The sequence below is a fragment of the Arthrobacter sp. 05T423 genome (genome assembly GCF_056396245.1).
The window spans coordinates 1-81,795 of the sequence record NZ_JBFTLC010000022.1 but is presented as its reverse complement, the minus strand read 5'-3'; the positions used below and the strand labels follow the sequence as shown (position 1 = coordinate 81,795).

The following is an 81,795-nucleotide window of genomic DNA, read 5'->3' as shown; positions in this document are numbered from 1 at the left end:
CTCCCTGGACGTCATCACCCAGGGCCGGAACCTGGGCATGGTCACCAAGTCCAACCTGATCCTGGGCATGGGCGAAACCCGCGAGGAAATCTCCGAGGCCCTTCGCGACCTCCACGAGGCCGGCTGCGACCTGATCACTATCACCCAGTACCTGCGCCCCTCCGAACGCCACCTCCCGGTGGACCGCTGGGTCAAGCCGCAGGAATTCGTGGACCTGCAGCACGAAGCCGAGGAGATCGGTTTCCTCGGCGTCATGTCCGGACCCCTGGTCCGCTCCTCCTACCGCGCCGGCCGGCTCTGGGCCACCGCGATGCGCAAGAAGGGCTGGGACATCCCCGCCGAACTCGCCCACATCGAATCCTCCGGATCCACCCGCCAGGAAGCCAGCTCCCTGCTCGCGGCGCACCAGTAACACGAGGCATTTCCCGTGGCCAAGGGCCGGACACCGGAACTTTTCGGCGTCCGGCCCTTTGTCGTGGATCACGTAGAATTAAGGCACTATGGCGAAATCCCCTGACTCCAGCAACAACACTCCTGCGGCCGCTGATGCCTCCAAGCGCGGTCTCTTCGGGCGCAAGCCCAAAGCCGTGAAGGAAAAGAAGCCCAGCCGGCTCAAGCAGATCCGCGAGGTCTTCAACATGACCCGCCGCCACGACCCCATGGTTCCGTGGCTCATGCTGCTGGCGTTCCTGGGCGTCGTGGCCGTCAGCTTCCTCGTCGGTTTCGTGCTGGAGAACTGGGTCACGGGCCTGATCATCGGCATCCCGCTTGGTTTCCTGGCGGCCACCCTGATCCTGTCACGGCGGGCCGAACGCGCAGCCTTTGCGCAGATCGAGAACCAGCCGGGAGCCTCGGGTGCCGCCCTCAGCACACTGAAGCGCGGCTGGATCACCGAGGAGCAGCCCGTGGCTGTTAACCCCCGGACGCAGGACGCCGTTTTCCGTGCTGTCGGGCGTCCCGGCGTCGTGCTCGTCGCTGAGGGGCCCACGCACCGGGTCCGCCCGCTGATCGAAGGCGAGCGGAAGAAGCTGGCCCGCATCCTTCCCAACGTCACCATCCACGTCATTGAGACCGGACGCGGTGAGGGCCAGGTCCCCATCAGCCAGGTGGCGAAGAAGATGAACAAGCTCAGCAATGAGCTGACCAAGACAGAGGTCAGTGCGGTGTCCAAGCGCATTTCATCGCTGGGCACCCGCCTTCCGATCCCCAAGGGCGTGGACCCGTACAAGGCCCGCCCGCAGCGCGGACGCTAATCCGCCTGACCCGCCCCGGGGCCGCCGCATCTGCGCCGAAACCGGGGCGTTGTCGTTTCTGCGGCGTATCCCGTTGCGGTGTCTCCCATTGAACGGCATTCCAGTTGCGAACGGCATCAAAGAACCAGCCAGACCCCGCACCTACCGAAGCCGGAGCCTCCTGTGAACTTCCTGCCCACGTCCGCCGTCGTCCGCGCCTTCCGCCTGCTGGCAATCGCCGAGGCTTGCAGCTGGGCGGCGCTCCTGACCGGCATGTACTTCAAGTGGGTCGCCGGAACCACCGAGCTCGGCGTGGAGATTGCGGGACCGGTGCACGGCGCGCTGTTCATCGGCTACGGTGTGGCTGCCCTTGTCCTGTGGCGGCTGCAGCGCTGGCCGTTCAGGGTGGCCCTGTTCGCCGGCCTCTCGGCGGTTTTCCCCTTCGTCACCGTCCTGTTCGAGCGCTGGGCGCTCGGCCGGGGATACCTTTCAGCCGGCCGGCTACCGGCGGACGAGGACCGTGTTCATGGCCTTGTCATGGAGTCCGCGCTGGTCGGGGTCGAAGATGACCGCCGGAATCACGAGGCAGAGCAGGACCGTGCGGACGAAGGCGGCCAGCGGGCCGGCCGCTGAGCCGTCCGGCCTCACCACCTGGATGCCCATGGCCCGGTGGCCGATGCTGTAGCCCAGGGTCCCGATCAGCAGGATCTGCTCGGCGGCAAAGACGGCAAGCGTGGCCATGGAGTTCCCACCGAGGAACACGTTGCTGATCAGCAGTGCGATGGTCCAGTCGATGGTGATGGCCAGGATCCGCCGCCCGGCACGGGCCATGGACCCGGGGCCCGACTCGGGGAAGCCAAGGCGTTCCCCCGGGTACTTTGAAATGCCGGAAGTGTCCGGCCCGCTGAGCCACGAACCGATGTCTTTGCGATCTACCACCATCCAAGTTTACCGAGCCGCCGGGGCGACGGAGACGTTCACACTCTGGATGGGCGTGGACCACGATGCGGACACCGTATAGCGTTTACATATCAGTAGGTTCTGTAACCTGCCGGAAACAAAGCGGACACGGGCGGGAAATCCCGAATCCCTAGGGTGGTAACAGTTGCTAGCGAGCCCGAAGCGGGGCACTTTTGTGCTTCCGCCCCATTGGATTGCGCTGGACCACTTGGCTTTGCGGCCAGTTATTACATATGCGTAAGGAGCATAGATGTTCAAGACTGCGGACGAAGTCCTCAAGTTCATCAAAGATGAAGACATTCGGTTTATCGATATCCGCTTCACCGACCTCCCGGGCGTTCAGCAGCACTTCAACGTGCCCGCCAAGAGCGTGGACGCCGACTTCTTCGTCAACGGCCAGCTTTTCGATGGTTCTTCCATCCGCGGCTTCCAGGGCATCGCCGAGTCTGACATGCAGCTCATTCCGGACGTCACCACCGCGTTCCTGGACACGTTCCGCATGGAGAAGACCCTTGCGCTGAACTTCTCCATCGTGAACCCCCGCACGGGCGACCCCTACCACCGTGACCCCCGTGGTGTGGCCGAGAAGGCTGAAGCCTACCTCGCCTCCACCGGCATTGCCGACACCGCGTTCTTCGCTCCCGAAGCAGAGTTCTTCGTGTTCGACAACGTCCAGTACAAGTCCTCCCCCGAGGGCAGCTTCTACAAGATCGACTCTGAAGAAGCTCACTGGAACACCGGCCGCGAGGAAGAAGGCGGCAACCTGGGCTACAAGACCCCCATCAAGGGCGGTTACTTCCCGGTTTCCCCGACTGACAAGCAGGCCGACCTGCGCGACGCCATGTGTGTTGCCCTGGACGAGGCCGGCCTCGAGGTCGAGCGCAGCCACCACGAGGTTGGCTCCGCCGGCCAGGCTGAGATCAACTACAAGTTCACCACGCTGACCCACGCGGCTGATGACCTGCAGAAGTTCAAGTACGTCATCAAGAACACGGCCGACGCCTGGGGCAAGTCCGTCACCTTCATGCCGAAGCCGGTCTTCGGTGACAACGGCTCGGGCATGCACTGCCACCAGTCGCTGTGGAGCAACGGCGACCCGCTGTTCTACGACGAGAAGGGCTACGCCGGCCTGTCCGACACCGCCCGCTGGTACATCGGCGGCCTGCTGAAGCACGCCGACGCCGTCCTCGCCTTCACCAACCCGACGGTCAACTCGTACCGCCGCCTGGTCAAGGGCTTCGAAGCCCCGGTCAACATGGTTTACTCGCAGGGCAACCGCTCCGCCGGTATCCGTATCCCGATCACGGGTTCCAACCCGAAGGCCAAGCGCATCGAGTTCCGCGCTCCGGACCCCTCCTCCAACCCGTACCTGGCTTTCGCTGCCCAGCTGATGGCGGGAATCGACGGCATCCGCAACCGCATCGAGCCGCCGGCTCCGATCGACAAGGACCTCTACGAGCTCCCCGCTGAGGAAGCCAAGGACATCCCCAAGGCTCCGGGCTCCCTCGAGGAAGCTCTGGCAGCACTGGCTGAGGACAACGAGTTCCTGCAGGCCGGCGGCGTGTTCACCCAGGACCTGATCGACACCTGGATCGAGTACAAGTACGAGAACGAGATCCGCCCGCTGTCCCTGCGCCCGAACCCCTACGAGTTCGAGCTCTACTACGGCGTCTAGTCCGACCCGCGGGAGACACTCCTGACACCGCCAAGGGCGGCCACCGGTTCCAACCGGTGGCCGCCCTTGGCCGTTTGCGTCCCCTGCCCCGGCTGCCCTGTCCGGGCTCCCCGGCCCGGCTCACGTGCCCCGGCAGGGTTCCTCAGCGTAGCGGCCCCAGAGGGAGTCTGCACCTGTCCCGCCAAAGGCTTCCCGGTCATCACGCAGCGCGCGGCACAGGACGAGGGAATCGGCGAAGCTCCGCCGGATGTATGCCTCCCAGTCGGCCCGTTCGGAGGTGAAGGCCTGCGTTCCCATCTGGTACTTCAGGTGCGCGAAGTGGTCCAGGATCCGGTGGGCCGTGGCTTCGGCCCGGCCAGCCAACTGCCGTGCCTCCTGTTTCGCCCCGGGATCGCGAATGGCGGACGGGTCAGGCAATTCCTGGCGGCGCCAGAAGTACGGCTGCAGATCCACATTGTCCACGAAGATCCTGTCGATCTCCTGCTGCTGTGCATAGAGTGAGGACGCTGTGCTGCTTTCCAGGGTGCTTCTGATGCCGGCGTACTGGTAGGCCGCCGCAATGATCGTGGCGGCGACACCGGCTCCGATGAGCAGGAGCTCGGCCTTCCGGTGCTTCCTGGCGCGGCCGCTCTTCGCCTGCGCCCGGGTGTGCTCCGCCTGCTGACGTGCCGGAAGCTGGCTCCAGGCGTGCTGAGACCGGGAGCCAGCCTGTTCCGGCGAGTGCCTCCGAGACGAAGACCTTCTCAAGCCTTCCCCCCAACAAGGTTTGAAGTGCACTGCCAAGACACAGCGTAGGCACGCTCCCGGCCCGGCGCAACGGTGTTGTGGTGGTTTTGCCCCGGATTTCCTTTCAGAAGGCGGCGTACATGATCCGCTGCGGACCCCCCTCCCCGCCCAGGTAGACGCCTTTGTCCGCAAAGCCCGCCTTCAGGTAGGCGCTTTGCCCGGCGGGGTTGCGCTCGTCGACTGAAAGCACGACGCCGGCCTGGCTGCCGCCCAGCCTGGCCGTCAGTTTGGCGGCTGCCGCCACAGCCGCGGAGGCTGCCGCCCGGCCCAGGCCCCGGCCCTGCCGCCGCCTGTCGATCAGGAAGCCGCGAAGCAGCCAGGCGGAGTCGTCGTCGGGCCAGCCCGCCAGCCGGGCCGCCCCCGCCTGAAGGGTCAGGACGCCGGCGGCGGCACCGTCCACCTCGACGACAAACGGCCGGCGGGATCCGTCCTCCAGCCCTGCCAGCATCATGCGCAGGGGGTCGCCCACAAACGCCTGCTGGCCCGGGCCGAGTTCCAGTTGCGCTACCGCACCCAGCTGGATGGCACGGGCATCGGCGTCCAGGTCCCGCAGGGGAATGAGCCATACGTTCAAACACATGATCCGTCAGGAAGCAGGTGCCGCCCCGTCGGCGGGCGGGCCCGCCGGATCCATCCACATGACCTCCCACAGGTGGCCGTCCGGATCCTGGAAGCTGTGGCTGTACATGAAACCGTAATCCTGCACCGGCTGCGATTCCGATCCGCCGGCAGCCAGGGCCTTGCTCACCATCTGGTCCACACCCTCCCGGCTGTCCACCGAGAACGCCATGATGGCCTCCGTGGCCGACGTGGCATCAACAATCTCCTTGGCGGTGAACGTCTTGAAGAACTTCTCCACGAGGAGCATCACGAAGGCGTCGTCGTTGATCACCATGCAGGTAGCGTTCTCGTCGGTGTAGTCCTGGTTGAACGTAAAGCCCAGCGCAGTGAAGAACTGCACGGATCTGTCGAGGTCCCTGACGGGCAGGTTCATGAAGATTTGGGTAGCCATGCGCCCAAACCTAGCATCGGTTCACTGACCGTAGAAGACTTTCTCAAAGACGCCACGGGCCCTCCTGCTCACCCGCAGATAGTCCTCCTCGAACGCCGTGGCCATCCCTTCGTCGTAGCCGCACCATCGGGCTACGGCTTCCAGGTCGCGCCGCGATGACGGCAGCAGGTCCGAGGCCCGGCCCGTCCAAATCACGTTCGCGGAACGGATCCTGCTCGCCAGCCGCCAGGCGTCGGCCAGGAGGCGGGCGTCGTCGTCGTCCAGCAGCCGCAGCGAGGCCGCCGCGCTCAGGGCCTTCAGGGTGGATGTGGTGCGCAGTTCCGGGTGCTTGCCGGCGTGCTGGAGCTGCAGCAGCTGCACCAGCCATTCCACGTCGCTGAGCCCGCCGCGGCCCAGTTTCAGGTGTCGGGCAGGATCAGCGCCGCGGGGCAGCCGCTCTGATTCCACCCGCGCCTTGATGCGCCTGATTTCCCGGACGTCCGCATCAGAGACGGCAGCCGGGTAGCGGATGGGATCGATCAGCTCCACGAAGTCGGCCGCTAGCCCGTCGTCACCGGCGATCGGCCGGGCACGAAGCAGCGCCTGCGCCTCCCAGATGAGCGACCAGCGGCGGTAGTACTCGCCGTAGGACTCCAGCGACCGCACCATGGCGCCGTTCTTGCCCTCCGGGCGAAGATCGGCGTCAACGGCGAGCACGCGCTCGGCCATGATCGCCGGTTTGAGGGGCTGCGTCAGGAGAGTCGAAAGATGGCCCACGATCTTCGCGGCCTGCTGCTGGGCCTCAGCGTCCGAGGCTCCGGGCAGCGCACGGTGGACGTACAGGACGTCGGCGTCGGACCCGTAGCCGATCTCCAGCCCGCCCTGCCTGCCCATGGCCACCACCAGCACAGCAGTTTTCAGCGGGCCGGCAGCGGAAACGATGTTTTCCGCCACCCGCAGGGCCCCCAGAATGGCAGCCCGGTCCGTCTCGGCCAGCGCCTCCCCCACCTGGTCCTGGCCGAGCAGGCCGGCGCTGTCCGCGATGGCGATGCGCAGGATCTCGCGGCGCCGGATGAGCCGGATGAGGCGCATGGCGCTTTCCGGGTCCGCGTGCCGGGACATCTTGGAGGCGATCTCCTGCCACTGCGCCTCAAAGCTGAGCGGCGCCAGTTCCTTGTCCGTCCCCAGCCAGGACACCGATTCCGGCGACACCTCCAGGAGGTCGGCAATGAGGCGGGAGTTGGACAGCATGTGGCACAGCCGCTCGGCCGCCGCCGCCGAATCCCGGAGCATGCCAAGGTACCAGTGCGTGGTGCCAAGGCCCTCGCTGATCCGGCGGAAGGCGAGCAGCCCGGCGTCGGGGTCCACGCCCTCGGCCAGCCAGCCCAGGAGGATGGGCAGCAGCTGCCGCTGCAGGGCGGCCCGCCGGCTGACTCCGGCCGTCAGCGCCTCGATGTGCCGGAGTGCGCCCTGCGGGTCCCGGTAACCGAGCGCCGCGAGCCGGCCCTGCGCGGCTTCCGGAGTCAGGCGCGCGTCCTCGCTGCTGAGCTTGGCGGCCGTATTCAGAAGCGGACGGTAGAAGATCCGGTCGTGGAGTTCGCGGACGGAGCGTTTTGTCCGCTGCCACGCGGCCAGGAGGGCGTCCGGATGCGGCCGGTCCGTGGAGAAGGGCCCCAGCACAGCCTTGGCCAGGGTGCGGAGGGCATCTGCCTTGACCGGCATGAGGTGGGTGCGGCGGAGCTGGAAGAGCTGGATGCGGTGCTCGAGCAGCCGCAGGTACCGGTAGGCCTGATCGAAGGCGGCCGCGTCTGCCCGACCGATGTAGCCGCCGGATGACAGGGCGGCGATCGCGGAAGTCGTGTCGCGGCGCCGCAGGGATTCGTCCGACTTGCCGTGCACGAGCTGCAGAAGCTGGACGGTGAACTCGACGTCGCGCAGCCCGCCGCGGCCCAGCTTGATCTGCCGCTGTTCCTCGGCCGGGGGGATGTGTTCGGTCACCCTGCGGCGCATGGCCTGCACGGACTCAACGAATCCGTCGCGGTTCGCCGAGGTCCACACGAGCGGTGACACGGCCTCCTCGTAGCGGGCGCCCAGCTCGGCGTCACCCGCAATGGTCCGCGCCTTCAGCAGCGCCTGGAACTCCCAGCTTTCCGCCCAGCGGGCGTAGTAGCTCTGGTGCGAAGCGAGGGTCCGGACCAGCGGCCCGGATTTTCCCTCCGGACGGAGGTTGGCGTCCACTTCCCACAGGCCGGGCTCACGGGCCGGGGAGGAAATGGCACGCGAGATGCCGGACGCCAGCGCCGTGCCGATGGTGGTGGCCCGGGCGTCGTCCAGCTCCCCCGCCTCCACCACATAGATGACGTCGACGTCGGAAATGTAGTTCAGTTCCCGGGCTCCGCACTTGCCCATCCCGATCACTGACAGTGCGACCTCGGCGACCTCCCCGGCGTCGAACTTCCCCGCCGCTTCGGCGCGGGAAACCGCAAGGGCGGCCTCGATGGCCGCTCCGGCCAGATCAGCGAGTTCCGCGCCGACGGCGGGCATGAAGTCCAGCGGGTCGGCGGCGCAAAGGTCTTTGACGGCGAGGTCCACCACGCCCCTCCGGTAGGCGGTGCGGAGTGCCTCGTACGCCCCGGCACCGGAGATGCCCGCCACCGGCCGGGCTGCGTTCGGGTCGGCGCGGACCGACCGCAGCAGCTGGGCGCGAAGCTCGGCGGGATCCGCCGGAAGCGGCTCCGGGCTGGCGGTCACGCTGAACGCGTCGAGGTGCTCCGGGTGCCGGATGAGGAATTCGCCCAGCGCCTCGCTGGCGCCCAGGACCCGGTACAGCGGTTCGCTCACCTCGGTGTCCGCCGCTGCCAGCTTCCGAAGGTCAGGGTGCTTTTCGATCAGCCGGACAAGGGACTGCAGGGCGGCATCCGGGTTCGCCGCCAACTGGAGGCCGGCAAACAGGACGTCCTGGTCGATGCCCTCCAGTTCGGGGGCGGCAAGGAACCGTTCGCCCTTATCGAGGTCGCTGAAGCCGGTGGTAATGAGCCGGCGGGCCAAGCTCACCGCAGCCGCCTAGAGGATGGCGAGGTTGCGCTGCAGTTCATAGGGGGTCACCTGCAGGCGGTAGTCCTGCCACTCCGCCCGCTTGTTGCGCAGGAAGTGCTCGAACACCTGCTCGCCCAGGATCTGCGGCATCAGTTCCGAGTCCTCCATGGCACGGATGGCGTCGTGCAGGCTGGCGGGAAGGGGATCGTGCCCCATGGCCCGGCGTTCCGCGGAGCTCAGCGACCAGATGTCGTCCTCTGCCGCGGCGGGCAGTTCGTAGCCCTCCTCGATGCCCTTCAGCCCGGCGCCCAGCAGCACGGCGTAGGCCAGGTAGGGGTTGGCGGCCGAGTCGATGCCGCGGTACTCGATCCGGGCGGACTGTCCCTTGCCCGGCTTGTACAGCGGAACACGGACCAGGGCGGAGCGGTTGTTGTGGCCCCAGCTCAGGTAGCTGGGGGCCTCTCCCCCGCCCCATAGGCGCTTGTAGGAGTTCACGAACTGGTTGGTGACCGCGGTGAGTTCGGGGGCGTGTTTGAGAATGCCGGCGATGAACTGGCGTGCCGTCTTGGAGAGCTGGAACTCGGCGCCGGCCTCGAAGAACGCGTTGGTGTCGCCTTCGAAGAGCGAGAAGTGCGTATGCATGCCGGAACCCGGGTGGGCCGTGAAGGGCTTGGGCATGAAGGTGGCGTATGTGCCCTGCTGCAGCGCCACCTCCTTAATGACGGTCCGGAAGGTCATAATGTTGTCCGCCGTCTGCAGGGCGTCCGCGTACCGGAGGTCGATTTCGTTCTGGCCAGGGCCGGCCTCGTGGTGGCTGAACTCCACGGAGATACCCACGGACTCGAGCATGGTCACGGCGGTGCGCCGGAAGTCCTGGGCCACGCCGCCGGGGACATGGTCAAAGTAGCCGCCCTCGTCCACGGGGATGGGTGAACCGTCGGGGCCGGGCTCCTGGGACTTGAGCAGGTAGAACTCGATCTCGGGGTGCGTGTAGCAGGTGAACCCCATGTCCGCCGCCTTGGCCAGGGTGCGCTTGAGGACGTTGCGCGGATCCGCGGCCGAGGGCTCACCGTCCGGGGTGAGGATGTCGCAGAACATGCGGGACGTCTGCTCGGTCTCGCCGCGCCACGGAAGGATCTGGAAGGTGGACGGATCCGGCTGGGCCAGCATGTCAGACTCGAAGACACGGGCGAGGCCCTCGATGGCCGAGCCGTCAAAGCCCAGGCCCTCATCGAAGGCGCCTTCAACCTCGGCGGGTGCCAGCGCCACCGACTTGAGCGAGCCCACGACGTCGGTGAACCACAGGCGCACAAAGCGTACGTCGCGCTCTTCGATCGTGCGCAGGACAAACTCTTGCTGGCGGTCCATGAAGGCCTCTTCTCCGGGTCAACGTCCATGCCCCGGCCCGTGCAGAAACGGAAACGGCGGCAGCTCACGAATCACTTTACTCAGCATTTACCCGTGGTGCTGGCGTGGCCGCCACGCGTAACACAGCGTTAACACTCAACAAGTCAGCGGGAGACCGCAGGCAGGCGGACCAGCTATGACGCGAATCACCCGGGATCCCCTCCCGGCCGGTGGCTAGCACTGCGGGTCCCGGACTACGCTCTAGCCATGGCCACAAGCAGCAGCCCCGATTCAAGCATGTCCGCTGAAGTACCTGCACCTTACGGGAACGGCCCAGCGGCAGCCGCAGCGCCGCCCTCGGAATCGGCACGGAAGCCGCTCCCGCGGATCCGCACGCATCACCTGCAGCAGGCCAAGTCCAGCGGCGAACGCTTCGCCATGCTCACGGCGTACGACCAGTACACGGCAGAGATCTTCGACCAGGCAGGCACGGAGGTCCTGCTGGTGGGCGACTCCGCATCCAACAACGTCTTCGGCAACGAAACAAGCCTTCCCGTCACCGTCGACGAACTGCTGCCGCTGTGCCGTGCCGTCGCCCGCTCCGCGAAAAGGGCACTGGTGGTGGCGGATCTCCCCTTCGGCAGCTACGAGGTCTCCCCGCAGCAGGCCGTGGCCACCGGCGTCCGTTTCCTTAAGGAGGGCCTGGCGCACGCGGTGAAGCTCGAGGGCGGCAAGTTCTACGCCGACACGGTCAGGGCGATGGTCCAGGCCGGCATTCCGGTCATGGCCCACATCGGTTTCACGCCGCAGAGCGAGCATTCGCTGGGCGGCTACCGCGTGCAGGGCCGGGGCGAGGACGCCGCACGGCTTGTCGAGGACGCCGCGGCGCTGGCCGACGCCGGCGCATTCTGCGTGCTCATGGAAATGGTTCCCGCGGAAACGGCCAAGGCCGTGGACGCCGCCATTGCAGTGCCCACCATCGGTATCGGCGCGGGCAATGCCACCACGGGACAGGTTCTGGTCTGGCAGGACATGGCCGGGCTCCGCGGCGGCAGGATGGCCAAGTTCGTCAAGCAGTACGCGGACCTCCGGACCATCCTGAGCGACGCGGCCAGGGCCTATGGCGATGACGTTCGCTCGGGACAGTTCCCCGGCCCCGAACACTCCTTCTAGGGCCGGGCTTACCTTCCGGAAGCGGGCTTTCCTTCCAGAAGCGCTGGGTGACCCCAGGACCGAAGAGGTCAGTCGTCGTCGCCCTTGTCCCACGCCTCGTTGCGGGCCTTGACCTTCTCGAGGGCGTGTTCTGCCTCTTCCCTGGTCTTGTAGGGACCGATCAGCTGGGTCCAGTCCGACATCGCGTCTTCCTCCACCATGTGGGTCTTGACGTTGTACCAGTACTCGGGCATCGGTGTTCCTCGCTTTCCGGTTAACAGCACGCCCCGCCGTGATCCACGTAACGTAACCCGCAACGGTAGCTGCGGGCCGGATAAATTTACGTGGCGTTCTGTGCTGCCTTATATGATCAATCTATGCCTTCCTTAGCCTCGACCGCACCCACCGGCACGCTTACCCAGGGAACCGTAAGCCCGGAGCGGCCCGTTCCCGCGTCGATCCCACGGCCGGAGTACGTTGGCAAGCCCGGCCCGGCCAAATTCACGGGGTCAGAGGTCAAGTCACCGGAGACCATCGAGAAGATCCGGGTGGCGAGCAGGATCGCTGCCCAAGCCATCGTGAACGTGGGCGAGCACATCCGGCCGGGCATCACCACCGACGAACTGGACCGCATCGGCCACGAGTTCCTGCTCGACCACAACGCCTACCCGTCCACGCTGGGGTACCGCGGCTTCCCCAAGTCCCTGTGCTCGTCGCTGAACGAGGTCATCTGCCACGGCATTCCGGACAGCACCGTGGTGCAGGACGGCGACATCCTCAACATCGACATCACCGCCTTCATCGGCGGAGTCCACGGCGACACCAACCACACATTCCTTGTGGGGGACGTGGACGAGGAGTCACGGCTTCTCGTTGAACGGACCAGGGAATCCCTCAACCGCGCCATCAAGGCCGTCGCCCCGGGCCGCCAGATCAACGTAATTGGCCGCGCCATCGAGTCCTACGCCAGGCGCTTCGGCTACGGCGTGGTCCGTGACTTCACCGGACACGGTGTGGGCGAGGCCTTCCACACCGGACTGATCATTCCGCACTACGATGCTGCGCCGGCGTACAACACCGTGATTGAGCCCGGCATGGTGTTCACCATTGAGCCCATGCTGACCCTCGGCACCATCGAGTGGGACATGTGGGCCGACGACTGGACCGTCGTCACCAAGGACCGCAAGCGCACCGCCCAGTTCGAACATACGCTGCTCGTCACCGAATCCGGGGCCGAGGTCCTCACCCTTCCCTGACGCCAGGCAACCACCGCGTCATTTCCGGCAAGTCATCCTTGCCCAGCCCGAGCCCCTACCCTGCCACGAACGGAATCCCATTGGCCAAGAAGGACGAAAAGACCCACAAGAACGCCCCGCTGATCGGCATTGACATCGGCGGAACCGGTATCAAGGGCGGCATCGTCGACCTGAAGAAGGGCAAACTGATCGGCGACCGATTTCGCCTGGCGACGCCACAGCCGGCCACGCCCGAATCGGTCGTCGAGGTGGTCGCCAAGGTTGTCGAGGAGTTGTCGGCGCGCCCGGACGCTCCGGTTGCCGACAGTCCCATCGGTGTCACGTTCCCGGGCATCATCCAGCACGGTGTGGTGCACTCAGCCGCCAACGTGGACAAGAGCTGGCTCAACACGGACATCGATGCGCTGCTAACCGCGCGCCTGGGCCGCCCGGTGGAGGTCATCAACGACGCCGACGCGGCCGGCCTGGCCGAAGCCCGTTACGGTGCCGGCGCCGGCATCGACGGCACCGTCCTGGTCATCACACTCGGCACCGGCATCGGGTCCGCGTTCATCTTCAACGGCCGCCTCGTTCCCAACGCCGAACTCGGCCATCTGGAGATCGACGGCTTCGACGCCGAAAGCAAGGCGTCTGCAGTTGCCCGCGAACGTGACGGCCTCAGCTGGGAGGAATACAGCGTCCTGCTGCAGCGCTACTTCTCGCACGTTGAGTTCCTGTTCTCCCCCGAGCTCTTCATAGTGGGCGGCGGCATCTCCAAGCGCGCCGACGAATACCTGCCACACCTTCGGTTGCGCACGCCGATCGTTCCGGCGGAGCTGAAGAACGAGGCTGGCATCGTGGGCGCTGCCCTGGAAATCGCCGTCAAGCACGCGCTGGCAAAGTAAGCCGCGAGCGGGCCGCTGCAAGCGCGGCCCGCAGAAACGCGCTACTTGCGTAAACGCGCTGTTTACATCAGCGCCCTGTTTACCAACGCCCTGTTTACATCAACGCCCAGGGCGGCAGACACGGAGTCTGCCGCCCTGGGCGTTTTGTTGACGACAGGCGCTTCTGCACTGGAGCCGGTGGCGGTTGCGGCTTCCCCTCCGCTGCCGCCACCGGAGTATTAGAGTGTGCTCTTCGCGGTGTTTTTTTCTCCGGTGTTTTTTTCCGACGGGTTCTTTTCCGCCGGGCCCGTGCCTTCGGGACTCCTGCCTACAGAGCCCTTACTGTCAGCATTGCGCGTTGCCCCTTTGTCCTGGACGTCGGACTCATGGCGGAGCAGTGCAATGGCGGATTCGAAGTCCTCGAGGGACTCAAAGGCCTGGTAGACGCTGGCGAAGCGGAGGTAGGCTACCTTGTCGAGCTTCTGCAGCGGCCCCAGGATGATCAGCCCAACTTCGTGGGCATCGATTTCCGCCGCGCCGGACGCCCGGATGTTCTCTTCCACTTCCTGCGCCAGCATGGCGAGGTCGTCCTCGCTGACCGGCCGGCCCTGGCAGGCCTTTCGGACGCCGTTGATGACCTTGCTGCGACTGAAGGGTTCGCCCACGCCCGACCGTTTTATCACGGACAGGCTGGTGGTTTCCACGGTGGTGAAGCGGCGCCCGCACTCGGGGCACTGACGGCGCCGGCGGATGGCGGAGCCGTCGTCGGCCATCCGGCTGTCTACTACGCGGGAATCGGGGTTACGGCAGAACGGACAGTACACGTTGCTTCTCCTTCTTCCCCGAAGATCCCCTTCCCAGGGTCTCTTCCGGCACCAGTCTAAGGCCACATATGGCCGAATAACAAGCCTGTAATTACTACATGTAGTGGGAGACGACTACATGTAGTGGTCAGCGGGCTTTCTGGAAACGGACGGTGACCGCGTCGCCATGCGCGGGAAGGTCCTCCGCGCCGGACAGGCTCACGATGTGCCCGCTGACCTGCCCCAGCGCCGCCTCCGAGTAATTGATGACCTGGATCGCGCGCAGGAACGTGGTGACGTTCAGTCCTGACGAAAAGGCCGCCGTGCCGCTGGTGGGAAGTACGTGGTTGGAGCCTGCGCAGTAATCGCCAAGGCTCACCGGGCTGTAATCGCCGACGAAAATGGCGCCCGCATTCCGAATCCGGGCTGCCACGGCAAGGGCGTCTGCGGTCATGATCTCCAGGTGTTCGGCCGCGTAGGCGTCGCACGCCGCGATCCCCTGGTCGAGGTCATCAACGAGCACGATGCCGGACTGCGGGCCGGACAGCGCCTCACGGACGCGCTGGCTGTGCTTGGTGGACGCCACCTGCAGTTCCAGCTCCTCCCGGACCTCGGCGGCGAGCTGGACCGAGTCCGTGATCAGGACGGAAGCGGCCTTCGGATCGTGTTCGGCCTGGCTGATCAGATCGGCGGCAACGAAGGCCGGGCGGGCGGTGGAATCCGCGAGGATGGCAATTTCGGTGGTGCCTGCCTCGGAGTCGATGCCCACCACGCCCTTGACGAGGCGCTTGGCCGTGGCAACGAAGATGTTACCGGGACCTGTCACGACGTCGACCGGTTCCAGGGCGGGGTCGTCTGCTTCGCCGGGCACACCGTACGCGAACGCGGCGATGGCCTGGGCTCCGCCAATGGCATACACCTCGTCTATCCCCAGCAGCGCGGCAGCGGCCAGGATGGTGGGGTGCGGGAGGCCGCCGAAGTCCTTCTGCGGCGGCGAGGCGAGTGCGATGGATTGCACCCCTGCGGCCAGCGCCGGAACCACGTTCATGATCACCGAGGACGGGTAGACAGCCAGGCCGCCCGGAACGTAGAGGCCCACACGCGCCACGGGCACCCATTTCTGGCTCACCGCTGCGCCGTCACCCAGGGAGATGTCGACGTCGGCCGGGCGCTGCCCGTCCGCGAACCGCCGTGCGCGGCTGATTGACTCTTCAAGCGCGGAACGTACAGCCGGGTCCAGGCCTTCCAGCGCTGACCGGAGCGCCTCGGCCGGAACCCGTGGATGCGCCTGCTCCACGCCGTCGAACGTGCGGGCGAAGTCGGCAAGGGCGGCGAAGCCGCGCTGGCGGACGGCCGTGATGATGTCGGTGACCTTCTGCTCGGCGTCTGCCACCGTCTGCTGCCGAGCCCGGGGCACCGCCTCGCGGAGTTCTGCCAAGCTGAGCCGGCGGCCGCGCAGGTCAACGGTGCGGAAGTCGACGGCGGGGGTGGTCGGGCGTGCGGAGCTGTCCGGAGAAGTGGTCACCCGTTTATTTTACGCGCCGCGGCCCCGGTCCCCGCCCGTGTTACCGCCGTTCGCCACCACCCGCTCCATACTGCAGCGTGCGGCCGTCCCCCTCGCTGCCGTCCGCGTCCTGGTCCACGGAGGCACGGAGGAGGCCGATGATGCGCAGGACGAAGAAGCCGGCCGCGACGGCCGCGGGCCACAGGACAAGGACTGTCAGGGATCGCAGCGAAAAGGCTACGCTTGCGTTGGCCGACGTGTCCTGCGGACCGCCCAGCCAGCGGCCCGCCAGCACTCCGGTTTGCCAGCCCAGGACAGCCGCCGCCGCGCTTGCCGCGACGGACACCAGCAGCATCCGCCGGGTCCCGCCGTCCCGGCGGCCTGACAACAGCACCGCCACAAGGCAGCCGGCAAACACAAATAATCCCGCCAGCACCAGGTCCCGCGGCAGCCAGCCCTGGCTGTTCGTTCCGGACGCCAGCTCGGTATTTCCCGAGATGAGATTTTGCCCGCCCGGGGCCAGAAGCCACCACAGGAGCCCGGCCGGAATGCCGGAACCGATGATTCCCGCCGCCCACGCCCAGGCCCTGCCGGGACTCCGCCGGGGCCTCTGGGTCTCGTCGGAGGAGCGGACCGGAAGGGCGGGTGCAGGCTGGGTCATGTAGAAACGCTAACAAATGTTGGCCGGCAAATGTTGCCCGGATTCTGCCGACGAACGCCTGCCTGGAAGGGAATGCCCCATCCGGCAGGAAGCCCCATAGTCTTGTACTAGGGACTCAGTCGGCACGGATGCAGCAGGGAGATCGATTCCAGTGACCTCAGATGATGTCGCCTTCGAGGGCACATTCAAAGAGATGTTCCGGCGGCACGCCGCGGGCGTGGCCATCATCACGGTGAACTATGACGGGGTCCCCTACGGCTTCACAGCCACCTCTGTTGCCTCGCTTTCCGCCAAACCGCCGCGCTTTACCTTCAACATGGCGCGCAGTTCCAGCTCGTGGCCGGCGGTGGCCAACACCACGTACATTGGCGTGCACATGCTCGGGCTGGAGAACCAGGAACTGGCCGACCGCTTTGCCCGTACCAAGGAACGCTTCGCCGGCGACCACTGGGCCCACGGGCCCTATGACGTGCCAGTGCTCAAGGACGTTGCCGGCTGGCTCATCGGCAAGATCCAGATGCGTCTGTCCTTCGAGAACAACGCCGTCGTGGTGGTGGAAGTGGTGGAAGGCCAGGTGGGCGAAGACGGCTCGCCGCTGCTGTACCACTCAGGAACCTACGGGCAGCCGGTTCCGCTCGACTACGAAATCTGAAGGGCTTCGAGACCTGAACGACTGCGAAACCTAGGCGTCCAGGCAGGCCGGGCCCAGCAGCACCTTCAGGTCCCCGAAGAGCGACGGGTTCGGGTTCACCCGCAGGTGCACCGGAAGCGCCATCACCTCGATGCGGCTGTCGCCCTGCAGGTTCACCCGGACCTCGGAGTTGCCGCGGTGGTTGCGCAGCACGTCCCCCAGTTCCGTGACCACGGCCTCTGTGGCCTTGTGCGTGGGCATGGTGATCACCAGCGGTCCGTTGGTGCCTTGGCTCAGGTCCGGCACGGAAAGCTCCATGCAGTTCAGGGTGACGGCGCCGTCGTCGCGCCGCTGCAGCCTGCCCTTGACCACCACGATCAGGTCTTCGGCGAGGACCGAGGCGATGGGCCCGTAGACCTGGCCGAAGAACATGACCTCCATGGAACCGCCGAGGTCCTCGATCTCCGCTCGGGCGTACGCGTTGCCGCTGGCCTTGGCGATCCGGCGGCTCAGCGAGGTGATCATGCCCGCAATGGTGACAATGGCGCCGTCGTGCGGACCGTCCTCCGCGATGATCGAGGTGATGGACTGGTCGGCGTGCTGGCTCAGCACCCCTTCCAGGCCCTGCAGCGGGTGGTCTGAGACGTACAGGCCCAGCATGTCACGCTCAAACGCGAGCTTGTCCTTCTTCTCCCATTCCGGCAGGTCGGGAATTTCGATGCTGAGTGACGCTTCGGACTCGGCCTCGTCGAACCCGGCGAAAAGGTCGAACTGGCCGATCGCCTCATTGCGCTTGAGGGTGATGACGGAGTCGATGGCTTCTTCGTGGATCATGGCCAGCGCCCGGCGGTGGTGGCCCAGCGAGTCGAAGGCGCCTGCCTTGATCAGGGATTCGATGGTGCGCTTGTTGCACACCACGGCCGGCACCTTCATGAGGTAGTCCTTGAAAGAACTGTAGGCGCCCTCTTTTTCGCGGGCGGCCACCATGGCTTCGACGGCGTTGACGCCGACGTTGCGGATGGCACCCATGCCGAAGCGGATGTCGTTGCCCACCGGGGTGAAGTTGAGCGCCGACTCGTTGACGTCCGGCGGCAGAACGGTGATGCCCATGCGCCGGCATTCGTTGAGGTAAATCGCCGATTTGTCCTTGTCGTCGCCGACCGAAGTCAGCAGCGCTGCCATGTACTCGGGCGCGTAGTGCGCCTTCAGGTATGCGGTCCAGTAGGAAATCACGCCGTATGCGGCCGAGTGCGCCTTGTTGAAGGCGTAGTCGGAGAATGGCAGCAGGATGTCCCACAGGGTCTTGACGGCCTCCATGGAGTAGCCGTTGTCCTGCATGCCCTGCGAGAAGCCGGCAAACTGCTTGTCCAGCTCGGACTTCTTCTTCTTGCCCATGGCACGGCGCAGGATGTCTGCCTGGCCGAGCGAATAGCCGGCGAGTTTCTGCGCCACGGCCATGACCTGTTCCTGGTAGACGATCAGGCCGAACGTCCCGCCCAGGATCTCCTTCAGCGGTTCCTCGAGCTCCGGGTGGATCGGGATGACTTCCTGGATCTTGTTCTTGCGCAGGGCGTAGTCGGTGTGGGCGTTGGCGCCCATGGGACCGGGGCGGTACAGCGCCAGCACGGCGGAGATGTCTTCGAAGTTGTCAGGCTTCATCAGCTTGAGCAGCGACCGCATGGGGCCGCCGTCGAGCTGGAAAACGCCCAGCGTGTCACCACGGGCCAGCAGCTCATAGGACGCTGCGTCATCCAACTCCAGCGTTTCGAGGTCCAGGTCGACGCCGCGGTTCATCTTGATGTTTTCCAGGGCGTCGGAAATGATCGTGAGGTTCCGCAGGCCCAGGAAGTCCATCTTGATCAGGCCGAGGCCCTCGGACGTCGGGTAGTCGAACTGCGTGATGACCTGGCCGTCCTGGAAACGGCGCATGATCGGAATGACGTCGATGATGGGGTCCGAGGACATGATCACGCCGGCCGCGTGCACGCCCCATTGCCGCTTCAGGCCCTCAATGCCCAGCGCTGTCTCGAAAACTTTGGCGGCCTCGGGGTCAGTGCCGATTAGCTGGCGGAAGTCACCGGCTTCGCTGTAGCGCTTGGCGTCCTTGTTCTGGATGTCGGCCAGCGGAATATCCTTGGCCATCACGGCAGGCGGCAGCGCCTTGGTCAGCTGCTCGCCCATGCTGAACGGGTACCCGAGCACGCGGGAGGAGTCCTTGAGCGCCTGCTTGGTCTTGATGGTGCCGTAGGTGACGATCATCGCCACACGTTCATCACCGTATTTGCGGGTCACGTAGTCGATGACTTCGGAGCGGCGCCGGTCATCGAAGTCGACGTCGAAGTCGGGCATGGAGACGCGGTCGGGGTTGAGGAAGCGCTCGAAGATCAGGCCGTGGTGCAGCGGATCAAGGTCGGTGATGCGCATGGCGTAGGCCACCATGGAACCGGCACCTGAACCACGCCCGGGGCCTACCCGGATGCCGTTGTTCTTCGCCCAGTTGATGAAGTCGGCCACCACGAGGAAGTATCCCGGGAAGCCCATGGAGGTGATGACTTCCAGCTCGTAGTCGGCCTGCTTGCGGACGTTGTCCGGGATGCCCTGGGGATAGCGGTACAGGAGCCCCTTGTCGACTTCCTTGACCAGCCAGGACGTTTCGTCCTCGCCCTCCGGGCAGGGAAACCGGGGCATGTAGTTGGCACCGGTATTGAAGGACACCTCGCAGCGCTCGGCGATCAGGAGCGTGTTGTCGCAGGCCTCGGGGTGGTCGCGGAACAGTTCCCGCATTTCCTGCGGCGACTTCAGGTAGTAGCCGCTGCCGGAGAAGGCGAAACGGGAGCCGCCATTGTCGTAGGTCGGCTCCAGGAGCGTGGAGCCGGACTGGATGGCCAGCAGGGCCTCGTGCGCCTTGGCGTCGTGTTCGTGCGTGTAGTGAAGGTCGTTGGTGGCCACCAGCGGGAGGTTCAGGTCCTTGGCCAGGCGCAGCAGATCGCCAGTGACCCGCCGCTCAATGTCCAGGCCGTGGTCCATGAGCTCGCAGAAGTAGTTCTCCGCGCCGAAGATGTCACGGAACTCCGCAGCGGCTTCCAGCGCTTCGCGGTACTGGCCCAGCCGCAGCCGGGTCTGGACCTCACCGGACGGGCAGCCGGTGGTGGCGATGAGCCCCTCGGAGTAGGTGTTCAGCAGTTCACGGTCCAGGCGGGGCCATTTGCCGAAGACCGAGTCCAGCGAAGCGATGGACGACGCGCGGAACAGGTTCCGCATGCCCACGTTGTTGTAGCTGAGCAGGGTCATGTGCGTGTAGGAACCGCCGCCGGAGACGTCGTCCTTGCGCTGGTTTTCCTCGCCCCAGCGGACCCGGCTCTTGTCACCGCGGGCGGTGCCGGGAGTCACATAGGCTTCGACGCCGATGATGGGCTTGATGCCCTTGTCGGTGGCTTTGCGCCAGAAATCGAACGCGCCAAACAGGTAGCCGTGGTCAGTCGTGGCCAGAGCCGGCATACCGAGCCGCTCGGTTTCGTCGAACAACTCGCCGAGCCGGGCGGCACCGTCCAGCATCGAGTACTCGGTGTGGGTATGGAGATGTACGAACGAGTCATTGCTGGAAGTCACCGGACCATTCTAGTGCCGACCCTCCGACAATCATTGCCGGCATGCCGCAGGCTCAGGCCTTGCCCGACCCCAGGACCTCCAGGGCGTAGGCGAGGTCTTCCGGGTACTGGCTGGTCACGGTGACGCGTTCGCCGGTGCGCGGGTGGTCAAAGCCCAGTTCACGGGCGTGCAGCCACTGCCGGGTCAGACCGAGCGTGGCGGCCAGCCGCGGGTCTGCTCCGTACGTGAGGTCGCCGGCACACGGATGACGGAGTGCCGCGAAATGGACCCGGATCTGGTGTGTCCTGCCGGTTTCCAGGTGCACCTCCACCAGGGTTGCCTTGCCGAAGGCCTCGAGGACCTCGTAGTGCGTCACCGATGGCCGGCCGTCCTCGATGACGGCGAAGCGCCAGTCGTGGCCGGGATGGCGGCCGATCGGTGCGTCGATGGTGCCCTGTAAAGGATCCGGCAGGCCTTGGACCACAGCGTGGTAGACCTTGTCCACCGTGCGTTCCTTGAATGCCCGTTTGAGTGCCGTGTAGGCGGGTTCTGTCTTCGCTACCACCATGACCCCGGAAGTCCCGACGTCGAGGCGGTGGACGATTCCCGCACGTTCAGCGGAACCGGACGTGGAAATGCGGTAACCGGCCCCGGCCAGCCCGCCCACGACGGTGGGCCCCACCCAGCCAGGAGACGGGTGCGCTGCGACCCCCACCGGCTTGTCGACCACCACAAAGTCGTCGTCATCCAGCAGGATCTTCAGGCCTTCCACAACTTCCTCCACGACTTCAAGGGGGTCCCGGCGTTCGGGGACCGTCACGTGCAACACGGTGCCGGACGCGAGTTTGGCGGACTTGCCCACGGGCCTGCCCCCGCTGACGACATTGCCTTCGGCTATCAGCGTTGCGGCGGACGAACGGGACATGCCCATCAGTTTGGCCAGGCCTGCATCGACGCGGGTGCCGTCCAGCTCCTCGGGCACCACCACCCGTTCAGACATTGCCGGCACCGTCCCGCTTGTCCACGCTGTGGTGTGAACCGTCGAGGGCGATCCCCCGCAGGGTCAGCAGGCAGATGATGACCACTGAGGACACCACGGCCGAGTCGGCAATATTAAAAATCGCAAAGTTGGGCAGCTGAATGAAGTCCACCACATGGCCCATTCCGAATGACGGGTCCCGGAACAGCCGGTCCGTCAGGTTTCCCAGGGCGCCGCCGAACAGGAGCCCCAGCGCCAGCGCCCACCAGGCGGATCCGAGCTTGCGCAGCTGGAACAGGATGGCAGCGGCGACCACCACCATAATGATGGTGAACACCCAGGTGACGTTCTCGCCGATGGAGAAAGCCGCGCCGGAGTTCCGGATGTAGTACCAGTGCAGCAGCGGGGGCAGCACCGGAATCCGCTCGCCCTCCTCCATGGTGCTGGTGACCCACAGTTTGGTGAGCTGGTCGAAGACGTAGGCGAAAACGGCCAGTCCGGCGAACAGGGACAGCAGGACGCCGCGCCGGGGCCGCGGAGATGATGAAGCTGGGTGCGCTGCGTCAGCGGCAAGGTCGTCAGTCATGGTGCTTTCATTCGGGAACCGTCGTTAATGGCAAAAGCCGGTGGCCGAGGAATCCTCAGCCACCGGCCTTCAGAATACGTGCTAAACGGCGGCGCTGCTGCTTTCGCCGACCTCGGGGGCGGCAACGGAGCCGCGGGCGTCGAGGTCGCGCAGCTGGCCCTCGATGTAGGCCTTCAGGCGTGAGCGGTAGTCGCGTTCGAATCCGCGCAGCTGCTCCACCTTGCGCTCCAGGACGGAGCGCTGCTGCTCCAGGGCACCGAGGATCTTGCGGGACTTCTCCTGCGCGTCGTTGACCAGGCTGCTGGCTTCGATCTGAGCTTCGGCGATGATCTTGTCGCGCTGCTGCTGGCCCTCGGACACGTGGCGGTCGTGCATCTGCTGTGCCATGGCCAGCAGGCCGGCAGCCGACTCGGAAACGTTGGTGCTGGTGACGGCGGGTGCCGGCGCTGCAACCGGTGCTGCCTGCTCGGCTTCCTTCTTCTTGGCAGCTTCCGCGGCCTTGGCCTCGGCTTCGGCTTTCGCCCGTGCCTCGTCCTTGTCGGCCTTGGACGGTGCGGGAACCTTTTCAACCACAGGGGCAGCGGCGGAGGTGGCAGCCGGCGATCCGGAGCCGCCTTCGGCGAGCTTCTTGCGAAGCTCTTCGTTCTCCTGGTTCAGGCGCCGCAGTTCAACGACAATCTCGTCCAGGAAGTCGTCAACTTCGTCCTGGTCATAGCCTTCGCGGAACTTGGTCGGCTGAAAGCGCTTGTTGACAACGTCTTCTGGCGTTAAAGCCATCTGGTCACCTCGTTGGTCTAGTTCGTCAGGAGGCCTTCCGGCCGTCAAAACTACGGTACCTAAATTTGGTCTGGTTCCTCTAATTCAACACCGTGGCGTCAAACAAAAGGTCTTCCGCGCCCGGGATCCGTGGGGATCGGCCGGTCGCTGCAAGCTGATATGAAGTTATGCAAATGACTTGGTGATCGCCATGGCCACGCTCAGGCCGATGAACAGCACGATAAAACCGAGGTCCAGTGAGACGCCGCCCAGCCGCAGCGGGGGGATGATGCGCCGCAGAACCTTCAGCGGCGGATCGGTGACCGAGTAGACTGCGTGAGCCGCCACCAATGCTACCCCGCGGGGACGCCAATCCCGTGCGAACATCTGAACCCAGTCGTAGACGAGGCGGACAATCAAAGCGACGAAAATGAACAGCAGGACGATGTAGACGAGCCCGAAAAGTATTCCCATGAGCTAACCCATTGTCTCCATGTCCATTGCGGGCACCTCGTGCCCTGGGGATTCCTGCCAGCTTGTGCTGTTCCACTATTTCAGCACGGATGCCAGGCAGGTGCGTCCCTGCCTGGCATCCGGAGAGCCGTTTTTCAGCTTTGGTTGAAGAAGCTGGCGGTTGCCTCGCTGGCTTTCTTGTCATCCCCGATGACTTCAACGTAGGACGGCGACAGCAGGAAGACCTTGTTCGTCACGCGCTCGATGCTTCCGCGGAGGCCGAAGACGAGGCCCGCGGAGAAGTCAACGAGCCGCTTTGCGTCCGCCTCCCCCATGTCCGTCACGTTCATGATGACGGGGATACCGTCACGGAAGCTTTCGCCGATGAGCTTGGCGTCGTTGTAGGAGCGGGGGTGGATCGTGGTGATCTGCCGCAGCCCGGTGGTCTCTTCGCGGCTCGATGCCGCACGCTTGATGGGTGTCACTGGTGCGCGGTATTCCTCTTCGGCAGCGGGTGGCACTTCACGGACGACCTCACGGAGCGGCGCAGGCGCGCGGCGCTCTTCACGGTCATGCTCCATTGAGTGGTCCTCGTCCTTTTGCTGGGTGGAAAGCTCAGACTCGTAATGTTCGTCGCCGTCGGCGAGCCCAAGATAGATCATTGTCTTGCGCAGAGCGCCAGCCATGGTCGACTCCTAATCGTGTCCGGAAGCGGGCCGCCCAAAGGTCTCGACAGCATTGGAATCCCCGCCATTCACTTCCAATACGTCAGACGCTACCGCACCGCCGGGCGCGAACCGAGAATATCTGAGCCAATTCGGAGGTGTGTCGCACCGAATCGGACGGCAGCTTCCAGATCCTGGCTCATGCCGGCGGAAATCCCCGTGGCGCCGGGAAAATCACGCCGCAAATCCGTGGAGATGCGCAGCAGTTTTTCAAAGGCGCGGTCAGGATCCGCGCCGAGGGGTGCTACCGCCATGACACCCGCCAGCCGAAGTCCGGCGGCGGCTTCGAGCTGTTCCGCCAGCAGCGGAACCTCTTCCGGGGCGGCCCCGCCGCGGTGGGCCCCGGCGTCCTCGTCCAAGCCCACCTGGATGAAGCATTCGAGGTCGCCGCGGCCGGTCAGCTCCTGCTGGGCGGCGATGGCCCGCTCGAGGGCCGTCACCAGCTGGGCGCGGTCCACGGAGTGCACCGCGGAGGCATAGCCGACCACCGTCCTGGACTTCTTGCTCTGGAGCTGTCCCACGAAGTGCCAGGTGAGGTCCAGGGCTTCGAGCTCCGCGGCTTTCGAAGATGCCTCCTGGTCCCGGTTCTCGCCAAAATCCCTGACGCCGAGCGCGGCGAGCCTGCGGACGTCGTCGGCCGGGTGGAATTTGCTGACCACAATCAGGCGCGGCGGGTTGTTCCCGCGCTCCGCCGCCGCCGTGGCACGGTCGATCCGCTGCCGGACGGCGTCCAGGCGCTCCTGCAGCTCCACGGTCCGGGCATCCCCGGGCATCGGGCCCTCAGTCATGGGTCCACACCAGTCCGGCAAAACGGCCGGACCGGGAATCGCGGCGGTAGGAAAACAGGGACTCATTTTCAAGCGTGCAGGGCCCGCGGTATTCGATGGGAACGCCGAGGGCGTCGAGCTGGCTGGCGGCACCGCCGGGCAGGTTGAGCGCCGGCGTTCCCCATGAGGTGGTCGACAACGCGGACGGCAGGACGGCGGCCACCTCGTCGCGGAGTTCGGCGGGCACCTCGTAACAGTTCCCGCAAACAGACGGCCCAAGCCAGGCCCGGACGTCCGCGGCGCCGGAAGCGCGCATCTGTTCCACCGCCGCAGGAATGACTCCCGAAAACAGGCCGAGGCGCCCGGCATGAACGGCCGCGAGCACGGGGCCGGAAACTCCGGCTCCCACCAGGACCAGGGGAATGCAGTCAGCCACCATCACCGCAAGCGGACCGCCGAGGGACACCAGCGCGTCCGCCGTTGGAGCTGGCGGGGCGTCGGCAGTTGCGCCTGGCTCAGCAACTGCGCCTGGTTCAGCAACGAGGGACACGTCGTTGCCGTGGACCTGGTTCATGTACTGGAACCTGCGCGGCGCGATTCCGGCGGCGTGCTCCAGCCGGGCCCGCCGGTCCAGGACCGCCGCAGCGTCGTCACCCACGTGCAGGGCGAGGTTGCCGGCCCTCGTGTCGGTGAACGCCACGGACACGCCAGGCTGCACTTCAGCTCGCCACAAAAACAATCGGAACTCCGGCAATCGAGGTAGGGAAAACGGAACGGCAGCCGGGCGGAGTGTCCGCCCGGCAAGCTCCTACTTCAGGAAATCGGGCACATCCAGGTCGTCGGACCGGCTGCCGGTGAGGTCGGGCTCCACCACGGACGGGAGGTCGACGTCGAACCCTGAGTCGGCGGGAACAGCTGACGGGCGCTGCTGTCCCCAGCTGCTCAGGCCTGCTGCGCCCACTCCGGCGTGCACGGGCTGGACGTGGACCTGCTGGCTCCCCGAGGGCGACTGGCTGTGCGGGGCGGTCGCCGGCACGGCGGGGCGCTGTGGGACGGCCTGCGGCTGCGACTGGTCCATGGACGGCGAGGTGGCCTTGACGTCGTCGAAGCCGGCCGCGATGACGGTGACGCGGGCTTCGTCGCCCAGGGCGTCGTCGATGACCGCGCCGAAGATGATGTTGGCTTCGGGGTGCGCAACTTCCTGCACCAGGCGCGCGGCCTCGTTAATCTCAAAGAGGCCCAGGTCAGAGCCGCCCTGGATGGACAGCAGAACACCGTGGGCGCCGTCGATGGAGGCCTCCAGCAGCGGGGAGGCGATGGCGAGTTCGGCGGCCTTGACCGCGCGGTCCTCGCCCCGTGCGGAGCCGATGCCCATCAGGGCCGAGCCGGCACCCTGCATGACCGACTTCACGTCGGCGAAGTCAAGGTTGATCAGGCCGGGCGTGGTGATGAGGTCCGTGATGCCCTGGACACCGGACAGCAGGACCTGGTCAGCGGAGCGGAAGGCATCCAGGACTGAGACGTTGCGGTCGCTGATGGACAGCAGGCGGTCGTTGGGGATCACGATCAGGGTGTCGACTTCGTCGCGCAGGGCGTCGATGCCCGCCTCGGCGGAGCCCGCGCGGCGCCGGCCCTCGAAGGTGAACGGACGCGTGACAACGCCGATGGTCAGGGCGCCAAGGGAGCGCGCAATACGGGCAACCACCGGTGCGCCGCCGGTTCCGGTGCCGCCGCCTTCACCCGCGGTCACGAAGACCATGTCGGCGCCGCGAAGGACTTCCTCGATCTCGTCGGCGTGGTCCTCGGCCGCCTGCTTGCCCACCTCAGGGTTGGCACCGGCACCCAGCCCGCGCGTCAGCTCACGCCCGACGTCGAGCTTTACGTCGGCATCGCTCATCAGCAGGGCCTGGGCATCGGTGTTAATAGCTATGAATTCGACACCGCGGAGACCCACCTCGATCATGCGGTTGACTGCGTTCACGCCACCGCCGCCGATGCCGACGACCTTGATGACGGCCAAGTAATTCTGCGGAGCTGCCACGTTACGTGTCCCTTGTTAGTGTCCTATTGCGAAAACTGGTGGAGTCGACCTTGAAGCCCTGAACCTTAACCTTCGAGTTGAAGGTTATAGTTATGTCAAGTAACTCACCTCTGTGACGCTATTTCCTATGCTGGCTACATTCAATAACCGCCGCCGCGTGTCGTCCTAATCCCCAAGAAATACAGCCGTGGTCACCGCGTCACGGGATGCCGCGGAACGCTGACGTCGTAGGTGTTGACCGGGTTCGCAGGATCTGCCGGCACCTTGAGCAGTGCTTCAAGCACCCTCGCCTTGAGCTCCTTCTCCCCCGCGTTGCCCCAGACAACCGTCTGGCCATCCAGCAGCTTCAGTTCCACTGCGTCGACGGACTTGGCGGAGGCATTGGAGAGCTTGGCCAGCACATTGGCGGGAAGGGCGCCGAGAACCTCGGCGGTCGCCTGGAAGAGGTCCTTGCCGATCGTTCCGGCGCCGCCGTCAATCAGGGGCAGCTTCACGGAGGCGGGGTCTGCCGTGGTGCCCAGCCGCACGCCGTCGACGTCCACGAGCAGGTAATCGTTGCCGCGCTTCACGAGGGCCACCGGCACGCGTTCCTGGACCTGCACCACGAGGACGGACGGCGGGTGGGCCTGGGTGCTGACGGATCTGATCTGGACCAGCGGCTTCAGCAGCGCGTCGACCTGTTCGTCGCTGATCTGCGGCAGCGGCGTGCCCAGCAGCGGCTTCAGTGCCGCCTGCACCTGTGCCGGTTTGAGGAGCTTCGTCCCACTGACGCTCACGCTGTGGACTGCCAGCACAGGCGAATAGACGGCGGCCAGGATCAGTCCCGCCACGAGTGCCGCCGTGACGCACACCGCCACGATGATGTTCCGCCTGATACGCCGGCCCCGGGGCTCGGGAAATGCCAGCACGTTGTCCCGGGCCGGCTTGTCCCGGGCCGGCCTGTCCCGCACCGGCCTGTCCCGCACCGGCCTGTCCTGCGCCGGCTTTCCCTGCGCTGGTTTGTCCTGCGCGGGGCCCTTCTGCGTACTGCCCTGCCGCTTATCCCTGGGCGCACTGCCCTGCGCCTTCTCCTGCGCCGCACCCTCCGGCACGCCCTTGGAGGCGCTGATCACGGCCGGCTTGGCGCGGTCGGAATCCGTAACAGTGTCCCGGGGAGCGCCGGAGTCCCCGGCCGCAGCAGTGTCGCGGCCGGCAGGCTTGGCCGGGCGGTACGTGGGGCGCCGGGTGCTAGCCACCGAGCGACTCCACGATGAGCGGCCCGTACGCGGTGACGTCCCCGGCGCCGGCGGTGAGGATGATGTCCCCCGGCTGCGCGGCGGCGGCCAGGGCGGCAACGGCCTCATCACCGGCTCCGACGGGTCTGCCGCCGGCGCCCAGGTGCTCCGTGATGAGTGCGCTGGTGACGCCCGGGATGGGATCCTCGCGTGCCGGGTAGATGTCGAGCACCAGTGCGGTGTCCGCGGCATTGAGCGCGTCCGCGAATTCCGCGGCGAATTCCCGGGTCCGGGAAAAGAGGTGCGGCTGGAAAAGGACGTGCACCTTGTGCTCCCCGGCAACGGAGCGGGCCGCAGCCAGTGCGGCGCGCACCTCCGTGGGGTGGTGGGCGTAGTCGTCGTAGACCCGCACGCCCCTGCCCTCGCCCTTGTATTCGAACCGCCGGGACGCGCCGGAGAAGCTGGCCAGGGCAGAGGCGGCGGCCTGGGCGTCCACGCCGAGTTCGAGCGCCACCGCCATGGCAGCGGCGGCGTTCAGCGCATTGTGCCGTCCCGGGACCTGCAGTGCCAGCGGGATCCGGCGGCCCGCCGTCGTAATGGCCACCCTGCCCGGGCCGCCGTCGTCGAGCCGGAGGTCCGCGGATTCGGAGGTGCCGTACAGGACAACGCGGGCATTGCCCTGTTCGCGGGTGCGAAGCGCCAGCGCGTGCGCGCCGGCGTCGTCCGCGCAGGCCACCAGCACACCGTTCGCCGGCAGCAGGGCCGTGAAGCGGTCAAAGGATTCATACACGGCTTCTGCGGTGCCGTAGTGGTCGAGGTGGTCCGGTTCCACGTTGGTGACGACGGCGATCTGCGGGCGGTAGTTCAGGAACGAACCGTCGGATTCATCCGCCTCCGCGACGAACACCTTGGAGCTGCCGTTCGCCGCGTTGACGCCGAGCGCCGGGACATTGGCCCCGATCGCGAACGACGGGTCCAGGCCGGCGCCCTGCAGCAGCACGGTGATCATGGAGGTGGTGGTGGACTTGCCATGGGTGCCGGCCACTGTCACCACGAGGTCATCGGCCATGGTGGCGGCCAGGGCTTCGGAGCGGTGCAGCACCGGCAGGCCGGCGGCCCGGGCAGCCTCGCGTTCGGGGTTGTCAGCGCGGATGGCCGATCCAGCCACGACGGTCTGGGCGTCGCCGAGATTGCCGGCGTCGTAGCCCACGCAGATGCGTGCGCCGGCTGCGGCGAGCTCCTTCATAACGGGCAGGTCCTTCGCGTCCGAACCGCTGACGGGAATTCCGCGCGCCACCATGATCCTGGCGACGGCGGACATGCCCACGCCCCCGATCCCGATGAAGTGCACGCGGCCCAGTGACTCCTGGCTGGGTGCTGCGTTGGTGGTCATTTGGATACCGCTTCCAGTACGAGGTCGGCCATGAGCTGGTCGGCATTCCGGATGCCAAGGTTCTCCGCGTTCGCCGCCATGGTTTCGAGGCGGGAACGGTCCGTCAGCAGCGGGATGAGGCTGGTCCGGACCCATTCGGGGGTGAAATCGCGGTCCGCCACCAGCAGGGCGCCGCCCGCGTCCACCAGCCCGCGCGCGTTCAGGGCCTGCTCGCCGTTGCCGATCGGCAGCGGCACGAACACCGCAGGAACACCGACGGCGGCGACCTCGCTCACGGTGGCCGCTCCGGAACGGGCCAGCAGCAGGTCAGCCGCGGCGTAGACGGTCTCCATACCGTCCACGTACTCGAGCTGACGGTAGCCGTCGGCGCTCAGGGCATTGCCGTTTGCGTCCGCCACGGACTTGCCGCGTCCGGTGATGTGGATGGTCTGGACCCCTGCCCGGGACAGCGCCTCGAGCGACGCCGCCACGGTGCGGTTAATGCTTTGCGCCCCGGACGAGCCTCCTGTGACGATGAGCACCGGCTTCTCCGGCTGCAGGTCCAGGGTGCGCAGGGCTCCGTTCCGCGCTGTTGCCCTGACCATGGCCGAGACTTCGCGGCGCATGGGCATGCCTACGTGGCGCGCGTTGCGCAGGGGCGTGCCGGCGAATGCCACGGCCACGTGCCGGCTCAGCCGCGCGCCGACGCGGTTGGCAAGGCCCGGGCGGGTGTTGGCTTCGTGGATGACGATGGGGATTTTCCGCCGCCAGGCGGCCAGGTACATGGGCGTGCAGACGTAGCCGCCCACGCCCACCAGGACGTCGGCGGCGGCGTCGTCGAGGATGCGCCCGGCCTGCCGCACGGCGCCGGCGAGCCGTCCCGGCAGGCGGAGCAGGTCAGCGGAGGGCTTCCGCGGGAACGGGACACGGTCGATGGTGGCCAGTTCAAACCCGGCGGCAGGGACCAGCCTGGTCTCCATGCCGGCGGCCGTTCCGACGGCCAGCAGCCGGGCGTCGGGACGGGCGTCGCGGATGGCGGCGGCGATGGCCAGCAGCGGGTTGATATGGCCTGCTGTTCCGCCGCCGGCGAGGACCACGGACAATGACTCGGTTTTCATCAGGTGCTGGTTTACGCTTTCGTACGGGATTTCTTGCGCCCGGGCAGCCGCAACGGGCCGAGCAGTTTACGGGGCCGGATGTTGGGCGCCATCTGTTCGCGGGCCAGTGACAACACTACGCCGATCGCGCAGAGCGACATCAGCAGCGCCGAGCCGCCGTAGGAGATGAAAGGCAGTGGAACGCCGATCACCGGCATCAGGCCCGTGACCACGGCCATGTTGACCGTCGCCTGGCCCAGCAGCCACACCATGATGGTTCCGGCAAGGACCCGGTGGAACAGGTCCTCCTGTGCCACCACCACGCGGTAGATGGCGGCCCCCAGGATGGCAAAGAGGATCAGTACGACGACGGTCCCCACCAGCCCGAGTTCCTCACCGATGATGGCGAAAATGAAGTCGTTGTGGGCTTCGGGGATCCAGCTGTATTTCTGCCGGCTCTGGCCAAGCCCGACGCCGAACCAGCCGCCCGATGCCAGCCCGTAGAGGCCGTTGGTGGACTGGTAGTTGGCGTCGATGCCGTCGCCGCAGCTCTGCCCGGTCCACCACGAGGTGATGCGGCACACCCGGTTGGAACTGGTGACGGCCATGACCGCTATGACAGCACCGAGGCCCACCGCCGCGAACCCGAACAGATAAAGTCGCACGCCGGCGAAGAACAGAGCCGCGGCGGTGATGAGCATGATAAGCATGCCGGTGCCCAGGTCGTTTCCGATCAGGACAAGGCCGATGATCCCGCCCGCTATGGGCACCACGGGGACCACTGCATGGCCCCACTGGTGCAACAGCGGCGCCTTCTTGGCCAGCACGGTGGCCATCCACAGGGCCAGGGCAAGCTTGGCTGCCTCGGAAGGCTGCAGGGTGAAAAACCCGCCGATGTCGATCCAGTTCTTGTTGCCGTTGACGCTGGTGCCAATGACCAGCACGAGCCCCAGCAGGGCGTAGGCAATGATGATGCCCAGCCACGCGAGGCGTTTCAGCCACACGACGTTGATCCGGGACAGCATGAACATGCAGAAGATGCCGATTCCGGCGAACAGTCCCTGCTTGAGGGCCGCGGTGTAGGGCGACTCCCCCGCTGCGATGGCCTCGACGCTGGACGCCGAGAGCACCATCATGATGCCAATGGCGGTCAGGGCCAGCGTGGTGCCGAGGATCAGGTAGTAAGTGGAGCCGTTGCGCGACTTGCCGTTTCCCTCCAGGGCGGACCAGAAGCGCCGGTACGCCCGCAGCAGCCTGCCCTTCGTGGGGACCCTGGAGACGGGAGTCCCCGGTGCAGCACCCTGTCCGGCGTTCCGGGAGGCAGACCCACGGGAGGTCGCTCCCGACCGCTGCCGGACGGCCGCGGGGCGGGTGGGTGTGCTGACCATTCTTACTCCTTGCCGGTCCGGGCCTCCCCTTCCACGAGCTCGCGGACCGCTGCAATGAAGGCGTCGCCACGGTGAGCATAGGAAGAGAACTGATCCATGGATGCAGCAGCCGGGGCCATCAGCACAGTGTCACCCGAGGCGGCGAGCTGAGCCGCCGATGCGACGGCCTGTGCCATGATTGCCTCCCCGGTTTCGGCTGAATCCGGTGCGTCATGTCCGGTTCCGGCTGGCTGCACATTTTCAGTGTGGCCTGCCGCCTGCCGGATGACGGGGACATCCGGTGCGTGTCGCCGCAGGGACTCTTCCAGCGATGCCGTGTCCTTGCCGATCAGCACCACGGCCTTCAGCCGGCGGGCATGGTCACGGACCACGTCGTCGTAGCTGACACCCTTGGACAGGCCGCCGGCAATCCAGACCACCGGTTCGAAGGCGGCAAGGGATGCCGAGGCGGCGTGCGGGTTGGTGGCTTTGGAGTCGTTGATCCAGAGGACGCCGTGCTGCTTGGCGACCGGCTGGATACGGTGGCTTCCCGGGATGTAAGCCCGCAGGCCCTCCCGCACGTGCTCGGGGCTGACGCCGTAGGCCCGCACCAGGCCCGCGGCTGCCAGGGCGTTGGCCACCATGTGGCGCGGGGCCACCGGGCCGAGATCGGACATGGACGCCAGTTCGACGGCGCTGTCCTTCCGTTCGGCGATGAAGGCCCGGTCAACGAGCAGGCCCTCCACCACGCCGAGCATGCTGATGGCCGGCGTGAGGGTGGTGAAAGCCACGGCCCTGCAGCCCTCGACCACGTCCGCGTTCTCCACCATGCGTTCGGTTTCGATCTGCTCGTGGTTGTAGATGCAGGCCTTCTGCGTGTTTTCGTAGATCTTGGCCTTGTCGGCCAGATAAGACTCGTAGGAGCCATGCCAGTCCACGTGGTCCTCGGCGACGTTGAGGCAGACGCTGGCCACCGCCGAGACGGACTCGGACCAGTGCAGCTGGAAGCTGGAGAGCTCCACCGCAAAGACGTCGTACTCCACGGGGTCACGCAGGGCATCGAGGATGGGCGTTCCCACGTTGCCCACCGCAATCGCCTTCAGGCCAGCGGCCCGCAGCATGGACTCGGTCAGGCCGACCGTCGTGGTCTTGCCATTCGTGCCGGTGATGGTGAGCCAGTCGGCCGTTTTCCGGCCCTCGCGGATGCGCAGGCGCCAGGCGAGTTCGACGTCGCCCCACACCGGGATGTGGGCGCGGGCGGCCGCGGCGAGCAGGGCCTGGTCCGGCCGCCAGCCGGGCGAGGTGACCACGAGGTCCGGTTTCAGGCCGTCGATCTTGGGCAGCGTGCGGACGGCGTCCTCTCCCAGGAGAACGTCGGCCGCACCGACGATCCGCAGCGTGTCGGCCTTGGCCGTGGCTGTCTCGCTTGTGGCTCCGTCCACCACCACAACGCGGGCGCCGAGTTCGATCAGCGTGTCCGCTGCCGCGAATCCCGAGACGCCGATGCCGGTGACCACGACGCGCAGCCCGGCCCAGTCGGAGTCCCAGCTGACCAGGCCGCTGAGCCTGGCCGGGCCCGTAGTGTGAGTGTGGGATTCGGAGCCGTTCACAGCAGGACCACCCATTCTGCGTAGAAGATGCCCAGACCCGCGGCGACGAACAGGCCGGCGAGGATCCAGAACCGGACCACCACGGTGACTTCCGCCCAGCCCTTGAGTTCAAAGTGGTGCTGCAGCGGCGCCATCTTGAAGAAGCGTTTGCCCTTGGTCACCTTGAAGTAGCCCACCTGGATGATGACGGAGAGCGTGATGAGGACGAACAGGCCGCCGATGAAGGCGAGCAGCAGTTCGGTGCGGGAGAGGATGGCGAGCCCTGCGATGGCGCCGCCGATCGCCAGCGAGCCGGTGTCGCCCATGAAGATCTTGGCCGGTGAGGTGTTCCACCAGAGGAAGCCCACCAGCGCGGCGCTCATGATGGCCGCAAGAAGGGCAAGGTCAAGGGGGTCCCGGACGGAATAGCAGCCGCTACCCGCTTGGCGGGGCGAGCCACAGGCCTGGTTACTCTGCCAGATGCCCATGAGTGTGTAGGCGCCAAAGACCATGATCGCGGCACCGGCGGCCAGGCCGTCCAGGCCGTCGGTGAGGTTGACGCCATTGGTGGCGGCCGTGACGATCAGGTTTGACCACACCACAAAGAGGATCGCGCCGAGCACGGTGCCGCCGAACGCGAGGTCGAGCCACGGGATGTCGCGGACCAGCGAGATCTTGGTGGATGCCGGCGTGAGCCCGTCGGCGTCCGGGAAGTAGAGCGCCATCACGGCGAAGATGATGCCGACCGCCGCCTGGAGGATCAGCTTGGCCTTGGCGTTCAGTCCCAGGCTGCGCTGCCGTGAAATCTTGATGAAGTCGTCGAGGAAGCCCACCAGGCCCATCCCCACCATCAGGAACAACAGGAGCAGCGCAGATGCGGTTGGCCCGGGCGACCGGGGGTTCATGAGCCACATGATCAGGTGCGTCAGGCCGTAGCTCAGCAGCACGGCGCCCACCACCACGGTGCCACCCATGGTGGGGGTGCCGCGTTTGGTGTGGTGCGAGGTTGGTCCGTCATCGCGGATGAACTGGCCATAGCTCTTGTGGACCAGCAGACGGATGAACAGCGGGGTGCCCACCAAAGCCAGCAGCAGGGCCAGGCCAGCGCCGATCAGAAGTGCAATCACAGCAGCTCGCTCCCTTCATTGGCGGTTGTGGGGGTGGCATGTGGGGGTAATGCTATCCGATCGCCCAAATGGCGCAGCCCCACGCTGTTCGATGACTTGAAGAGCACCAGATCGCCGGGTTCGAGCTGCTCCTGGAGCAGTTCGTAGGCTTCGTCAACGGTCTCGGCGAAGATGCATTCCTCGCCCCAGGACCCTTCCTGCACGGCGGACACGTACAGCGAACGCGCTTCCCGGCCCACCACCAGGAGGCGGGAGATGTTCAGCCGCACCACCTGGGTGCCAACGGCGGTGTGCTCGCGGATGGAATCCTCGCCCAGTTCCAGCATGGCTCCGAGCACGGCCCACGTGCGGCGGCCGCGGCCGAGATCGGCCAGCGTGCGCAGGGCCGCCCGCATGGATTCCGGGTTGGCGTTGTACGCGTCGTTGATGACCGTCACGCCGTCGGGCCGTTCGGTCCGCTCCATGCGCCAGCGGCTGGCCGCGGACTGGGAGCTCAGCGACGCGCCGATCCTGGCAGCCGGAACGCCGGCCGCGTGGGCGGCCGCTGCGGCGGCGAGGAGGTTAGCGACGTGGTGTTCGCCGATGAGTTTGCTGCTGACCTGGACCGTGGGCTCCGCCGGCACTTCGAGGTCGAACTCCGGGTTGCCAGCGGTGTTGGTGTCCAGGTTCGCGGCCCGTACGGCAGGCGCGTCCGGGTCGGCGTCCCGGGAAGTGAAGCCCAGAACAGTTGCCTGGGTCCGCGAAGCCATGGCGGCAACGCGGGGATCATCAAGATTCAGCACCGCAGTACCCTCGGCGGGCAGGGCCTCGGCGAGTTCGCCCTTGGCCGCAGCGATGTTTTCCACGCCGCCGAATTCCCCGGCGTGGGCTGTACCCACACCGAGTACCACGCCAATTTCGGGCCGGACCATGTGGGCCAGGTAGCGGATGTGCCCGATGCCGGTGGCACCCATCTCAATGACCAGGAAGCGGGTGTCAAAGCCCGCCTGGAATACGGTGAGCGGTACGCCGACCTCGCCGTTGTAGGAACCCTGGGGCGCAACCGTAGGTGCCTCAGCTGAAAGGATGCCCGCGAGGAGATCCTTGGTGGTGGTCTTGCCGGCCGAACCGGTGATGCCGATGACGGTCAGCTGCTCGCCGGCAGCCTCCCGGTGGCTCCTGATCCGGCGGACAGCCTCAGCCGCCAGGGCGCCCATGGCCAGCACCGCATCCTCAACGACGACGGACGGAAAGTTCCGGCCGGCGTCGTCCTTGATTTCCCGTTCGGTGAGGGCCAGCACCGCTCCGCGGTCAAAAGCGGCCCCCACGAAACTGTGGCCGTCTGCGCTTTCGCCCGGTTTAGCGACGTAGAGGGAGCCGGCAACAGCCTCCCGCGAGTCGGTCACCACCGATCCCGGGGTGACGTCGGGGTCGGCTAGCAGCCGGCCGTTGGTGATATCGGCGATTTCCGCCGCAGTTAGTTCAATCATGTCGGTCTAGGACTCTATCCCGTCGTCTTGGAGAACGGTGAATCCTCGTGCCGTCAAGGCGTTCCGTAGTTCCACCCTGTCGTCGAGGGCAAGGTTCACTCCCTTGACCTCCTGCCACACTTCGTGCCCGCGCCCGGCAATCAGGATGGTGTCCTCCGGAGCCGCGAGGTTGACGGCCTCCCGGATGGCAGCATCGCGGGGGAAAACTTCCATGATCCTGCAGTCGAGCTGTTCGGCTTCCTTGGCATCCGTAGCCCCCACCAGCACATCGGCGCGGATCGCCGCGGCGTCCTCATCGTGGGGATCGTCGTCGCTGACGATCACGACGTCGGCAAGCCGGGCAGCGATCGCTCCCATGGAAGGGCGTTTGCCCTGGTCACGCTGGCCAGTGGCACCGAAAACCACGATCACTTTGGACGCCGGTTCCGGGGAACGGACGGCCTCCAGAGCGCGTGCCAGCGCGTCGGGGTTGTGTGCAAAATCGACGACGGCGGCGGGGCTGGCGGAGACCAGCTGCATTCGGCCGGGGACCGCCACGGTGAAGGGGTCCCGGGCATCGAGGGCGGCCTGCACGTCGGCGGGGTCAGCACCGCCGGCGAGCACCATGGTCAGGGCCAGCGCCGCGTTGGAGACATTGAACGCACCGGGCAGCCCCGTGTGCACGCGAAGTTCCGTGCCGTCCGGGCCGCGGAGGGTGAATTCCGTTCCGAGGCCTCGCGGCTTAGGATCCGTGACCGTCCAGTCAGCCACCGCCGGACCGGCGTTTTGCCCGCTGCCGGGCTGGAGCGTGGCCAGCGTGGTCACCGGAAGCTCAGTCTGGGCGGCAAGCCGCTGGCCCCACTCGTCGTCGACCGTCACGACGGCGGCCCGGGCGCGTTCGGCGGTGAAGAGCTCCGCTTTCGTCCGGAAGTACTCCTCCATGGTGCCGTGCAGGTCCAGGTGGTCCTGGGTGAGGTTGGTGAAACCGACGACGTCGAAGACCACGCCGTCCACGCGGCGGAAGGACACCGCGTGCGAGGAGACCTCCATGGAAGCGGCGTCCAGCCCACGTTCACGCATGAGGGCCAGCAGCGCGTGGACGTCGGTGGATTCCGGTGTGGTCAGGAGGCTGGGAATCGGGTCCCCGCCGGCCAGGATCTCGATGGTGCCAATGAGTCCGGTCTTCTTGCCCATGGCCTGCAGCAGGGCGTTGATGAAGTAGGTGGTGGTGGTTTTTCCGTTGGTGCCGGTCACGCCGAACATCGAGGGACCGGCGAGACCTGCCTCCTGGCTCCGGTAGATCAGCCGGGACAGGCGGCCCACCACGCTGCGCGGCTCCGCCACGACAAGAACGGGCACGGCGATGTCAGACCCGAGGGCAAGAAGCCTCCCGCCGGCGTCGTCCGTCAACACCGCCACCGCTCCGGACTCGATGGCCGTTGCCGCGAAGTCCGCGCCGTGCCGTGCCGCTCCCGGCAGGGCAACATAGAGGTCCCCGGACTCCACGGACCGGGAGTTGAGTGAAATGCCGGTGACCTGAACTGACTCGGAAGCCCCCGGCACCGTGATGCCCACTGACTGGCCGATGACACCCAGCTCGACGGCGGCGACGGCGGTGGGCCGGAAGCCGCTCTTGAATGCCTGCCCCTCCGGGGCGTCGGCAGTGCCAGGGTCATGGTGCTGTGACAACTGAATCTCCGTTGGTGCTAGTGGACCAACGGACACGACAGAACTGTTTGTTCAGGTGTACCGCGGTCTTTCTTGGCGGGCGTTACTTGGCGTACTGCGTTTCTTCGCGTACCCCGTTATTTGGCGTACTGCGGCAGCCTGACGGGCGTGCCCTTGGACGGCGGAACGTTGTACATCCGCAGTGTCTGGCTCATCACCGAGCGGAACACGGGTCCGTTGGTGATGCCGTAGATGGACCCCTTGGGACGCTGCAGGACCACCTCCACAATAAACCGCGGATCGTCCATCGGCGCCATTCCCAGGATCGAGGCGGTGTAGCCGCAGAAGCCGGCCGTGCCGTCATCGCACGGAGATTCGGACGTTCCCGTCTTCGCCCCCACGCGGTAGCCGTCGAGGGCGGCTTCCTTGATTTCGCCCTCGGTGACGGCGCTTTCGAGCATGTCCCTGACCTGCTTGGCGGTGTCCTTGGAGATGATCTGCCGCGACGGTTTGGCCGGTACTTTCTCCTCGGTGCCGTCGGGACTGATGTAGCCGTCGATCAGGCGGGGCTGCAGCATGACTCCGCCGTTGGCGATTGTCTGATAGGCGCGCACGGTCTGCAGCGTCGACTGGGAAACGCCCTGGCCAAAGAGGACTGTGTACTGCTGCCGGTCATCCCACTGCGCGGCCGGGGTCAATATGCCCTTCGCCTCGGCCGGCAGGCCGATGTCCGGCGCCTCGCCGATGCCGAACTTCTGCAGCCAGTCATGCCGCTGGTCCTTGCTCAGGCGGCTGCCCGCCATCACCGTCCCCGTGTTCATGGAGTAGCCGATGATGCCGGCGAGGGTCCGTTGCTCTGTTCCATGCGAAAAGGCGTCATCAAACTGCTGGCCGTCGATCACCAGGGACGGCGGAATGGTGAACCTGTCCAGCGGGCTGGATTTGCCTTCCTGGATCAGCGCGGCGGCGGTCAGGGGCTTTTCCACGGACCCGGGCTCGTAGGCTGCGGTGACGGAGCGGACGCCGCGGTCCTTGGCCGCCACCTTGCCGGGATCGTTGGGGTCGGGGGTGTTGGTGTCGGCCATGGCGATGATGTTGCCGGTCTTCACGTCCGAGACAATGATGACGCCCCACTCGGCGCTAAGCTTGTCCGCCTGCGTCTGGATGGCCTGCTGGGCGAAGTACTGGAGGTCGGAGTTCAGCGTGAGCTTGACGTCCTTGCCGTCCTGCGCCGGCGTCAGTTCGTCGATGCCCACGGGGATGCGGAGCCCGTCGGCGCCGATTTCGAACACACGCTTGCCCGGGGTGCCGCGCAGTATCTCGTCCTGGGTCTGCTCGAGTCCGGCCTGGCCGGTGGTTCCGTTCTCCAGGAAGCCCACGATGCCCCCGGCGACGGAGCCATTGGGATACACGCGCTTGCTGGTGCCCTCGGAGAAAATGCCGGGGATCTGCAGATCCGAGACGCGGTTTTCGACGTCAGGCCGGAGGTCCTTGGCCACGATGTAGTAGGTCCTGGTGCCCGTGACGGATTTGCGGACATCGGCGGCGTCCATGCCAAGGACGGCAGCAAGCTCGGCGATTCCCTGGTCACGGGTCACGGTGACGAGCTCGTCCTTGCCGTCCACCTTTTCAAGCCGCTTGAAGGATTCAGTCTTGGTGTTGACGGTCTGGTCAACAGTGATGTTGTAACGGATGACGCTGTTGGCCAGCACCGTGCCGTTGGCGTCCAGGATGCTGCCGCGTTCGGCTGGCAGCACGGTGGGTCGCAGGCGGTTGTCAAGGGCGGCTTCGGCCATGCCGCCGACGTCGAGGCCCTGCACCAGGAACAGTTTTCCGCCCACAACCACGAGCAATGCAAGCATGATGCTCAGCCCGAGGCGGAGCCTCTTCGTGGCGTTAGCAACTTTTTTCTTGCTTGCCTTGCTTTTGCCTTGCGCCACGCTTATCCCCTACTGCTTGCCGTGCGGACTACTGGCCGCCTCTGTCTGCCTTACTGTCCCGGCGTCCTCTGTGCCGGCGCCGGGACGGTGCCCCCGTCGAGCGCCGCCGGCTTGGCGGCCGCTGCGGCCGGCTTCGCCGCCGCCTCCTGGGCCGCCGCATCCTTCTGGGCAGCGGCCGCTTCGTCCGCAGCGGGGGCCCTGCCTGCCAGCGGCTCCCCCGAACTGGCGGGCGGGACCACGTTGAGCTGGCCCGGGACGGCAGGAGCCGCGATAACCGCTCCTGCCGAGTCTCCCTTGACCGCCGGCTTGGCTTCACCGCTCACAGTCAGCGTGGAAAGATCAATCTGCCCACTGCCGGTGGAAGCAACCATTCCCAATTCTGCGGCCTTGGCAGCCAGATTCTGGGGAGCCTCGAAGTTTTGCACCTGCTGTGTCAGATCCTGGTTCTGCTTGGTGAGCGCGGTCTGTTCGGCCCGGAGCTTGACCAGCTGGTACTGAGCCGTGGACACAGAGATGTTCAGCACGAGCACAGCGATCAGCGCCACCGCCAGCATGCCGAAGCAGAGAACCACAAAGGGCGCGCGGCGCTTCCTCGGTGCGGACCGGACCAGCGACAACGGGGTGCGCGCCTTGCGGCCCGAGCCCGGAAGCCCGGCCTCCAGCCCCTCGACATCTATATCCTGGATGCTCGGGCCGGACGGAAGGGCGAGGTTCCTGGCAGCTGCGGTGCTCATGTTGCTCTCCTGGCTCTAATGCGTTCCACTGCGCGCAGCCGGGCTGATGCTGCACGCGAATTCTCTGCGATCTCGACGGCGGTGGGCACCTCGGTGCCTTTGGTCAGGGTTTTGAGTTCGGCCTTGTGTTCTTCAAGCTCCACCGGAAACCCGAGCGGAGCTGATGATTTCGAGCGGGCTTGGAAGACGCCCTTGACGATCTTGTCTTCCAGGGAGTGGTAGGACATTACGACGATCCGGCCGCCGACCGCGATGGCCTCCACCGCCGCCGGTACAGCACGTTCCAGGACTTCCAGTTCCTCGTTGACTTCGATGCGAAGCGCCTGGAAAGTCCGCTTGGCCGGGTGACCGCCGGACTTGGCAGCGGCGGCCGGAACCACCGACCGGATCTGCTCTACAAGTTCACCGGTGGTGGTGAACGGCTTCGCTGCCCGGGCGGCGACGATCCTGTTAGCGATGCGTCCCGCGAACTTTTCCTCACCCCACTTGCGGATGATCCTGACCAGTTCCTCTTCGCTGTAATTGTTAACGACGTCAGCCGCCGTCTGGCCGCGACTGGTGTCCATCCGCATGTCCAGGGGTGCATCAAAGGAATAGGCGAAGCCGCGTTCGCGCTCGTCGAGCTGCAGGGACGAGACCCCGAGGTCCATCAGGATGCCGTGGACCTCGGAAATTCCGAGGTCCTCAAGCACCTCGGCGATTTCGTCGTAAACGGCATGGACCAGGTCTGTGCGTGCTGCGAAGGGCTTGAGCCGCTCGCCGGCAAGCGCCAGGGCTTCCTCGTCCCGGTCGATGCCCACGAGGTGCAGGTCGGGAAAGCGCTGGAGCATGGCTTCGGAGTGCCCGCCCATGCCAAGCGTGGCGTCGATGGCCACCGGGGTCTCACCGCGCACGCGTGCCGCCTCGAAACCGGGCGCCAAAAGATTGATGCACCGGTCCTTCAGGACTGGCACATGGCGTTCGGATGTAGGCTTCGGCTGATCGGGTTCTGTCACGCCGTCGTCCTTCCTGGAGCGCCTTGGGTGGTTTCTTGGGCCAGATCCCCATCCGCGCCTATCCCCTGGCTGCCTGGCTCCGGGGAAGTGAGCCAGGTAGTCGACGAGGATGGGCGGCTGGAGATCTCGACCAAGAAACGGATTCGGATTGCCGGCCTAGAGGATGCCGGCGATGGGGTTGTCGGTTTCAGAAAAGGAGGTTTCCTTCTCCGCCAGGTACGCATTCCAGGCTTGGGCATCCCAGATCTCAGCGCGGGTGCCGGCCCCAATGACTGCCAGCTCCCTGCCAAGCCCTGCGTACTCCCGGAGCGCGGGAGGTATGGTCACGCGCCCCTGCTTGTCAGGCACCTCGTCCGAGGCTCCAGAGAGAAAAACCCGGATGTAGTCACGAGCCTGCTTGTTGGAGATCGGCGCCTCCCGGATCTGCTCGTGTACCCTCGCGAATTCCTGCTCGCTGAAGACGTAGATGCAGCGCTCCTGGCCTCGCGTGAGAACAAGTCCGCCGGCAAGCTCCTCACGGAACTTGGCGGGAAGAATGATCCTGCCCTTTTCGTCAAGACGCGGCGAGTGTGTCCCTAGGAACACGTCCCACCGCCCGTCTGCCGTCAGAAGCCGAACAACCCCCGCGCTGCCACTACCCTCTTACTCGCTCCACTTTACTCCACTTCTCCCCACAGTCAACGCGGGGCGGGTGTTTCTCTGCCGGTTGGACAAACATTTTTCCGCGGAATGGCGCGCTTTCTACGTGGGGGTGGAAAGTGGAGGGAAATGCCGGGGCCTGTTGTCACCCCCGGCGCTCGCGCGGCGGGCTTACAGGCGCCAATTGCCGGTTAAAAGCAGAATGACCCGCCGCAGCGGGTCATTCTGGACTACTGGCGCCCAAACCCGGGGATAGCCCTGGTGGTGCGATGTGGAGGGTGGTGCGATGTGCAGGTGGTGGGAAGTGGAGGTGGTGGGAAGTGGAGTGGCGCTCAGGACTCCCCGCGGCGCCTTTCGTCCCATCGTTCCTCGAGGCTGTTCATGAAGGAACTCTTGTTCTTCGACTTGCGTCCATGTCCGCCGGCCTTTGCTTTGCCGGCCGCGACGCTGCGCATTGTGGCAAAGTAAACTCCTGCGCCCATGACGATGAACCCGAGGACCCCTACAAATATGTTCTGGAGGGAAACCCCCACAAGGAGGAGCAGCACCCCGGCCAGCGTGGCCAGTACGCCAATCACGATGTGCCGGGTGGACCAGCTGCGGCCGGGATCCGAGCCCATGGAATTGGCGAACTTGGGATCGTCCTCATGCAGTTGCCTCTCGAGTTGCTCGAGCAGCTTCTGTTCGTGCTCCGAGAGCGGCATCACGACCTCCTTAAGTAGGCCAACGTCCGGACAGGTCAGAACCGGTTGTTCCTGCCTCGTCAACGACCGGCATGCCCTCCAGGTTCCCGGCCCGTCCACCTTGGCAGATCCAGGAATTCAAGCATACTGACGCGGCGGGTCAGGCGATCCACACATGTCCAGACGTTCGAAATCTTTGTATCTATAAGGATAGTTTGTTAGGCGCTGTTCTGAAAGACGCTGTTAACTGCCGGCAACACTGCCCGGACCCTGAACTGCCACCGTTCCAGGGCCATGAACGCCGTTTCCGTGGCCCCCGGATGTCGCCGGAATCACGTCAGGAGTTGCCGTGTCCCGGATCCAGCAGCCGGGCGGGGAGCACGGACTTGCTGCCAAACTTCTCCGCCACCCTGTCCAGGGCCTGTTCAGCGGCCCGCCAGTTGTCATCGCGCCTGTCCAGGCTCAACTGAAGGGATGTCTGGGCGGCCGCTTCCAGCTGCTCCGCACGGACACCCACGAGCCGGACTGTCAGTGGGCGGCTGCCCAGGGACTCCAGCAACTGGACGGCCACGGCATAGATGAGCTGCGCACTGTCCAGGGGCGTGTGGACCGTGCGGCTCCTGGTCACGGTCGAGAAATCCGCGTAACGCAGCTTGAGCGCCACAGTCCTGGCCACCAGCCCGGAAGCGCGGAGCCGCTCGGCGGTGCGGTGGGACAACCTCAGCAGCTCCCGGTGGAGCAGGGCCTCGTCCGCCGTATCCGAGGCGAATGTTTCCTCTGCACCGATGCTTTTCTCAACCCGCACCGGGGAAACCGCCCGGCTATCGATACCCCAGGAGAGCCGGTGGACGTGCTCGCCGGTGGCGCCCAGCACCTTCTTGAGCGAGGACACCGGAGTCGCGGCAACGTCCGCCACTGTCCGGATTCCCATGCGGGCCAGCACTTCTGCCGTCTTGCCCCCCACACCCCACAGGGCGTTGACCGGAAGGCTGTGAAGATACGGCACGGTCTCCTCCGGCCGGATGAGCAGCAGGCCGTCGGGCTTGCATCGCGTGGAGGCGATCTTGGCCACAAACTTGCTGGCGGCGATTCCCACGGAGGCCGTGATACCCAGTTCACTGGCGACCCTTCGCCGAATCAGTTCGCCAATTTCAATCGGCGCACCGAGCCTGCGGATCGCCCCACCCACGTCAAGGAATGCCTCGTCGACGCTGAGCGGCTCAACGAGTTCCGTGATCGACCCAAAGATGGACATCAGCTGACCGGACACCTCGTAGTACAGCTTGTGCCTGGGTTCGATGATGACGGCCTGCGGGCAGAGCCGGTGGGCCACAGCCATGGGCATCGCCGATTTCACGCCGAACTTGCGCGCTTCGTAGGAGGCGGACAACACTACCGAGCGCTCCGCCGGGAAGCCCACGATGACCGGCCGGCCGCGCAGTTCGGGGCGGCCCCGCAGTTCCACCGAGACGAAAAACGCGTCCATATCCACATGCATGATGCTGGCCCGCCGAAGGTCCCGAAGCTGCGCTTCCGCCTGCTCTCTGTCCTGGTCCGGCCCCACACCTGCAATCCTATGCCCTGCACCTGACTAAACTGGAGGCTGAATCCGGCATCAACACCCAGGAGGACCGCACCTGTGAAGGTCATTGGAATGCTCATGCCTGCCCGCCTTGGGCTGCTCGCCGCTGGAGTGGCCGTAGTGGCGGCGGCGTCGGCGTGCACGGCACAGGCGCCCGGTTCCGCAACGCCGGCGGCATCGGACTCCGCCGCCGCGGCGGCAACGAACCCCGCAATCACCACGGCAAGCGCCACGGCGACGGCCAGCCCGTCCGCTTCACCCGGCACGTCGGCCACCGTGGGGGCGCTCGTCGCCGGCTTCCCGTCGAGGCTTCTTCCCGTGATGCCCGGAGCCAAGGTCGTGGCCAGCAGCTTCGATAAGTCGACCTCCCCGGCCACCGCCGCCCTGGTGGGGTCCATCTCCGCCACGCCGGCCGCCGTCGTCGCCTACTACACCAAAGCATTGGAGGGACAGGGCTTCACGGCTGTTCCCGGCAATACGGTGGGCAGCGTCGCGTCCAAGGACTTTGTGCGGGCGGGCAACGAGACAGTTAATATCGCGGTCCCTCAAACCGGCGGGGTATCTACCTTCACCATCGGCGCCAACGTGACTTCAGAGTCCGTCAAGTGATGGTGGCCGAGCAGCTTCGTGTGGAGCAGGCGGACTTTGTAGCCGCCGTAGCTGGAAAGCTGACAGACTTTCTGACAACCCGGCAGTCCATCATGACGGCGATATCGCCGGACATTGATCCCATCATGGGGTCCATCTCCAACCTGGTCACCGGCGGAAAGCGGCTGCGGGCCCTCATGTGCTACTGGGGCTGGCGCGGTGCCGGCGGCCCGGCGACAGCCGAGGACGTCATCACAGCAGGTGCGGCCCTCGAGCTGTTCCAGGCCGCGGCCCTGATCCACGACGACATCATCGACCGGTCGGACACCCGCCGGGGCGGACCAAGCGTGCACCGCAGGTTCAGCCAGCTCCACGAGTCCCAGGGCTGGGCCCTCGACAGCGAACGCTTCGGCCATGCCGCGGCCATCCTGGCGGGCGACCTTTGCCTGTCCTTCAGTGAGGAAGCCTTCACCGACATCGGCCAAACGGCAGCGTCAGGGAGCAGGGCAAGGCTGATCTTCAACCTGATGCGTTCGGAAGTGATGGCCGGCCAGTACCTGGACATCCTCGAGGAGGTGGCCGGGCCGGTCCGGGACCGCGCCGGGGCCGTCAGCCGCGCCCAGTCCATCATCCGCTTCAAGTCAGCCAAATACTCGACGGAACATCCGCTCGCCCTGGGCGGGGCGCTCGGCGGAGCCTCTGACGAGCTGCTCCGGGGCTACTCCGCCTTCGCACTCCCCCTGGGCGAAGCCTTCCAGCTCCGTGACGACGTACTCGGTGTCTTCGGGGACCCGGTAACCACCGGCAAGCCCGCAGGAGACGACCTCCGGGAGGGCAAGCGGACCGTACTCGTGGCCTTCGCCTTGGATCTGGCCACGCCCGAGGAGTCCGCTTTCATCGATTCGAAGCTGGGCAGCCCCGAGTTGGGCGAGGACGACGTGGCCGAGATCCGCCGGATCATTGCGGACTGCGGGGCCCTGCAGGCCACGGAGGTGCTGATTGAGGAATTCGGCGCTGCGGCGTTTGCGGCCCTCGAGCTTCTGCCGCTGGAAGACCTCCCGAAGACTGCGCTGCGGCGGCTGGCCGAAGCGACGGTGAGCCGGGCCGCCTGATCGGCTGGCCCGGCCCGTCTACAAGGCTGGATTTGTTACCCGGCTGGGTCTTAATGACCAGCTCTGGGTCTTAATAACCAGGGCTGGGTCTTATTACCAGGCGAGGGACTGCGCCCGGCGCCGGATTTCGGTTTTCCGCCCTTCACGGAGGGCGTCGATGGGCCGCCCGCGCAATGACTCGTCCGGGGTGAAAAGCCAGCCGATGAGCTCTTCATCCGAGAAGCCCGCGTCTGCCAGCACCACAATCGTGCCCTTGAGGCTCTCCACTACGTGGCCGTCCTGCAGGAAGGCCGCCGGCACCGAGCGGATCCGGCGTTCCCCGATCCGCAGGGCGGCCAGCGCGCGCTCGTCGAGGAGCCCGTGGACTTTGGTAATGGACACATCCAGCAACTGGGCAACGTCGGGCAGGGGCAACCAGTCGCCTACAAGGGTTTCTACAGTACTCACCGGTCAAGATTGCCACGGCGGGAGCCCGCAAGCCTAGTCGAACCAACGCAGGCGCACGCCTGTGCCTTTTTCGCGCGCGACACTCCCAGTCTGGCCGACCTTCCGGCCGAAAGCTGATTCTTGTGCTAACCCGAAAATCATGAGAGATTCGCATAGATAACATTCGCAACATAATTAACACCAGTAACATTAGCATCACGAGCAACTGGCATGACCGACAGCATTCGCCGCTGAGAAGAGGATCTTTCCCATGACGACGACCCGCTCCACTAAGCAGCCACCCCGGCCGGGCCTGCCCCTGATCGCGGCCACGACGGCCACGCTCCCTGCCGTCATGCTTTCCTCCCTCGCAGTTGCCCAGCCCGCAGCGGCCGAGCCCCGCCCCCAGATGGTCCCCGCCACGCTCGCCGCCGCCATTGAGGCCCAGGCAGCAGCAGTCAAGGCCGGCATCATCCCCGCAGCCGCCGTGCCGGCAGCCCTACCGGCAGGTCTTCAACCGGCCCGCGTCACTCCGACGGCACACACAGTGGTCCGTGGGGACACTGTCAGCGGCATCGCCGGCCGGTACGGCCTGAGCACCACTGCCGTGCTGAAGCTCAACAACCTCAAGTCGAACTCCGTGATCTACCCGGGGCAACGGATTAAGCTGAAGACTGCGGCGGCTGCGGCGGCTCCGGCAGCCACGCCCGCCAGAACCTACACGGTCAAGTCCGGCGAGACGCTCGGCGGCATCGCCGCCCGGCACGGCGTCAGGCTCTCCCAGGTGCTCAGCTGGAACGGGCTCAAGGTGACGTCGATCATCTACCCGGGCCAGAAGATCCGGCTCGGTGCAGGCTCAAGTGTGGCAGCAGCCCCCGCCAAAGCCGCAGCACCGGCTGCCACCCGCTCTGCCTACTACGTGATCAAATCCGGCGACACGCTGTCCGGCATCGCGGCCAAGCACGGCGTCAGGCTCGCGGACATCCTGTCGGCGAACCGATTGAAGGTCACCAGCGTCATCTACCCCGGCCAGAAGCTTGCCATTCCCGGAAAGGCCGGCGCCGTCCAGCCGGCATCCAGCGTCACGCCGCTCGTGCCCAGCTCATTCCTCGGCTACACCTACCCGGCCGCGGTAGTCAGCTCTGCCAACAAGAACAAGGCCCTGCTGAACGCCTCGCCCGTTCCGTCGCTGGCGCAGATGCAGTCCATCGTGGCCGACACGGCACGGCGGATGGGTGTGGACCCGGCGCTGGCGCAGGCCTTCGCGTACCAGGAATCAGGATTCAACCAGCGGGCGGTGTCGCCGGCCAACGCCATCGGCACCATGCAGGTGATTCCCTCCTCCGGCGAATGGGCCTCCGACCTGGTGGGCCGGAAACTGAACCTCCTTGACCCGTACGACAACGCCACCGCCGGCATCGCCATCATCCGCCAGCTCATCCGGACCAGCAAGAGCGTTGACTACGCGATCGCCGGCTACTACCAGGGCCAGTACTCGGTCAACAAGCACGGCATGTTCGCGGACACCAAGCAGTACGTCGCCGCAATCAAGGCACACCGGAAAACCTTCAGCTGACCGCGTCAGATGACCGCCGGGCCGGGATACCAGGCCAGCCGGGAGCATAACGATACGGGTCCGGATTGCATGTTGATTCGGACCCGTTTCCGTGCAGCACTTAGTATCGAAGGGTGCAGGAAAACGCTTTAGGCAGTCTCGTTGGAACGCTGGTGGACAACCGCTACCAGGTAAAGTCCAGGTTGGCGCGGGGCGGGATGTCCACCGTTTATGTGGCGACGGACCAGCGGCTCGACCGTGATGTTGCCCTGAAAGTCCTTCATCCCCATCTGGTCAACGACGCCAACTTTCTCGACCGCCTGGCCCGCGAAGCCCGGGCAGCCGCAAAGCTGTCGCACCCCCATGTGGTGGGCGTCCTCGACCAGGGGCACGACGGCGACACCGCCTACCTCGTGATGGAGTACATCAGGGGGCACACTCTCCGCGACGTCATCAACAGCAAGGGCGCGTTGTCCCCCCGGCTCGCCCTGGCGCTGATAGATCCGGTGGTGGAAGGCCTTGGGGCTGCCCATTCCGCCGGCATGATCCACCGCGACGTCAAGCCGGAGAACGTCCTGATTGCCGACGACGGCCGGATCAAGGTCGGCGACTTCGGCCTCGCACGTGCGGTGACGACGACAACCAGCACGGGTGCCCTGATCGGGACGGTGGCCTACCTCTCGCCGGAACTGGTCCTCGGCAAACCGGCCGACGCGCGAAGCGATATCTACTCCACCGGCATCATGCTGTTCGAGATGCTGACGGGACGCCAGCCGTTCGACGGAGAGGTCCCCATCCAGGTGGCGTACCAGCACGTGAATGCCAGTGTGGGTCCTCCCTCCGCCCTGGTCCCGGGCCTCGCGGACGAAGTGGATGAACTCGTGCAGTGGTGTACCGCCAGCGACCCCGAGCAACGGCCGGTGGACGGAAATGCCCTGCTGGCGGAACTCCGGCATATCCGGACCAACCTCACGGACGCCGAACTTGACCTGCAGCCGCCGGCAGCCGTGCAGGCGGCAGCGGGAGCTGCCGCCCCCGGTCCCGCCGCGCGCGGCGCCGGTGCACCCCCGGCTCCAGCCCGGATGCCGTCCCGGATGCCGGAAAGCCCGCCTGCCCAGGGAATAGAGGGCGCCCAGGGAAACCACACCGAAGTGCTGGCCCCCGTGCACGGCGATGAAGCGTCCCCGGGGCGCCCGACGGAAGTCATCTCGCGCACCAGCAACCCGACCACCGTCTTCTCCACTCCACCGCCGGTGCTCCCGCCCTATCGCGACGACGACGGCGGCGAGCCAGCCCCGCTCCCCCTGGGCAAGCGGGAACAGCGCAAGCTGGACCGCCACGAACAAAAGGAACGGTCGCGCGCCGCGGCCACTCCAGTCCGCACGCTCCGGGAGGGGAACTCCCGGCGCAGGGGCGCCCTATGGATCGTGGTCCTGGTAATCCTCGCACTCCTTGCAACTGGGGCAGGGTGGTTCTTCGGCATGGGACCAGGGTCCCCCGGGACCGTACCGGCCGTTACCAACAGGACGGTGGCAGAGGCCCAGCAGCTGCTCCGGGACGCAGGTTTTCAATCCAGCACGAAGGACGTCTTCGATGACGACGTCAAGGCCGGACTCGTGGTGGGATCCGAGCCGGACGCCGGAACGGAAATCCGTAAATTCCAGCCGGTCTCGCTGTTCGTGTCCAAGGGTCCGCAGTTGTTCGCCCTGCCGCAGTTCACGGGCAAGACGCTGGATGCGTCCAAGGAAGCACTCAACGGCGCCGAAATGGCGCTCGGCAAGGTCACGGAGAAATTCGACGAGGAGGTGCCCGCCGGAACGGTGCTGGGGCAGGCTCCGGCGGCTGGAACGCCCGCGCGGCATGGCACACCGGTGAGCCTTACCGTCTCGAAGGGGCCACAGCCCATTCCGGTGCCGGACGTGCGCGGACTGGACCAGGACGCGGCTTTCCGTGCCGTGGAAGCTGCCGGCCTCAAGGCCGTGACGGCAGACGAAACGGTGCACGACAGGAACGTGCCCAAGGGCGCCGTGGTCAGCCAGGACCCTGGTTCGGGAACCCTGACGAGAGGCCAGACAGTGACCCTGACGATTTCCGAGGGGCCCAAGCTCGTGAAGGTGCCCAACTACATCGGCAAGCAGGTCCGGGAGGCCCGCGAAGCCTTGGAGAAGCGCGGTTTCGAGGTGCACGTCAATGAAATCCTGGGCGGCTTCTTCGGCACCGTCCGGGACCAGGACCCCGTGGACACAGAGGTGCCAGAAGGTTCCGTCATTACCCTCACCGTGGTGTAGCCGGAACGAACGCAAGGACCGGCGCCTTGGATTCCCCGGCGCCGGTCCTTCTTTATGCTGTTGGGGCAGGCCCCGGCGCCGCTCAGCGGCGGGTGAGCGCGCCTGCCACGAGGAAGGCCATTTCCAGTGACTGCATGTGGTTCAGCCGGGGGTCGCAGACCGACTCGTAGCGGTCAAGGAACGCTTCCTGGTCGATGGGGTCGGCGCCGCCGAGGCATTCGGCAACGTCATCACCGGTCATCTCGACGTGCAGGCCGCCCGGGACCGTCCCCAGTGCATGGTGGACTTCGAAGAACCCGCGCACCTCGTCAATGACGTCGTCGAAATTCCGGGTCTTGTAGCCGTTGGGCGAGGTGACGGTGTTGCCGTGCATGGGGTCGGTGACCCACAGGACCTGGGCACCGGAGGCCGTGACCTTCTCCACGAGCGACGGGAGCTTCTCGCGGATGTTGCCGGCGCCCATGCGGGTGATGAAGGTGAGCCTGCCGGGTTCGCGCTCGGGGTCGAGCTTGTCGATGAGGCGCAGGGCGTCGTCACCGGAGGTGGACGGGCCCAGCTTGACGCCGATCGGGTTCCGCACGCGGGACAGGAAGTCAACGTGGGCGTGGTCCAGTTCGCGGGTACGCTCGCCGATCCACAGGAAGTGGCCGGAGGTGTCGTAGGGAAGGCCGGTGCGGGAGTCGATGCGGGTCAGCGCACGCTCGTAGTCGAGCAGCAGCGCCTCGTGGCTGGCAAAGAACTCAACCCGCTTAAGTGCTTCAAAGTCGGCCCCGCAGGATGCCATGAACTTGATGGCGCGGTCGATGTCGCGTGCGAGGGACTCGTAGCGGGCGTGTGCGGGGTTCTCGGTGAAGCCCTTGTTCCAGGTGTGCACCAGGCGGAGGTCCGCGAAGCCGCCCTGGGTGAACGCCCGGATGAGGTTCAGCGTGGAAGCGGAGGTGTGGTACGCGCGGAGCATGCGGCTGGCGTCGTGGCCGCGCGACTCCGGGGTGAACTCGTACCCGTTGACGATGTCGCCGCGGTAGGCCGGCAGCGTCACGCCGTCACGGGTTTCGTCGTTGGAGGAGCGCGGCTTGGCAAACTGGCCGGCCATGCGCCCCATCTTGATGACGGGCATCGCAGCACCGTAGGTGAGGACCACTGCCATCTGCAGGATCGTCTTTACACGCGCGCTGATCTTGTCCGCCGTCGCACCCTCAAACGTCTCGGCGCAGTCACCGCCCTGCAGCAGGAAGGCCTTGCCCTGGGCTGCCGCGGCGAGGCGCTCGCGCAGAATGTCGACTTCGCCGGCGAAAACGAGCGGCGGGAGCACCGAAAGCTCCTTGACGGACGCGTTGAAGACCCCGGAATCCTGCCAGCTCGGCTGCTGGGACACCGGAAGGTCCCGCCAGTTGTCGAGTCCCGGATAGTTGGCCGCACCGCTCTGTGAGGTGCTGGTCAGGGAAGGGGCAGGTTTTGCGGATAGCTCAGTCACACTACTAAGAGTAAATGGCCGGACCGGCTTCGGGACACCCGGGCTGTCATTCGCCCGGGTCCCGCGTCACAGATAAACAGCGTCGGGGACACGTGCGTTGACCGGGTATCTACGCCGACCGGGAAGTACCGGCTTCCCCCGGCTCCGGCCCGGCTTTGCCCGCCAGCCTGAGCTTGACCACGGAGGCGTATTCGTCCACGTACTCCTGCCCGGAAAGCCGCATGAGCTCGTACATGATCTCGTCCGTGACGGACCGCTGGATCAGCCGGTCATCCGCCAGGGCCTCATATCTGCTGAAGTCCAGCGGCTTCCCAAAGACCATGCCGATGCGCCGGATATTCGGCAGCCGCTTGCCGATGGGCTGGACCTTGTCCGTTCCGATCATCGCCACCGGGATCACCGGAACGCCCGCCTGGAGCGCCAGCCGCGCCACACCCACCTTCCCCCGGTAGAGCCGCGAGTCGGGGCTGCGCGTGCCTTCGGGGTAGATTCCCAGCAGTCCGCCGTGGGTCAGCACGTCCATGCCAGCCTCGAGCGAGGCCGCCGAGGCCGCGCCGCCGGATCGGTCCATGGGAAGCTGGTTGGTCAGCCGGAAGAACATGGCGGTCAGCCGGCCCTTGAGCCCGGTGCCCGTAAAGTACTCAGATTTGGCCAGGAAAATGACGGGCCGCGGCACCATCAGCGGCATGAAGATCGAGTCTGAAAACGAGAGGTGGTTGGAGGCAATAATGGCCGCACCCTCGGCCGGGATGTTGTCCAGCCCCTTGACCCAGGGACGGAAGAGGGTACGGACCACCGGACCCAGGAAGATCCGCTTCACGACCCAATAGAACACGTGTCTTACCTCTCCGGAAGGCTACCGCCCGGGCGTTTCAGGAGGCCCGGCGGCACTGCAATGCAACCCTACTCTAGTGAGAATTGTCGCGAACAGTGACACGATGGTTTCATGACAGAAAGCAGCGACCGCACAAGGCCCGCCGCTTTCAGCTACGCGGGACACGGAACCAATGCGCGGATCGGAATCGCGATCTGCCACGGTTTCACAGGCAGTCCCCTCAGCATCCTGCCGTGGGCCGAATTCCTGGCCGGGCGCGGCTTCGCGGTCACGGTTCCGCTTCTCCCCGGGCACGGGACGAGCTGGCAGGATCTGGCCAGGACAGGATGGAAGGAGTGGCACGGCGCCTTCGAAGCGGCATATCTGGACCTGGCAGCCAGGACGGACGAATGCTACGTGGCCGGCCTTTCGATGGGCGGCGCCATCGCCCTGCGCACCGCATCCCGCCACGGCGTGGCGGGGGTCGCCGTCGTCAATCCCGGCCTGAGCTTCTACGACCGGCGGGTCCGGATCATCGGCCTGCTGAAGTACCTCCAAAGAACCACTGTGCCCATTGCGGAGGAAAGTCCGACGGCGGCCCCCACCGACGACGGCGACTACTCGGTAACGCCGCTGGCGGCGGTACACCAGTTGAAGAGGCTGTTCGCTGCCGCCCTGCGCGGGCTGCCGCGGATCACCGCTCCGGTGCTGGTCTTCAAGTCGGTCAATGACGCAGTAGTGCCTCCCACCTCGCTCAGCCTGATCCGGAAACGCCTCGGCTCGGCAACACTCGACGTGGTGCCGCTCAGGAACAGCGGCCACGTGGCTACGCTGGACGCGGACGCCCTGGAAATTTTCGAGTCCTCGGCGCGGTTCTTCCAGCTGCATTCCCGAAGCCACATACCGTCGGAGAAGTCATGACCACCGTTCCCGATCACAGCCCGTTCAGCAGCGCTTTCTCCGGCGCGGGCCCGTCCATCGGCATCGCCCTGTCCCACGGCTTCACCGGCAGTCCGCACAGCGTGCGTTCCTGGGCACAGGCCTTCGCCGGCGCCGGCTTTGCCGTCAGGATGCCGCTGCTGCCGGGCCACGGCACCACGTGGCAGGAGCTCTCCCGCAGCCGCTGGGCGGAGTGGCATGACGTGATGGACGCCGCCTACCTTGAACTTGAGTCCGAGTGCGACCTCGTCTTCGCCGCCGGCCTGTCCATGGGCGGCGCCCTGGCACTCCGCCTCGCCGCGACCAGGCATGTCGCCGGAGCCATCGTGGTCAACCCCGGGCTCGTCATCGATGACCCGCGGGCCCCGCTGGCGGGCATCCTCAAGCTGGTCCTCAAGAGCACGCCGGCCATAGCCAACGACATCAGGAAGCAGGGCGTTGACGAGGGCGCATACTCCCGCACCCCGGTGGCAGCCGCCCACGAACTGAATAAAATGTTCAAGGACACGGTCCGGCTGCTGCCACGCATCACGGCGCCGGTGCGGGTGTTCCGCTCCACGGTGGACCACGTTGTGTCCGATTCCAGCATCACGGCCCTGCGGCGCGGGCTTACCCACGCCCCGCTGCAGCTCACGCGGCTCGAGAACAGTTACCACGTGGCCACGCTGGACCACGATGCCAACCAGATCTTCAGCGGCTCGGTGGACTTCATCCGCTCCGTGGTGGCAGACCTCCACCACGGGTCCGCCGACTCCGCGATAGCCAGCCAGAAGGGCGCCACCGATGAATAGGCCCGATTCGAATTCGTCAGATCCGAGCGCAAACCAGGACGATGCCGTCTGGCTCGACCTCGTGGCCAGGCTCCAGGGCGACGACACGGTTCCGGAGCCGGACGCAGCCACCGGCACAGGCAGCGAATCCGCCGCCGCCGAGCCGCCGCGCCATCAGGGCGGTCCGAGGCACAGCACCGCTTCAAGCGATGACGCAGCCGGCGAAGACTCAGCCGACGACGCCGGCTCTGCACGGGCAAAACGATGGGGCGCAGAACAGCCAGGCGCGGGCGCCAGCCCGGAAAGCGCGGCAAGGCACTTCACTGACTTCGATCCGCTGGGCCTGGCGCCCCGGGCGCCACGCGAACTGTCGGCCGCCGAGCGGCAGCAGGCGGCAGACCGGGAGAAAGAGGCCGCGGAGCAGGCGAAAGCCGCCCTGTCCGGGCAAGGAGACGTTCCGGCCGGCGCCGGGGATCCTCGCAACTACGACGTCGAGGACGACGCCGGCGAGTTCGTCCCGGAGGATCCACCCAAGCTCTCGGCGACGGATCCGCTGACCATGCTCGCTTGGCTGGGCGCCGTGGGCGCCCCCGTTGCCCTGGTCCTGTCGTCGATGTTCTGGCGTTCCGCGCCGCTGCTCGCAATCCTCGGCATGGTGGCCGTGTTCGTCGGCGCTGTGGTGTATCTGATCATGAAGCTGCCGCAGGAGAAAGACGAGAACGACGACGGCGCCCGGGTCTGACTACCGCCCGGGTCTGACTACACTGTCAGCGGTGGGTCCGGCTGCTGACCCGGGACAGATCGGCAGCGCCGATCAGGCCGGCGTTGGGCCCGAGGGCGGCCAGCTCGATTTCTGCGGCCGGACGGAATCCGCGCCCGGTGAGGTTGCGGGCAAAGGCCTTGCGCGCCGGAGCCACCAGCAGTTCGCCGGCTGCGCAGAGTCCGCCGCCAATCACGAACTTCCCAGGGTCGAGGGCGGCGGCAAGGTTCGCCAGCCCCAGCCCCAGCCAGTCCCCCACATCCTCCAGGAGCTCCCGGGAAGCGGCGTCGCCGGCGATCGCCAGCTCTGTCACCGTGGCTCCGGTGATGCGGTCTGCCCTTCCGTCCACGGCCTTGAGGAGTTCCTGTGCCACCGGCGAGTTCGCCATGGCCAGTTCCCTGGCCTCGCGGCCTAGGGCGTTGCCCGAGGCGTACTGTTCCCAACATCCGCGGTTACCGCATTCGCACCGGTGGCCGCCGGGCATGATGATCTGGTGGCCGAACTCGCCCGCCACCCCGAACCTGCCGCGCTCAACGTGCCCGTCCATCACCATGGCTCCCCCGATGCCGGTTCCCAGGGTGATGCAAACCAGCCGATCCTGTCCCTGGCCGGTGCCAAAGCGCCATTCGGCCCAGGCCGCCGCGTCGGCGTCGTTGACCAGCATCACGGGCCTGCGCAGCAGGTGCTGCAGGTTTTCCCGCAACGGTTCGTTCCGCCAGGCCAGGTGCGGACTGAACAGCACCGTGCCGCCGTCGAGGTCCATCCAGCCGGCGGCGCCGATGCCCACCGACCTGATCCGGGCGCCGACGCTCAACTCTTCAACCAGCTCCACGATGACGCGCTCCACCGCGCGGGGGTCGCTTCCCGGCGTGGACCGGCGCGCCTCGCGCAGGATGTGACCCTCGGAGTCCACCACGCCGGCGGCCACCTTGGTGCCGCCAATATCGATGCCGATGGCAAGCCCCCGCCGGCCCAGCCGGAGTTGCTGCCGGAACAAGCGGTGGCCGGCCAGCCTGCCGTGCTGCGCCTCAGCACCCCGCGACGCTGAAGCCCGCGGCGCTGAAGCCCGCGACGCCCAGCGCGGCGCCCCAGCCCGCCGTGACGGCCACCCACCCTCCTGGCCGCTCCGGCCGGAGTCGAGTGGCGGGGCTGACGGCTCAGTGGGCGGAGAGGGCTGCATAGTCCCCCATTCTAGGTGTCACTGCAGGGCGTCTTCGCAGGTACAACACACAAATGACATGCCCAGCGCACTAGCACCGCGCACCCCTTCGACGTAAAGTTACCGACGGGTAACACCGATCTGCCGGGCACCGGTACGTGAGGCACTAAGGTTAGGATTACCCGCTGCGGCCAACGGATATCAAAGGAGCTAACGTGCGCGAATTCAGCGTTCCGCCCCTGGCGAACGTACCCCTGGACAGCAACATCACGGACCTTGTGCTGCGCCAGGCGGCGAAGGCGTCAGACCCTGCCCTGTTTTCGCGCCTCGATTCCGCCGGCCAGTGGCAGGACATCCGGGCCAGGGCGTTCGTAGCCGAAGTTTCCGCTCTTGCCAAGGGGCTCATCGCCAGCGGGGTCGGCGTGGGTGACCGCGTCGGGATCATGTCCCGGACCCGCTACGAGTGGGCACTCATCGACTTCGCCATCTGGTTCGCAGGTGGCGTTTCCGTTCCCATTTACGAGACGTCTTCACCTTCGCAGGTCGCCTGGAACCTCGGCGACTCCGGCGCGGTCGCTGCGTTCGGGGAATCGGACCACCACGAAAACATCATCAGGCAGGCGGCTGCCACCGAGGGGCTGACGGAACTCGCCCACGTGTGGCAACTGGACAGGGACGGCCTGGACGCCGTGCGGGCGGCCGGGGCCGCCGTCAGCGACGACGAGCTCGAAGTCCGGCGGCGCTCCGCCGGACTCCGCGACCTCGCCACCATCATCTACACTTCGGGCACCACGGGCCGGCCCAAGGGGTGCGAACTGACCCATGGGAACTTCGTGGGGCTGTCCGAGAATGCCCTGGCCACGTCACTGAGCCGCATCGTCAATGAGCAGGCCCGGACCATCATGTTCCTGCCGCTGGCGCACGTCTTCGCGCGCTTCATCTCGGTGCTGGCCGTGGCCGCCGGCGTCACCGTGGCCCACACCCCTGACATCAAGCACCTGCTGCCCGATCTGCAGAGCTACAAGCCGACATTCATCCTTGCCGTTCCGCGGGTGTTTGAAAAGGTGTACAACTCGGCCCTCACCAAGGCCGAGGACGGCGGCAAGGGCGCGATCTTCCTCAGGGCCGCCGACACGGCCATCGCATACTCGCGGGCAAGGCAGGCCGGCGGCATCGGCCTCGGCCTGAAGATCAGGCACGCGATCTTCGACAAGCTCGTCTACGGCAAGCTCCGCGCCGCCATGGGCGGCGAGGTGGCGCACGCGGTGTCCGGCGGTGGCCCGCTGGGAGAGCGGCTGGGCCACTTCTTCCAGGGCATCGGCCTGCAGATCCTGGAAGGCTACGGCCTCACCGAAACCACGGCACCCGTCAGCGTGAACACGCCGGAGCGGATCAAGATCGGCACGGTCGGTGTGCCCATTGCGGGCAACAGCGTGAGGATAGCCGACGACGGCGAGATCCTCGTCAAGGGCACGTGCGTCATGCGGGGGTACTACAAGCGCCCCGACCTCACGGAGGAGTCGTTCGTTGATGACTGGTTCCGCACCGGAGACATCGGCCAGCTGGACGATGATGGCTACCTGCTGATTACCGGCCGCAAGAAGGAAATCATTGTCACCGCGGGCGGCAAGAATGTGGTTCCCGCACTGCTCGAGGACCAGATCCGGGCCGATGCGCTGGTGTCCCAGGTTCTCGTCGTCGGCGACAACCGCCCCTTCATCGGCGCCCTCGTGACGCTCGATGAGGAAGCCCTTCCGGGGTGGCTGCAGCGCCACGGCCTGCCGGCGGACACCAGCCTTAGCGACGCCGCCGAGCACCCCGAGGTGAAGGCCGCCGTGCAGGAGCTCATCAACCAGGCCAACCAGTCAGTGTCGCAGGCGGAGGCCATCAAGTCCTTCAGGATCGTGCCGAGCGACTTCACCGAAGCCTCCGGCCACCTGACCCCGTCCATGAAGGTCAAGCGCGCCCAGGTCATGAAGGACTTCGACGCGGTGATCGACGAAATGTACAAGTCGCCGAAGCCCACCCGCGCCTAAGTGAGGAGTTTTCGTCCACTTGTCGCGACTTCCGGGGCCTCCAGGGGCCAACAAGTGGACAAAAACTCCCGACGACGGGAGGTTAGTCCTGCTGCAGTTCGTCCACCACCAGTGCGGCCAGCTCCACGGCGGCAGCACGCGTTGCCGGCTTCAGCTGGCCCAGGCGGATCCGGGAGCCTTCGGCGAGGTGCCGGTCATGCGGAATCCGCACCACGTTCTTCACCCGGGACAGGAAGTGCTGCTCGATTTCGTCGATATTGACCCGGGTGCGGTTCCCGGCGGCCATGTTGATGACCACCGTTGCTTTGGCGACCAGATCTTGGCGGCCGTGGGCTTCCAGCCAGGACAGGGTCTCGGAGGCCAGCCGGGCCTCATCCACGCTGCCGCCCGAGACGAGCACCACGGCGTCGGCCTTTTCCAGGGTGCCCTTCATGACCGAGTGGACCATGCCGGTGCCTGAGTCGGTGAGCACGATCGAGTAGTACCGGCCCATGATGTCGGTGACGGCCCGGTAGTCGGCGTCGTCGAAGGCGTGGGCAACGGTGGGGTCAGTGTCCGAGGCCAGCACGTCGAGGCGCGAACCGTCCCTCGCCGTGTAGTTGGACAGCTGGGCGAACGAGTTAACCGTGAACCTGTCCTTCACCAGCTGCCGGGCCGTGAAATCTGCCCGGCCCGGCGAACGGTCCGAGAGGGTGCCCCGGTCCGGATTCGCATCCATCGCGATGACCCGGTCCTCGCGCAGCTCCGCCAGCACCATGCCCAGCAGGGTGGTAACGGTGGTCTTGCCCACCCCGCCCTTGCGCGAGAGCACCGGCACGTACCGGGTCCGCTCCCCCAACCGCGTGGCGATGCGGTGCTCCATGGCACGCTGGATGCGGACCTGGTCCGAATCACCCAGATTCACGTAACCCAGGGTTGCCTGGTACAGCCAGCGGCGCCAGCCGGAAACCGGAGCGGCAGCGCTCCTGGTCAGGAGACGGTCTGCGGTCAGGGACGCAGCCGGCTCCGGCCCCTCGGGCCGGTCCCGGCGCCCGGGGAGGTCCTTCGCTAATTCAGCCGGCGGCTCTTCACCCGACGCCGGTTCGGCAGCGGCGGTTGTGTCTGCTGCACCTGCCGGTGCTGTGCCCTCGGCGGCTGTGGCGGTGGCGGCTGCGCCAGACTCGTCGATATCCCCGGCGGTAGCCCCCGGGCCGGCGGTCACGACGGGCATGGCCGCAGACGCCGTTCCCTGCTGCACCACGCCGCTGACTGCGGAGAGCGAGCCGGCGGAGGTGCGGTCCTGGGCGTCGGAAACAGTCACCACACTGATATCCCCCGTCGCCGCGGCCCCGGTGACCTCTGTCGGGGACCCTCCGCTGGCGCTGGCCCCCGGCTCCCCTGCAACGTCGGCCACGCTGTCCTTGGAGATAGAGGGGCTCCGGTCAGGGCGCGGCCCGGGATTGGGCGTGTTGGTCTGCGTCATGGCTTCCGCTCTGTTTTGTCCTGGCTGCCGGCAGGGTTCCGGCGGCCGGTGTGGTTCGGAAATGGCTGTGGGGGCGGCTTCGCGCCGTCCCCACAACCCTTTTCTGTCTTCCACCCTACCTGCAGGGCGGCCGCCAGCCGCCCCGCAGGCTATTCAGCGGCCATTTACACGACCGTCGTTTATGCGACCGTCTGCTATTCGACGACGATCAGCAGGTCACCACCCTGGACCTGTTCCACGGCAGAAATGGCCAGCCGCGTCACCTTGCCGCCCACCGGCGTCGTGATGGATGCCTCCATCTTCATTGCCTCGATGGTGGCAACCGTGTCACCGGCGTTGACGGTGTCGCCCGCCTTGACGGTGACCGTCACGGCCCCTGCGAAGGGAGCGGCGACATGACCCGGCACGGATGTGTCCGCCTTCTCGGCCGCCTTCACATTGCTGATCACGGACTTGTCGCGCACCGAGACCGGGCGGGACTGCCCGTTGAGCGTGCACATGACCGAGCGCATGCCCTTCTCGTCCGGCTCCGACACGGCTTCCAGGGACGCGATGAGGCGCACACCCTTTTCGAGCTGGATCACGTGCTCCTCGCCGCGCTGCAGGCCGTAGAGGTAGTCGCGGGTGTCCAGGACTGACACGTTGCCGTACGTCTCGACGCTCTTGAGGTAGTCCTTCGTCGGACCGGCGAAGAGCAGCCGGTTCAGCGTCTGCTGGCGGGTCTTCGAGTCGCCGCGGAGAGCCTGGCTGTCCTCGGCGCTCAGCTCGGCGTCGCGCACCTTGATGCTGCGGCCCTGAAGGGCCTTGGTGCGGAACGGCTCCGGCCAGCCTCCGGGAGGATCGCCCAGCTCACCGGACAGGAACCCGATGACGGAGTCGGGGATGTCGTAGTTCTGCGGGTTCTCGTTGAAGTCGGCCGGGTCGGCGTTCAGCCCGACGAGGTGCAGGGCGAGGTCGCCCACCACCTTCGACGACGGGGTCACCTTGACCAGGTGGCCCAGGATCCGGTCCGCGGCCGTGTACATGTCCTCGATCGCCTCGAAGCGCTCGCCCAGGCCCAGCGCCATGGCCTGCTGGCGGAGGTTGGACAGCTGCCCGCCCGGGATTTCGTGCTGGTACACGCGGCCGGTGGGACCCGGAAGACCCGATTCGAAGGGAGCGTAAACCCGGCGCACGGCCTCCCAGTACGGCTCGAGGGAGCTGACCGCGGCCAGGCTGAGCCCGGTGTCACGTTCCGTGTGGGCCAGCGCTGCAACCAGGGCCGACGCCGACGGCTGGCTCGTGGTGCCGGCCAGCGATGCCGAAGCGACGTCGACGGCGTCGACGCCTACATCCACTGCCGCAAGCAGGGTGGCGAGCTGGCCACCGGCGGTGTCATGGGTGTGCAGGTGGACCGGAAGGTCGAACCGTTCCCGCAGCGCCGCGACGAGTTTCGCCGCGGCTGCCGGACGCAGCAGGCCTGCCATGTCCTTGATGGCCAGGATGTGGGCACCGGCGTCGACAATCTTGTCCGCCAGGTCCAGGTAGTAGTCCAGCGTGTAGAGCTTCTCTTCCGGGTCCAGCATGTCGCCCGTGTAGCACAGGGCAACCTCGGCGACGGCGGTGCCGGTGGCCCGCACGGCGCGGATGGCCGGCGCCATCTGGCTGACGTCGTTTAGTGCGTCGAAAATGCGGAAGATGTCGATGCCGGTGGCCGCTGCCTCGTTGACGAAGGCTTCGGTCACTTCCTCGGGGTACGGGGTATAGCCCACGGTGTTCCGGCCGCGGAGCAGCATCTGCAGGCAGATGTTGGGCAGCGTCCTGCGCAGCGCCGCCAGCCGGTCCCAGGGATCCTCGCCGAGGAACCGCAGTGCGACATCGTAGGTGGCGCCGCCCCAGGCTTCAACGGACAGCAGTTCCGGCAGGAGGGCGGAGACTGCGGGTGCGGCGGCCACGAGGTCCCTCGTGCGGACGCGGGTGGCCAGCAGGGACTGGTGGGCGTCGCGGAAGGTGGTGTCGGTGACGGCGACGGCCTTCTGTTCGCGCAGCGCCTTGGCGAAGCCCTCCGGGCCGAGTTCCAGGAGCCGCTGGCGGGAGCCGGGCCGGGCCTCAGCGCCGGTGACTGAGGGGAGCTTGTCCGCGGGGTCGGTGTGGACCGGAAGCTCGCCGTTGGGCTTGTTCACGGTTACCTCGGCGAGCCACGTCAGCAGCTTGGTGCCGCGGTCGGCGGAAACACGCGCCTTCAGCAGTTCGGGCCGTTCGTCGATAAAGGACGTGGCCACGTTGCCGGCGATGAAGTCCGGATCGTCAAGCACGGCCTGGAGGAACGAGATGTTGGTGGAGACACCGCGGATACGGAACTCCGCCAGGGACCGGCGCGCCCGGGCAACCGCGGCGGGGTAGTCCCGGCCGCGGCAGGTGAGCTTCACCAGCATGGAGTCGAAGTGCGGGCTGATCTCGGCACCCGAGTAGACGGTGCCGCCGTCGAGCCTTACGCCGGCGCCGCCGGCGGAGCGGTAACCGGTGATCTTTCCGACGTCGGGCCGGAAGCCGTTGGCCGGATCCTCGGTGGTGATGCGGCTCTGCAGCGCGGCGCCCTTGAGGAAGACTGTCTCCTGGGACAGGCCCAGGTCGGCCAGGGTCTCGCCGGCGGCGATGCGCATCTGCGCCTGGACGAGGTCCACGTCGGTGACCTCTTCGGTGACCGTGTGCTCAACCTGGATGCGGGGGTTCATTTCGATAAAGACGTGCTGTCCGGCGCGTTCACCCACGGTGTCCACGAGGAACTCGACCGTTCCGGCGTTGACGTAGTTCAGGGCCTTGGCGAACTTCACGGCGTCCCGGTAGAGGGCCTGGCGGATGCCTTCGTCCAGGTTGGGGGCCGGGGCGATCTCGATGACCTTCTGGTGGCGGCGCTGGATGGAACAGTCACGCTCGAAGAGGTGCATGACGTTGCCCTCGGCGTCGGCCAGGATCTGGACCTCGATGTGGCGCGGGCGGAGCACGGCCTGCTCGAGGAACATGGTGGGGTCACCGAACGCGGCGTCGGCCTCGCGCATGGCCGCCTGCAGCGCCTCCGGCAAGGCTTCGCGGGTGTCGACGCGGCGCATGCCGCGCCCGCCGCCGCCTGCCACAGCCTTGGCAAAGATGGGGAAGCCGATCTGATCCGCAGCTGCGATCAGTTCGTCAAGATCCTTCGACGGCGCGCTCGACTTCAGGACGGGGACGCCAGCCTTGCGGGCGGCCTCCAGTGCGGCCACCTTATTGCCGGCGAGCTCCAGCACCTCCGCGGGCGGACCCACGAAGGTGATGCCGGCGGCCTTCGCGGCACGCGCAAGGTCAGGGTTCTCCGACAGGAAGCCGTAGCCGGGGTAGATGGCGTCCGCTCCGGCCTCCTTCGCCACGCGCACCACTTCGTCGACGTCCAGGTAGGCGCGGACGGGGTGGCCCTCTTCGCCAATCAGATACGCCTCGTCGGCCTTCTGGCGGTGGATCGAGTTACGGTCCTCATTGGGGAACACGGCGACTGTCTTGGCGCCCAGTTCGTAGGCAGCACGGAAAGCACGGATTGCGATTTCTCCGCGGTTGGCCACCAGAATCTTGGAAAACATACTTCTCCTGCATCATTGCGGGTGTATCGGTAAGTGGTCACAGTGTGTAAGACGGGCCGGACGAAACACAAATCATTGTGTCTACCATCACAGAATTATCCGTCATCTGCGGACCATATTCACTGCCGGCCCGTATTTTCTGCTGTTTATGCTGCCGCCGCACGGCCGCCTGCGCTGCTGCCCAGTGACAACGGAGGGAGGGCCGGGCGTGGAGGCATGCCCGGATCCGGATAAGAAGGGATTCGGGCCGAGGTCCACATATGATGAATGGGGCGGCGGAAGCCTGCCCCTGTTCCGGCAGCACCATCCGGCGGCACCGGAACGGAACGTACCCCAACACGGCAACCGGCGTTAGGTATTGGTTTATCAAGTGCAAGTAGTCAGCATCAGCAGCCTCAAGGGCGGTGTCGGCAAGACATCCGTTACAACCGGACTGGCGTCTGCGGCACTGGCCGCAGGCATCCCAACCCTCGTAGTGGACCTCGATCCCCATGCGGACGCCAGCACAGCCCTCGGGGTGCAGCCCAGCGACAGGCTGGACATCGGCAGGATGCTGAAGAATCCGCGCAAGGCCAAACTTTCCGAGAACGTCGTATCCAGCGGCTGGATCAGCCGGGTAGCAGTGAACGGTTCCGGCCCGGCGGTGCTCGACGTCGCCGTCGGGTCCGCATACACCGGCATCTACGACCGGCCCGACCTCGGCAAGCGCGATCTTCGCAGGCTGTCCGCTGTGCTGTCCGGCGCAGACACCTACGAACTCATCCTTGTGGACTGCCCGCCGTCCCTGAACGGCCTCACGCGCATGGCTTGGTCCGCAAGCAACAAGGTGGCCCTGGTCGCCGAGCCCGGCCTCTTCTCGGTGGCCGGCACCGAGCGCACCATGCGGGCCATCCAGCTGTTCCGCCAGGAATTTGCGCCCAACCTGTCCCCAGCGGGCATCGTGGCCAACCGCGTGCGCTCCGGATCCTCCGAGCACGCTTTCCGGCTTGCTGAGATGCAGGCGATGTTCGGCGACCTCCTGCTCACTCCGCACATCCCGGAACAGGCCAACTGGCAGCAGATCCAGGGCGCAGCGCATTCCGTCCACCACTGGCCGGGCGACTCCGCCAAGGCCGCGGCCGGGCTCTACGACACGCTGCTCGGGAACCTCATGGCCACCAACAAGACCAGCCGCAGCCGGAGCGCCCGCTAACTAACAGGAAGCTGGGAATCCCACACTGTCTCCCGGCCGCAAACGCAGACGGCCGCAGCCTCAAACGCAGAGAAGGTCGCCTCCCCAACGGGAAGCGGCCTTCTCCTTGCTTTTTGTGGCTGGCGCTAGCCGGTCTTGCGGGCCGCGCGGCGCTTGCTGAGTTCGTCGTCCGGGAACGTCTGCACGCCGGCGTGCTCGCTGGGCAGCGAGGCGAGGCTTCCCTCGACTTCGCGCCACACGCGCCCCACGGCGATGCCGAAGACGCCCTGGCCGCCCTGCACGAGGTCGATGACCTCGTCCGCGGAGGTACATTCGTAGACGCTGGCGCCGTCGCTCATGAGGGTGATCTGTGCAAGGTCCTCGACGCCGCGTTCGCGGAGGTGCTCCACGGCGCTGCGGATCTGCTGCAGCGAGACGCCGGTGTCCAGCAGCCGCTTGACGACCTTAAGGACCAGGATGTCGCGGAAACCGTACAGCCGCTGGGAACCGGAGCCTGCTGCGCCGCGGACTGCAGGCTCGACGAGGCCGGTGCGGGCCCAGTAGTCGAGCTGCCGGTAGGTGATGCCGGCGGCCTTGCAGGCCGTCGGCCCGCGGTAGCCGGCGTCCTCGTCCAGGACCGGGAGATCCTCGGTGAAGAGAAGGCCCTGAGCGCCGCTTGCAGGCACGGCAACGCCGGCCGTCGAGGGCTGCTTCAGCTCGCCTGCTTCGCCTTTCGGACTCACGTGGATCCTCCTTGTCATGAGCTCCCCTGAGGAAGTTGCCGCAACAGCTGCTACGCGCATGAAGTCCGGATGAAATTCACGCTTGTAATTCGGCCGGAGTAGCACTTTCCAGTGTGACTTGCGCCGCTGTCGTATGCAATGGGAACTTGGTACCTTCGACGTTAGGCCTGCCACGGCCCAAGGTCAAAGACGTTCGCATGATTATTGGGGCGTGTCGAAAGGTTCAGCCTTAACTTTAACCTTAACGTGACCTTTAGCCGTCGAAATCCTCGGGTTCCACGTCGTCCAGGAACTCCCGGAACCTCCGCAGCTCGCGCTCCTCGTCAACGGTGGGCCCGGGCTCCGTGTCCTCACCCTCGTCATGCTCGGTGATGCGCACGCCGGCCTCGTCCATGACAGAGTCAGCGCACCAGATCCGACACTTGGCGCGCAGTGCGATGGCGAGGGCGTCGGACGCCCGGGAGCTTACTGTGGCCCCGTTGTCGAACTGGAGCTGGCCGTAAAAGATGTTGTCCTCCACCGCCACGATGTTCACGCTGACCACGGAATGGCCGAGCGTCTCCACGACGTCCACGAGGAGGTCGTGGGTCATGGGACGCGGCGGCACCACGCCCTGCTGGGCCAGCGCGATGGCGCTGGCCTCGGGCGTGCCGATCCAGATGGGCACGTGCCGTTCTCCGTGCATCTCCCGCAGCAGAACCAGTGGCTGGTTTGAGGGCAGTTCGATGCGGACGCCCACAATCTCGACTTCAATCATCAGATTTCCATCCGCGAAATACGGTCCTGGACAAGGGCCCGGTGCAGGGTGAGGCAAAGGTCGCTGATCTCCCGGGCGGCCTCGGCCGCGCGGGCCTGTGACGCAGCGTCCCTGCGCGAGGTGAGGGTGGCCACGGCGCGTTCCACGAGTCCGAACTCGCGCTCCGCGGCCGCTTGGAAGGGGCGGAGGTGCCGGGGCTCCAGGCCGTGGCTCTCCAGCTGGACGCAGGCGCGGGCCACCTGGAGAGCGTGCTCGTCGAATTTGCCGTCGGTGTGCCCGATGAGGCCGAAGCTCAGCAGGGACTGCAGGAGCGGCACGCTGGCGCCCGACTCCGCGCGCAGCTGCTCTTCACTGAGCCTGCGCGCCTTGTTCTGCAGTTCCGCGGCGAGTTCGTCCGAGACGATCCGCGGGGACACCGTCACCCCGGGCGGAAGGTTCTCCGGCCGCTCGCCCCTGTCGATCGCGTCAAGGTAATCCTTGATGACCTTCAGTGGCAGGTACTGGTCGCGCTGGAGCGACAGGACAAAGCGAAGCCGTTCGACGTCGCTGTCCGAGTACTGCCGGTAACCGGCAGGCGTGCGCCGCGGATTGATGAGCCCCTTTTCCTCAAGGAACCTGATTTTTGACGCCGTCATGCTCGGAAAGTCATCGCTCAATTGAGCGAGCACTTCCCCGATGTTCAGGACCAGCGGTCCCCGGCGCTCCGGTTGTGCCATTGCCACAGGCAGCCGCTCCGAATCAGACGCGTCCTGCTGCGCGGGCAGGGCTCAGGTAGAAGGTGAGACGGAACTTGCCAATCTGGACTTCGTTTCCGGACCTCAGTTCCACGCTGTCCACGCGGTCATGGTTGACATAGGTGCCGTTCAGGCTTCCGGTGTCCACCACCTCGAAGCTCCGCGGTGTGCGCCGGAACTCGACGTGCCGGCGGGACACCGTCACGTCGTCGAGGAAAATGTCAGCATCCGGGTGCCGCCCGGCCGTGGTGACATCGGAGTCAAGAAGAAAACGGGCACCCGAGTTCGGCCCGCTGTGGGCCACGAGCAGGGCAGAGCCGGAGGGCAGTGCCTCGACGGCAGAGCGCTCCTCAGGGGAAAGCTTGGGCACGATCGTGGGCTCATCACGAATTGGAGTGAGGTTGATCGAGGTGGTTTCCGAGGACCTGCCCGCACCTGTGCCGTAATCGCCGTTGGTGTGGTTCCGTTCGCCGCCAACCATGGATTCCTCCTCTTTCGTTGCAGATGTCCCCCTGCAATCAACGCGTACCGTCCGGGACTGCCTGGCAGCCCCGGTATGCCGCCCACCGACCGGCCATCGGGCTCCAATGCTGGACTCCGCAGGCCGGGCAGCGGGACCGGTTAGCTTTAGCCTACCTGTTGTTCGTACTCCGATGCACTGAGCAGGGAATCCACCGCATCAGCTTCGGCGAGCTTGACTTCAATGAGCCAGCCGTCACCGTACGGATCGGAGTTGATAAGGGCTGAATCGGTGTCGAGTGCCTCGTTGCGGGCCACGATTTCGCCCGAGACGGGCGCGTAAATATCGCTGACGCTCTTGGTGGATTCGACCTCACCCACGACGTCGTTTGCCTTAACACTGGTACCAACTTCGGGCATCTGGGCGTAGACGACATCCCCGAGGGCGTCCTGGGCGAAGTCAGTGATCCCCACGCGGACCACACCATCGGCGTTCGGTGCGGACACCCATTCGTGTTCGGCGGTGTAGGACAGATCAGAGGGAATGTTGCTCATCAGGGGCCTTTCATCGGGTCTATCACCAATGTCAACGGAGGCTTGGGGAACAGCCACCGGTTGAAAGTATATGCACAACTCCCTGGGCCCCGGATGTGCCATGATGCCCCCGCGGGAGCCGCCCAATCCGGCGTGGGGTGTGGCAAAGTGGTGCCATGCCGGAACTACCTGAGGTGGCCGCACTGAGCACGTTCCTCGACGCGCGGCTGCGCGGCGCGGTGCTGGAGAAGCTGCAGATCCTGTCTGTGGCCGTGCTCAAGACGGCCGACCCGCCCTACACGGCGCTGGTGGGCCGAACCATCGCGGGCGTGGAGCGCTTCGGGAAGTTCGTCAGCATCGACGTCGGCGGCCTGCACTTCGTCTTCCATCTCGCCAGGGCCGGCTGGGTCCGCTTCACCGAAAAACCCTCGCCGGATCCGCTGCGGCCCGGCAAGGGGCCCATCGCTGCCCGCCTGCATTTGGCCGGAGCTGACGGCAATAAGATGGGCGTCGACCTGACCGAGGCCGGCACCAAGAAGGGGCTGGCGATCTACGTGGTGTCGAAACCGGGCGACGTTCCGGGTATCGCCGACCTCGGACCCGATCCCCTGGCCGCCGCGTTCAGCCTGGAGATGTTCGCCGAGATCCTCGCCGGCCACGCACACCAGATCAAGGGCGTACTGCGCAGCCAGAGTGTCATCGCCGGGATTGGCAACGCCTACAGCGACGAAATCCTGCATGCAGCGAAAATCTCCCCATTTGCCATGGCCAATTCCCTGGAGCCGGCGAAGGTCGGGATCCTGTTCGATGCCATCCATTCCGTGCTGGGAGCAGCGGTGGCGCAAGCGCAGGGGAAGGCGCCCGCCGACCTCAAGGACGCGAAGCGAAGCGGCATGAGCGTGCATGGCCGCGCCGGCCAGGCCTGCCCGGTATGCGGGGACACGGTCCGGGAAGTGTCTTTCGCCGATACTGCACTGCAGTACTGCCCCACCTGCCAGACCAACGGCAAGATCCTGGCCGACCGCAGGACGTCGCGCTTCCTCAAGTAGCACCTGCTGTGCTGCCCTGTCCGGTGACCCGACGCACCGCCGTCGTCCGGGCAACAAAAAACCCCGCCTACCCTGTTTGGGTTGGCGGGGTTTCGTTGTGGTCGGGCTGACAGGATTTGAACCTGCGACCCCTTGACCCCCAGTCAAGTGCGCTACCAAGCTGCGCTACAGCCCGTCAGTTCCGCCGTTCTCCGCCTCGGTGAATGTTCTGAAGAATTTCACCTAAGCAGTCCGGCCGAACCACCTAGAAGAGCTTACACGATTCCGGGCGGTGCAAGTGACACTTTCCGGCAATCGCCGCCCGGTGTGTCCCAATTAACGCTTCTTGCCGCGCTTTTCACGCACACGCATGTTGACTTCGATGGGCGTGCCTTCGAAGCCAAAGGTTTCCCGCAGGCGGCGGGTGATGAAACGTCGGTAGCCGGGATCCAGGAATCCCGTGGTGAAGAGGACGAACTTCGGCGGCCGGCTGGAGGCCTGGGTGCCGAAGAGGATGCGGGGCTGCTTGCCGCCGCGGACCGGGTGCGGATGCGCGGCCACCAGCTCGCCCAGGAAGGCGTTGAGCCGTCCGGTTGGGATGCGCCGGTCCCAGTTTTCCAGCGCCAGCTCGAGGGCGGGAACCAGGCGGTCCTTGTGCCAGCCGGTCTTGGCGGAGATGTTCACCCGGGGAGCCCACTCCACGTGGGCCAGGTCCTGCTCGATTTCGCGTTCGAGGTACCGGCGGCGCTCGTCGTCCAGCAGGTCCCATTTGTTGAATGCGAGCACCAGGGCACGCCCCGATTCGATGGCCAGCTGGAGGATGCGGACGTCCTGTTCGCTGAGCACCTCGTCAACGGCAAGAAGAACGACGGCGACCTCCGCCTTTTCCAGCGCGCTTTGGGTCCGGAGGGAGGCATAGAAATCCGCGCCCTGCGCCATGTGCTGGCGCCGGCGGATGCCGGCGGTGTCCACGAACCGCCAGGTTTGGCCGCCGAGCTCGATGAATTCGTCAACCGGGTCGCGGGTAGTGCCGGCGGTGTTGTCCACCACCACGCGTTCGGAGCCGGCCAGCTTGTTCAGGAGGGAGGACTTGCCCACGTTGGGCCGTCCGATCAGTGCGATCCGGCGCGGGCCGCCGGAGCGTTCCACGCCCTCGATGGTGGAGAACTCCGGCAGGGTGTCCATGACGTGGTCCAGCAGGTCCGCGACGCCGCGGCCGTGCAGCGCGGAGACGGGGTACGGCTCGCCGAAGCCCAGGCCCCACAGGACGGCGGAGTCAGCTTCCTGCACGAAGTCGTCCACCTTGTTGGCGACGAGGATGACTGGCTTCTTGCTTCGCCGGAGCATCTTCATGACGCCTTCGTCCGTGGCGGTTGCGCCCACGGCCGAGTCGACGACGAACAGCACGGCGTCGGCCAGCTCGACCGCCATTTCGGCCTGTTCGGCCACTCGGGCGTGGATGCCGCGGGCATCGTGTTCCCAGCCGCCGGTGTCGACGACGGTGAAGTTCCTGCCGTTCCAGTTCGCCGAGTACATCACGCGGTCGCGGGTCACGCCGGGGGTGTCCTCCACGACCGCCTCGCGGCGGCCCAGGATGCGGTTGACGAGGGTGGACTTGCCGACGTTCGGGCGGCCGATGATGGCGAGCACGGGGTCCAGCTTGAGCGGGCCTTCCAGCTCGTCCTCGTCGTGCAGGCCGCTGAGGAGCGCGGCGTCGTCCTCGTCGAGTTCGTAATCGTCCAGTCCGGCGCGGAGGGAGGCGGCACGAAGCTCCGCCTCGTCGTCGTCCATGGCCGCCAGATGTTCTGCCACCTGGTCTGTGCCGGTGGGCGTGTATTCGTCTTCGCCGGCGCCGGAGTGGCCGGAAGTTTGAGTCGTATCGCTCATTGCACTTTCCTTAATGGTGGTCTGCCGGCGGTCCGGCTACTGCGGTGGAACGTTGATGCGGATGATCCGCGGAGGGCAAGGGCAGCCCGCTGAGCCGGACGGTGTCTCGGACATGGGCGGCCAGCATGTCCCGGATTTCGGTGGCCGCCCTGTCCATTGAAGCACGGCCGGTTTCCCCGGGATTGCGGCCAACCGTGAGGGGCTTGCCGAAGCTGACGTGCAGCTTGCGGCCCGGGCGGGGCACACTGTCCAGGTGCTCGCCGCCCTTCCGCGTGCCCAGGATGGCCACGGGGACCACGACGGCGTCGGAATTCAGGGCGAGCCATGCCACCCCGTTGCTGATGCCGGCTGCGGTGCCGCTCCCCCGGGTTCCCTCGGGGAGGATGCCGATGCAGCGGCCGGCGTCGAGCACGTCCTTGCTGAGCTGCAGGACCGACCGGTCCCCCGCCCGGTCAACCGGAAGCTGGCCCGAAGCCCTCAGCACGCGGCCCAGGAAGCCCTTGAACATTTCCTTCTTAACGAGGATGTGCATGGGCCGGGGCGACGCGCCGAACATGACCGGTCCGTCGAGGAAGCTGATGTGGTTTCCTGCGAAGATCACCGGCCCCGCGGCGGGAACGTTGGAGCGCCCGGTGACGGCGGTGCGGTAGACAATGTTGTTCAGGAACCGGCCGACGGGCCGGCTCCACCCCATCGTCCAGCTGCCCGGGAGCCGGGTGCCCGGAACCGCAGTCCCCGGCGTCCTGGCGGAATCACTCATGGTTGATGACCTTGGTGACGATGCGCAGCGCGGCGGCCACGGTTTCCTCGAAGTCCAGCTCGGACGAATCCAGCGTCACCACGCCGTCCGCCGCCTGCGTGAAGTTCACCACGGTGGAGTCCTTCGCGTCCCGCTGGGTCACCTGGGCTGCCAGCTGCTCGGCACTTTGCGTGCCGCCCAGCTGAATGCCGCGGCGGCGGAGCCGGGCCTCCTCGCTTGCGGTCAGGAGCATGCGCACCTGCGCACCGGGCACGACGACGGTGGTGATGTCCCGCCCCTCCACCACCATGCGGCGGTTGTGCTTTTCGATCAGGGCACGCTGGCGGCGGATCAGTTCCGTCCTGGCACCGAGCGTCGTAGCCACGGCGCTGACCGCCGAGGAAATGGCCGGTTCCCTGATGGCGTCTGTAACGTCCGTGCCATCGACCAGTACAAACCCGGTGTGCGGGGTGGTGCTGATGTCCAGCGGAAGTTCTTCGGCGGCCAGTTCGACGGCGGAGGCGTCGGTCAGGTCCGTTCCGCGGTCGAGGCAGTACCAGGTCAGGGCCCGGTACATGGCGCCGGTGTCCAGGTAGGCAAGGTTGAGGCGGCGGGCCACTTCCTTGCTGACGCTTGACTTTCCCGAGCCGGACGGCCCGTCGATGGCCACCACCAGCGGGCGGCCCAGCCGGAGGGCAGGCAAAGTGTCGATCAGTTCCTGTGTCATTACTGAAGTACCCGCCATCCACGGTCGCTTAGTGCTTCTACAAGGAGGTCATGCGCGCTGGGCAGGACAGAGATCTCCACCATGCCCACGTTCTGCCCGGACGAGTGGTCCAGGCGGAGGTCCTCAAGGTTGACGCCGATCTCGCCGATCTCGGTCAGCAGCCTGGCGATCTGGCCGGGCCGGTCATCGACAAGCACGGTGAGCCAGGAATACGCCTGCGGCGGTCCGCCGTGCTTGCCCGGAATCCGGGCCTGCCCGGCGTTGCCCTCGCTCATCAGCTGGGCCAGGTCAAGCCGGGCCCCTGCGGCCGCGGGATCCTCCAGGGTGCCGATCAGCCGGTTGAGGTCTTCCCGGACACCGTAGAGGATCTCCACCACCTTGCCGGCATTCGCCCCCAGGATCTGGACCCAAAGGGTGGGGTCGCTGGCCGCAATGCGGGTGGTGTCGCGGAGCCCGTTTCCCGCCAGGGAGAGTGCGCCCAGCGGCGTGTCCTGCAGCCGGCTCGCCAGCAGCGAGGACATCACCTGCGGCAAATGGGAGACCAGGGCCACGGCTTGATCGTGCTCCTCAGCCGTGAACTGCGAAACGAGGGCACCCAGGTCCGTGGCCAGTGCACTCGCGGCCTGCACCGCACCGGCCGAGGATTCCTCAGCCGGGCACACGACCCACGGCATGGAGGTGAAGAGCTCGCCGCGGGCAGCGACGGGGCCGGACTTCTCGCGCCCGGCCATCGGATGGGTGCCCACGTAGCGGCAGAGGTCCGCTTCCCGGCTGCGCAGCTCATGGAGGATCGCCGCCTTGACGCTGGCGATGTCGACGACGGTGGCGTCCGGGTAGTCTGCCAGCGCACGTTCCACAACATCCGCGGTCACGTCCGGCGGAGATGCGACTACTACGAGTTCAGGACGCTCATCCCCCATGGCCGTCAGCGCGAGCCCCGCGCCGATATCGACGGCGACTGCCTGGTTGGTCGGCGATGGATCGGACAGGTAGACGGCAACGCCGCGGCCGCGCAGGCCGAGTCCGATGCTGGTCCCGAGCAGGCCCGTGCCAATGACGACGACCGGGCCGTTCAGGTGCCCGCGGCCGTGCGTACGGAAAGCCGACATCCCTTACAGCCCCACGGATGCCAGCAGGTGGCCGACTTCCTGCTTGCCGAGGTTGCGGATGCTTCCCTGGCGCTGGTCGCCCAGGCCGATGGGGCCGACCTTGACGCGCACCAGGCGCAGCACCGGGAAACCGACAGCGTCGAACAGACGCCGGACGATGCGGTTCTTGCCCGAGTGCAGCACCACTTCGATCAGCACGTGGCCCGGGGTCGAGTCCACCAGCCTGAAGGAGTCAACTGATGCGAAGCCGTCCTCGAGTTCAATGCCTTCCTTGAGCTGCGCGCCAACGCCCTGCGGGAACGGCCCGCGGACCTGGACCAGGTAGGTCTTGGGGACCTCGTAGGAGGGGTGGGTCAGGCGGTTGGCCAGTTCGCCGTCGTTGGTCAGCAGCAGCAGGCCCTCGGTGGCCACGTCCAGGCGCCCGACGTGGAACAGCCGTTCACCCTGGTTGTTGCGGATGTAGTCGCTGACGCACGGCCGGCCCTCGGGGTCCTCCATGGTGGACACCACGCCCTTGGGCTTGTTGAACACCATGTAGACCAGCGTGTCATCAAGCTGGATGCGCAGGCCGTCCACGTGGATGACCGAGGTCTTGGGGTCGACGCGGACGCCGAGCTCCGTAACAACCTTGCCGTCGACCTCGACGCGGCCCTCCGCAATCATCTCTTCGCAGACGCGGCGGGAGGCCACGCCGGCGGAGGCCATGACCTTCTGCAGGCGGACGCCGTCGGCGTCGTGGACCTCGGACTGCGGCACCTCGGCACGGGGTCCGCGGCCGCGGGCCGGCCTGCGGACCGGCCCCAGGTTCCGGCCGAAGCGTTCGCTGCCGAAGGCGCGCGCGCCCGCAGCCTTGGGTGCGCCCGGCTTGGGCTTCAGCGCGCCGGGGGTGCCGGGCGCCTTGTTCGCGCCAGGCTTCCGGGCACCGGCGGCCTTGCGTGCACCGGCCTTGGGTGCGCCGGTCCTGGGCGCAGGGGCCTTGGCGCCCGGCTTCCAGTCGCCGGCCGGCCTGCGGCCCGCGGGCGCTTCATCGGGATCGACGAAGCGCTCCTCGCGGGGCTTGGCCTTGTAGGTGCGGTCGCCGGAAGGGCGGTCGCCGCCCTTGGGGAAGTCGCGCTTCCCGGCGCCTGCCGCGCGGCCCTGTGCCGCTCCGCGTGCGGCGTTGCGCTCCGGACCTTTGCGTCCGAAGCTGTTACGTGGTGAACCCTGGCGTCCCGCCTGTGTCATGACCCGTCCTCTGTGATTTTGACCGGCAAAGGTTGTCCAAGAACAACACTAGCCAGCCCTGCAGATTAAATCTGCCCTGGTAAAAACTGCTTCGCAGGCGCGCGGCCTACATTCTTCCGGCGTCGTAGAACTCTTCAATTCCTTCAAGCCCCGGAAGGTGGGGTGAGATCTGAGGCAGCTCGGCCACCGATCCGATTCCCATGCGTTCAAGGAAATACGACGTCGTGCGGTACAGGACAGCGCCGGATTCCGGATCCGTTCCCGCATCCTCAATCAGCCCACGCTGGGTCAGCGTCCGCACAACAGAGTCAACGTTGACCCCGCGAATCGCAGACACCCTTGCCCTGGATACCGGCTGCCGGTAGGCGATGACGGCGAGTGTCTCAAGCGCCGCCTGGGTCAGCCGGGCCGTCTGCCCCTCCAGGACAAAGGCACCGACGACGTCGGCGAATTCAGCCCGGGAGTAGATGCGCCAGCCGCCGGCGACGTTCCGCAATTCAAAGCCCCGGGGGCTGGAAGCAAGTTCATGCTCAGGGCGATGATTACTGCCAGTTTCCATATCCGGGGCTTTAACAGTATAGCCGTCATACTCGCGCTGCAGATCCAGCAGCAGCGCCTCGACGGCGGACACCGTCATGTTGAGGCCGGCGGCGAGGTCGGTGGCAGAGGCTGGCTCGTCCAGCACCATCAGTACCGCCTCGAGCGCTGCGCGCTCCCGGCGCGCAACTGGATCCGTCATTGTTGCTCCTCGTATTCCTCGCTCAGGTGCTCCGCGGTCCACTCCGTGCCGGCGGCGGTCCAGCGCACAGTCAGGTCGCCCAGCGGCGCAACCTGGTCAAGGGCCACCACCTGGTCCCTGAACAATTCCAGCAGCGCAAGGAAACGGGCCACCACAACAAGGGTGGACTCGGCGTCGGCTACCAGCGCACGGAATGTCAGGGGCCCGCCGGCCTGCAGCCGCAGGCCGATCAGCTCGGCCTGTTCGCGGACGCTCACCGTGCTGCCGTGCAGGTGGGCCACCCCTACTTCCGTCGGCGCCGGAGCCTTGGGCTTTAGGGCAGCCTCTGCCAGGGCCGCGAACTGTTCGGGGCTGTGCTTCCAGACGAGCTCCGGCAGCATCGCCGCGAAGTGCTCCTCAAGGGCGACCTGCCGCGGATACCGGCGGGACTCCAGTTCCAGGGTGGTGTCCATCAGCGCCGCAACCTGCTTGAACGCCTTGTACTGCAGCAGCCGGGCGAAAAGCAGGTCGCGTGCTTCGAGGAGGGCGATGTCGTCGTCGTCCTCCACCTCCCCCGCGGGCAGCAGGCGCGCCGCCTTCAGGTCCAGCAGCGTGGCCGCGATGACGAGGAACTCACTGGCCTCGTCGAGGGCCCACTCCTCCCCCAGCTCCTGCAGGTTCCGGATGTACCGGATGAACTCGTCGGTCACCGTGGCAAGCGCCACCTCGGTGATGTCGAGCTGGTGTTTGGAGATCAGTCCCAGCAGGAGGTCGAAGGGGCCAGTGAAGTTGGCAAGGCGCACTTCGAAGCCGGATCGCCTGGTTTCGGCGGGGGGCGTTGCCGGCTCTGCGGTCATCCGGGCTAAGGCGCGCCGCCGCGCGAAATCAGTTCCTTGGCGAGGCGGCGGTAGGCGTCGGCACCCACGTGGTTTCCGGCGTAGCTGGTGATGGGTTCGGCGGCCACGGTGGCGTCGGCGAACTTAATGGAACGCTTGATCACGGTTTCGAAGACCTTGTCCCCGAAGGCTTCCACGAGGCGGCTGATGACCTCGCGGCTGTGCAGCGTGCGGGCGTCGTACATCGTGGCCAGCACGCCGTCCACCTGCAGCCGCGGGTTGAGGCGGTCCTGGACCTTGTCGATGGTTTCGACCAGGAGCGCCACCGCGCGCAGTGCGAAGAATTCGCAGATGAGCGGAATGATTACGCCGTGCGCTGCGGTCAGGGCGTTGACGGTGAGCAGACCGAGGGAAGGCTGGCAGTCGATGAGCACGACGTCGTACTCGTCCTCGACCTTCTTCAGCGCCCGGTCGAGCACCTGCTCGCGGGCCACCTCGTTGACCAGCTGGACTTCGGCCGCGGAGAGGTCGATGTTGGCCGGCAGCAGGTCCACGTTCTGCACGCCGGTCTGGTGGATGGCCTCGCGGATGTCGATCTTGCGGTCCATGAGGACGTTGTAGACGGTCAGGTCGAGTTCGTGGGGGTTGACTCCGAGCCCGGCGGACAGCGCGCCCTGCGGGTCGAAATCCACCAGGAGCACGCGGCGGCCGTATTCGGCGAGCGCTGCGGCAAGGTTGATGGTGGAGGTGGTCTTGCCCACCCCGCCCTTCTGGTTAACCATGGCTATGACGCGGGCCGGTCCATGGGAGGACAGCGGCGCGGGCTCCGGAAATTCGCGGTGGGGGCGGCCTGTGGGACCCATGACGGCGTCTTCCAGGTCGAGTTCCGTGCCTTCCAGAGTTGCTGAACCCTGTTCGCTGCTCACGTATCTATCCACACTTTCGATGACGGTGATTTTTCTGCCGCTGTCTGCCAGCGCCCCTGCTTCTTCCACCCCAAGGCTACAGCGCCCGACACGGCATTCCGTGGACCTTGACTTTTCATGGTGTTTGAGCCTTTACCTTGTACCTGAGGTCGAAGGTTGGGTTGCGGCAGCAATGAAACCGCCCGCACAGGCTGGGCCTGTGCGGGCGGTCTCATTGCTGTACTGGTGCCCGGGCGTCAGGCCTTGACAGGTACGGCGGGCTCCAGCGTTGCCAGCCTGCCGTGCTGGTGCGCCTCCATCGTCTGCTCGTCGAAAGGCGCCTGGCCGGAGAGCACCCGGTTGACCTGCTCGCCGTCGACCTCCTTGACCCAGGTGCCGACCAGCAGGGTGGCGACGGCGTTACCGGTGAAGTTGGTCAGTGCACGGGCCTCGGACATGAAGCGGTCGATGCCCACGATCATGCCCACGCCGCCCAGCAGAGCCGGCTGATGGGCCTGCAGGCCTGCGGCCAGGGTGGCCAGGCCGGCTCCGGTGACGCCGGCCGCGCCCTTGGAGGCGATGATCATGAAGACCAGCAGGGAGATCTGGGCGCCTAGGTCCAGCGGCGTTCCCATGGCGTTGGCCACGAAGAGCGATGCCATGGTCAGGTAGATGGCCGTGCCGTCCAGGTTGAAGGAGTAGCCGGTGGGGACCGTCACGCCGACAACCGGCTTGGAGACACCCAGGTGCTCCATCTTGGCGATGAGCCGCGGCAGGGCCGCTTCGGAGGACGACGTCGAGAAGATCAGCAGGTATTCGCGGGCCAGGTACTTCATCAGCTTGAAGATGTTCACGCCGGTGACAACCTGCAGGATGCCGCCGAGGATGACGACGATGAACAGCGCACAGGTGATGTAGAACGCGATCATCAGGGTGAACATGCTGATGATGGCCTGGAAGCCCGTGGCGCCGACCACTGCAGCGATGGCACCGAAGGCGCCCACCGGGGCGAGCCACATGATCATGATCAGGATGCGGAAGACCAGGGCCTGGCCGTGAGCGATGGCCTTCAGGATCGGCGCACCCTGCGGGCCCATCTTCTGCAGAGCGAAGCCGACGAGGATGGCGGCGAGCAGGGTGGGAAGCACGGGGATGTCGCTGGGAATAATGCCCAGGAGGAAGTCAACTGTGCTGTCGGCTGCCGCCTTCTTGTTGGGGTCGTACGGCGCGAGCTGCAGCCCTTCACCCGGGTGGATGAGATTGCCAACCACGAGGCCGATCGCCAGCGCGAAGGTGGACATGACGATGAAGTAGCCCAGGGCCAGTCCGCCGACCTTTCCGACGGTGGCCGCCTTGGCGATGGAGCCGATGCCCAGCACGATGGTGCAGAAGATGACCGGGCCGATCATCATCTTGATCAGCTTGATGAAGCCGTCACCGAGGGGCTTGAGTGATTTCCCGACCTCGGGGAACAGCAGTCCCACCAGAGCGCCGAGAATGACCGCCGCGATAACGGCGATGTACAGGTAGTGGGACTTGTCGAGTCCCTTGCGCTCGGCTGTGGCCGGCACTGCCGACTCTCCTCGTTGAGAAGCCATCTTTCTCTCCTTATGGATAATCTGGAAGACGCTTCGGCACAATCTGGGCTCCGCGCGTCGGTCCTTTGTGATTTCCATCATTCGCTACGGAGTGACTTGGCTCACCGTTGCGTTCATATTGGTCATGGGAGGTGTTGATGATCCACCGCTGGAGCATCGCGAGGCGGCTGTTTATGGCGAACCTGCTGTTCATGCTGGCCCTCACGGCCATCGTCGGGACGGCCGTTTTCGTGGACGCACGGGACCATGCCTACGACGAGGCCGGCCGCCGGATGGGGGCGTTGGCGACGTCCATCGCCGATAACCCGCTGGTCCTGCAGGCCGCAGGCACCGGGAACCCCTCGGCGCAGCTGCAGCCCTACGCGCTGAAGGTCATGGCCGACTCCGGCGCCGACTTCATCACGATCATGGCGCCGGACCGGACACGGTGGACGCACCCGCTGGAGGAGGAGCTGGGCCGCCCCTATATCGGATCGATCGAGGAGGCCCTCCAAGGCCGGGTGTTCACCGAGATCACCGCCGGGACGCTGGGGCCGTCGGTGCGGACGATTGCCCCGGTGAAGGATGCCCGCGGGGCGGTCCGCGCGCTCGTGGCAGCCGGCGTCACCGTCAACACGGTGGATGTGGCGGTGTCCGGCAGGTTGCCTGCGCTGCTGGCCGTATCCGGCTCCCTGCTTGCGGGCGGATCGCTGGCGTCGTGGTTTCTTGGCCGCTACCTGCGGCGGGTGACCAGGGGGTGGGGTCCCGAGCAGCTGGCCCAGCTGTTCGCCTATTACGAATCGGTGCTCCATTCCGTCCGGGAAGGGGTTGTCCTGATTGATCCGGCCGGACGGGTGGTCATCTACAACGACCAGGCGGCGGAACTGCTGGGGCTGGAGCCGCGGGAAGCGGAGGACGACCACGCGGCCACGCCGCTGCTCGCGGACCTGCCCCTTGCCCCCAGCCTGAAGGAGCTCTTCGAATCGGGACGCTCTGCCCACGACGAGATCCATCTGACCCGTGCCGGCGTGCTGGTGGTCAACCAGCGCCCGGCCGTGGGGCCTGAGTCCTCCCCCGGGCGACAGCGGGGCCAGGTTTTTGGCACCGTGGCCACCATCCGCGACCGCACGGAGATCGAGTCCCTGGGCACCGAGCTTGAGAGCATGCGGACGCTCTCAGATGCCCTCCGCGCCCAGACCCACGAGCATGCAAACCGGCTGCACACCATGGTTTCCCTGTTGGAGCTGGGCAGGACGGAGGAGGCCCTCGACTTTGCCACGAAGGACCTTGAGCTGAGCCAACAACTGGCGGACGACGTGGTCGGTTCAGTCCACGAGCCCGTGCTGAGCGCCCTGGTCATGGGCAAGGCGGCCCAATCCCATGAGCGCGGCGTGGAACTCGTGGTCGAGGCGTCCGGGCCGGCCCTTACCGGGGACCTGGCGGTACAGGACCTTGTCACGGTCGTCGGCAACCTGCTGGACAATGCCATCGACGCCGCCGCCGACGCCCCGTCGCCCAGGCGGGTGGAGCTGCGGGTGGACACAACGGGCGGCTGCCTGGGCATTACCGTGCAGGATTCGGGCAAGGGCATTGACCCAGCAGCTGTGGACGACGTGTTCCGCTACGGTTTCAGCACCAAGGCGGCCGGGCCCTTTGGGCGGGGCCTTGGCCTTGCACTGGTGAAACAGGCCGTCCAGCGCCTTGCCGGTACCATGACCATCAGCAACTCCAGCACCGGCGGGGCGCGCTTCCACATCGAGCTTCCGGCCGCCATCGCACCGGACACACCTTCCGCAGGCACACTTCCTGCAGACGCGTTTCCCTCCAGCACCTTTCCGTCTAGCACCTTTCCCTCAAGCACGGCCACATCGAGTCTCCCGGAGGAGCACACGTGACAGACATCCGAGTCCTCGTCGTCGAGGACGAGCCCGTCGCAGCCGCGGCACACGCCGCCTATGTGGGCAGGGTGGACGGCTTCACGCTGGCGGGAGCGGCTCCCGACGGGCAGTCGGCGCTCCGGATGCTCACCGAATTCTCCGTCGCAGGCAGCCCGGTGGAGTTGGTTCTGTTGGACATGAACCTGCCGGATCTGCACGGCCTCGACATCGCCCGGCGGATGCGCTCCGCCGGGCACTTCGCCGACATCATTGCGATCACAGCTGTTCGGGAGCTGGCGATTGTCCGCAGCGCCGTCTCCATTGGCGTCGTGCAGTACCTCATCAAGCCGTTCACGTATGCGACGTTCGCGGACAAGCTGGACAGTTACCGGCAGTTCCGTGAACAGCTCGCGGGACCGGCGGCGGGCTCGGCGAAGGGAGCAGCGTCACAGAGCGACGTGGACCAGGCCTTCGCGAGCCTTCGGGCGCCGTCGGAGCTGCCGCTTCCGAAGGGCCTGGCCCCGTCAACGCTCGACGCCGTCCGCGACTTTATTAAGGAACAGCCCGGCGCCGTCTCGGCCACCGAAGTCATGACTGCCCTGGGCATGTCGAGGGTAACTGCGCGCCGCTACCTTGAATACCTTGCCGACGCCGGGACGGTGTCCCGGACGGCCCGGTACGGTGCTCCGGGCCGCCCCGAGAACGAATACCGCTGGTCCCGCACCTGACCGTGCACCGGCACCTGTGAGCACTGACCACCGAATCTCACGCAGGCTCTGTTTCAGGCGCGCCCTGCTTAGGAGAGGCTTGCGCAGGTCAGGCCTACAGGCATGCCGATGCTCACCACTGACATAGTGGGTGGGCACCGGAACGGCGACCCGACATTACGCGGCCGTGGGCGAGGACCAGTAGGGCCAGGGATCCAAAGGCAGCGGTGGATCTGGGTCATCGGGTCGGGCCGGCGGCTCCAGCCAATCCTGCGCCTCCGGGCAATCCTCCGGCTCCGGCCAATCCTGGCCGGGCGGCAGTTGCTGCCAGCCTCGGTCTGGCGGTGGTTCTGGCCTATCCCGGCCGGGTGGCAGTTGCCGCCAGCGTTGGTCTGGCGGTGGTTCTGGCCAGTTGGGTGGTTCCCAGTCCTGGTACTCGGCCGGGTAGGACCGTCCGTTGGGTGAGACCCACCCGGGCGGGCTCTCGCGGGTGGCGCGGACCGGTTGCCACGCCGTGGCGTGTTTGAGCCGGTGGTGTTTGGCGCAGGTTTGGCCGAGGTTGGCGATGCCGGTGCCGCCGCCGTCCGCCCACGCGAGGATGTGGTCGGCGTCGTTGTCCAGGGAGTGGTTGTTGCAGTTGGGGAACGTGCACCGGGCGTCGCGGAGCCGCAGCCATTGGCGTATCGGTTTCGTCAGCCGGTACCTGGTGCGTCCGATCTCCAGCGGCGCACCGTCCCGCGGGTCGGTAAGCACACGGAGGAAGGACGTTCCGCCGTCGGCGACGAGCCGGCGGGCCATGGACGGCGGGATCGGCCCATAACCGTCCAGCGTGGCCGGTTCCTC

The 81,795-nt window shown here is 66.4% G+C and carries 73 protein-coding genes, 1 tRNA gene and 1 pseudogene; 20 read left to right on the top strand and 55 right to left on the bottom strand.

Going from position 1 to position 81,795, the window contains the following annotated elements; genetic code table 11:
• The 3 genes and pseudogenes from AC1DFE_RS15995 to AC1DFE_RS15985 all read left to right on the top strand — a co-directional run.
• Positions 1-412, top strand: a 412-nt coding sequence (locus AC1DFE_RS15995; RefSeq protein WP_476906856.1) for a lipoyl synthase, incomplete at its 5' end; no start/stop codon positions are given.
• Between the two features lie 88 nt (positions 413-500).
• Positions 501-1,253 (top strand): DUF4191 domain-containing protein, encoded by a 753-nt coding sequence (locus AC1DFE_RS15990; protein ID WP_476906855.1) that lies wholly within the window; start codon positions 501-503, stop codon positions 1,251-1,253.
• Positions 1,254-1,424: 171 nt separating this feature from the next.
• A pseudogene (locus AC1DFE_RS15985) lies at positions 1,425-1,727 on the top strand (DUF3817 domain-containing protein); the annotation flags it as partial.
• A gap of 6 nt (positions 1,728-1,733) precedes the next feature.
• Here the strand turns inward: AC1DFE_RS15985 and AC1DFE_RS15980 are convergent.
• On the bottom strand, positions 1,734-2,171 hold the full coding sequence (locus tag AC1DFE_RS15980) for an RDD family protein (RefSeq protein WP_476906859.1): 438 nt from the start codon (positions 2,169-2,171) through the stop codon (positions 1,734-1,736).
• Positions 2,172-2,442: 271 nt separating this feature from the next.
• Here AC1DFE_RS15980 and glnA (AC1DFE_RS15975) point away from each other — a divergent pair, with 271 nt between their 5' ends.
• Positions 2,443-3,867, top strand: coding sequence for a type I glutamate--ammonia ligase (gene glnA / locus AC1DFE_RS15975; RefSeq protein ID WP_476906854.1), 1,425 nt, complete (start codon positions 2,443-2,445; stop codon positions 3,865-3,867).
• Positions 3,868-3,987: 120 nt separating this feature from the next.
• Here the strand turns inward: glnA (AC1DFE_RS15975) and AC1DFE_RS15970 are convergent, their stop codons facing one another.
• The 5 genes from AC1DFE_RS15970 to glnA (AC1DFE_RS15950) form a co-directional block, all read right to left on the bottom strand.
• Complete coding sequence (locus AC1DFE_RS15970; protein WP_476906853.1) at positions 3,988-4,614, bottom strand: hypothetical protein; 627 nt, start codon at positions 4,612-4,614, stop codon at positions 3,988-3,990.
• Between the two features lie 103 nt (positions 4,615-4,717).
• Positions 4,718-5,233 carry a GNAT family N-acetyltransferase gene (locus AC1DFE_RS15965; RefSeq protein WP_476906852.1) on the bottom strand — a complete coding sequence of 172 codons (516 nt, stop codon included), beginning with the start codon at positions 5,231-5,233 and terminating at the stop codon, positions 4,718-4,720.
• 6 nt (positions 5,234-5,239) lie between these two features.
• A complete protein-coding gene (locus AC1DFE_RS15960; protein ID WP_476906851.1) occupies positions 5,240-5,665 on the bottom strand; it encodes a VOC family protein in 426 nt (141 codons plus the stop codon).
• Positions 5,666-5,686: 21 nt separating this feature from the next.
• Positions 5,687-8,698, bottom strand: coding sequence for a bifunctional [glutamine synthetase] adenylyltransferase/[glutamine synthetase]-adenylyl-L-tyrosine phosphorylase (locus AC1DFE_RS15955; RefSeq protein ID WP_476906850.1), 3,012 nt, complete (start codon positions 8,696-8,698; stop codon positions 5,687-5,689).
• Positions 8,699-8,707: 9 nt separating this feature from the next.
• Positions 8,708-10,048 (bottom strand): type I glutamate--ammonia ligase, encoded by a 1,341-nt coding sequence (gene glnA / locus AC1DFE_RS15950; RefSeq protein ID WP_190603385.1) that lies wholly within the window; start codon positions 10,046-10,048, stop codon positions 8,708-8,710.
• 246 nt (positions 10,049-10,294) lie between these two features.
• Here glnA (AC1DFE_RS15950) and panB point away from each other — a divergent pair, with 246 nt between their 5' ends.
• The gene (gene panB, locus AC1DFE_RS15945) at positions 10,295-11,200 is read left to right on the top strand and encodes a 3-methyl-2-oxobutanoate hydroxymethyltransferase (protein WP_476906849.1); all 906 of its coding nucleotides are present in this window, start codon (positions 10,295-10,297) and stop codon (positions 11,198-11,200) included.
• 68 nt (positions 11,201-11,268) lie between these two features.
• Here the strand turns inward: panB and AC1DFE_RS15940 are convergent, their stop codons facing one another.
• The gene (locus tag AC1DFE_RS15940; RefSeq protein ID WP_476906848.1) at positions 11,269-11,433 is read right to left on the bottom strand and encodes an SPOR domain-containing protein; all 165 of its coding nucleotides are present in this window, start codon (positions 11,431-11,433) and stop codon (positions 11,269-11,271) included.
• Between the two features lie 123 nt (positions 11,434-11,556).
• On the opposite strand from AC1DFE_RS15940, the gene map reads away from it, so the two are divergent.
• Positions 11,557-12,435 (top strand): type I methionyl aminopeptidase, encoded by an 879-nt coding sequence (gene map, locus AC1DFE_RS15935; RefSeq protein ID WP_476906847.1) that lies wholly within the window; start codon positions 11,557-11,559, stop codon positions 12,433-12,435.
• Between the two features lie 80 nt (positions 12,436-12,515).
• Positions 12,516-13,319 (top strand): polyphosphate--glucose phosphotransferase, encoded by an 804-nt coding sequence (gene ppgK, locus AC1DFE_RS15930; RefSeq protein ID WP_476906846.1) that lies wholly within the window; start codon positions 12,516-12,518, stop codon positions 13,317-13,319.
• A gap of 218 nt (positions 13,320-13,537) precedes the next feature.
• Here ppgK and nrdR read toward each other — a convergent pair whose 3' ends face one another.
• The 3 genes from nrdR to AC1DFE_RS15915 form a co-directional block, all read right to left on the bottom strand.
• Positions 13,538-14,122: a transcriptional regulator NrdR gene (gene nrdR, locus AC1DFE_RS15925; protein WP_476906845.1), complete on the bottom strand. Its 585-nt coding sequence runs from the start codon at positions 14,120-14,122 to the stop codon at positions 13,538-13,540.
• Between the two features lie 127 nt (positions 14,123-14,249).
• Positions 14,250-15,626: a histidinol dehydrogenase gene (hisD, locus tag AC1DFE_RS15920; protein ID WP_476906844.1), complete on the bottom strand. Its 1,377-nt coding sequence runs from the start codon at positions 15,624-15,626 to the stop codon at positions 14,250-14,252.
• A 40-nt stretch (positions 15,627-15,666) separates the two neighbouring features.
• Positions 15,667-16,266: a hypothetical protein gene (locus AC1DFE_RS15915; RefSeq protein WP_476906843.1), complete on the bottom strand. Its 600-nt coding sequence runs from the start codon at positions 16,264-16,266 to the stop codon at positions 15,667-15,669.
• 193 nt (positions 16,267-16,459) lie between these two features.
• On the opposite strand from AC1DFE_RS15915, the gene AC1DFE_RS15910 reads away from it, so the two are divergent.
• Positions 16,460-16,918 carry a flavin reductase family protein gene (locus tag AC1DFE_RS15910; protein ID WP_476906858.1) on the top strand — a complete coding sequence of 153 codons (459 nt, stop codon included), beginning with the start codon at positions 16,460-16,462 and terminating at the stop codon, positions 16,916-16,918.
• Positions 16,919-16,948: 30 nt separating this feature from the next.
• Here AC1DFE_RS15910 and dnaE read toward each other — a convergent pair whose 3' ends face one another.
• From dnaE to dinB, 23 genes are all read right to left on the bottom strand, one after another.
• Positions 16,949-20,506: a DNA polymerase III subunit alpha gene (gene dnaE / locus AC1DFE_RS15905; protein WP_476906842.1), complete on the bottom strand. Its 3,558-nt coding sequence runs from the start codon at positions 20,504-20,506 to the stop codon at positions 16,949-16,951.
• A gap of 52 nt (positions 20,507-20,558) precedes the next feature.
• Positions 20,559-21,485 (bottom strand): RluA family pseudouridine synthase, encoded by a 927-nt coding sequence (locus tag AC1DFE_RS15900; protein ID WP_476906841.1) that lies wholly within the window; start codon positions 21,483-21,485, stop codon positions 20,559-20,561.
• Complete coding sequence (gene lspA / locus AC1DFE_RS15895; RefSeq protein ID WP_476906840.1) at positions 21,478-22,050, bottom strand: signal peptidase II; 573 nt, start codon at positions 22,048-22,050, stop codon at positions 21,478-21,480. The genes AC1DFE_RS15900 and lspA overlap by 8 nt, the downstream gene beginning before the upstream one ends.
• An 81-nt stretch (positions 22,051-22,131) precedes the next feature.
• Positions 22,132-22,827: a DivIVA domain-containing protein gene (locus tag AC1DFE_RS15890; protein WP_476906839.1), complete on the bottom strand. Its 696-nt coding sequence runs from the start codon at positions 22,825-22,827 to the stop codon at positions 22,132-22,134.
• Positions 22,828-22,992: 165 nt separating this feature from the next.
• Complete coding sequence (locus AC1DFE_RS15885; protein ID WP_476906838.1) at positions 22,993-23,280, bottom strand: YggT family protein; 288 nt, start codon at positions 23,278-23,280, stop codon at positions 22,993-22,995.
• Positions 23,281-23,414: 134 nt separating this feature from the next.
• Positions 23,415-23,945, bottom strand: coding sequence for a cell division protein SepF (locus AC1DFE_RS15880; RefSeq protein WP_476906837.1), 531 nt, complete (start codon positions 23,943-23,945; stop codon positions 23,415-23,417).
• An 89-nt stretch (positions 23,946-24,034) separates the two neighbouring features.
• Positions 24,035-24,772: a YggS family pyridoxal phosphate-dependent enzyme gene (locus tag AC1DFE_RS15875; protein WP_476906836.1), complete on the bottom strand. Its 738-nt coding sequence runs from the start codon at positions 24,770-24,772 to the stop codon at positions 24,035-24,037.
• Complete coding sequence (locus AC1DFE_RS15870) at positions 24,765-25,490, bottom strand: purine nucleoside phosphorylase YfiH/LACC1 family protein (RefSeq protein ID WP_476906835.1); 726 nt, start codon at positions 25,488-25,490, stop codon at positions 24,765-24,767. Before AC1DFE_RS15870 ends, AC1DFE_RS15875 begins: the two co-directional genes overlap by 8 nt.
• 69 nt (positions 25,491-25,559) lie before the next feature.
• On the bottom strand, positions 25,560-26,792 hold the full coding sequence (gene ftsZ, locus AC1DFE_RS15865) for a cell division protein FtsZ (RefSeq protein ID WP_476906834.1): 1,233 nt from the start codon (positions 26,790-26,792) through the stop codon (positions 25,560-25,562).
• A 191-nt stretch (positions 26,793-26,983) separates the two neighbouring features.
• The gene (locus tag AC1DFE_RS15860; protein ID WP_476906833.1) at positions 26,984-28,027 is read right to left on the bottom strand and encodes a cell division protein FtsQ/DivIB; all 1,044 of its coding nucleotides are present in this window, start codon (positions 28,025-28,027) and stop codon (positions 26,984-26,986) included.
• Complete coding sequence (gene murC / locus AC1DFE_RS15855; RefSeq protein ID WP_476906832.1) at positions 28,020-29,399, bottom strand: UDP-N-acetylmuramate--L-alanine ligase; 1,380 nt, start codon at positions 29,397-29,399, stop codon at positions 28,020-28,022. The genes AC1DFE_RS15860 and murC overlap by 8 nt, the downstream gene beginning before the upstream one ends.
• Positions 29,396-30,496 (bottom strand): undecaprenyldiphospho-muramoylpentapeptide beta-N-acetylglucosaminyltransferase, encoded by a 1,101-nt coding sequence (gene murG / locus AC1DFE_RS15850; RefSeq protein ID WP_476906831.1) that lies wholly within the window; start codon positions 30,494-30,496, stop codon positions 29,396-29,398. The genes murC and murG overlap by 4 nt, the downstream gene beginning before the upstream one ends.
• A gap of 11 nt (positions 30,497-30,507) precedes the next feature.
• Positions 30,508-31,863 (bottom strand): putative lipid II flippase FtsW, encoded by a 1,356-nt coding sequence (gene ftsW / locus AC1DFE_RS15845; RefSeq protein ID WP_476906830.1) that lies wholly within the window; start codon positions 31,861-31,863, stop codon positions 30,508-30,510.
• A gap of 2 nt (positions 31,864-31,865) precedes the next feature.
• The gene (gene murD, locus AC1DFE_RS15840) at positions 31,866-33,467 is read right to left on the bottom strand and encodes a UDP-N-acetylmuramoyl-L-alanine--D-glutamate ligase (RefSeq protein WP_476906829.1); all 1,602 of its coding nucleotides are present in this window, start codon (positions 33,465-33,467) and stop codon (positions 31,866-31,868) included.
• Positions 33,449-34,558: a phospho-N-acetylmuramoyl-pentapeptide-transferase gene (gene mraY, locus AC1DFE_RS15835; protein ID WP_476906828.1), complete on the bottom strand. Its 1,110-nt coding sequence runs from the start codon at positions 34,556-34,558 to the stop codon at positions 33,449-33,451. Before mraY ends, murD begins: the two co-directional genes overlap by 19 nt.
• Positions 34,555-36,027, bottom strand: a complete 1,473-nt coding sequence (locus AC1DFE_RS15830; RefSeq protein ID WP_476906827.1) for a UDP-N-acetylmuramoyl-tripeptide--D-alanyl-D-alanine ligase — start codon at positions 36,025-36,027, stop codon at positions 34,555-34,557. Before AC1DFE_RS15830 ends, mraY begins: the two co-directional genes overlap by 4 nt.
• A gap of 6 nt (positions 36,028-36,033) precedes the next feature.
• Positions 36,034-37,695: a UDP-N-acetylmuramoyl-L-alanyl-D-glutamate--2,6-diaminopimelate ligase gene (locus tag AC1DFE_RS15825; RefSeq protein ID WP_476906826.1), complete on the bottom strand. Its 1,662-nt coding sequence runs from the start codon at positions 37,693-37,695 to the stop codon at positions 36,034-36,036.
• A 116-nt stretch (positions 37,696-37,811) separates the two neighbouring features.
• Complete coding sequence (locus tag AC1DFE_RS15820) at positions 37,812-39,614, bottom strand: peptidoglycan D,D-transpeptidase FtsI family protein (RefSeq protein WP_476906825.1); 1,803 nt, start codon at positions 39,612-39,614, stop codon at positions 37,812-37,814.
• Between the two features lie 50 nt (positions 39,615-39,664).
• Complete coding sequence (gene ftsL / locus AC1DFE_RS15815) at positions 39,665-40,348, bottom strand: cell division protein FtsL (RefSeq protein ID WP_476906824.1); 684 nt, start codon at positions 40,346-40,348, stop codon at positions 39,665-39,667.
• A complete protein-coding gene (rsmH, locus tag AC1DFE_RS15810) occupies positions 40,345-41,343 on the bottom strand; it encodes a 16S rRNA (cytosine(1402)-N(4))-methyltransferase RsmH (protein WP_476906823.1) in 999 nt (332 codons plus the stop codon). The genes ftsL and rsmH overlap by 4 nt, the downstream gene beginning before the upstream one ends.
• Positions 41,344-41,499: 156 nt before the next feature.
• The gene (gene mraZ, locus AC1DFE_RS15805) at positions 41,500-41,928 is read right to left on the bottom strand and encodes a division/cell wall cluster transcriptional repressor MraZ (RefSeq protein WP_076798037.1); all 429 of its coding nucleotides are present in this window, start codon (positions 41,926-41,928) and stop codon (positions 41,500-41,502) included.
• A 386-nt stretch (positions 41,929-42,314) separates the two neighbouring features.
• Positions 42,315-42,686 carry a DUF3040 domain-containing protein gene (locus tag AC1DFE_RS15800; protein ID WP_476906822.1) on the bottom strand — a complete coding sequence of 124 codons (372 nt, stop codon included), beginning with the start codon at positions 42,684-42,686 and terminating at the stop codon, positions 42,315-42,317.
• Between the two features lie 316 nt (positions 42,687-43,002).
• Positions 43,003-44,229 (bottom strand): DNA polymerase IV, encoded by a 1,227-nt coding sequence (gene dinB, locus AC1DFE_RS15795; protein WP_476906821.1) that lies wholly within the window; start codon positions 44,227-44,229, stop codon positions 43,003-43,005.
• 75 nt (positions 44,230-44,304) lie between these two features.
• Between dinB and AC1DFE_RS15790 the strand changes: the two genes are divergently transcribed.
• Positions 44,305-44,856: a hypothetical protein gene (locus AC1DFE_RS15790; RefSeq protein WP_476906820.1), complete on the top strand. Its 552-nt coding sequence runs from the start codon at positions 44,305-44,307 to the stop codon at positions 44,854-44,856.
• On the top strand, positions 44,853-45,947 hold the full coding sequence (locus AC1DFE_RS15785; RefSeq protein ID WP_476906819.1) for a polyprenyl synthetase family protein: 1,095 nt from the start codon (positions 44,853-44,855) through the stop codon (positions 45,945-45,947). The genes AC1DFE_RS15790 and AC1DFE_RS15785 overlap by 4 nt, the downstream gene beginning before the upstream one ends.
• A 93-nt stretch (positions 45,948-46,040) precedes the next feature.
• On the opposite strand, the gene AC1DFE_RS15780 is transcribed toward AC1DFE_RS15785, so the two are convergent.
• Positions 46,041-46,394, bottom strand: coding sequence for an Rv2175c family DNA-binding protein (locus AC1DFE_RS15780; protein WP_476906818.1), 354 nt, complete (start codon positions 46,392-46,394; stop codon positions 46,041-46,043).
• Between the two features lie 250 nt (positions 46,395-46,644).
• On the opposite strand from AC1DFE_RS15780, the gene AC1DFE_RS15775 reads away from it, so the two are divergent.
• Both AC1DFE_RS15775 and AC1DFE_RS15770 read left to right on the top strand, forming a co-directional pair.
• Positions 46,645-47,949 carry a LysM peptidoglycan-binding domain-containing protein gene (locus AC1DFE_RS15775; protein ID WP_476906817.1) on the top strand — a complete coding sequence of 435 codons (1,305 nt, stop codon included), beginning with the start codon at positions 46,645-46,647 and terminating at the stop codon, positions 47,947-47,949.
• Positions 47,950-48,062: 113 nt separating this feature from the next.
• On the top strand, positions 48,063-50,216 hold the full coding sequence (locus tag AC1DFE_RS15770) for a Stk1 family PASTA domain-containing Ser/Thr kinase (protein WP_476906816.1): 2,154 nt from the start codon (positions 48,063-48,065) through the stop codon (positions 50,214-50,216).
• A gap of 82 nt (positions 50,217-50,298) precedes the next feature.
• On the opposite strand, the gene AC1DFE_RS15765 is transcribed toward AC1DFE_RS15770, so the two are convergent.
• On the bottom strand, positions 50,299-51,690 hold the full coding sequence (locus AC1DFE_RS15765) for a class II 3-deoxy-7-phosphoheptulonate synthase (protein WP_476906815.1): 1,392 nt from the start codon (positions 51,688-51,690) through the stop codon (positions 50,299-50,301).
• Positions 51,691-51,799: 109 nt separating this feature from the next.
• Positions 51,800-52,525: a lysophospholipid acyltransferase family protein gene (locus tag AC1DFE_RS15760; RefSeq protein ID WP_476906814.1), complete on the bottom strand. Its 726-nt coding sequence runs from the start codon at positions 52,523-52,525 to the stop codon at positions 51,800-51,802.
• Positions 52,526-52,636: 111 nt separating this feature from the next.
• On the opposite strand from AC1DFE_RS15760, the gene AC1DFE_RS15755 reads away from it, so the two are divergent.
• The 3 genes from AC1DFE_RS15755 to AC1DFE_RS15745 are packed head-to-tail and all read left to right on the top strand — an operon-like array spanning position 52,637 to position 54,955.
• On the top strand, positions 52,637-53,425 hold the full coding sequence (locus tag AC1DFE_RS15755) for an alpha/beta hydrolase (protein ID WP_476906813.1): 789 nt from the start codon (positions 52,637-52,639) through the stop codon (positions 53,423-53,425).
• Positions 53,422-54,234, top strand: a complete 813-nt coding sequence (locus tag AC1DFE_RS15750; RefSeq protein ID WP_476906812.1) for an alpha/beta hydrolase — start codon at positions 53,422-53,424, stop codon at positions 54,232-54,234. Before AC1DFE_RS15755 ends, AC1DFE_RS15750 begins: the two co-directional genes overlap by 4 nt.
• The gene (locus tag AC1DFE_RS15745; protein WP_476906811.1) at positions 54,227-54,955 is read left to right on the top strand and encodes a hypothetical protein; all 729 of its coding nucleotides are present in this window, start codon (positions 54,227-54,229) and stop codon (positions 54,953-54,955) included. Before AC1DFE_RS15750 ends, AC1DFE_RS15745 begins: the two co-directional genes overlap by 8 nt.
• A 25-nt stretch (positions 54,956-54,980) precedes the next feature.
• Here AC1DFE_RS15745 and AC1DFE_RS15740 read toward each other — a convergent pair whose 3' ends face one another.
• Positions 54,981-56,153, bottom strand: a complete 1,173-nt coding sequence (locus AC1DFE_RS15740; RefSeq protein WP_476906810.1) for an ROK family glucokinase — start codon at positions 56,151-56,153, stop codon at positions 54,981-54,983.
• 194 nt (positions 56,154-56,347) lie between these two features.
• Here AC1DFE_RS15740 and AC1DFE_RS15735 point away from each other — a divergent pair, with 194 nt between their 5' ends.
• Positions 56,348-58,168, top strand: coding sequence for an AMP-dependent synthetase/ligase (locus tag AC1DFE_RS15735; RefSeq protein WP_476906809.1), 1,821 nt, complete (start codon positions 56,348-56,350; stop codon positions 58,166-58,168).
• A gap of 82 nt (positions 58,169-58,250) precedes the next feature.
• Here the strand turns inward: AC1DFE_RS15735 and AC1DFE_RS15730 are convergent, their stop codons facing one another.
• The gene (locus AC1DFE_RS15730; RefSeq protein WP_476906808.1) at positions 58,251-59,630 is read right to left on the bottom strand and encodes a MinD/ParA family ATP-binding protein; all 1,380 of its coding nucleotides are present in this window, start codon (positions 59,628-59,630) and stop codon (positions 58,251-58,253) included.
• A 194-nt stretch (positions 59,631-59,824) separates the two neighbouring features.
• On the bottom strand, positions 59,825-63,220 hold the full coding sequence (locus AC1DFE_RS15725; protein WP_476906807.1) for a pyruvate carboxylase: 3,396 nt from the start codon (positions 63,218-63,220) through the stop codon (positions 59,825-59,827).
• A 370-nt stretch (positions 63,221-63,590) separates the two neighbouring features.
• Between AC1DFE_RS15725 and AC1DFE_RS15720 the strand changes: the two genes are divergently transcribed.
• Positions 63,591-64,412 carry a ParA family protein gene (locus AC1DFE_RS15720; protein ID WP_476906806.1) on the top strand — a complete coding sequence of 274 codons (822 nt, stop codon included), beginning with the start codon at positions 63,591-63,593 and terminating at the stop codon, positions 64,410-64,412.
• 125 nt (positions 64,413-64,537) lie between these two features.
• Here the strand turns inward: AC1DFE_RS15720 and AC1DFE_RS15715 are convergent, their stop codons facing one another.
• The 5 genes from AC1DFE_RS15715 to gcvH form a co-directional block, all read right to left on the bottom strand.
• Complete coding sequence (locus tag AC1DFE_RS15715) at positions 64,538-65,134, bottom strand: MerR family transcriptional regulator (RefSeq protein ID WP_476906805.1); 597 nt, start codon at positions 65,132-65,134, stop codon at positions 64,538-64,540.
• A gap of 253 nt (positions 65,135-65,387) precedes the next feature.
• Positions 65,388-65,891, bottom strand: coding sequence for a bifunctional nuclease family protein (locus AC1DFE_RS15710; RefSeq protein WP_377997760.1), 504 nt, complete (start codon positions 65,889-65,891; stop codon positions 65,388-65,390).
• Positions 65,891-66,607 carry a transcriptional regulator FtsR gene (gene ftsR, locus AC1DFE_RS15705; protein ID WP_043418625.1) on the bottom strand — a complete coding sequence of 239 codons (717 nt, stop codon included), beginning with the start codon at positions 66,605-66,607 and terminating at the stop codon, positions 65,891-65,893. Before ftsR ends, AC1DFE_RS15710 begins: the two co-directional genes overlap by 1 nt.
• Before the next feature lie 22 nt (positions 66,608-66,629).
• Positions 66,630-67,106 (bottom strand): FHA domain-containing protein, encoded by a 477-nt coding sequence (locus AC1DFE_RS15700; RefSeq protein ID WP_476906804.1) that lies wholly within the window; start codon positions 67,104-67,106, stop codon positions 66,630-66,632.
• A 146-nt stretch (positions 67,107-67,252) separates the two neighbouring features.
• Positions 67,253-67,639, bottom strand: coding sequence for a glycine cleavage system protein GcvH (gcvH, locus tag AC1DFE_RS15695; protein WP_476906803.1), 387 nt, complete (start codon positions 67,637-67,639; stop codon positions 67,253-67,255).
• Positions 67,640-67,794: 155 nt separating this feature from the next.
• Here gcvH and AC1DFE_RS15690 point away from each other — a divergent pair, with 155 nt between their 5' ends.
• The gene (locus AC1DFE_RS15690) at positions 67,795-68,667 is read left to right on the top strand and encodes an Fpg/Nei family DNA glycosylase (protein ID WP_476906802.1); all 873 of its coding nucleotides are present in this window, start codon (positions 67,795-67,797) and stop codon (positions 68,665-68,667) included.
• 98 nt (positions 68,668-68,765) lie between these two features.
• Here the strand turns inward: AC1DFE_RS15690 and AC1DFE_RS15685 are convergent.
• From AC1DFE_RS15685 to AC1DFE_RS15640, 10 genes are all read right to left on the bottom strand, one after another.
• A tRNA-Pro gene (locus tag AC1DFE_RS15685) sits at positions 68,766-68,842 on the bottom strand.
• A gap of 140 nt (positions 68,843-68,982) precedes the next feature.
• Entirely contained in the window at positions 68,983-70,533 is a 1,551-nt protein-coding gene (gene der / locus AC1DFE_RS15680) for a ribosome biogenesis GTPase Der (RefSeq protein WP_476906801.1), read from the bottom strand.
• A 10-nt stretch (positions 70,534-70,543) separates the two neighbouring features.
• Positions 70,544-71,227, bottom strand: coding sequence for a lysophospholipid acyltransferase family protein (locus AC1DFE_RS15675; protein WP_476906857.1), 684 nt, complete (start codon positions 71,225-71,227; stop codon positions 70,544-70,546).
• 58 nt (positions 71,228-71,285) lie between these two features.
• Positions 71,286-71,999 carry a (d)CMP kinase gene (gene cmk, locus AC1DFE_RS15670; RefSeq protein WP_476906800.1) on the bottom strand — a complete coding sequence of 238 codons (714 nt, stop codon included), beginning with the start codon at positions 71,997-71,999 and terminating at the stop codon, positions 71,286-71,288.
• Positions 71,999-73,108, bottom strand: a complete 1,110-nt coding sequence (locus tag AC1DFE_RS15665; RefSeq protein WP_476906799.1) for a prephenate dehydrogenase — start codon at positions 73,106-73,108, stop codon at positions 71,999-72,001. Before AC1DFE_RS15665 ends, cmk begins: the two co-directional genes overlap by 1 nt.
• Positions 73,109-73,111: 3 nt before the next feature.
• Positions 73,112-74,332 carry a pseudouridine synthase gene (locus AC1DFE_RS15660; protein ID WP_476906798.1) on the bottom strand — a complete coding sequence of 407 codons (1,221 nt, stop codon included), beginning with the start codon at positions 74,330-74,332 and terminating at the stop codon, positions 73,112-73,114.
• A gap of 106 nt (positions 74,333-74,438) precedes the next feature.
• Positions 74,439-75,071, bottom strand: a complete 633-nt coding sequence (scpB, locus tag AC1DFE_RS15655) for an SMC-Scp complex subunit ScpB (RefSeq protein WP_476906797.1) — start codon at positions 75,069-75,071, stop codon at positions 74,439-74,441.
• A complete protein-coding gene (locus AC1DFE_RS15650) occupies positions 75,068-75,907 on the bottom strand; it encodes a segregation and condensation protein A (RefSeq protein WP_476906796.1) in 840 nt (279 codons plus the stop codon). Before AC1DFE_RS15650 ends, scpB begins: the two co-directional genes overlap by 4 nt.
• A gap of 5 nt (positions 75,908-75,912) precedes the next feature.
• The gene (locus tag AC1DFE_RS15645) at positions 75,913-76,812 is read right to left on the bottom strand and encodes a ParA family protein (RefSeq protein WP_476906795.1); all 900 of its coding nucleotides are present in this window, start codon (positions 76,810-76,812) and stop codon (positions 75,913-75,915) included.
• Between the two features lie 236 nt (positions 76,813-77,048).
• The gene (locus tag AC1DFE_RS15640; protein WP_476906794.1) at positions 77,049-78,389 is read right to left on the bottom strand and encodes a cation:dicarboxylate symporter family transporter; all 1,341 of its coding nucleotides are present in this window, start codon (positions 78,387-78,389) and stop codon (positions 77,049-77,051) included.
• 137 nt (positions 78,390-78,526) lie between these two features.
• On the opposite strand from AC1DFE_RS15640, the gene AC1DFE_RS15635 reads away from it, so the two are divergent.
• Both AC1DFE_RS15635 and AC1DFE_RS15630 read left to right on the top strand, forming a co-directional pair.
• A complete protein-coding gene (locus tag AC1DFE_RS15635; RefSeq protein ID WP_476906793.1) occupies positions 78,527-80,263 on the top strand; it encodes a sensor histidine kinase in 1,737 nt (578 codons plus the stop codon).
• Positions 80,260-80,973 (top strand): response regulator, encoded by a 714-nt coding sequence (locus tag AC1DFE_RS15630; RefSeq protein ID WP_476906792.1) that lies wholly within the window; start codon positions 80,260-80,262, stop codon positions 80,971-80,973. The genes AC1DFE_RS15635 and AC1DFE_RS15630 overlap by 4 nt, the downstream gene beginning before the upstream one ends.
• A 156-nt stretch (positions 80,974-81,129) precedes the next feature.
• Here AC1DFE_RS15630 and AC1DFE_RS15625 read toward each other — a convergent pair.
• The coding region (locus AC1DFE_RS15625) for an HNH endonuclease signature motif containing protein (RefSeq protein ID WP_476906791.1) at positions 81,130-81,795 on the bottom strand (666 nt) is incomplete at its 5' end.

What these genes read in the sequence shown, in the direction of transcription:
- AC1DFE_RS15990 (WP_476906855.1), top strand. Translation starts at nt 501, where the DNA reads ATGGCGAAATCCCCTGACTCCAGCAACAACACTCCTGCGGCCGCTGAT.
- glnA (WP_476906854.1), top strand. Translation starts at nt 2,443, where the DNA reads ATGTTCAAGACTGCGGACGAAGTCCTCAAGTTCATCAAAGATGAAGAC.
- AC1DFE_RS15965 (WP_476906852.1), bottom strand. Translation starts at nt 5,233, where the DNA reads ATGTGTTTGAACGTATGGCTCATTCCCCTGCGGGACCTGGACGCCGAT.
- AC1DFE_RS15960 (WP_476906851.1), bottom strand. Translation starts at nt 5,665, where the DNA reads ATGGCTACCCAAATCTTCATGAACCTGCCCGTCAGGGACCTCGACAGA.
- glnA (WP_190603385.1), bottom strand. Translation starts at nt 10,048, where the DNA reads ATGGACCGCCAGCAAGAGTTTGTCCTGCGCACGATCGAAGAGCGCGAC.
- panB (WP_476906849.1), top strand. Translation starts at nt 10,295, where the DNA reads ATGGCCACAAGCAGCAGCCCCGATTCAAGCATGTCCGCTGAAGTACCT.
- AC1DFE_RS15940 (WP_476906848.1), bottom strand. Translation starts at nt 11,433, where the DNA reads ATGCCCGAGTACTGGTACAACGTCAAGACCCACATGGTGGAGGAAGAC.
- map (WP_476906847.1), top strand. Translation starts at nt 11,557, where the DNA reads ATGCCTTCCTTAGCCTCGACCGCACCCACCGGCACGCTTACCCAGGGA.
- AC1DFE_RS15915 (WP_476906843.1), bottom strand. Translation starts at nt 16,266, where the DNA reads ATGACCCAGCCTGCACCCGCCCTTCCGGTCCGCTCCTCCGACGAGACC.
- AC1DFE_RS15910 (WP_476906858.1), top strand. Translation starts at nt 16,460, where the DNA reads ATGTTCCGGCGGCACGCCGCGGGCGTGGCCATCATCACGGTGAACTAT.
- AC1DFE_RS15900 (WP_476906841.1), bottom strand. Translation starts at nt 21,485, where the DNA reads ATGTCTGAACGGGTGGTGGTGCCCGAGGAGCTGGACGGCACCCGCGTC.
- lspA (WP_476906840.1), bottom strand. Translation starts at nt 22,050, where the DNA reads ATGACTGACGACCTTGCCGCTGACGCAGCGCACCCAGCTTCATCATCT.
- AC1DFE_RS15890 (WP_476906839.1), bottom strand. Translation starts at nt 22,827, where the DNA reads ATGGCTTTAACGCCAGAAGACGTTGTCAACAAGCGCTTTCAGCCGACC.
- AC1DFE_RS15885 (WP_476906838.1), bottom strand. Translation starts at nt 23,280, where the DNA reads ATGGGAATACTTTTCGGGCTCGTCTACATCGTCCTGCTGTTCATTTTC.
- AC1DFE_RS15880 (WP_476906837.1), bottom strand. Translation starts at nt 23,945, where the DNA reads ATGGCTGGCGCTCTGCGCAAGACAATGATCTATCTTGGGCTCGCCGAC.
- AC1DFE_RS15875 (WP_476906836.1), bottom strand. Translation starts at nt 24,772, where the DNA reads ATGACTGAGGGCCCGATGCCCGGGGATGCCCGGACCGTGGAGCTGCAG.
- murC (WP_476906832.1), bottom strand. Translation starts at nt 29,399, where the DNA reads ATGACCACCAACGCAGCACCCAGCCAGGAGTCACTGGGCCGCGTGCAC.
- murG (WP_476906831.1), bottom strand. Translation starts at nt 30,496, where the DNA reads ATGAAAACCGAGTCATTGTCCGTGGTCCTCGCCGGCGGCGGAACAGCA.
- ftsW (WP_476906830.1), bottom strand. Translation starts at nt 31,863, where the DNA reads ATGGTCAGCACACCCACCCGCCCCGCGGCCGTCCGGCAGCGGTCGGGA.
- murD (WP_476906829.1), bottom strand. Translation starts at nt 33,467, where the DNA reads ATGGGTGGTCCTGCTGTGAACGGCTCCGAATCCCACACTCACACTACG.
- AC1DFE_RS15830 (WP_476906827.1), bottom strand. Translation starts at nt 36,027, where the DNA reads ATGATTGAACTAACTGCGGCGGAAATCGCCGATATCACCAACGGCCGG.
- ftsL (WP_476906824.1), bottom strand. Translation starts at nt 40,348, where the DNA reads ATGAGCACCGCAGCTGCCAGGAACCTCGCCCTTCCGTCCGGCCCGAGC.
- AC1DFE_RS15800 (WP_476906822.1), bottom strand. Translation starts at nt 42,686, where the DNA reads ATGCCGCTCTCGGAGCACGAACAGAAGCTGCTCGAGCAACTCGAGAGG.
- AC1DFE_RS15775 (WP_476906817.1), top strand. Translation starts at nt 46,645, where the DNA reads ATGACGACGACCCGCTCCACTAAGCAGCCACCCCGGCCGGGCCTGCCC.
- AC1DFE_RS15755 (WP_476906813.1), top strand. Translation starts at nt 52,637, where the DNA reads ATGACAGAAAGCAGCGACCGCACAAGGCCCGCCGCTTTCAGCTACGCG.
- AC1DFE_RS15750 (WP_476906812.1), top strand. Translation starts at nt 53,422, where the DNA reads ATGACCACCGTTCCCGATCACAGCCCGTTCAGCAGCGCTTTCTCCGGC.
- AC1DFE_RS15745 (WP_476906811.1), top strand. Translation starts at nt 54,227, where the DNA reads ATGAATAGGCCCGATTCGAATTCGTCAGATCCGAGCGCAAACCAGGAC.
- AC1DFE_RS15740 (WP_476906810.1), bottom strand. Translation starts at nt 56,153, where the DNA reads ATGCAGCCCTCTCCGCCCACTGAGCCGTCAGCCCCGCCACTCGACTCC.
- AC1DFE_RS15730 (WP_476906808.1), bottom strand. Translation starts at nt 59,630, where the DNA reads ATGACGCAGACCAACACGCCCAATCCCGGGCCGCGCCCTGACCGGAGC.
- AC1DFE_RS15725 (WP_476906807.1), bottom strand. Translation starts at nt 63,220, where the DNA reads ATGTTTTCCAAGATTCTGGTGGCCAACCGCGGAGAAATCGCAATCCGT.
- AC1DFE_RS15710 (WP_377997760.1), bottom strand. Translation starts at nt 65,891, where the DNA reads ATGATTGAAGTCGAGATTGTGGGCGTCCGCATCGAACTGCCCTCAAAC.
- ftsR (WP_043418625.1), bottom strand. Translation starts at nt 66,607, where the DNA reads ATGGCACAACCGGAGCGCCGGGGACCGCTGGTCCTGAACATCGGGGAA.
- AC1DFE_RS15700 (WP_476906804.1), bottom strand. Translation starts at nt 67,106, where the DNA reads ATGGTTGGCGGCGAACGGAACCACACCAACGGCGATTACGGCACAGGT.
- gcvH (WP_476906803.1), bottom strand. Translation starts at nt 67,639, where the DNA reads ATGAGCAACATTCCCTCTGATCTGTCCTACACCGCCGAACACGAATGG.
- AC1DFE_RS15690 (WP_476906802.1), top strand. Translation starts at nt 67,795, where the DNA reads ATGCCGGAACTACCTGAGGTGGCCGCACTGAGCACGTTCCTCGACGCG.
- der (WP_476906801.1), bottom strand. Translation starts at nt 70,533, where the DNA reads ATGAGCGATACGACTCAAACTTCCGGCCACTCCGGCGCCGGCGAAGAC.
- AC1DFE_RS15675 (WP_476906857.1), bottom strand. Translation starts at nt 71,227, where the DNA reads ATGGGGTGGAGCCGGCCCGTCGGCCGGTTCCTGAACAACATTGTCTAC.
- cmk (WP_476906800.1), bottom strand. Translation starts at nt 71,999, where the DNA reads ATGACACAGGAACTGATCGACACTTTGCCTGCCCTCCGGCTGGGCCGC.
- AC1DFE_RS15665 (WP_476906799.1), bottom strand. Translation starts at nt 73,108, where the DNA reads ATGTCGGCTTTCCGTACGCACGGCCGCGGGCACCTGAACGGCCCGGTC.
- AC1DFE_RS15660 (WP_476906798.1), bottom strand. Translation starts at nt 74,332, where the DNA reads ATGACACAGGCGGGACGCCAGGGTTCACCACGTAACAGCTTCGGACGC.
- scpB (WP_476906797.1), bottom strand. Translation starts at nt 75,071, where the DNA reads ATGACGGATCCAGTTGCGCGCCGGGAGCGCGCAGCGCTCGAGGCGGTA.
- AC1DFE_RS15650 (WP_476906796.1), bottom strand. Translation starts at nt 75,907, where the DNA reads ATGACCGCAGAGCCGGCAACGCCCCCCGCCGAAACCAGGCGATCCGGC.
- AC1DFE_RS15640 (WP_476906794.1), bottom strand. Translation starts at nt 78,389, where the DNA reads ATGGCTTCTCAACGAGGAGAGTCGGCAGTGCCGGCCACAGCCGAGCGC.
- AC1DFE_RS15635 (WP_476906793.1), top strand. Translation starts at nt 78,527, where the DNA reads ATGATCCACCGCTGGAGCATCGCGAGGCGGCTGTTTATGGCGAACCTG.